The sequence below is a fragment of the Gardnerella sp. C0026F2 genome (assembly GCF_056590715.1).
The window spans coordinates 57672-173014 of record NZ_JBWPWR010000002.1; the positions used below are offsets into that span (position 1 = coordinate 57672).

Genomic DNA, 115343 nt, shown 5'->3' on the forward strand with positions numbered 1-115343 from the left:
GACATCGACAAGCAGCTTATGGGCGGCGTAAAACTCATGGGTCTTATTGCGTTTGTGATGCTCATTGCGGGCGGATATGCTAACGTGATCCAAGCGACAGGCGGAGTTGAGGAGCTTGTAAACTTTGGTGTAGCTTCTATGGGACAAAACAAACTCGTTGCTGCGTTTGTGATTACGATTATTGGTTTGCTTGTGACTATGGGCATTGGTACTTCGTTTGGTACGGTTCCTATTCTTGCGGTTTTGTTCGTGCCACTGTGCCAGAGCATTGGTTTCAGCACTCCTGCAACGATTCTTCTTATGTCTTCTGCTGCAGCTCTTGGCGACGCAGGCTCCCCTGCTTCCGATACTACGCTTGGACCTACTTCCGGCTTAAACGCAGACGGTCAGCACAGTCATATTTGGGATACTTGCGTTCCAACATTCCTTATTTTCAATATTCCACTTATGGCTGCCGGCATTGTAATATCGCAGTTTATTTAGCAGATTATTCCTGAGATTATCTACTAAACATCTCGTATTATTTAGCTAAATATTTAGTTGAATATTTAATAGAGATTAAGCATTTCGAAACATAAAAGTGTTTATTGATAAAATTATCGATAAACACTTTTATTCTTTATCAAAAACATTATAATGTAATATGCAAATTTCGAATTTATTATACATTTATTGTATATTTCGAAACAAAATAAAATAAATTTATTTAGGTATCTAGTTAGATGGTTGATTAGGTAGTTGATTAGAGAGTTGGGTGTTTTATGAATAAGGCAGCGAAAATTATTCTAACTTCGACAATGATGGGTATTGCAACGGCAGCTTGCGCAGTGTGCATGAGCCAAACCGCTTATGCTGCTGGCACTGATGCAAATAACATAAAAACAACTACCCCCCCCCCTGCCAATCTCACTAATCAAAATGATTTAAACAATAATAAAGCGACTAAAGATAACAAAACTGATAACAAAAATCGCGAAGCCACTACTGATTCAACAAGTACAACTGTTACAACAGGTAAGACCGTACAGCAAGATGCGCAATCTGGCATATTAGCATCTGGAACTGCAAATAAGAATGATATGCAGGTCAGCTGGCAAGTGACAGACAATTCTACGAACACTAAAGATGCTAACACAACATTGATGCATGAATATGGCAAGCGATTGAGTTATGACGCTGATAAACAGCAATTAGTTGCAAGCGAAGGCAATACGTCAGTTAGTGGCGAAGCGTCGAATGTTATTGCAAGAAAATATAACAATGTTACGTTACAAGTTACGGACGGCAATGGTGCAAAAAGTACTGTGAGTGGCGTTACAGAAACACCATGGATTTATAAGGATAAACATTCGAAGGACCTTTGGAACGAAATCAATGGCAATCAGATTGGTTCGTATAGTTGGGCAAAATTTGGCCTATCGCAAGTTATTGGCGGCGAAGGATTAAGCGGTCTGACTTATGATTTTAATTCGCGTAAAGTTTTGGGTACACCAACAGTTATAGATTGGGAAGAAGGCGAAACAAGCCGTAAGATTCCTGTATACATGGCTACAACGCACAAAGGTACTGATTCGGATTATATAACGCTGAGTGAATTGAAGGAATTTACGATCATCAAGCAAGAGCAGCCCAAGTCTGCTGCTAATGAGTTAGCATCGGGAACTGCAGCCGATAAGAACGGCAAACAAGTTCAGTGGCAAGTAATAAATAACGATAAAAATTCTGATACTGAACAAATGACTAGATACTCTAAGTATCTCAGTTACAATCCTGATAAGAACGAGTTGATAACAACAGTAAATGCTGCTCCGTTTACGGGAAAAGACGCAAATATTTCTGCAAGAAAATTCAGCAATATTACGCTAAAAATCACTAAGGACGGAAAAACAACAGAAGAAAACATTAAAGAAACGCCTTGGTTCTTCAAAGATCAAAATTCGCAGAAGATGTGGGACTCAATTAACAAAACAACAATTGGAACGTATACCTTTGCAAAATATAACCTTGAACAAAAAGTCGGCGGCGTAGGACTGGACGGCTTGAGCTACGACTTTTTGAATAAGAATTTTGATGGCGCTCCTACGATTGCCTGGAATGGCGATGAAAAAATCCGCGAAATTCCTGTGTATATAGCAGCAATCCATAAAGGTAAAGATGGTTCAAACTATATGACGGTAGGTGAATTTAAGAAATTCAAGGCGTATAAAAATAGGAATGATATTTTTGAAGGCGAACCTGGAACTAATCCTAAAACACAACAGAAGTATAAATTTAGCGATCTTGGCGACGATAATGCTAAACAGACCGTAAGAGGCATGTATGCTAATGGCCCGATTTATCTTAAGGCAGGCGAAACCAAAACTGTTCCACTCAAGTTTTATCTGGTAAATGACGACTATTCCCTTGGCGATGAAGTTACCGATGAGTTTATGAAGGTATTGGCTCCAGAGCCACACGAATCTCTGATAACAAAGGTTCTGCTTACCCGAAATCTGCAGACGTCTTTGACGGATATGAACGTGTCGTATGTGTTGCATACGGATTATTCGATTACATTTACGGCGAACAAAGATGCTCAGGTTGGGGATTCTTATAACACGGATGGATCTAAGTTGGACAATCTTCCAAGTACTCTTAGTCTATTGGAAACGCCAAATTATACCTATGAGCCGGGTATAACATTGCATAAAAAGGGTGATCCAGAGCACATATCATTTACTAATGCATTCTTTGATGTTATACAGCCTGATCCTAAACCAACTCCTAAGCCGGAGCCACCAAAACCGGAACCGCCAAAACCACCTGTTGTTCCGCCAGCACCGAAACCGGAACCTAAGCCGGAACCAAAGCCAGAACCGAAACCGACTCCTGTTCCGACTCCTGTTCCGACTCCTGTTCCGACTCCTGTTCCAACTCCAGAGCCGGAGCATGAGCCTATTCCAGTGCCTATAATTTCGGAGCCGGAACCAGTGCCAACGCCAGTGACAGAACCGGAACCAGAACAAGAACCAAAGCCAGTACAAGAAGAGACTGCTGAAGAAGCACCAGCTCCGCAAACGCACGAACCGCTTGCACGCACAGGCTCCGAAACCTCAACCATTGCAACTGCTGGATTAGCGTTCTTGCTGTCCGCTTTCGGCGCACTTTCGCTTAAACGCACGCGCATTGGCAAACACAGCAAATAACAAACACGGCAACTAAAAAACACAACTAGCGAATAACACAGCTAACTAATAAACGCCAGACGAGTTAAATAAACTCCCTGGCGTTTATTTTTTAACCACCAATCAACCAATCGCAAATCAGTCAATCCCAAAGTAGCCAATCGATGCAAATCTGCACTTAATGGCCACTTGCGCCAAACAGAATTCGCACCAACGCAGAAACCATACTGCACCAGTGTCTTAAAACGAGCAAAATCAGACACGCGTGCAGAAACCATACTGCGTGAGTGCCCGAAAACAGCCAAAATCAGCACTGCCTTCGTCTTTACTGACTCAGGCAGACCTCGCTTGCGTTGAAAGTCCACTGGACTTTCAACCCTGAGCAAGCTCGGCGCTCCGAGTTGCCTTCGCGCGCTATATCGCAGTGCTCAGGCAGGTCGTCGCGCACGTCTCCCAATGATTTAGAAAAGCCAGCAATCACTTCAAGTATTTTAATGCAAAATTCTATTCAACCAATTTCAACAACGCATCCAAACTTAGTAACACACTGCTAAAATCAATGTCTTTAGCATAAGAATATTTACGCTGATATGACAACCACAATAAAGAAAGTCTTTCATCACAAGCAATACTTTCATAAATAGATTTAAGATTATCTATAATATTTTCAGTTTTACGATTTTCACAAGTTGCATGAAAAGCACGCTTAAGAATTTCTCTATCAATTCCTCTTTTATGTGAAACAAGCAGCACGTGAACATCATAAAAATCTCTCATACGCGTATTAAGAATTCCGCGCGATAAAATGGTTTGTAGCTTTTCCGCAAGCACTGTTTCAATATTGTAAGAAAGAATAGAAATAGAACGGTCTTCCAACATCAGCTTATAGTCATATTCAATTGCACGTGGTGTAATAGTCGCTCCAGTAGAAACATCAATCTTTATTGGCGTTATCATTCTTCCAATACGTGAATCAAGCGCAAAACGAATACCTGGATATTCCATATCATCCATAATCTTCATAGCGCTTTTAATAGTAAAATCAACTCCATCGTCTATGTCTATACGAGATATATCCTTAATCATTTTTTTCGTATTCTCAAGAGACAAATCATACTTTTGAATAGTCGTATCTATATCCATAGTGGATCGCATAGAAATACCAAGCAAAGATGTTACTAGAACACCGCCTTTTACAATAAAATTGTTACGATATTTTGAAACTGACACACGCTCTAAGTAGCGTTCCATCATGTAAAGACGCATTAACACGCGAGGATCTGCGTTATTTTGTTCGGCGAGGTTTTTGATTCTACCTCTTATTTGTGCATCAGTTAAATTCACTTATAGTAACACCTCAAAATACTTGCGAACAACATTGTTTACTCTAAAAAGTTTCGCATATTCCATCAACAAATTGAGATCTTTGTCTGGTCTAGCAATATAAGATTTTAAGATTGTATTAAATTCCTGAATCTCAATTAAATTTCTGCTTCTAAACGCGTCACAGACAGTTCTTTCAAGATTATACATTGGCACTTTATTACCGAGATTATCCGTAACTAAAATCTTTCCAACTTCAAGCAATTCCTTTTTTACACTATAAACTTTCACATTGCACGACGCTTTCAGCCGATGAGCATTAAAACCACTGTAAACAGTAATAGTGTGAGTAATTGGCTCCATATCAACCAATCCATGATAAAAGAAAGCTTCGTCGTGAGAAAAAACAGCAGATGGTGAACGCTTATGAATAAGAAGCAACTCATCTACCCAGGAGTCTTTAGACGCGTATATTCCACCGCTTAACTGTTCTAGTTCATTATCTTTAACAAATTTATAAAACTTATATTTTGACAGTCCGCAAGATTTCGCTTCTTTTAAAGTAATCATATTGCTGCCATTAGCGTTTAATAATGTAGTGATAATAGCCACCGTCCTTTCGTGCATATATTGTAACTTATATTAGCACGATTGGATGAATTATATTAGATTTCACTATCCTACTACTATCACGATTACTATCACGATTTACGCTAATAGAATTCTGTGATTACCGCACAGCAATACTTTATGACATGTTTACGCTGATTCCATATGTAACATCAGCATAAACGTATCAGATGCGCAACACCGCTTCAATACAAAGCTCAAGCGCATACGCTTTAGAGTCTCCGCCCCAATTACGCTCATCATAATTTTCAACATCGTGCAAAGTATCTGCAGTGTAAAGAATTTCACCCCAAACAATCTCACGCATTTGCGCACAAGCCGCTAAAGCAGAACATTCCATTTCAACAACCGCGCACCCCTCCTGCTTACGGCTAGCAACTTTCGTCTTAGTTTCACGGAAAAACCCATCCGTAGTCCACGTCTTAACCTCATAATAAGGCAGATTGTGCGCTTGCAAAGTTTGTAAAATAGCACGCCTCGAGCACTCTGAAACATCAACATAACGACTTGGAGGCAAATAATGATAAGAAGTTCCCTCATCCCTTAAAGCTTTATACGGAACCAGAAAAACATTTTCTGCATAATCAACTAACGATCCGCAAGAACCAGCACTAACAACTTCCCTAACGCCGTAAGAAATCAACCAATCTAAGATCTGAACAGCAGCAGGAGCGCCAACTGGGGCCTGCACTAAGCAAATTTTTTGCGTTTCTTCTTCTACTTCGCTGTTTGTATTTTCTCTTACTTTTTTCTTTACTTTTTCTTCCAAAACATATATCGGGTATACTTTAGTTGCAGATTCAAAATTTGCTACAATCGTAGCTTTTCTACTTAAAGCATACTGATCGATTTCATCGCCTAAGAAAGCAAAAACCGCTTTAGATGGCAGCTGAACAGAAATATTATCGTGATTTGGCATAATAACCGCGCTTTTATCGGAATCATACTCTAAAATCGGCAAATCATATTCTGTCATATAATCAACTCCTTCATACGATCAGCTCCATCCTACAAGCAACTCAATCCTACATACAAATACACGCATTAGTATGCAAAAATCGCAAATCAGTCAATCCCAAAGTAGCCAATCTCTGCAAATTCGCAACGATTGGCTACTTCATACACTACCCAGCTCAATATTCCATCTAGCTCAGTATGCTGTCAATATTCTTCTTATTGCTTAAATCGTCCTCACTAAGAAAATCCATCTGCTTTATTCCGCTCAGGTTTGCAATAAGCGAGACTGGGAAGGTAACGATATTTTGATTAAGAATACTGATGTTACTATTAACAATTCTTTTTGCCGCCGCAAGCTGCTCATTTTCATCGTTTATTTCTTCCTGCAAGTTCAAAAATTGTTCAGATGACTTTAATTCCGGATAAGCTTCCGCCAAAGCATAAATCTTCCCTATTGCATGATTCTGGTTTTTTATTGCCGAACTAGAATCCGCTGAACCCAATCCCTCTCTTAAACTAACCAAATCCACTAATGTCGTTTTTTCATACTTTGCAAACGACTGCGCAACTTTAAGCATTTGGCAAATCGTGTCGTATCTTTTGGCAATCGCAATGTCAACGTTTTTCTGCGACTCTTCTATAATCACCCTATATTTTCTTAATCTATTTAAATTGCCAATAAACCAAGCAATAAGCACTACAAGCACTATTGCAATACAAATTAGCACAGTGTTCTCATCCATAACGTCACCCATAACGTCTCCTTTAGTTCTAGTATTTTCTACTTTTTTAGTTCGCTAGTATTGCAATTTACTAGTTTCTACTTTTGTAATTTCTCTCTAATTACGTTAATTATTTCGTAATACTCGGCCAAAACATCTCTAAATCTTGCATATTCTCTTGTTAAAGATAGGTTTTCTATTCCAGATTTTCCTGGAGCGCCGAATAAATACCTACCAGAATCAAAGGCTGCAATAATATGCTCGCTATCTAGATATATACAAACTCTCATTCTTTTTTGCAAATTATTCAATGCTTCTATAAAACTTGGATCTAATACAAGCTTTGTATAAAAATCGTCTGTAGAAAAGATTGAATACGAGTTATTAAATTCAATGGATTCTGTTTGAACTTCGCTCTCCTCTTTTGTTTTTTTACCATAGTATCCATTTAGTTTTTGTCCCATAAAGTTCTTTCCAGTAACGGGGACGATTCTAATGTGGCCATTTATGTTGGTTTTTGAGTTTATTAATAAGACTTGCCCAACAAAATCCGTTTTTTTAACACTTTTTCCACTTTCACTTCTAGAAAAGTGAATTGCTTGCATATTCGAAAATTCAGTTTTAAATTCATCGCCAAAAATTATGTGTTTACTTGAATAATACCTACTAGATATTGGCAGAAGATTATCAAAAATGCTGCTGTCAATTCCTTCAGAATTTTCTAATACCGTTCCTGGCAGAATCGCATTTAAAATCGGCGTTAAAACATTATCCGCGTATAGCGCGTCTACATCAACCTTATTCGTTACAAAAAACTTGCCTGCAAAGCAAACAACAAAAACACCTACTATTAGCAAATAATATTTGTAACGAGAGTAATCAATATTTGGAAAATAGTTATACAAAGTGCCTAAAACCATTACTACCGGTATTAATGGAATTAAACGAATTGGATCAAAAGAGTTATTTTTTACGCCTTCTTTTAAAGCGCTTAATTTTCCTTGTATTTGGGGAGATTGTTCTATTTGTGCGAGTCTGTTTAAAACTTCTGGATTTGTAAATACGCTACCATATTTTACATTCATGTCATCTCCCTTTTATAAAACCACTCGGAATACTTTGACATATTTTGAGAATCGCCATGCACAACGTTGTAGACATTTGAATTTACAGTATCATTGTTTGGATTTGTCTGATTCTACTCATTCGATTCATAGTTATCTGTATCATTCGAGCCATTCTGATTAAACTGTTCCATCTCTACCTTTTCTCTAAATCTATACAATCTAAATTACACAAGATCATTAAATAAAAATAGATTTTTACTAAGATTTATTTTGCAAAATTTTAAAGCAAAGAAAGCACTGCAAGTAACAGCGTAATTCCTTAAAATGTAGCGCAAAAGCAGGTCGTATCACTGCAAAGTAGCCAATCGCTGCAAATTCGCAACGATTGGCTACTAAAATCATGAAAAGCGAAACTATAAAGTCAATAATCTAAAGAAATAATCATATAATATCTTTAGATTACATTAAACTAGTTTAATAATTTGTTTATATACATAAAGCAAAACCAGATAAGCAAATTCAAAAAAATAATAAAATAACCAAAACCAAAAATAACAGAATAACTAAATAATAAAATAACAATCATCTCAAAGGACTCACACAATGCCAACTATTAAGTCAAGCACAGATTTACGCAATAACTACAACGAGATATCAACATTCTGCCACGAAACAAAAGAACCAGTCTTCATTACAAAAAACGGTCGCGGAGACTTAGCAGTAATGAGCATCGACTTATTCAACAAGTTCATGAGCAAATACGAGCTGTACAGTTCATTATCTCAAAGCGAGTCTGATTTTAACAACAATCGCACATTATCTTTTGAAGAATCAATGCGAAACTTAAGAGAAGAACTCAACAATGGCACAAAGTAACCAAGAATACACAATACTTGTTTCGCAAAGTTATCATAAAGATTTGCAAGACATAATCCATTACATTGCGCACAATTTAGACTCGCCAATTACAGCATCCGAATTCCTCGATAACGTAGAAGCCACTATTTCAAGCCTATCTACAATGCCTTATCGATACCGATTGGTGAACGATGATTACCTGAGTAGCAAAAACTTTAGAAGATGCTTCGTTAAAAAATATGTAATCTTCTATAAAGTTTGCGAAGAGAATAAAACAGTTATGGTGCATAGAATACTTCATGCTAAACAAAACTGGGTTGACATATTGTAAGTTAAAGTTATTGAAATACGAGCCTGTTATTTGGGAATATACCTACTATTGAGATATGCATTTAATAAAAACCGGTGAAGATTTTTGCCATTTACGGCAATTTTCTTCACCGCACCAAGTAGCCGAACATAACAGACAGTCAAACCACAAAGTAGCCAATCGCTGCAAATTTGCAATAATTGGCTACTAGCACATCGACCGAACTTGAAGGTGCACAGCGCATTTTAAGTTCAGTTATAGTTACAAAATGCATATACATCTGCGTATTTAATTTTTTACTATTCATATTGACGCTCTGAAATAAGCAAGCGTACACCATATGCGACTACTACGGGGTGATGATAAAAATAACCCCTTAAAGCAATAAAAGCGAAGTAGATCGTTGAAAACTCGCCAAACGTCGGAACAGAAACTCGCCAATCGTCGGAATAAAATCCCGCCAAACGTCGGAAAATGATGATAGAATATCATAAATATGATTAGAAAATACAAGCATACTTAGTTGAAATACGGTGACACAATTGAAAAAATATAGGAAAAGAATTGCTGACGATATTTTAAAAAGAAAATTAGAAGGCAAAGGCGCGGTACTGATTGAAGGCCCGAAGTGGTGTGGAAAAACCACTACTGCAGAACAATTTGCGGCAAGCGTTTTATATATGGACAACCCCGAAAAGAAAGAACAGAATATCGCTATGTCGGAGCTAAGCCCAAAGCGATTACTGAAGGGAGCTGCCCCAAGATTAATTGACGAATGGCAGCTTGCTCCAAAACTTTGGGATGCAATACGGTTTGAGGTTGATCATCGTAGTGAGCTTGGGCAATTTATACTAACTGGTTCTGCTGTTCCTGCAAACACTACAGAAATTACTCACTCTGGTACTGGGCGCTTCACGTGGCTAACAATGAGACCAATGAGCTTATATGAATCCGGTGATTCCACGGGCGAAGCTAGCTTGGAAAACCTTTTTGCGGGAACTAAAAGTATTGAGGGTGATTCAAACTTAAGTATTGACCGCCTAGCTTTTCTTGTATGCCGTGGAGGATGGCCACAATCGGTGGATATGCGTGATGAAATTGCTTTAGATCAAGCTTTTGATTACTACGATGCTGTTGTACACTCCGACATTAATCGTGCCGATGACGTACAAAAAGATGCTGAAAAAGTTAAGCGTCTTATGCGCTCATACGCAAGGAATCAAGGAGCACAAGTACCAAATACTGTGCTTTCGCGAGATATTTCTGCTAATGAAGATAAGCCAATTAGCGAGGAAACCGTTGCGTCGTATGTTAATGCACTTCGCAAAATATTTGTTGTAGAAGATATGCCTGCTTGGAATCCAAATCTAAGATCAAAAACTGCCATTCGTTCATCCGTTACGCGTTATTATATTGACCCATCTATTGCTGCAGCGGCTTTGGGAATTGGACCAAACGACTTGATAAACGACTTAAATACTTTCGGTTTTCTATTTGAAACACTTTGCATCAGAGATCTGCGAATTTTTGCAGATTCTCTAGGCGGCGAAGTTTACCACTACAGAGATAAAGACGGACAGGAATGCGATGCGGTTATTCATTTAAGAAACGGTAAATACGGTCTTATTGAAATTAAACTCGGAGGCGAAAAGCTCATTGAAGAAGGAGTAAAAAGCCTTAAAGCGATGAAAGATAAAATCGACACCAGTAAAATGAACGAGCCATCTTTCCTTATGGTTTTGACTGGAACAGGCGATTTTGCGTATTGCCGCAAGGACGGTGTTTGCGTAGTTCCTATCGGCTGCTTAAAAAACTAACACGAATCCTTGCGCTGATGCAACACATTATAAACCTTTTGACGTTTAGACTTCCTAAAACTCAACTACACAAGGGCAACTTCGCAACAATTGGCTAATAGAATTACGAAAATCGAAACAATCAAAAGCAGAAATAACGAGTATACATGAAAGTAACAGTGTAATTTCTTGAAATAGAATCAGCAAACACAAATTAGGTTTAGCAAACACGAATTAAGTTTGACAAACGCAAATCCATTCGCTATAGTCTTCACTTATCACCATTTCGACGAGTAAAGGAGTGCACATGTATCATGCAAATATGATGACAAATTGTTGTTGTAACGTATGCTGTTGCGCATTTCTTAATCGAAATGATGTTTGCAAGCACTAAGTATGCATAACATCTAGCCTGTGTTAAAAGCATTTACGTTAAAACACAGCAAATTACGATTCAAGAAACAGCGCGCTGTTTCTTTTTTTATGCCAAAATTCGAATATAAAACGTTAAAAAGATAACAATTTAACGCGAATTAAATATTAAAACGAATAAATGGCATCTTTAGAAACAACTAATAAGCAGCAGTCGCTTTATTAATAAAAATTATTTTTTAAAAATTAAAAATAAACAAAATTAAACAAATTAAATTAAACAAAACAAACAAGTAAGGGGAAATATTATGTCCAACATCTACAAGTCCGTGCAAGAACTCGTAGGCCGCACTCCACTTCTGGAGCTTACGCACATTGAAAAAGAGTACAATCTAGCAGCAAAAATCCTCGTAAAACTCGAATACTTCAACCCAGCAGGTTCCGTAAAAGACCGCATCGCAAAGCAAATGATTGAAGAAGCAGAAGCTGCAGGCACACTTAAACCGGACTCTGTAATCGTTGAGCCAACTTCTGGAAACACTGGCATTGGTCTTGCAATGATAGCGCAAACAAAAGGATACAAAAGCATTATTGTGATGCCAGAAAGCATGTCTATTGAACGCCGAAAACTTATGAAAGCATACGGAGCAGAACTCGTGCTCACTCCTGCTGCAGAAGGAATGAAGGGCGCAATTGCCAAAGCGAAGGAAATCGTTGAAAACACGCCAAACGCGTGGACTCCAGGACAGTTTACCAATCAAGCAAATGTGCACGCGCACTACAAAACAACCGGTCCAGAAATTTGGCAAGACACTGACGGAAACGTGGATATGCTCATTGCTGGTGTTGGAACAGGCGGCACAATCACTGGTACAGGAACATATTTAAAAGAGCAAAATCCGCAGCTTGAAGTAATTGCAGTAGAACCAGCCGACTCCCCTGTGCTCGCAGGCGGCAAGCCAGGAGCACACAAGATTCAAGGAATCGGTGCAGGATTCGTGCCAGATGTGCTCAACCAAAACATTTACGATCGCATCGTTCATGTAACAAATGAAAACGCAATTGAAAGCGGCAAGCTTATAAGCAAAAAAGAAGGCGTTCTCGTAGGTATTTCTTCCGGAGCTGCGGTTTGGACAGCAATTCAAGAAGCAAAAAGAGAAGAAAATGCGGGCAAAACCATAGTTGCAATACTTCCAGATTCAGGCGACCGCTACTTATCAACGCCTTTGTTTGCAGAATAATGCTATGCAATAATGATAATAATGAAATAATGCTTTGAAAGTGCGCGTTTAGTATATTCACAGGTGCACTTTCGAGCACTAGAAGAAAACAAGCAAGAGAATAATAGGAGAAATGTATGAATGATCGCCTTGACCTTATAAGCAAACTCAACTCAATTCACGATTCAGACATAAGGCAAGCTACATTCATACCTAATTATCACAATATTATTGCTCTCATACATGCAACTCAGGTGTTACTTTTGCCTGAGTTGCATGCTCACAATGTAAGCAACGATACTACGCAACTCAATACTAGTTTGAATACCGTTACTTCAAACGCATTAGACACTATAGAACGCATTATATTCCACGAACTTCAATGCTACACAAACGACGCAGTTAAAATTCGAGAAACTTGCAATCAATTTATAAGCACGCTTCCTGCAATTAAAAAGTTACTTTTAACAGATATTCAAGCAATATACGAAGGCGATCCTGCTTGCAAAAGCAAAGTAGAAGTTACGCTCGCATATCCCGGGTTTTATGCAATGCTTATTCACCGCACAGCTCACGCACTCTACGAGCTTAACGTGCCGCTAATTCCTAGACTTATGAGCGAATATGCTCACAGAAAAACCGGAATTGACATTCACCCAGGAGCAAAAATTGGTGCATATTTTTGCATTGATCACGGAACTGGAATTGTAATCGGTGAAACAACTGTAATCGGCGAGCATGTTAAGCTTTACCAAGGAGTAACGCTTGGTGCGAAAAGCTTTGCGCTAGACGAGGACGGAAATCCTGTAAAAGGCGGAAAGCGACACCCGAATATTGGAGACAATGTAGTAATTTACGCAAATGCTACTATTCTTGGCGGCGAAACAACAATCGGAAGCAGAAGCGTAATTGCAGCAAACGCGTGGATCAACCGCAGCATTCCTGCAAACACAACATACCACTTCCCTAAAGCCTAATGCGCGCTAAAAATACTGGTTCCACTTCTACTATTTTATTTGAACATCTATTAGATTCATTTACAATAAACATCCAAATATAATAAAAGTGCGCGCTCATAAAAACGTAAAAACGTAAGAACGCACACTAGCAAGAATACTTAGCAAAAACTAGCAACAGCTAGAACAGCTACTTTTTAAGTTGCACAGTCTCGTGATCCCTGCCCATCTTAAACTTAATACCTGCACGCTGCCACATGCGATATTCGCCAACCGCAGTAAAGAGAACATCCGTGGAAGAGTTAAGTGCAGTTTCGCAAGAATCCTGAATAACGCCAATAATAAGACCAATAGCAACTACTTGCATAGCGATATCGTTTGAAATACCAAACGACGAGCATGCAAGAGGTATAAGCAAAAGCGAACCACCAGCTACACCAGATGCGCCTGCAGCAGAAACTGCAGAAAGCACAGAAAGAATCACAGCCGTTGGAATATCAACGCGAATACCAAGCGTGTGAGCAGCGCACAAAGACATGATAGAAATAGTTATAGCAGCTCCGCTCATATTAATAGTTGAACCAAGCGGTATTGAAACAGAGTAATTATCTTTGTTAAATCCAAGCTTTTCGCACAAATTCATATTTACAGGAATGTTCGCAGCAGAAGAACGCATGAAGAACGCCGTAACACCCGAATCGCGCAAAGTCCTAAAAACAAGAGGATACGGATTCTTGCCAGTAAGCACGAAAACCAAAATAGGATTAAGAATCAAAGCAACAACAGCCATAGTGCCTACTAACAAAGCAATAACGAAACCATACTCGCTAAAAATACGAAGACCGTTACTTGCAACTGTTGTATAGACAAGACCCATAATGCCAAAAGGCGCTGCGTTAATAATCCAGTGGACAATTTTTCCAATAGCAGATGAAACGTTATCGAAAAATGCTTTGGTAGAAGGCTCAGCTAAACGTAACGCAACACCGAAAGCAATTGCCCAGAAGAGGATACCAATAAAGTTACCTTTAACGAGAGCGTCTACAGGATTAACAACAATATTTAGCACAAGTGAATTAAGCACCTCACCAATTCCTTGAGGAGACGGCAAAGACGCTGCTGCATCATGAGCAAAAGTAAAATCAACAGGGAAAATCATAGCAGCACATACAGCTACAAGGCTTGCAGTAAACGTAGATAGCGCGTACAGCCCTATTACCAATTTCATATTGCCGACACTCTTTGCTTGCGCAAGCGCACCAATAACTAGGCAAAATACCAAAATTGGCGCAACAGATTTAAGCGCACTGACGAAAAGTTTTCCCATAAGATCTAGCGCATAGACGTGAGCTGGCACAAAAATACCAAGCGCAGCACCGAGAAAAAGACCAATTACAATACGTAAAATAAGGTCAATGTTATTCCATTTTTGAACAATCTTGTGCATGAGAGTCTCCTGTATAGTAATTTGTGCAGAATGTTTTATACTCTTTTACGTGTATTAGCACTTGCAAGATTTTTATTTTTTAAAGATTATACATAAGGATGCATATATATGCAAATCGTTAAGTTTTATCGTTTTAACAATACCTTTTGCTTAAAAATAGTCCTTACTAATCGTCATTAATCGTCTAATATGCATAGCTAGTGTTTGACAACTATTTTGTAAAATAAGGTCAGAACGTACGTGGTAACAATGCCAACAACTACGCTCACCCATACTAAACTCGGCGTAAGAAGCCAAGCGAGAACACCAAAGATCAGTAGTCTAAGCAGTACAACAATAACCAAGAAAGGCAAACTTTTTGTTAGGCATTTCTGTTGATCAGCCTTCAATGCGCCCATCAGAACCATAACCGCAGCCGCCACGCAAGAAAATAGCATATTGCCCAAGAATATGACGAGTAGCGTTCGCCATCCAGCGATAGTACCAAGCATCCACCATTGCAGCATCAATGCAAGCAAAAATGTGACGACATCGCATACTGCTTCCATCAGCATATTCGCAACAATTAACGAGGAGAACGTTAGAGACACACCTCTAGGAGTGCCTGTTTTGCCAACGCTCGCATGCTGTAATGCAATCGTGTTTCTCACCTCGGCGCGCTTTACGCGCTCTTCTTCAAGCATTTGAACGCCAAGTTCAACCGATTTCTGTGAAGCTTCCTGTAATTGCGTATCCGTCATCCCTGGCTTCCAAGGCTTTTCAAAAACAAACAGCAACACACTAGTAATCGCTGCGCCAAGAATAATGCTTAGCAGCGTAATATTGGAAACAAGCAATGAAGCAATACCAGAAGTCACCAGCAGTCTGAGCACAAAATCGATGATTCCAATAAGCAAATACCCGTCATCCGGCCTGCGATGCCTATACCACTGCAGATACGCTGCACTTAGCAGCGAAAACACCACAACACTCAACGCGAGTATGACCACCGTTTCCCAACCTAGTACGCGGTGCCCTAAAAACTGCTGTACAAGAAGCGAAATAATAAGAGTGCAAATGCCAGCAACAGTTTCTATAATCACATTATCCCAAAAAGCATGCTTGAAAAGCACAGGTCTTACATTCGTCTCACTCATCATCTTTCTCCAGAAAATGCAATTACGAAATATCGTGCTTTGATTATACAAAATGTATAAAAAATTGTCCTAAACACCGATTGAGTGGTAAGTATAGATAAAATTTAATTTTTCCCTATATATTAATCTATATATTAATCCAATACCTTCTTGTTGTAACGTTTCCTCTTGATAAGCTATTTTTCACTTTGTTTTCTAAAATTCCACCATTATTTTCTATAACTTTTATCGATCCAATATTGTCATCATCACATGTAATCAAAACCTTATGTAGATTCAAAGTCTCTTTACAATATGTAAGTGCCATAGAAAGCATTTTTGTTCCATAGCCCTTCATACATTCAGATTGTCTAATCTCATACCCTATGTGACCACCATAGTTAATTAAAAAAGAATTTAATTCATGCCTAATATTAATTTCACCAATAAATTTTTCATTATCTATCAACCAAAATGTAGTAGCTCTAACATAATTTTCAGGTAAATTTATACCATGTTCGATATTATACGAACTCTCTATAATTGTCTCAGGGTGTATAAAACGTCTTTCTGCATTCGGCCTAAAAATTTCATCTTCTTCATTTGCTTCTATATAACCTTGAATATATTTACTATCTGGTCTAATTAATTTCATAAGTTCTCCTTATTTTTAATATGCAATTCTAAGAAGAATGCAATTCTATTAAAATTAGAATCCATACTAGTCTGTTTAGCTTTAATAGTATTACTATTAAAAAAAAAACCACACATACAAGCTTTATTAAAGAAAAATTTTTAATTTTTCCAAGTGCACACTATGGATATTGGACGCACTTTTTAACGATAGGAAAAGCTATCGTTAAAAGGTTTAAGATTGGCTTAATAGCTTGATTCTTGAGTGAAAAATACTACTATTTCTTCTTATAACCTATAGCAACATTACCTGCTTTATTAATCCCTGGTACTTTAAGAACATCAGAGCTTGGCTTGTCTTTTAAATCAAATTTTCCAACCAAAAATAAAGCTTTAAGTCCTGTACCAGGTAAATTGAACGATGATTCAACTAATTTGATTGGCTTATCTCCGAGAGTGACTTTAGACAAATCATAATGAGAATCCAGAATATCTCGTGACACAAATAGATACAACTCATCTTTATTCATATAGTTTTCTGGCATATGAAACTCTTCTTGAGACACCGCTACTGTTTCCCAATGATACGACGCAAGCTCCGCCTTCTCATCATCGTCGGAACATCCCGCAAGAGAAAAGAGAGAACCTAGCAGCAGAAGCATAACAAGACAACTTTGAAAAATGGTTTTACAAAAAATAGTTTTACTTCTCATAGCACCACTAGTTTCCTTTTCGCTAACACGACTCTGTATCAAATGATCATAAAACAGATTATTAAGCAAACAAGATCTACCATTCGCTCTGATTACTGTAATAATCTTAATAAATATATTACTTTTCCGTATTAATTTGTCTAGATTATCGACACTAATCTCTTCATTTACTAGCAAACTATACTCTTTAATAAACAGCAAGGTTCACGAAACAGAAGAACCAGAAGGATCAATATCATCATGCAAGTTTAATGCTTCCAACAATATTCCCTCATAAACGAAGCAATTACCTGCAAATCTTCACCCTCATAATATCCAACAAGCAACTTCTTAAACTCAGGAACCATATTTTCTGGAATAACCAACAAGCCATTACCGTGAGAAATCAAACAGTGTAGGGAACTTTTTTAATATTATTGCGACGATTTGTTCCCCAAAAACACAAGCAACTAAATTTCACAACTACTCAAACAGCCAAACTGCGTTCAAAAACCACGCCGAGCTATCTTACAGCCTCCACACGCTAAACCTTTTAACGATAGCCCTCACTAAACCTTGCTGCACAAAGGCAAAATTGCACCCACCTAATCAGCCCTTGACATCAATACTATAGTCTCCACAATTAAGTGGAAAGATGTCATCCATCTACTGCCCATATTCAATTAAGCGGTATCGTTAGAGATACCTTAAACCCACCGTATTTGCTTCTACTTATATCAACTGTTCCATTATGAGCGCCAATAATCTGCTGAACAATCAGCAAACCCAAACCATGCCGTTGCTCTGCAGTACTTGTATCACAAATCATATAGTGCGGTTCATGATTAAGCTTTTCGATTTTTTCATCTGAAACACCTATACCGTTATCTTCAACACAAATAATACAATTATTATTATTATTTGCAGCAACGGATACATAAATCGTACACCCATTTTCATTATGAGATATGCTGTTCTGAATAAGATTAGATATTGCTCGTTTTAATAAATCTTTGTCTACATTAATATTGCAAACAGTCAATTCTGCGTCCGTTTCCCATTTAATCGAAAACTCATCTTGCATACTCATATTTATAAAGTCCACAACAACTTGCCTAACAACAGCAACAACATTTTCTTCTTTTTTCATAATTGGTTGCATATTGTATTCAAGTTTTGAAGCCAGATTAAGGTCATTAATCAAATTCTTCATTCTGGCACTTTGTTTAATAATCATCGTCGCTTTTTTACGATCTTCTTGCGAAATATGTAGAGAATTTTCTAACTGTCCCGCATATCCCATAACCATAGATAACGGCGTACGAATATCATGCGAAACCCCAGCTATCCAATTTGCTCTTGCAGTCTCCCTTTTTCTCAATTGTTCTTTTTGTATTTGCAAAATATCGGAAGCAGAATTTATGTTAGATGAAATTTCTGAAAGCGCTCCTGTTTCTGGAATATGCACGCTTTCTCCACTAGATAAACGTTGTATCCCTTTTGTAATCGGATTAATTGATTTTAGTAGTTTTATATTAGCTATTAAATAAATTCCAAGAATCAGCAAAATGTTGATAAATAATACGCTTAAAACAATCTGCGGAAAATTTGAGATTAAACTGTAGTTCCAACTTGGTCGCGTATGTTTCCAAAAGCTGTTGTGCGGAAATCCGACTACTACAACTCCATCCTTATTTTTGCCAGTGTAAGTTGGATAACCATCAATGTAACCAACGCTCAAATTAGCTATATCAGACAAAGTATAGTCGTTTGGAATACCCGCAGGAACATTTTCTGTTTTCCATACGACTTTCAACGTATTATTATCAATCAGAATTGCCCATGCGCCAGAATTTGTCAATTTGGAAGACATATTTTTGGATAATGCATAATCCCCACTTGCGGATAATTGTAATGCTTCTCCCGTCTCTTTTGCTATGCTATAAGGAGACATCTCTTTATCGGGAGCGTAATTTCCTATAAGTACAATAAACGCAATAATATTCATTAATACTATAAGCACAGAGCTTAGTAGAAAAATACTTATAAAGCGTTGTATTAGTTTTGGTATGCTTTTCATTCTGCTTTACTCCACAATCAGCTTATATCCTAAGCCTTTAACTGTTATTAAAGAAACAGGTTGCGATGGATTGAGTTCTATTTTTTCTCTGATACGACGTATATGTGCCATTAAAGAATTTTCATATCCAAAAGGATTAGCTCCCCATGCAGCTTCACATAACGCGTCAATTGTTACAATGCATCCAGCATTTCTATAAAGTGCAGAAAGTAAATCATATTCTTTGGCTGTGAGTGGAATATGTTCGTTATTTTTTATTACTTGGGCAGAAGAAAAATCAATCTGACTATTTTTCAGTTTAACAATGGGATTTTCGCTCTTGTAGCTTCGTCTTAAAATTGCCATAATGCGAAACGTTAGCTCTTTTGGAAGAAACGGCTTTACAATATAATCGTCTGCTCCTAAGTCAAATCCCTTAAACTTATCTTCATCTTCACCGCAAGCAGTAAGGAATAAAATAGGACAATCACTATATTGTTTTATCTGCTTCATTAACTCAAACCCATTACCGTCGGGGAGCATAACATCAAGGATTGCTAATTCTGGACGTAATTTTTGTGTTGACTCTACTGCATCTTTTATACTTTTTGCAGTCGTTATATTATAAAAACCGTATTCGTTTAATATGGATACAACCATATCTAGAAGTTCCTGCTCATCATCAACAAGTAGCAGATGCTTGTTCAATAAATAATCATTCCGATTCATGGAGAACCCCCTAACATATATTATGCCATGTGAATGTTCATTTTTTGACCTCGCATAAAAATGTAAGGTAGATGTAAGGTGAAGAGAATGTTGTAGAAAGGTTGACGCAATATCATAAATCCCGAAAGGAGATATTGCCATGAACAATATTATTACAACAGAACATTTAACAAAAAAATATAAGTCATTTATTGCTGTTAATGATGTTTCACTTCATATTCGCAAAGGTAGCATTTACGGCTTTCTTGGGCCAAATGGAGCTGGAAAATCTACAACAATGAAAATGCTCCTAGGGCTTACAGCTCCAACAAAAGGTGCATTTACAATCGACGGAAAACAGTTTCCTGCCGATCGCATACCTATTTTGAAAGAAATAGGCTCATTTATTGAATCACCATCTTTCTATGCAAATCTAACAGGTAGAGAAAATCTTGACATTATACGTCGCATTTTAGAACTACCTAAGAGTGCAGTTGATGACGCATTAGAATTAGTAGGTCTTTCTGAGTTTGCAGACCGTCTTGCAAAAAAATATTCGCTTGGCATGAAGCAAAGGCTTGGTCTTGCTGGAGCATTGCTTGGTAGACCACCTATTTTGATTTTAGATGAGCCAACAAATGGACTCGATCCATCTGGCATACATGAAATCCGAAATCTGATTAAGTCACTGCCAGATCTTTACGATTGCACGATTCTTATTTCTTCTCATATGCTATCCGAAATTGAGCTTATTGCAGATGATATTGGAATACTTAATCACGGGCACTTGTTATTTGAAGGTAGTTTAGATGAACTACGACAGCATGCATTACGATCTGGTTTTGCTTCCGACAATTTGGAAGATATGTTCCTATCCATGATTGATGAAGACAATAAGATCAGGAAGCAGAGTGCACGACTATGAAAACGCTTGTAATCGAACTAAAAAAATGCAAGAGAACTGGCTTTATAGCTCTTATGATTGCTATTGGAGTTATGGGAGCAGCGTACGCTTTTATGAATTTTATTGTACGAAAAAATACATTATTAAACCTGCCTTTAGCTCCTATGGATATTCTTCTCACACAGCTTTACGGCATGATTATGGTATTAAACATGTTCGGCATAATAGTCGCAGCATGCATTATCTACAACATGGAATTTAAGGGAAATGCAGTAAAAAGGATGCATATGCTGCCTATGAGCGTTCCTGCTATGTACCTATGCAAATTTATGCTGCTGACTGTTCTATTACTAATCGCTATTTGCATACAAAATTTAGCACTTGCAAAAATCGGTGTAACAGATTTGCCACAAGGCACGTTTAATGTAAGTACTCTTATATCTTTTGCTGCATATTCATTTATTACGTCAATGCCTGTATTGTCCTTTATGATTTTTGTATCATCACGATTTGAAAACATGTGGGTAACGCTTGGAATTGGTGTAGCAGGATTTTTAAGCGGCATGGCATTGGCTTCTTCAGACATTGTGCTTTTTATGGCATCACCTTTTATAGTTATGCTAAAACCAGCAGTTGCCATGAGCGCGCAACCTAATACTACGGTCGTAATCGTATCCATAGTTGAAACACTTCTGTTTTTATGTTCTGGATTGTGGGCGGCTAAGAACCTGCACTATGAATAAGGAGATTATGAAAATGAGATTTTTTGAACTTTTTAGAATCGAATTTAAGAAAGTAAAGCGTAGTAAAATTATTCCTTTGATTTTTATTGCGCCATTACTTGTGGTTGGATCTGGTGTAGCAAGCCTTCATAGCTACTTCACTCCAGAATGTACAAACGCATGGGCTGCTATGTTTATTCAAAGCGCATTAGTCTACTCATATTATCTGCTTCCGTTTAGTATGATTGTTATCTGCGTGATGATTGCAGGACGAGAAACAAGCAATAACGGAATACTAAAAATGCTGGCACTGCCTGTTAGCAGATACGCGATTTCTGCTGCAAAATTTTGCGTACTGCTATTTTATTTGCTTATGGAAATGGTCGTATTTTTTGCTGTATTCGTTATAGCAGGATTGTTTGCAACCAGTAGCACAGGAGTTACAGAAACGCTCCCAATTATGCATCTGCTAAAATGGTGTTTAGATCTGTTTTTGACTATGATTCCAAGCGTAATAGTCATGTGGGCGATTACTGTACTTTTTGAAAAGTCAATGTTATCCATTGGATTAAATATACTTCTTGTAATTCCTGGCGTATTAATAGCAAATACTCCACTTTGGATAGTTTATCCTTATTGTTACAGCGGATATATGGTTTCCCGCTCTCTACATGCAGTTACATCAACAGGATTAGGAAACGGCTTTAATCTTATACCATTTTTGCCATGTGCAATTGCAATATCTGTGTTTGTATTTTTGATTGCAATAACACAATTTGGTAAAAAAGAAATGAGATAACAAAAGATACTAAATAACAATGCAGAGAAATAACAAATGCAGATGTGAACCTAAAAACCCGTCTAACACAGCACTGTTTGTTTGCGTGCTTTGTTTAATAGGATAAGCAATCAGTAAAACAAACACACCCTTGTCTAAATTGATATGTGCCCTCTTTACTGAACAAAACCAGTAAGGAGGGTATTTTTGCGCTATAGTTTTAAATTCAAATTGGAAAGTGAATATATAGATTACTACAACAATTGCAGGATCCAGAAGAAAACAAAATGGATGCATACCGTAAGGTACAGGACGGCATCCATTTGTTAACACCGTGTCAAAACATGTGTCCAGTTTTCTGGGTACATATCAACCCACTCCCATTTACTACTTATTACGAAGAAAACCAACTTTCATAAATTCCTTATCTCCAATACGGAACTTTTTACTATTAAACGCCACTCCCATAATTCTGCTAATAATATACTCATCAGTTATAAGCACGAAATACTGCTTATCTTTTTTATCCACCAAATAATACTGATCAGACCCAAAAGTGGAAACAGCTTTACTGAAATCATGTATGCCAAACAATGGCAATCCTCCAAGGAGAGTAGAAAACCATCCAACAAAATTATCCACTATCTTCTCAGACGAACTGTTATAAGTCTTAACAACAGTTAGCATATTGATTTCTGAGTTTGGATATTCATCTAATACAATCTGCTCTTTAATTTTCAACTTCTTAAAACTGCTCAACCTACCGTCGAAACCATATTTATTGAGATTAATAGGCTTCTTAATAATAGAAAAATCAACGCTATTGTTCTCATCCAAAAGATAATCAACACTCACGCTTAAAGCAGATGCAATAAATTTCAGATTCTCGATATCCGGCAAACCCCGATTCGTTTCCCATTTCGCTACAGCAGCACGAGATACCATCAATAATTCCGAAAGCTCCTCCTGCGTCAACCCAGCTTCCAGACGAGCCTTTCTAATTTTTTCTCCCAAAGGTATAACACTACTCATGACACAACTCCTTTCAAATCACTTATTACACATCATGAAATTACTTGACGGAAACCAAAATAGTATTGAAACATTTGATTTAGATACCGCCTAATTACAAACTAACAAATAATCTACAACGGAAAAAGAAACAAGGTGAAACACTATAGTTACCAACTGTAACAGCATAAGAAATTAAATAATGTAGGGAACTTTTTTAATATTATTTAACCGATTTGTTCCCCAAAACATAAACAACTAGAGCGCACAACTACTCGACAGCAAAATCACACTCAAAACCCACAAGAACCCAGCCTAAAGACGCCACGCATTAAACTTTTTAACATTTAACCGCGCTAAGACTTACTACAAAATGTACGAAAACGCTACAACAGGCTGCAAGCACAGTAGAAATCATCAAAACGATATCTTGATTCAGTGCGATTTGTAAAGGAACGCCACTGATTCTGTATGAATTGAGAGAACGGGTAGTATATTTACACTTTTTTGAGTGCCAAGCCACTGATATAATTGTAATCTTGATAATATTATGATACTTTTTTGATAAAAGGAGGTTAATAAAATGATTAATATTCGTCCAGTTTCCGATTTAAGAAATAAATTCCCAGAAGTAGAAGAAACAGTTATAAATTCAAACACACCAGTATTCCTTACAAAAAATGGTTATGGAACTATGGTTCTCATGAGCATCAAACAATACTCTGCCCTCACTGACGACATTGAAAGAAAACTCGACGAAGCAGACGCTTTTGCCGCAAACACTTCTACGCGTCTTTCTAAAGCTGACGTCTTTGATAGCGCAAGGAGAAGGATTAATGAGCAAGAGCACGTATAAATTAACCTTTCTACCACTATTCAAAGAAGATTTATTAGAAACAATTGACTATATAAGCAATACACTGCAAAATCCAAAAGCTGCTCACAGACTTGTTGACGATATAGAATCAGCAATCGATAAACGACTTGAATCGCCCCTCTTATTTGCTCCTTACCAATCATCAACAACACGAGAACACCCCTGCTACAGGATTAACGTACGCAACTTTTCTGTTTTTTACGTTGTCATCGACGACACTATGGAAGTGCGCAGACTTCTATATTCAAAACGAAATATTGACGCACTACTGGAATAACTATTCCTAATAACTATCATTATTATGCTAACGATTATTAAAAAAGCTAATCACAAAAAGGTTTAAGATTGGCTTAATAGCTTGATTTTAGGCAAGATATCCATTCTCCTCACACCATGTCCATGCAATATTAGATTGTTGACTGGAAGCCGTGGTGTTCTAATAATGGGCGTAAATTTCAAGTTCAACTTAAAAATTACGCCCAAAATGGTCAACTTGCTTTTTACGCGTAAAAGACACAGAAAAAGAATTGCTCCGTACACTAAATATTTTGCCCTTTATGATTTGATGACATGTATTTCACGCACCGTGCTTTCCAATCGTCCTCACGAACGCAAGCAAATGCATCCGTTACAGCCTGCAAACCTAAACTTTTAACATATTTACAAGCAATACTAAAACTATTATCAATGCTGATCTCTTCATTTACTAGCAAACTATACTTTGCATACACAGAAGGAACAGCAGAGCCAATATCATCAAATAAAAAAGGATTCATATCACTTAAAAATGAAGTCAATTCTTCACTTTTATTTTCTTTCCAATAATGATTTAACGCGTAATAAATCATAGAAAACAATTCAAACTTATTCACAACTATTCCTCCCACGGATCATTATTTAATCCTGTCCTGCCATGCCCCCATTAGTTTTTTCTCACTATGCTAGTCCAATCTTAATATTCAACAAATTGAGTTTTCAAAAAATATAGTTAATTAATGCCTTAATTATAATTCCCAAAAAAGCGCATCATTTGTTCGTCAATGCGCCTAATCCCCGTCCTACAAATAACACCTAAACCAACAACGGAAAGCTATAATCTGAATAGTAGTTAAACTTTTGCTTTCATCTGCTTGCGTATGCTTGCAAACATTTTGTAAAATAAGGTCAGAAAGGATGCGAACACAATGACAAACACAAACGCCGTATATGCAAGAATCGATACAAATCTTAAAGAAAACGCTGAAAGCATCTTGAACCAGCTTGGAATAACACCATCTTCAGCAATCCAAATGCTTTACAGCCAAATCGTTTTACAAAAAGGCATGCCATTTGAACTTCGTCTGCCGACTAATACGCAAGAAAAACCGCTTGCTTTAGGCAGCTTAACAAGAGATGAGTTGGATAAGGAATTGCAAAAAGGCATCAACTCACTTTCGACTGGCAAATCTTATAGTGCAGATGAAGTAGACCAATTCTTCGCTAAGGAATACGGCGTATGAGCACAACCTATAGCGTCATTTATTCTCCGCAAGCGTTCCTGGATCTCACTGGGCTATACGAATACATTCGCTTTAATTTACAAGTTCCTAAAACAGCTGAAAAACAAGTCAACCGCATTAAGCATGCTATACGTTCTCTTAACACTATGCCTATGCGCTATACGCTTGTTGATTGGGAGCCGTGGTTATCTATGGGAATACGCAGAGTTCCAGTAGACAACTACACTGTTTTCTACAAAGTAGACGAAAACCAAATGACTGTAACAGTTATTCGCATATTCTACTCAGGCAGAAATATAGAAAACATTGTTAACGACCCAAATAACTAATGCGCGATTTGGGCTAAAAAGTAACGAATGAAATAGCGTAATTTCGAACGTTATAAAACGCACCCACCTAATCAGCCTTTGACATCAATACGACACTCTCGACGTGAGATTGTTAGGCTATTTTCAAAAATTGGTCTAACCCTTTAGTTTTTCCTGTATTACTACGGTTATCACTGCTTTGCTTTTTCAGTTATTTCAATTCTCGATTAGGTAATTTTCCAGTTCTCAAAGCGACAGTAACAAACTCAACCTCTTGCAAACACTTCTCGCAAAGTTCATAACCTTCATTGAAGTTCACTCTTGACCTAAATGTGCTAGCAATGAATTCGCATGGTGAGGTGATCCTTTCAACTACACCGCACCGTTCGCACTCAGCATACACATTTCCATCCTTAATTGGAATAAACATTCCATGGTCTTTCTCATTTCCCATGACGCTAACTAATCACCGGCTAAACAGGACGGACATTGAGCCTGACTTTAAGATTCATAAAAAGAAGTGACTATTACTGACAGAGATCAGCAATAGTCACCCAACGTGAGATATTCAACTATTGACTTGAACCAAACAAAATTCAATCCGTCTTTCGAAGGACAGTCTTAAGCAAGATCACTGTGACACCAATAACAAAAGAGGTAAAACCAATTCTAATAGCAAGTGTGCCATCCCATATTAAGGCAACCAGCATCGCGATTAAGGCAACCGTCAAGCCGAATGTCGCTACTTCACGGCAAAAACGAACGAGCTTGTCCATTCCTTAAAAACCTCCTCGTGCACATACTAATAATCAAGTTCCATTTTACCTTTTGAGCTATATTTTCCCACTTCACAGGGTGGGTGCAAAGTGGCGAATCGACTTGCATGAGCGATTAAAACATAATTCGCGAATGCACTTCGATTCGCTGAGCTTGCTCAAAGTTGAAAGCACAGTGTGCTTTCAACGCAAGCGAAGTACGTTAACATCCTGTGCACTCAACCCTAAAGCGTCGACATGTTCCCTCAAACAGCCAAAATACGCTCAAAAACCACGCCAAGCCAGCCTAAAGCCACCACACGCTAAACCTTTTAACGATAGCCCTCGCAAACCCCTGCTACACAAGGACTAAAATGCACCCACCTAATCAGCCTCCTGCATCTTATAGCACGGTGAAGCGCCGTGACGGTGGGAAGCACCACTTATTTTTCTTGTTTGAGTTTGAACATAAAAATAGCAGATAAAGGGAAGGAAATGAATTTACACCAAAGTTAGGACTTGACCTATGAAATAATTAATCGTTCCATTTTCAATCAATATATAGAGACCGAGTCCAATAAACACGACTGGTACAATTATTTTTTCGTACTTTTCCACAGTCTCTCCGATAGCAGAAATTGAGGCGAGATTTTGAGATAATTTGCATAGAATCAAAATCCCTAACGCAAATATTACTAAACTTATACTAATCTCAATCAAACTCTTTCCTGTAAAATATGGGATATAAATTCCTAAATTATCTCCACCCATTGCCACTGTTAAACTTGTAAATGCTAAGATTTTTGATCCATTTCCGGTAATTTTCCCCTCGATATCTTCTTCATCAATATCTTCATCCACAAAAATTGCTCTTATACCAAGACCTAGCGGAATTAGACCAAGGAGTCCGATAATCCAATCTTGTGGAATAAAATTTAAAAAGTAAGCGGCAATAAGACTAACCAGTACAAGCAGTCCTGTACCTAAATACTGCCCTACATAAATTGATTTCAAACCTTTCTTTCCTTGACTAGCGAATAAAATAGTCAAAACAACTAAGAAGTCAATGGATGTAGAAACAAAAACTAATAAAGCAGATACTATTGTTTCCATTATTTCTCCTTTCAAAATGTTAAATTTTTTAGACAAGGGGGGTGCAAAGTGTGTGCACCTTTTAACGTTAACATCCTGTGCACTCGACCCTAGAGCGTTGATATCTTCCCTCATACAGAAAAATCGCACTCAAAAAACCGCGCCAAACCAGCCTAAAACTGCCACACACTAAACATTTTAACGATAGCCCTCGCTAAACCCTGCTACACAAGGACTAAAACGCAGCAACTAGACTGCACGCATAGTAGATGTCATCAAAACGATATCTTGATTCAGTGCGATTTGTAAAGGAGCGCCACTGATTCTGTATGGATTGAGAGAACGGGTAGTATAGCTACACTTTTTTGAGTGCACACTATGGATACTTGGTGCACTTTTTAACGATAGAAGCGAGATATCACAAAAGGTTTAATTGCCATTTATAACTTTCTCAATATCTCTTTTCCCATAAAGCACGCGAGAAACCACAACTTCATGCTTTTCTTCAAAAACAAAATAAAAAATAAGAAAATTATCACACGCCATGAACCTTAAACTTCTACTTCTCCATGGCTCAAAACTAACCAAACGATGCGCAAGAGGAAACTCATCAAGACTCAATATTGCTTTCTCCAACCTATTTACCTGCCCCTGCGCGTTGTTCAAAGACAGTAAATTAAACGCAATATAAGCATAAATACCGCGCAAGTCTTCTTCAGCCTCACGCGAAATGTGAACCGAGTAAATCATAAGTTAAATTCCTTATGCAAGGACTCAAAAACCTTACTCGCAGGCTTCACATCACCAGATAAAACCGACTTATAACCCTTTTCCAACTCATCATTCAACTCACCTTGAGTCATAGAACTCACATCACGCGGCTCTCTATAACCCAATTTCACATCAAAAGGAAGCCCCTGCTGTAAAACAACCTGCTTATAAAACATAGTAATAGCACTCGAAGGAGGAAGACCCAAAGAATTCAATATATACTCTGCCTGCTCTTTTAACTCCGGATCAATACGAGTATACAAGTTAGCTGTTTTCGCCATATAATCACCCCTTATTTCTTACAATGATTATACAACATTGCATTGGCATTGCAATGGCACTGCATTGCATTGTATTAGACAAATCATAATGAGAATCCAGAATATCTCGTGACACAAAGAGATACAACTCATCCTTATTCATATAGTTTTCTGGTATACGAAACTCTTCCCGAGACACCGCTACCGTTTCCCAATGATACGACACAGCTTATTGCAATTTTTTAATTGATTCACTTTCAGACAGTATCCTCATTTGTTCAATAGCTATTGCATTTAATTTCTCCAATCTTTCAGATTGACTCATACCTTCATTTATAAATACAGCATTAAGATTCTCAAGATTAGAAAGGCAAACAAGCTGAGATATATCTGCATAATCTCTAATATTGCCTTTTAAATCCGGATTTTCATCACGCCACTCTTTAGCTGTTATTCCAAATAAAGAAACATTAAGAATATCCGCTTCATTTGCATAAATAAAATTGATTTCCTCACCCATTGCTTAACAGATAATATAAAACGGTTAAGTCCTGCTTCATTTTTAATTCCCTCGAATTCGGTGGAATTAAAATTCGTGTTATACATTTCTTCCCAAATACCTAAAAACTCTATCGTATTCTTATTCCTAAGCCACTTTTCGATCAAAGCAGAACCGTTATCAATATTTCTAACCATATCCGTTAAAGAAATATAATCTCTATTGTCAATGGCAATAATGCTGATTTCTGAACCTTCAACATTTATTTTAGACACGTAATCACCTCTCAATCATCCAATTTCACACATTTAGCAAATCATAGAAAGTACGCTCATCTATGATTTCTATATCTTGCCCCTCAAGCTTGAGCTTTTCTGCTTTCTTATGCTTTGAAGACTTCTCACCTTTAAGAATTGCATTGTAATCATTGTCACCAAGGATCAGATAGTTCGTCTGCTTAGTCACACTATTATCTAAGACACCGCCGAGATTCACTACAATCTGCCGAGCATCTTTTCGAAGCATTTTCTCAAGCTTACCAGTGAAAACCACATGTCGATTATAGAAAAATCCATCTTCATCAATAACCACTTCAGTAGGCTTAATTGCTTTGATATCTATCCCTTTGCCACCGTGACTTCCGCTTGTTGTCCATAAGTCTTCAATGACTAGATTCTTCTCAGCCATACTTGCTTTTACTGCATCATATAATTCTTTCGTTGATGTGCAGTCTGATAAAGCACGGTGTTCATTATTGTGTAATCCTAAGTAGTCAGTTAAATCTGAGAGTCTGTGATGTTTCAGCTCAGGATACAGTTTTCTTGAAAATTGCATCGTATCCATATACCGGTTAGTCAGTTGTTCCTTAAAGCCTTCATTCAAAAAGCGCATATCAAAAGAAGTATTATGACCAAGAATAATATCCTCACCAATAAATGAAAGCACAGACGTTTTCACATCAGCAATAGATGGCATGCCTTCCAGCATTTCATTAGTTATTCCTGTTAATGATGTAATAAAATCGTCTACTTCTATACTCGGTTTAATCAGCTGATCATAACGGTCTACTATCTCATTATTTCTAACTTTTAAGATACCAATCTCAATAATCTCATCATAATAAGCAGATAAGCCTGTCGTCTCAGTATCTAACACGCAATAATCATCAATAATCTGCCTAGTATAGTTAGTATTCACGCTATACATAAAATACCCCCAACCCCCAAAAACGATTATTATAATCCAATTATAAAGAAGAACTTTACGCTAGCAACTCATATAACAATTTTTCTTAAAACAATATTATTGATATTCCCAAATCACTTAAAACTACAATTTTTCAAAAAATATTCAAACAACCATATACCAATAACTCGCTAACACACTACAAGCAAACACAACATAAACAGCTGGGTGCAAAGTGGCGAATCGACTTGCATGAGCGATTAAAACATAATTCGCGAATGCACTTCGATTCGCTGAGCTTGCTCAAAGTTGAAAGCACAGTGTGCTTTCAACGCAAGCGAAGCACGTTAACATCCTGTGCACTCGACCCTAAAGCGTTGATATCTTCCCTCAAACAGCCAAACTGCGCTCAAAAACCACAAGAACCCAGCCTAAAGCCGCCGTATACCAGACATTTTAACGATAACTCTCGCAAACCCTTGCTACACAAAGGCAAATTTGCACCCACCTAATCAGCCCTTGACATCAAGACTATACTTAATCGGATTTCTTCTCATATAGATAGCTATCGGTTTCAATATTTTACTTTTATAAAAGACCCAAGCATTAATCTATTTTTTATTACTACTAATGTTTGAAATATAATCAATCAAACATTTTATACTACTATCAAAATCACTATAATCAGATTGAACAAAAATTTCATGATAATAAGATGATTTTATGTTCAGTGATTGAAGATTAGCTTCTCTAATTCTTATAACAATGAAACCTGCCTCCAATAATTCTGAAGTTTTCCGTTTATCCACATCTATTTTCCCTTCATGCCAGTATCCGCCATCATATTCTATGGCAAATTTTTTGTCATGAATACTAAACGAAATATCAATGGACCAGTTATAGGAAAAATTATCATAATTGTATCTAGCTCCAGATCGAGCCGTTCCTATTTTTTTTCGAACAGCATCAAAGTATTTAAGTTCAATCCTTGATTTATTAGAATCTGTACATTCAGGACACACAGCACCATGGATTCTAGAAACTATAGATGCCTTATATGTATGAGCATGATTGTTTTCACACACCCACAAGGGCACAAAATTTAATTTTGCATTAGGGCGAATACACCAAGGACTAACGGGATTTGAAGTATCCCATTGCTCAACTAATTTAGGATAAATCCAAGCTATTGATCCTTGAATTTTTCCACAGTTAGGACACAACTGTCCATCTTTTCTTTGTCTATCTCTAGGGGTAGATCGCCATTCATGACCACAAGCTATGCACTTCCACCATACTATTCTCTTACTATTATCTCTTATATTTTCAGGTGTATAAACACCGTTTTTCTCTTTTAGCCACTCAGAAGCTATCTCAGGATTCGTATCTGCCAAAAAAAGTCCAGTGCCAAGAGTTGCTTGACCTCTGCATGCTGGACATCCTGATTCTAAATAAGAATACGGAAAAGCATATGGATGATGTCCCCTCTTACATTTAAACCTATATTCCCCATCCCCTGCGCGCATACCGCTCCAATTTGTTGGGTATACTGCTGTCTCGTATGGGCTTCTCTCATCATCCCATGATTCCAATAACTCAGGCACATCAGAACATAAAGTATTTTTTGCTTCTTCAATTGATAAAAAAGTTTTCTGAACATATGTTATTTCTGGTTCCAGAACTTTTCTCGTCACTTTTGGAGCGTAATGAGCAGCAGTGTTAGGATGCATTTGGCATGAACATTTTAATGAACCGTCATCAACGATTTGTCTACCGCAATGACTGCATACAACAAGTAGAATAGTACCAGTATTATCTATAGAACCATCTTTAAGGATACTAACTAATTCAAACCCACGTCGATTCGCAAGAGTGCTATATTTACTAAAAATAGTTCCAGAGGTTATATGCACTATAGGATAATTTGACCTCATCAATGCATTCCAATAACAAGCTCTACATACAGGTTCACCGATATTAGCTTTCTCCATAATATACTTGATGCGATAATGTGCTTCTGTGTTGCAAATCATGCATTTAGTAAGTATGTATAAATCCTTAGGATAGCTTTTAGAAGAATCATAGTTTTCAGCTAGCTCTAAACCGCCAGAAGTTAAAATATTCTCAAGCTCTTCTTTAGTTCGTAAAACTTTTCTTCCCATGATAAACTCTATATTCTTTATAAATTACTTTTAAAATTATTATATGCAATAAGTAAATGATAACCAGAATGTTTTCTTTGACACCTACTATCTCAATTATTGTTTTATCCTTGAAAATTTAGCTTTTTGTCTGAGTGCAAGGTAGATACATTTTCATATTATCTATCCTGTTCAATCGTCACTACGCTATAGACATGTTTCCATAAACGCAAAATAACACTCAAAAACCGTAAGAAACCAGCTTACAGTGATTTTTCTTATCGCCCACGACACTAACATCTTCAAAATTATCAGATTTTACGTAAAGCATATATAGTCCTCCTTCATTTTGGTATATCTATATACGCTCTAACACCAGATAATATCAAGTTCTATTATTAGCTACTCTACCTGTATTTATATCTACCAGGATTTTACAAGCAAAACCTATTTTTTAGCACACGCATAAAAACGTCTGGGAAAACGTCCCCTCCCCCCCCCCTAGACTTTTTCCCATGTTAAAGCGAGCATCACTATACGTAACTATTCTCATAACATGGTTACTACTATTCTTAATCTTTACACCATTCGCTATTAGAGAATACGTTTTTTCTGGAACAAGAAACACTACGCTAGATATTCTCATAGCATTAAACGCAATCTTCATAATCTACTTCTGGCTAAACGGCACTAAAGATATCATCTACGTACTATGGTTCTACCTGCATAAAAAATCCATTACACAATACGTTCAAAAAGTCTCTTGCATGCCAATACCAGCAAACAAGCGTATTGTGATGCTCTACTGTACTTGCAACGATTTCGAAGGCGACTCACTCACTCAATGCTTAAAACAAAAGTACACAGGATCTGTCAAAACAGTCATCCTTGATGATTCTAGTGACCCTAATTACAAAAACAAGGTAGACGAATATGCTAAAGAACATAATGTAGAAGTAGTACGCCGCGAAAATAGAAAAGGATTCAAAGCAGGAAATCTCAACAACTATTTACACGAACGAACCGACTACGATTACTTTGTTATTCTCGACAGTGATGAAATCATCCCTCCAGATTTTATTATTCGATGCTTACAATACTTCCAATACTTTAAAAACGCTGGAATCGTGCAATGCAATCACGTAGCAACACGTAACATTAACCGCTTTATGCACCTACTACACATTGAAGTGAACAGCCACTGGCCTGTGTACCAAACAATGAAACATCACTATGGTTTCATGTCTCTACTAGGACATGGCGCGATGGTAAGCCACGAATGCTACGAAGCAGTAGATGGATTACCAGAAGTTGTTGCTGAAGACTTATGCTTATCAATTGAAGCACGCAGTAAAGGATACTCTGTTGCTTTCGCGCCAAACATAACATGCGAGGAACAATATCCGATTGACTATCTAGCTTTTAAGAAACGACATAGTAAATGGACTCAAGGTAATTTCGAGTTCATGAAATGCTACACTAAACGCATTTTTACATCTAAAATGCGATGGTTTGAAAAACTAGATATTTTCTTATTCACCTACAACCTACCATTAACATCACTTTTCACATGCTATGTAGCAATGAATATCATATTCTTCCCAGCGCTGCACTACGATTTACATTATCCAGCATGGCTACTTGTACCAACCGTAATATTCTTCATGGCACCAATGCTAAACGACGTATTCTTCTGGCTTGGTAAAGTATCTATCAAACATTTACTACTCTACATGCTTTTTACTTTCTGCTTGTACGGTTCCATGCTTTACGTGTCAATGAAATCATCATTCCTAGCACTTACAGGAAGAAAAGCCGTATTTGTTGTAACACCAAAAACAACGCAACATATTACGCTAGTTGAATCATTACGAATGAACGTTCAAGAAATAATATTCTCAATAGTTCTCATCACTCTCTCATGCGCATTCAAAGGCGGAATACTACCAGTCATTCTCATAGTAGCACCAACGCTTTTCAGCATATATTTAACAATGTACTCGAACTCTAAAAAACCTATCGATACTCCACACCATGTTAGAAACAATTACAAAACAAGAAGACCACTCGCACACGCATACAGGTGATATAAACCCACAAAAAATAACAGGCATTACAGAAAATGGTAAAAAGACGAAATTAAGGCAACAACTCTACACACAGAAAGCAACAGTTTCAGAGTTCAGAAGGAAAAGTTTCATTGTATCCAAGAGTTAAGAAACTAGAACCAACCTTCACAGGGTGGGTGCAAAGTGTGTGCACTTTTTAACGTTAACATCCTGTGCACTCGACCCCAGAGCGTTGATATCTTCCCTCAAACAGCCAAACTGCGCTCAAAAACCGCAAGAACCCAGCTTAAAACTGCCACGCATTAAACCTTTTAACGATAGCCCTCGCTAACCCCTGCTACACAAGGGCAAACTTGCACCCACCTAATCAGCCTTTGACATCAATACAACACTCTCGACGTGATGAGTGTTGGGATATATGTCGAACGCGCGCAAAGACTGAACGCTGTATCCAAGCTCTCTAAACGTGCCAACATCTCGAGCAAGACTAGTCGGATCGCAAGCAACGTACACAACGCTTCTTACTCCAGACTTAGCAATCTGCTTACAAACTTGAGCTTTAGCGCCAGCGCGCGGAGGATCTAACACAACAACATCAGGATGCGCAAATCGGCGCACAATCTTAGATGACTTACTCGCCTTAAACACCTGTGATTCAAGCGTTTGCGAAACATCGCCTTCAAGCGCTTCAACAACATCCCTGCCAAGACCTGCGCGCCCAATGTTTCGCCTTGCATTCTTTACAGCAATCGGCGCACCCTCAATACTAAGTACGCGAGCTGGCTCTGCAGAACCAAAAGCGCCAGTAGTACCAAGAGCACCCACGGCACTAGAAGAATCTCCGCCAATATTAGCCAAAGTAGCAAGCGGAATCGTAAACAAACCAGATCCAGAATACAAATCCCACAAAACCGTATTCTTAATACGCCCACCAAGCGCAGAACGAACTAATCCCAAAACGTAGTTCACCAAATGTTCTGGAGCTGCGCGATGAATCTGCCAAAAACCACGCGCGTCAACATCGTAATCAAAAGTACGCGCACGCGATGAATCACCATCAACCGCAACGCGCACGCGCTCGCGCAACAAAGCCGAGCCTGCAACCAACTCATCATTTACTATAAGCGCATAATTTTCGCCAATCGCATCAAGAAGCGCAGCCTTGTCACCAGAAACACCAAAATCTAAACCATCAACTCGAGGCTCTGGAACAGCAAGTCGAATTTGTGCATTTGGTGAGAAAGTGCGATTCCACAAATCCAAAGAATCCGCAACTGCTAAAACCGCGCGCGACGCAAGTGGCATAGTATCAATCGCAATGCGATCATGCGACTCGCGCTTTCGCATAGACAATCGCCCTTCATCATCCGCAACCAACTCCATGCGCGTACGCCAATTAAATCCGTTAAGCTCCTCATCCCCCGGCATGCGCTCAACGTTAACATCGCTTTCCGCAACATCCATATGCGCTAAACGCTGGAATTGATTAGCAATTACGGAAGCCTTCCAACGAATCTGCCCAGGCAAAGAAACGTGAATTAAATCCGCTCCTCCAACTCCACCACCCTGAGCCAAAGGGCCAGCGAGTTTCCATTGCGGCTCCACGCGATCCGCGCTAGGCTCCAAAACTTCTACGACTTCGCCAGTAAAAAAGTGCGCTTTTGCACGCATCGGCTCATCCATACGCACAACGACCAGCTCACCGGGCAGCGCAAATCGCACGAATACAACGCGTCCGTCAAGATGACCTACGCATCTGCCTTGATCCGCATATCGCTCGATTCGCATCGTCACTTGCATAAACTACCCCTTAGTTTTGCGTTTTGTTAAGCCGATTCTTTGCTAAGCTTATTCTCTAACACTGATTTTAGTTAAGCTGATTTTCTTCGCTATGCTTCTCTTCACGATTTTTATGATGCAGACGCATAAACGGCGTTGCAATAATCAAGTAAGAAACCCAAATTGCGAGCGCCCAGAACGGCAATCCCATAATCAAACGCACTGTACCAAGCCACACAACGTGATTCGTCAAATATAATGGCACTTGCAAAACAAGCCTCAGCACAAAAACAGCAATCCACAATCCTGTTACATACATATACGCTCGCTTAAGCGGCTTATAATCGAGCCATTCGTGAAGCCACGCACCAAAGTTTTCTGTAGGCATTTTGCGAATTGACTCAATTACAAGCCCTAAAGCAGGCACGCGCACAATCAGCGAAATCGCAAGAAGCACACCATAAACAGCATTCGTAATAAAGCCCATAATATAGTAGTCGCGCGCTTGGTGACTCGTCCACACCCAAACAAGGCAGATTCCAATGGAAATAAGTCCACTAATTGCCCCCATAAGCGATTGCCTCTGAATAAGACGAATCACAACTTGCAAAACAGCAATCACAGCTGCCACAATAACCGTTGTTTGCACATTTCGTGTTACAACGAAGCAAATAACAAACAGCAAGCCGGGCAGCATGGATTCGATTACGCCTCGAACGCCACCCATTGAATCAATTACAGAAAACGTAGACCCTTCGGCTCCGATTGAAGCCAATGTCGCTAGTCCTGAGCGTTTTTTGGTTCGCGCAGAATCGTTGGTTCGCGCAGAATCGTTGGTTTGCGCAGAATCGTTGAGTTTTACTTCATTTGAAAACTCTTGCGAAGAAAACTCTTCTTCGGATTTCTGTAAAGATTCTTGTGAATCCATTCAATTAACTTTCTACTACTTGCATTATCTAATTTCAGCAAACATTGGACCGCGTGTAAGCGTAGTTTTTACTTCTACTTGTTGGTCGTAACCTAATGGTTTATCGTCTTTTTTTAGCGCATTACTAGCATCTTCATCAGACGTATTATTTTCCCCATCTTTACCGCTATTGTCTGTATTTAAAGCAGCTTCTTTTTCTTCTCTAGTTATTGGATCATGCATAGGAATAAAATCGCGAGGCGCAAGCGGCTCTTCACCACGATTTACAACAATCCCCTTAAACCATTCATCTAATTGTTTTGTTTCGTTATTATTATCTGCAAGCTCTGTTGCTGCAGGTCCAGAGAATACTCCGCGAAGCATCCACCTAGGGCCATCAACGCCAACGATGCGTGTTGTAATAGTTTTTTCTCCAACTTTTACAGGCAACAGTAGCTCAGTACCAAATTCGCCTTGTACTGTACATGCTTGACTATTTCCATCAAGCAAATCTTTGCACACTTCTAGCCAGATACCAGATGTTTTAGGCGCAGCAAAAGCTTCAACCTCTACGCTTGAAGACCCATAAGTTACTGTCATACCAAGAACTTGCGATGTTTCACGCTGTTTTTTTACTCGCAATTCAATGCCTTGAAAATATGGAATATAGATTGAGCCAAAATCTAGATAATCGCTAAAATCAGGAGCATCTTCATCATTGAAATCCCATGGACCAGTTTTTTCTTCTACGATTTCGTCTTCAACTTTTGAAGATTTTTCTTCTTCATGTCGGCCAAATAACCAACCCATTATTCCTCATTTCTTAAAACAACAAATCTACAACAATGCATTTTTTACTTATTATTGTAAATTGCTCAACTTCACTAGAATATCACAAGCAAAGCACTGAAAAATTTGCACATACGCTACATACAGATAAGTATGCGATTGCTTAGTTATTTCGCATTACGCAGATTAATTCTTATGCATCACACGTCATACTTTATACTCAACGGAGCATGATCAGACCATCGCGCATCATAACTTTCAGCACGATCGATTACAAATCCGCGAGCGCTTTCCGCAATTTCAGGAGTTGCGAACTGGTAGTCTAATCTCCAGCCAACGTTATTGTCGAAGGCCTTGCCGCGCTGACTCCACCAAGTGTATGGTCCTTGAATATCACCTGCAAGCATGCGCATAACGTCAACAAACTCATACTCGTTAATCCAGCGGTCAATATACGCGCGCTCTTCAGGCAAGAATCCTGCACTTTTTTCATTAGCTTTAGCATTTTTAATATCTAACGGCGTATGCGCAATATTAAAGTCACCGCACAAAATCGCCTGATTCCCGCCACTTGCTGCTGCATCTCGAAGCTCCCCTAAACGAGTAAGCATTGTGTCTAAAAAGCGGAATTTTTGTTTCATTTTTTGCGGATCGTCCACATTTCCAGCATGAACATACACAGAAGCAATAGTAATTTCATACCCTTCAGGGGTACGCACGTCAGTTTCAACCCATCTACCAGAATCAACATCCTCGCTTAAGCCAGGCAAACCGTAGCGTTTGTTTACTACAGGAAGAGACGTAACTAGAGCTACTCCAGCTCGACCTTTTACACGGCAAACTTCATTCGTATAAGTAAAATTATCGTTTTCTATAGGATTTGCGGTATTTTCAGACGCACGATATCCCATTTCAATTTTTGTCATAATTGGGTCGATTGCATCTTGCGGAGCGCGCACTTCTTGCATACACCACACGTCTGGAGTATGCGCGTCAGACCAGTTAAGCATACCTTTGCGCTCAGCTGCACGAATACCGTTTAAATTCGAAGTCGTAATTGTAATCATGTAATCAACTCTAATATGCGCACAACACAAACAGCTCCATCACTAAACAACAGACATAAATCACGCAACTAACACAGATTACAAGTTATGGATTACTCAACCAATAAACACGGAATTAATAGAAAAACAAAAAAGGTGCAGATTCTATAAAACCTGCACCTTTTTATCAGCTTGTACTATTTAATCTAATCCAAGCTTCAAATTTCCACCTGGAATTGCATCGAGCAAGTCACGAGTGTATTCCATTTGTGGATGATCGAACACTTCGTCTGTTGTAGCGTGCTCAACAAGCTTTCCATGCTGCATAACAACAACTTCGTCTGCAATCTGGCGAACCACAGCCAAATCGTGAGTAATGAACAAATAGCTCAAACCACGTTCGGCTTGCAAGTCGTTAAGCAAACGAAGAACCTGATCCTGAACAAGCACATCCAAAGCAGATACAGCTTCATCGCAAACAATTACGTCAGGATTCAATGCCATAGCTCGCGCAATTGCGATACGCTGACGCTGACCGCCTGAAAGCTCATTCGGGAAGCGAGTCATAACAGAAGCAGGCATTTGAACCATATCCAAAAGTTCGCGAACTCGATTCTGTCTGCTCTTCTTATCGCCAATCTTATGAATGCGCAACGGCTCCTCAATAGAGCGATAAATAGAATACATTGGATCAAGAGATCCATAAGGATTCTGGAATACTGGCTGTACATGACGGCGGAAATCAAGCAAATCCGCACCCTTCAAATCAGCAATATTCTTACCTTCGTAAGTTACTGTTCCACTTGTTGGATTAAGCAAACGCAAAACCATATTTGCAACAGTAGACTTACCAGAACCAGATTCACCCACGATTGCCAAAGTAGTTCCGCGCTTAATTGAGAACGAAACATCGTCAACAGCTTTAAATAGTTCCTTCTTACGAGGAAGCTTAAACTCACGAGTTAAGTGATCCACAGTAATAATGTGCTCGCTTTTTTCGAGAGCTTGCTCACCTACTACATGATGCTCAAGAAGACTATCAGCATTACCACCATGCTCTTTCACTGAGATGATTCGCTGAGAGGCCAAAGATGGAGCGGCAGCAACGAGTCTCTTTGTATACGGATGCTGAGGATGCTGCAAAACTTCCAACGATGGACCAGATTCAACAACACGACCCTTATACATAACAACAACGTGCTGTGCACGAGCAGCAGCCAAGCCTAAATCGTGTGTAATGAACAGAACAGAAGTTCCGAGCGAATCAGTTAGTGTGTGCAAATGGTCAAGAATACGCTTTTGCACAGTAACATCCAAAGCGGAAGTCGGTTCATCTGCAATAAGCAAGTCTGGGCGGCAAGCCAAACCGATAGCAATCAAAGCGCGCTGACGCATACCACCGGAAAACTCGTGTGGGAACTGACGAGCTCGAGTTGCAGCATCTGGCAAACCAGCTTCGTCAAGCAAACCAGCAATACGATCTTCAATAGTTGCTCCAACAACATACTTCTTGGCAATTTCCCAAGCTTTGTCGTCATTCACACCATACTTGATTAAATCGTCTGCTACGCGCCAACGAGTTTCAGAGCCTGAAACCCACTCTTTTTTGTAGTATTCCATGGCTTCATTGAACTTTTCAGAATTGTTGTTCTCATCAAGTCCAACTTCTTTCAAAGCATTCTTAGCAGCTTCAATCAATTCTGGTAATTCTTTAGAGCCAAGGAATGTTTCATCATCGTTGTTTTTGACTTTAACAGAATCGCCTGCAAGAGCCTCAGCCAATGAAGAGCGACTTTCATGATCAACGTCAACACCATTTGCGATTAACGCTTCTTTAACCTGTGTACCAATACGCCACACAGGATTCAAGTTGCTCATAGGATCTTGTGGAACTAAGCCCATGGTATTACCGCGCAATGCAGCATACTCTTTTGGCTTTAATTTGCTAATTTCTTTACCTTTGAGCTTAATAGATCCACCTGTAACATGACCGGTTCCAGGAAGCAAACCCAAAACTGCCATTGCAGAAGTAGATTTTCCAGAACCAGATTCACCTACGATTGCAACCCACTGTCCTGGGTAAACACAGAAGCTAGCATCTCTAACAGCGTGAACAGCTTTTTTTGAGTCTGTTGTGAAATCTACCTGAAGATTTTTCACTTCCAACAACGGCCCTTGCTCTAATTGCATGGCGCGAATGTCTATATCTTTACGTGTAGTATTCATGAGTTTCTATTCCTTCACGATGATTTCACGCCTTGCGGCTCTTTGGATCCAATGCATCCTTAACAGCGTCGCCCATCATAATAAAAGCGAGTACTGTAATTGCGAGCGCAATAGACGGATAGAACAAGACTTCTGGGTTTGTTGTAAGAACATTTCTAGCGGTAGAAATATCTCCACCCCAGCTGACCGTAGTAGTTGGCAAACCAATTCCCAGGAAGCTTAATGTTGCTTCCAGCACAATATATGTTCCAAGCGAAGTTGTTCCAACAACAATGATTGGAGCCAAAGAGTTCGGGATAATATGTTTGAAAAGGTTACGTGTTGGAGTAGATCCTAAAGCAGTAGAAGCTGTATTAAACTCAAGGTTCTTTGATTCCATAACGGCGCTTCTTGCAATTCGAGCTACACCAACCCATCCAAAAAGCACCATAACAAGTACGATTTTCCAAATTGACTTAGATGTGCGGAACATTTGTAAAACTACGATTGCACCAAGAAGCATTGGCAAAGCCAAGAAAATATCAGTTATTCGGCTGAGAATAGTATCAACCCATCCTCCGAAGAATCCTGCTAGTGCACCAATTAAAGAACCAACAAGTACAACCAAAATCGTTGCAAGCAAACCGACACTCAACGATGTACGAGTGCCATAAACAACTCGAGCGTAAATATCGCATCCTTGCATATCAAAACCAAATGGGTGCGCAGATGAAGCTGGCTCAAGCGAATGTTCCAAAACACAATAATTAGGATTGTGCTTTGTAAGAGTGCTTGGGAAGAACGCAACAAAAATAATTGCAATAATCAAAATTGTAGAAACAATAAACAATGGATTTCTGCGCAAAGTTCTCCAAGTATCTGCCCACATACTTGTTGCAGTAGCGGATTCGTCTACAGAATCTACTGCTTGAATAGGAGTATCGTCTAACGATGCAACATAGCGTTCTTGTCCCGGCAATGTATCGCAATTCGAAGCATCATTTGCAATCAAATCATTTTTCATCAAATCATCTTCCATAGTTTGCTCACCTCACGCGTAACGAATGCGCGGATCAAGAGCCGCGTACAACATATCAACAAGGAAATTGCTAAATACGAATATCAATGTCAAAAGCGTTACGATGGAAACAACAAGGTTTCCTTCTCCCTTTAGAATTCCTTGATATGTGATGAATCCAACGCCATGAATATTGAAAATTGTTTCCGAAATCATTGCGCCGCCCATAAGAGCACCCAAATCCTGACCTAAGAAGGTAACAACAGGAATAAGCGAGTTTCGCAAAATATGGCGAACAATTACAGAACTTTCTTTTAAGCCCTTTGCGCGAGCTGTACGCACATAGTCGAGAGCAATATTTGAAGAAATTTCAGACCTTGTAAGTCGAATAATATATGCCATAGACACAGAACCAAGAACCATTGCAGGAAGAAGCAAATCGAAGAATCCAGGATCGTTACTAGCTGTAACTGGTAATATGCGCCATTTAACACCGAATAAGTACTGTCCAACGAAACCTGTAACAAATGTTGGAACAGAAATAAGAAGAAGCGATACAACCAAAATTACACTGTCGTACCACTTGCCTTTCTTCAAACCTGAAATTATACCAAATACGACACCAAATATTGCTTCGAAAGCAAATGCCATAATTGCTAGTTGAATAGTAACTGGGAATGCACGACCAATTTCATCGATAACTGGTTGACCTGCAAAAGTATTACCAAAATCGAGGGTAAGAGCATTCTTTAAGAATAATAAATATTGAACAATAAATGGTTTATCTAAGTTATACTCGGCTCGTATTTGTGCAGCCACTGCAGGATTAACAGGTTTCTCGCCAAACATTGCTTTTACTGGATCTCCAGGCAAAGCAAATACTAAAGCATAAACTAATAATGTTGTGCCGAGAACAACAGGAATCATCTGCAAAATACGACGCAGAATGTACTTACCCATCGAATTCTCCTTGAATTGTTAAAACTTACTCAAAAAACAACAAAGTGCCGCTCCAGCTAAAGTGGCTTTACTTAATCTTACTTCAACTGGAGCAGCAATCTCGCAATAAGCGATATTAAATTATTGAGAGGAATCAAATAGCGTTACTTACTAATTTTCTAAAGAGCATGTAACGCTATTCTGTTTTCTCGATTGATTACCAACTTATTTGTGAAGCTGATAGTACAGTGGCATATTCTGCCAATCCATTGTGAAGCCCTTCAAAGTTGGAACCATCACAGCCTTAGCGTTCGAGTAGAACAATGGGATTGATGGAAGTTCATCAAGAAGGATTTCGTTTGCTTGCTGATAGAGCTTAGTAGCTTCTGCTGGCTTAGCAGATGCAGCCTTCTTAAGCAAATCGTCAAACTTTGGATTCTTATAATCACCATCGTTGGAACCATTGCCATCAGCTGCAACGGATGCAAACTGCTGAGTCAAGTAGTTCTCTGCACTTGGATAATCTGGCATCCAGCCTGCACGCCATGCACCCTTAATCTGACGCTTGGAGCAAGCATTACGGAACTCCTGGAATGTAGGAATTGGAGTAGTTTCAGCCTTGATTCCCAAGTTGTTCTTCAAAGAATTCACAACAGCATCGAACACGGACTTTGCGTTTCCATCAGCATTGTAGGAGAAAGTAAGAGATCCATCATACTTGGAAATCTTATCTGCCTTAGCCCAAAGTTCCTTAGCTTTCTTTGCGTTAAATTCAGTGTTCTCATGACCCTTAAGATCAGCCTTATAGCCTGGAGTCAATGGAGAAGTAAATTCGTTTGCAGGAGAAGCAGTGCCATTAAGAATCTTGTCGATGATTACCTTACGATCTATAGCCATAGAAACAGCTTGACGACGAAGCTTACCCTCTTCAGTATTCACATCGAAGTGTGGGAGGCTTGAAGAAATAGTGAACTGCTGAATTACAGAACCTGGACGGTTGTAAGCCTTAACAGTTGTATCCTTCTGGAAAGTCTTAGTTTGCGTATCTGGAATGTTATCGGTTATATCGAGGTTTCCAGCCTGAACGTCGCGGTATGCAGCGTTGCCATCTGTGTAAACCTTGAAAGTAACACCATCATTCTGAGCCTTACGTGGACCCTCGTAATCTGGGTTCTTCACAACTTCAATCTGCTTGTTGTGATCCCAAGACTTGAACAAGTATGGACCAGAAGAAACTGGCTTTTCGCCATAAGCCTTTGGATTCTTGTAGAAGGATTCTGGAAGTGGAGCGAATGCCAAGTAACCAACCTTAATTGGGAATACAGAATCTGGCTGTTCCAAATCAACAGTAAAAGTATTCTTATCAACAACCTTCAAACCAGAAAGCTGCTCGTCACCCTTGGTGTCTTTCTTCTGCAAATCCTCATAACCCTTAATAGTCTGGAAGAAGGAAGCGCACTTCTGAGCGTTCTTAGCGTTAGCAACGAAGCTCCAAGCTTTAGTGAAGCTCTCAGCGGTAATAGGAGTACCATCGCTGAACTTCTTTCCCTTCTTAACCTTAACGGTGTACTGGGTGGCATCAGCATTTGGAGTAATGCTTTCAGCATCCTCATTTACAGGATTACCCTTTTCATCGAAAGTTACCAACGTGGAATTAACCAACATGCCAGGACGAGCGCCAGCGTTTTCGTTAATGTTTCCAGGAACTAATTCGTTCTGCGGCTCAGAATTTGAAACGGTAATAATAACCTTGCCACCGTTTGTTTTTGCATTCTTAGCGGAAGAGCCACAGCCACCAAGTAACATTGCCAGCGAGCAGGCAGCAGCAGCAAAAGCTAAAGCCTTATTCTTCATATATTTTCTCCTAACGTCTGGTAGGCAGGATTGTCATATCATGAAAAAGTCAGGAACAGGCTAAAACGTAAGAATCCACCCGGTTTTTATTGCCAGATGGATTCTTGCAAGCCAATTACGAGGCCTCTTCATTGATTAAAATTCAATGATACATATTTTTACAAACAACGCAATAGCAAAAGAAAAATGAGAAAAAATATTCTACATTCCTAATAATTAATTATTTTATTCTAAAATTAATTATAAATATCGAAAATTTTATTATACTAACAGTAAAATTTATTGTTTTTTACACGTACATATATATTACATAAATGTAAATAAAATATTTATTATGTAAAAAACATGTTAAACATGAATAATTAAATATCTAAAAACATTTAATATCATGCACGCGGAAAAGCTTGAGAATACTTACGTTTTAAAGATTCAATAGAAACATGAGTGTAGCGCTGAGTAGTATTAAGCGATGAATGCCCCAATAATTCCTGCACTTCGCGTAGATCTGCTCCACCATTCAACATATGCGTCGCAGCACTATGCCGCAAAGCATGAGGAGAAATATCCGGAACATGCGCACTCTTAGCCTCGTCATGCACAATCTGTCTTACCAAACGCTGATCAATACGTTTTCCGCGAGCGCCAAGAAATACTGCCTCTTCAACAGAATTTCGCAATAAAATTTCTCGTCCATCTTCAGAAATCCAAGCAGATAAAGCTTTATAAGCAGGAACCCCAAAAGGCACAACACGCTGCTTATTTCCCTTACCAGTAACTTTTATAGTGTGCGAGGAAAAATTAATATCCTGAATATTTAAACTAGTAAGCTCGCCAACACGAATACCAGTCGCATATAAAAGCTCCAAAATTGCAGCATTGCGGAGCTCTACAGCTTTCTGATTTTTGGTACACGAAGATGAAACATTAGCTTTAGAATCAACATTATTCATTAATGATTCTGCTTGATATTCATCCAAAACAGATGGCAGCATATTCTTAATTTTTGGAGTCATCAAAATTTCTGCAGGATCACTGCTTATGTATTCAACATGCTGACACCACGCAAAAAAACCACGCACCGCAACTACTTTGCGAGCCAAGCTTGAACGCGCATGACTTCGCGACTCATCAGCCATCCACGAACGCAAATCATCCGTAGTAAGCTCCGAAATATTATTAAATCCGTGCCGATTACACCATGCTAAACATTGCAAAATATCACTGGCATAAGCTTTCTGTGTGCGCTCCCCCAAGCCTTTATTAGCGCGAACATAATCAATATAATCATCTATTAAACTCATATATTTAGAAGGTAAGCCTAAGAAATTTTCAGAAACAGATTTATTGTTTCTCATGCTTAACTCACCCTTCCATAAAAGTTTAAAACAAAACGTTTGCCATATACTTCAGTCACATGCATAATACAACAAGGAGCATGTTATGAACACACAAACACGGAATTTAACTACACTACCACAGCAAATACCTGCAGGCTCACGCGTAGTAGTAAGAACTTACAAAATTATAGAAGATAATAACAATGGAACACAAAAAATCGAGTATCATGATGCGATTGGGCACGTACTCGAGTGGGACGGTGTAATGCTTCATTTGCTTCGAGATCCTGCAGCAAACGGCACTAGAGCTGCCGAAGAAATGTTCATTGATGCCAAAACTATTTACCGATTAAAGCCAATCCCAGAACGCAAATTTCAAAAGCCGCTCAAAATATAGACATTAAAACTCGCGCCACAGCAAGCAAGGAACTCACATTATAAGTTGCTCAGAGAATTATCTGCGCGCAATAGCAGTTGCAAAGATTCGTCGGTATTAAATCCGGAAAGTTCAATAATGGATTCACCCGAGCGCGCGGATTCTAGTAATTCCTGCTGCCAATTGCTACTGGAATCATACTTCCACAATCTACTATTTGCAGCATCATTTTGCTTAGCAGCATCGCTTTGTTGCGTACTAGTTTTAGACGAGTTGCGCTGCTGGTATTTATATTCTCTCCAAGATTGAGCTTTAGCAAAAAACTCTTGCTCTAAAGCATCCGCGCTTTCAACATCATTATCTAACATATTTGCAGCAAAAGTTAGCTCCGAAATTACAGAATGCAATAATTTCGCAGTATTATGCCGATTTTCACTTACCATAGCGCGAGTGCGTTGCGGATCCGTAAGAGCAACTCGCGTCATATCTCGCCAGGAACCTGCAGATAGTTGTAAAGCAATAGCGCGATTAGATTGTTCGCACAAAACATTTGCGAGAGCTGTTGCAACAACATGAGGCATATGAGAAATAAGAGCTGCAGAATTATCGTGCGTTGCATCATCCAAAACTATTGCGCGATTCTTGCATAGCGGAACAATCATTTGCAAAACATTTCTAACTCGCCAAAACTCAGTAGAATCATCAACAGTTAAAGCCCATAAAGCACCATTTAAAAGCTCATCACTAGAAGCTTTCCAACCAGTAAATTCACTACCAGCCATAGGATGCGCACCAACGTAACAATCTTGCAAACCTGCGTCTTTTACTTGCTCTCGAACTAAAGTTTTTACACTGCCAACATCGCTAATAGTTGTGCAAGATTTGTCAATATAAGGTGCAATTTCATGCAAAATACTTGGCATAGCAGCTAAAGCATTGCATAAAATCAAAACATTTGGACGAAGTTTTGCTAAATCTTGCACTTTTTCTACGCAAGTAATTCCTAAACTTTTAGCTTCGTCATAAGGCTCATTATGACGATTCCATGCATATACGTTGCAATTTGCCAGCTTAGCAAGTCGTTTTGCAAGAGATCCTCCAATAAGACCAAGACCTACAATACCAACAGAAAATTTTTGCGAAAATTCAGCATCTTCTACCATAATAATTCTCTTTCTGCACGCATTACGTTCAAATTATGCAAAGCATCAACCGAAGGCTCAACACACACTCCACCATGAGGCAGCATCCAATCATTCATAACTGGATTATTGCGCTTATCGGAAGGATACACTGCTAAAGCTCGAACCCAATCGCCATGTTCGACAACCTCTTGAATCATAGCTTTACACATAAAATCCCAAGGAGCAGCATCAACAGTTGCAATAAAACTGTATAAACCGCCTTGCCCTTTAATCGGTCTCGACATAAAAGAAGTCATGTTAAGACCGTGATCACGCACAACATCAAGCAAATTTGCTAACACTCCAGCACCTGTGCAACGCGGAATAAACGCAATAATTGAGGAAAATGATGAAAAGTTTTCTCGCTGAACATTAACAAAATCTAAAGCCTGATCTCGAGGAGCTAGCACTAAAAACTCAGTTCGCGCGCCAGAAAAATCTTCAACTGCTTCACTCACAATCTGCCTATTGTATAAATCAGCACAAATTTTAGGACATAAAGCAACTTCGCCAGGGACTAAATCCCTACAAGCAGCAGCATTTGAAGACGCAGTTTTTTCTTTCAATCCACGCTCTTGAGCAAACTTACGGCATTGTGCCAACGCGTGCGGGTGAGCAACAATAGTAGAACAGTTATCGATTGAATCTGATTTGCAAATAACAGCATCAAAACTAATATCGACGCCGACGCGAGCAATACCAACCATATTTTTTGCATCGATTAGTAAATCTAAATTAGGTATTACAACGCCTTCAATATTGTTTTCCCACGCAATAACACCCCAATTGTGATTCTCTTCAATTTCACTAGCAATACTAAGAACATTCTCGCAAGCAGTTGGAATAAGTTGCAAATTATCAAATGATTGTAACTGCTGTTGAACTTTTAAAGCTGCTTGATGAGTAAAAGAACCTTCCGGCCCTAAATAGCATAATTTACGTGAGCACTTACTGTTACTACTATTCATAAGTATTCCTTAAAAACTGTTGCAGTTAAGAATATTGTAATCAAGACTACTGTAAAAAATACTGCTTAATACTGCTTAATACTTCTTTGTATGCAAAATTCACAGCGAAGTCGCGCTTAAATTATTGCAAATTCTTAACTTATTTTACTATTCAATAACAAACCAACGCTGAGGCATACAAAGCAAAACTAAGTGAGCAACAATAACACCGTAAAGCCACAAATATCCCACATATTGCGAACACCATGGCAACGGTATTGTGAAACCAACAGGTACAAGAATTGCACTGCCAATAAAACCTAATGCGAGAATCCAAGCAAATGCGGAGAAAACTATTGCGTGAATAAGTAATCCACTCCAACCACTACGAGATCTTGCACACCAAGCAGACAAAAACAGCAAAAGCATAGATAATGCAAATCCGTAAGGAATATTATCCACTGCACCGCAGCGATGAGCAAAAGTACCAATCAACGCGCATATTAGCGCAGAAACACACGTGGTCGCATACCTGCCCCACGAAGGCAAGCGATGCGACCACGGTTTCGATGACATAATAAAACCTAACGTTCCATTACTAATTGGTATATTGCAATTATCACGCAGCGTTGTTGTTTTGACGACGCTGCTTAGCACGCCACTTATACCACTCATCGCGGCTCAAAATAATCTTGCGCACGCGAATTGCTTCAGGAGTTACTTCCACGCACTCGTCTTCGTTAGCAAAGTCAAGAGACTCTTCCAAGCTCATCTTAATTGGTGGAGTTAAAGTTTCAAGCACGTCAGCAGTTGAAGAACGCATGTTAGTCATATGCTTAGCAAGCGTAATATTTACATCCAGCTCGTCTGGCTTGTTGTTAATACCAACGATTTGACCTTCGTAAACTGGGCTTTGTGGATCAACGAAGAATATGCCACGAGCTTGCAAACGCTGCATAGCATAAGGAGTTGCAACACCCTTACGGTCGCAAACCATGGAACCATTCTGACGAGTCACAATCTGACCAGCCCATGGAGCATAACCGGCGGAAATAGAGCTTGCAATACCAGTTCCGCGAGTAGAAGAAAGCAAAGCTGTGCGGAAACCGATAAGACCGCGAGAAGGAACGGTAAATTGCAAACGAACCCAACCAGAACCGTGGTTGCTCATAGAATCCATACGACCCTTACGATCAGCCATAAGCTGAGTGACGGTACCCATGTACTCTTCTGGGACGTCAATCGTAGTGCTTTCCATAGGCTCATTAATTTGACCATCAATAGTCTTGGTAACAACCTGAGGACGACCAACTGTAAGCTCGTAGCCCTCGCGACGCATCTGCTCAGCTAACACAGCCAAAGCAAGCTCGCCACGACCTTGAACTTCCCAAGCATCTGGACGCTCAGTTGGAAGAACCTTAATAGAAACGTTACCAATAAGCTCGCGATCCAAACGATCCTTAATCATACGAGCAGTAAGCTTATGATCTTTGCCTTCAGTTCCAGCAAGAGGAGAATCGTTTACGCCGAAAGTCATAGAAATTGCAGGATCGTCGACATGAATTAATGGAAGCGGCTTTGGATCGTTTTGGTCAACGATTGTTTCGCCAATCATAATGTCGTTTACGCCAGCAACAGCAACAATATCGCCAGGACCTGCAGAAGCTACAGGAGTGCGCTCCAAACCTTGAGTGCGAAGAAGCTCAGAAACACGGAAGTTTTCAATGGAACCGTCGACGCGGGAAAGACCGTAAGTCTTGCCCTTTTCCAAAGTACCATTGTAAATTCGCACTAAACCAAGACGACCCAAGAAGTCAGAGGAATCAATGTTTGCAACATGAGCTTGAAGAGGAGCGCCTTCTTCGTATTCAGGAGCTGGAATGTTTGAAATAATAGAATCAAACAATGGCTCCAAATTATCGTTATCTGGCAAACCACCATTTTCAGGCTGATTAACAGAAGCATAACCAGCTTTAGCAGCGCAATAAATCACTGGCAAATCAAGCAAAGCGTCGAGATCGAGGTCAATACCTTCCTCGACAACATCCTGAGCCAAGCCAAGAAGCAAATCTGTAGATTCGCCAACAACTTCTTCAATACGGGCATCTGGACGATCTACCTTATTTACGCACAAAATAACAGGAAGCTTAGCTTCCAAAGCTTTACGAAGCACAAAGCGAGTCTGTGGAAGAGGACCTTCAGAAGCGTCAACCAACAAAACAACGCCGTCAACCATAGAGATACCACGCTCGACCTCACCACCGAAATCAGCGTGACCTGGAGTATCAATAACGTTAATAGTGATACCTTCTGGATGACCATACTTTTCAGCTAATGGACCTGTGTACTGAACAGCAGTGTTCTTAGCAAGAATAGTAATGCCCTTTTCGCGTTCCAAATCATTGGAATCCATAACGCGATCTGGAACTTCTTCACGCTCAGAAAATACGTGCGACTGCTGAAGCATGGCGTTTACCAGAGTGGTCTTACCGTGGTCTACATGCGCCACAATTGCCACATTTCGAATATCACCGCGAACAGTCATCACAAACCTCTTCCATTCTTCGCGTTTAAGTAATTATTAACATGCAACCATTTAAGCTATAAACATCAGCTAAAACAGTAGCTATATACCTTATTGACGAGCACCCAAATAGGTAAGCTGCCAAACCGCACCGATTTTACTAGCGAGCTAAGACAGCATTACAAAATACACTAACGCAGAATCACAAGAACTTAAGCAACAACACCTTTAGCAATAAGCTCACGCGCAACTTCACGGTACTCTTTTGCAGTCTTGTGTTCAGGAGCAAAAATAGTGATAGGAACTGCAGCAACTGTAGAATCTGGCAGCTTAATAGAACGCGAAATCACGGAATGCAAAACTTTATCTTGGAAAGCTTCATAAATGCGCTGCAACACTTCCTCACTATGAAGCGTGCGAGTATACATAGTGACAAGAACTCCAAATACTTTAAGATTTGGATTAATACGAGATTGTACCTTCTCAATTGATTGCATAAGAAGAGCAACGCCTCGAAGAGCAAAGAACTCTGCAGCAAGTGGAATAATCACGCCATCAGCTGCTGTTAACGCATTTACAGTAAGCAAGCCGAGAGAAGGCTGGCAATCAACTATAATAACATCGTATTCGTCGCGCACTTTGCGCAATACGCCTGCTAATATTTGCTCTCGTCCTACTTCGGTTACTAACTGAACTTCAGCTGCAGATAAATCAATATTTGCAGGAATAATATCAATATTTTCTGTTTCAGTATGACGAATTACGTCGTGAACGTCTACAGACGAATCAAATAATGCCGTATAAACTGTATTATCAAGTGCATTTGCGTTAATTCCAAGTCCAACTGTTGCCGCACCTTGCGGATCGAAATCAACAATCAAAACGCGACGACCATACTGACTTAGTGCGCCAGCAATATTAATGGAACTTGTAGTTTTACCAACTCCACCTTTCTGGTTGCACATTGCAATAATGCGAGCAGGACCGTGTGAAGTTAACGGCTCTGGTGCATGAAAAGTTTCGTATTCGCGTCCAAGTAAATCAGTAGGCATGCTCCCCACTTTATCAACAGGTATACTCACGAAACTCTGAGCATAAAATTATTTAGCTCGAGGATGGCTCATTACATAAGCTTCAACTAATGCGTCGGGACTAATATGCGTATAAATTTGAGTTGTTGTAACTGAAGCATGTCCAAGCAACTCTTGAACTGTGCGCACATCAGCACCGCCTGCAATAAGATGCGTTGCAAGAGAATGACGCAGCGTATGCGGATGCAATGGTTTGTCAAGTTTTGCGCGCTCGCCAGCTTGCGTTACTATTGCCCATGCTGATTGGCGAGAAAGTGCATTACCTCTCTTATTTAAGAAGATTGTGTGCAATTCACGTTTACCCTTTAACGCTAATTCTGGGCGAGATTTCTCCATATAGTTACGAAGAGCACGAACAGCACACCCACCAATCGGAACTAAACGCTGCTTAGAGCCTTTACCAGTAAGTTTTACAACAGACTCGTTTAAATCAATATCTTCAAATTTTACGCCAACTGCTTCCGAAATTCGCGCTCCAGTAGCGTATAAAAATTCGAGAAGAGCAGTATCTCTAATCGAAATAGCATCGGAACTTCCAAAATTTCCTGCAGCTTCAATAACTTTATTTACTTCTTCAATACTTAAAACATCCGGCAAATACTCGGCTTGTTTTGGAGCTTTTACTTGCGCTGAAACGTCAGCTTGTATGTCGCCATGAGCAAGCATAAAGCGATGCCATTCGTGAATACTCGCAAGTCGACGCGCAACTGTCCTAGTCCCCAACCCTAATTCATTCAAAGTTCGAATGTATGATTCAATATCTAATTGAGAAATAGTAGTAATATCTTTTATTTTTCGTTCGTCGTAAAGCCAGCATGTGTAATCTTGCAAATCTGAAGCGTATGCAGATACTGTTTTTTTAGAAAGACCACGCTCAATATCAATATGCGCAATAAAGCGTTGAATATAAAGTGCAAACTCTTCAGGAATATTATTTTTCCTATTGTCAGAATCAAGATTTGAGCGCATATAAACAATTATAGCTAATAAGTAAATTTGTTGATTTAAAAGAAAAAGCCCACCTAAATTGGTGGGCTTAAAATAAAACTCTATTAAAGCAAAATCAGGCTTCAACTGGAGCGTTTACATCAGCTGGCAACGCAGCCTTAGCAGCTTCAACAACAGCCTTGAAAGCTTCAATATCGGAAACTGCGAGCTCAGCAAGAGCGCGACGATCCAATTCGATGCCTGCCAAGTGCAAGCCCTGAATGAAGCGATTGTAAGTGATGCCTTCAGCGCGAACTGCTGCGTTAATGCGCTGAATCCACAACTTGCGGAAATCACCCTTGCGAGCCTTGCGGTCGCGGAAGTTATAAGTAAATGAGTGGAGCAGCTGTTCCTTTGCCTTGCGATAAAGACGGGAGCGCTGACCGCGGTAGCCAGAAGCCCTCTCAAGAACAACGCGACGCTTCTTGTGAGCGTTTACTGCGCGCTTTACTCGTGCCATAAGTATTCCTCAGCTTTCTTAAAAATTTTCGATTGCGTATTCGTTTACAAGCAATTCTTACTTGTTACTTACTTAACGAGCAAGCCCTTAAGCTTCTTGCTCTGCGCAGTAGCCAATACTTTATCTTCAGAAAGAGCACGACGCTTACGAGCCGACTTGTGCTCCAAGTTGTGGCGCATGGCGCTACCATCGTGCATCACCTTACCGGTACCGGTAAGACGAACGCGCTTGGACGCTGCGGAATTAGTTTTCATCTTCGGCATTGCTGCCCTCCTTGTGATGTTGATCGGATTGCATAGCATTTACTGCAGCTGCAGCTTGTGACTGAACCTCTTGCTTAGCCGCAAGACGAGCAGCCTGACGAGCTTGACGCTCAGCGCGAGATTCAGCGCCACGACGACGCTGCTCAGACTGTGTATGAATTTTCTTGCCTTTTGGAGCAAGAGTCATAATAATATTTCGACCTTCTTGCTTTGGCGCAAACTCTACTGTGCCACTTTCAGAGACCTCATCTGCAAGTCGGCGCAACAATTCAACGCCACCAACTGGACGAGATTGCTCACGGCCACGCAACATAATAGTTACTTTTACCTTGTCTCCGCCGTTCAAGAAACGAAGCACATGACCTTTCTTCACATCGAAATCGTGATCGTCGATCTTGAGGCGGAAACGAATTTCCTTAACCTCTGCGACAGTCTGATTACGACGTGCTTCACGAGCCTTAATCTTTTCGTTGTACTTGTACTTACCGTAGTCAATAAGCTTGGCTACTGGAGGCTTAGCAGTAGGTGCAACTTCGACAAGATCGAGGTTAGCTTCCCTTGCAAGGTTTAACGCGACAGAGGTTGCGATAACTCCCACTTGCTCGCCCTTTGGACCAATAAGGCGCACCTGAGGGACTCGAATTTCCTCGTTAATGCGTGGTTCGTCGCTAATGATGACTCCAATCCTTCTAAATACTTGTAAGATGTAATACACCAAGAAGTCCAAGAGCTTAAGATTCACTACTTCATATCAATAAAACGCTATATAACAGCGCAGCAAGCAGCACAAGAAGCTAACTTGCGTGACCGAAGTCATGAACCCGAAACCACAGTAGGCTTCCAGGTGGGGACATCCCACTTTCTTGATTACTCAAGCCGAATGTCTATTATACTAGAAGCCTTGACAAAAAGGCAGTCAACACACGAAACGTGTTTTGACTGCCACAAATCAAAGCTAGAACTATGCGATTTCTACGCTAACTGCATTGGCTCAGGCTTCAATCCATCGTGATTAAAGTACACATCATACCAAGTCAGGAATGTGTAAACTGTCCAAATCTTACGGCGATCGTCATTTTTCTTTGCATAATTATCGTCAATCATACGAAGTAAAGCATCTCTATCGAAGAATTTAGCAGCATCGTCACTTTCAAACGTCTTACGAACAATCTTATAAAAACGTTCCTCACGCAACCAATCCTTAACTGGCACAGGGAAACCAAGCTTTTCTCTGTCATACCAAGCTTTTGGCAAATGACGGGACGCAGCTTGTCGGAAAGCAAACTTCGTATTTTCATCAGTAATTAAATACTTAGTAGGAACTTTTTCTGCAACATCCATAAGAACGCGATCAAGCAAAGGCACGCGAAGCTCCAAAGAATGTGCCATAGTCATTTTATCTGCCTTAAGCAAAATATCTCCTGGCATCCATTGATGCATATCGAGATATTGCTTTTTCTTAACTTCAGAAAGTCCCTTACCAGCAATTCTATTGTAAATAGCATCGACAATGCTGCGAACACTAGGACCTTTGCGATACTCAGGTTTCAAAAGTTTTACAGCATCTTCCTCATTGAAAACCTTTGACTGACCGATAAAATGCTCCTCAGCTGGAGCCAAATTAGCGTACAAATGCCACGCTCCGTGGAAATGCTTACCCTTTGCAGCTCGACCAATCGCGTAACGCAACTTTTTTGGCAACTTTGCAAGCATGCGAGTCACAACTTTAATAAGTTTAGAACGCGTATGAACACCATAATCAATGTATCCTGCAAATAATTCATCTGCTCCCTCACCGCTTAGCACAACGCGTAAATCTTGCGAAGCTAATTTTGCAAGGAAGAATAATGGGACGCAAGAGAAGTTAGAATCAGGTTCGTCCAAATACCACTGAATTTGTGGGAAATAACGGAATGCGTCAGCAGCGTCAATAATTTCAGATTTATTGTTTAAGCCAATAATTTTTGCCAATTCGCTTGCTTGTTTGGATTCATTGTATCTTCCACCAGCAAAACCAATAGAATATGTGTGTTCAGGGCGCGCAACAGCGGCAACATAACTTGAATCAACTCCAGAAGAAAGGAACGAACCAACTTCAACATCTGCAATTTGGTGAGCTTGAACAGAATCACAAACTGTTTTATCGATAGAATCAACTAATTCATTCAAGCGTTGCTTTGTTTCTTTGAAATTAGGATCGTAATATTGCTCAATCTTCATTTCACCATTCTTATACGTAAAGCAGTTACCTTCACGCAGCTTAAAAACGCCCTTGAAGAAGGTTTCGTTAATTGCAGGATATTGGAATGTCATAAACGGCTTAAGCGCATTTTCGTTAAGTTCCTTCTTAAAATCTGGATGGCGCAGTAAAGATTTAATTTCGGATCCGTACATAAAAGTACCGTTCATTTGCGCATAATAAAAAGGCTTAATACCGAAATGGTCGCGAGCGCCGAACAATTCTTGAGTACTCTTGTTCCAAATAACGAATGCAAACATTCCGCGTAAACGATTAAGTAAGCCTTTACCCCACTCTTCGTAGCCGTGCACTAATACTTCTGTGTCGCAATCAGTGTGGAAAGTGTGACCAGCTTTAATAAGTTCTTCGCGAAGTGGCTTGTAGTTATAAATCTCGCCATTGAAAGTAACTGCAAGATTCCCATCCTCGTTGTACATAGGTTGGGATCCACCGTGAAGATCTATAATGCTAAGTCGACGAAAACCGAGTGCTGCGTGTTCGTCAATCATAGTTCCATACTCGTCAGGACCACGATGCGCAATCACATCTGTCATATCTTTTACAATTTGGCTTTTGACGTTAATTGGGGTGTCATTAATGAACCCTGCAATTCCGCACATTTATTTCTCCTCGTAGAATATACAACACAGCATTACGTTAGTCTACTAGCAAATAATTAACGAAAATCCATAATAACTTGGAAAATCTAACTTGCCATGCAATATTACACCAAGCACTTTATGTTAAGCGAGTATTAGTCTAAAAAATTCCTGTATTTGCCGGAATAAAAGCAATCAAATACGCTAATATAAAATCCAAAAAATGGCATAAAACATAGTCAAATGTTGGTTGACACTACGCTTATAAACTCTTGTTATAAATGTATGCCATCAGTACAAATGCAGCGTTATTATGTTGCTATGGAACCTTTGCAACGCTGCGTAGTATTAGCAGCAGGAGATTATTACGATCATACGCGTGAGCATGTGCCAGATCGCGCTTTAACAATTGCAGCTGATGGAGGCTGGGATCATGCATGCGAATTAGGTCTGCATGTAGATGCACTTATCGGCGATTTTGACTCTGTTAGATTAAAACTCCCTACTGATGCAGTTATTACTAGATTGCCTGCAGAAAAAGATGATCCGGACTTGCTTTCTGCGTTAAAAGTTGGCTGGGCTAAAGGCTCTCGAGAATTTCATATTTTTGGAGGATTAGGTGGTCGAGTTGACCATACTATTTCTAATATTCAACTTATGGTTCGTTTAGCACGTCGCGGCGGAATTGGATTCTTGTACGGCGACGGTCAAATTGTTACAGCAATACATGATGGATCTCTTGATTTTCCAGCATCATCTGGAGATGATTTGCGCATAGTTTCTGTTTTTTCTCATACTCCAGTTTCTAATGATGTAAATGAAGTTGGATTAAAGTATCAGCTTAAACACGCAACCATGCATGGAGATGCGGTACAAGGTTTAAGTAACGAATTATTAAATGATACGCCGGCTCATATTGACGTTCATGAAGGAACACTTATTGTAACCTTCCCTATTAACACTCCATTGCCACAGGTGAGCTGGTTTAAAAGACCAATTGGAGATTTAGGCGAAGTCGATACTTCTATATCGGAAGCATTAGCAGTTCCCCTTGAAAGCGAGACTACTCCAACATATTCGACTACTGCAGCTGCTGAAGCAATGACGTATAACGAATAGGCGAAAACTTTAGTTTGCACAAATGGCTGACGAGAATCTTTTAGTTGAAAACTCGTCAGCTTTTTTCTTTTTAAAATTACATGCGTTGTTCAATTGAACAATATTGATTCGTAAAATGTTATGCAAAAATGCAACTGGAAACTATCAAAAAATTCACAAAAACACTCATAAAACACAGCATGTTAACGCTCACTGTTCTCACAATGCATTATTGCAATAAAAGTGAGCTATGTTACAACTCTTCGTACATACCGCACACTAAAATGAACACCGTTAATTCAAATAACGATGACCTAAATGCGTGAGTTTTCATCGCGAAAATAGCGCGACTTAAAACGTTGCGCACGAGGTCTCACTCAAGGGAGAACCACATGACAGTCAAGATTGGTATTAATGGTTTCGGTCGTATCGGTCGTCTCGCATTCCGTCGTATTTTTGAGCTTCAAGCTCGCGGCGGTCAAGCAGGTGATATCGAAGTCGCAGCCATCAACGATCTGACCACCCCTTCGATGCTCGCCTACTTGCTCAAGTATGACAGCACCCACGGCACATTCCGCCACGATGACGGCACCCCAGTTGAGGTAACCTCTACCGAAGACGCAATCGTTGTAGATGGCAAGACTTATAAGGTTTACGCCGAAAAAGACGCAAATAACATTCCATGGGTTAAGAACGATGGCGTTGAATTCGTTCTCGAATGCACCGGTTTCTACACTTCTGCAGAAAAGTCTCAGGCTCACTTGAACGCAGGTGCTAAGAAGGTTCTTATTTCTGCCCCTGCTAAGGACGAAACCACTCCAACAGTTGTGTTCGGCGTTAACCACGAAATCTTGAAGGCTTCTGACAACATTGTTTCCGCTGGTTCTTGCACCACCAACTCCATGGCTGCAATGGTGAAGTTGCTTCAAGACAACTGGGGAATCAAGTCCGGCTTCATGACCACAATTCACGCCTACACCGGCACTCAGATGATTCTCGACGGCCCACGCGGCTCTAAGCCACGCAACAACCGTTCCGCAGCTTGCAACACCATTGAGCACTCCACCGGCGCTGCTAAGGCAATCGGCAAGGTTGTGCCAGAAGTTAACGGCAAGCTCCAGGGTCACGCACAGCGCATTCAGGTTCCAGACGGCTCTGTTACCGAGTTGACTACTGTTCTTGAGAAGCCAGCAACCTCTGAAGAAATTAACGATGCTTTTAAGAAGGCTTTCGAAAACTGCGAGTACTTCGGTTACAATGCAGACAGCATCGTGTCTTCTGACATCATCGGCGACACCCACGGTGGCGTTTTCGATCCAACTCAGACCGATGTGAACACTGTTGACGGTGTAACTTTGGCTCGTACCGTTACCTTCTACGACAACGAGTACGGCTTCACTTCTAACATGATTCGCACTCTTCTTTACTTCGCTGAAATCTCCGAGTGATTTCTCTAAGCATCGATCAGCAATAGCTGGTTGTGCGAATATTTAATATATAAACCCCTTGTGGAGCTTTCTAAGCTCCACAAGGGGTTTATATGTTTAATATACATTAAGTCAACAGTCGGTATAGCATATCATGTAACACAATTTGACAGTTGAGTATAAGGCACGGTAACAAAATGAGTAAAAAACATGCAGAAACCGGAAAAGCAACTCCAGCTATTGCGCAACTCGAAAACGCAGGCATCACCTTCCGCATAGCGCAATACGAGCATGACGCTGATCACATGGACGACGGCTATGGAATTGAGGCTGCTGAGAAGCTAGGCGTAAGCGCAGCTCAAGTTTGCAAAACTCTTATGGTTGACACTGGTGAAAAGCGAGTGGTTGGAATTGTTCCAGTAAATGGACGTCTCAATATGAAAGCAATTGCAGGAGCAGTACACGCAAAGAAAGCAAGTATGACAAGCCCAGAAGTTGCGCAACGAGAAAGCGGCTACGTAGTTGGCGGAATTTCACCATTTGGACAAAAAACGCACCATGAAACAGTACTAGATAGTAGCGTAATGCAATTTGATGAGATTCTTGTTTCTGGAGGAAAACGAGGATTGGACGTAGTTCTTAATCCTCAAGATATCGTAACATTATTAAACGCAACTGTAGCTGATATAGCAGCATAAGCAACATAAGCTTTATTACTGCAAATATTGCTACCAACAAGTGATTACTCGCACGAGATTAGTACGTTGGCAAATATAACGTCTTGGCAACGTGCGATAATCCCTAAGGTTGTTCATTAATCGTTAAGGAGTGCATTATGGGTATGCGTGGCCGCAAGCGCAAGGCGCGTCGTAAAAAAGCAGCGAATCATGGCAAAAGGCCAAATGCTTAAGCTATAAATTCGCTTATACATACTGTAAAGCCCACGTCAATCGTGGGCTTTTTTGTTTTAGCATACTTTTATTAACCACAATAATCAGAAAGCTCACGTTTAAGTTGCATGCGAGCGCGATTAAGTCTGCTCATAACAGTTCCTATTTTTACGCCTTCTTCTTGGGCAATTTGTTTATAAGATTTACCTCGAATAGCAACTTCAATAAAAACTTTTCTACGCTCAGGCGGCAACTTACTAAGCGCCGCAATAATCTCTTGTGGAGCAAACCCTTCTAAATATTCTTGTTCAGCAGAAAGCATCCCTTTTGCGCAATGATTAGAAGCCTCATAGATATCCCAATCATTGTAGTCGCCAGTTTCATCGTTAGCACGTTTAGGGCTTCGTTTTGCTTTCGCGTACTGATTAAAATACAAATTTCGTTCAATCCTGTTAATCCAGGCAGCAAAATTTGTGCCAGGCTGAAAAGTTTCAAAAGATTTAAGAGCACGCTCAAAAGTATCTTGCACTAAATCTTGCGCATCCTGCGCATTTTGCGTAAAACGCATAGCTTGAGTGTACAAAGGATCAACGCAAGTAGATACAAGTTGTTCAAATCTTTTGCGTCGACTTTCCATTGCAGAACTTTGCTTAGTATTTACTAAACGATCACTAAATAAGCGAGCATTACAATTTTTTGCACTTTGTTTTTCAGCTCTTACGCTTTTAGAGCACATAACATTTGTCTTCTCGATTTGCTCACTCATATATCTAATAATACTTTTACTTTGCGCATATCGCTACTAATTTATCGTGCTGCACAGCGCAACGCAGCGCGAGATGATAACAGAGCGCAACACAATAACGCAGCGCGGCATAGTGTGACATTGCGTGACATTGCGGTAGTATTGTGACTATGCCAACTCATATTCAAGAATTGTTAAATGCTTTAGATTTAGCACCTAAGCAAGATGAAAATACATTACTTGCTGAATCATGGTTACTTGGTTTCGACACTGAAACTACAGGTGCAAATATTGGTAAAGATGCCATTGTTTCTGCAACTCTAGTATTACGCAATCCTGAACCAGCTCACGCTGGAGATGTGGTATCAACTTGGTTAATTAACCCTCATCAGCCTATGAATCCTAAGGCAAGCGAAGTAAATGGTTTCACAGACGAATACCTTCAAGAACACGGCGGAGAGCCTGAAGAAGAACTTGAATTCCTTGCGCGCGCAGTAAGCATGGCTCAAGCTAAGAATATTCCACTACTTGCTTATAACGCTCCATTTGATATTTCAATGTTACGTCACGACTTGAAGCGTTGGCATCTTACTGCGCTAGAAGAACGCGCAACTTGTTCAATACATGCACTAAACGCTAATGACATTCTTACTGTCGATCCTCTTGTTATCGATAGAGCTGTTTCTAGAAGATCCGGCAAGCGTACTCTCACTATTACATCTCAATTTTATGGAGTTGAACCAATCGGAGATTTCCACGATGCTACAGCAGACACAGTTGCAGCTCTTGATTTGATTGCTCCAATGAGCAAACTATATGAGTCAGTAAGTTGCATGAGGCTGAATACTATGATGGATTGGCAGCGCGAAGCTTATATTAATTGGCGAGATAGCTTCAATCAATGGCTGCAATCTCACGGGCGTGAGCCTATTACTGGAACATGGCTATAAAACATTTGGTGAAAAGAAGTAAATTATGATCATGCATAACACGTTGTCATTAACAAGCGCAAGTGAAATTTTGCAACACTATGGTTTGTTGCGCGAAATGATTCAATATTGTAAAGCAGAAGATACCAATAGTGCTAATACTGCTAATACTAAAGAAAAAACTGTAGACTCTACTCATTCTCGAAATGAAATATGGTCTTTAAATCCGTATTATTTCCCAAATATTGATGCAGACGAGTGCTTCACTAACGCAACTTACGATACTCGCGATATTACACCTGGAACACTTCTGTTTATTAAAGGCAATTTTAAGTCAGAATATCTTTTAGATGCAGACAACAAAGGACTTGCTGCATATGTTGCTGAACAAAGCTACGCACAATACACAAAAGCTGTTGGTTTAATTGTTACGGATGCTAAAAAAGCAATGAGCGTGCTTGCAGCAGTATTCTTTGGAAATCCACAAGAAAAACTCACTATTGTTGGAATTACTGGAACTAAAGGCAAAACAACTACAGCCTACTTTACTCACGCTATTCTAAACTCCCATTCGCACGGTAAAGCAGCACTGTTTTCTTCAGTAGATAATTGCGTAGACGGAAAAAATTACGTTGAATCTAATTTAACTACTCCTGAAAGTTTTGACGCTTTCAAAATGATGCGCGAAGCTGTAGATAACGGCATGAAGTATCTTGTTATGGAAGTTTCTTCGCAAGCATATAAGGTGAATCGCGTATACGGTCTTAAATTCGATGTTGCAGCATTCTTAAACATTAGCCCAGACCATATTAGCCCTATTGAGCACCCAACTTTTGAAGATTACTTGTATTGCAAACGACAAATTATTGCAAATACTAAGCGTTTAGTACTAAATTCTGATACAGATCACGCAGATCTTCTTTTACAAGATGCGGAACGCAACAATGTGCTCGTAACAACTTTTGCTCGCATTAAAAAAGATGAAATAGAAAGCGACGCTTGCGAAAATGACAATTTCGATGATATTGACGACGATCGCATAAATTATTGCACTCCTGCTAACGATGATGACTACACAGAATTACTTACTCCTGACTACATTGCAATGCCAGTAGAAAATAGTGAATCACATTGCATCGCTATGCGAGACTCAAGCGAAGACGACGACTACGAAGATAGGGGATACGAAGAAGACGTGCACTACTGCCCTATTGACGAATTCGCATTGTCTATTGCAGGAGATTTTAACTACGAAAATGCTTTAGCTGCAATCGCTATTGCAGGAGAATTGGGAATTAATCAAGATACTGATTTACACGCGTTACACGCTATTGAGAACGTGAAAATTTCTGGACGCATGGAAGTTTTCAAAGACACGCACTCAAATATGATTGCAGTTGTCGACTATGCGCATAACTACATTTCTACAAAATCAGTTCTTGACTTTGTAGAAGAACGCTACGGCAAATTTAATCCTCGAATTACGCTAATAACTGGTTCCACAGGAGATAAAGCTGTCGACCGTCGTAAAGAAATTGTTGAAGCCGCGCAAAACCGCATAGAACAGTTTATTTTCACTACTGAAGATACTGATACTGAAGACGTAATGCATATTTGCGAGGATATGCAAAGTTATGTTACGAACCCAAATGTTTCTTCACGCATTATTATCGACAGAGCTGAAGCAATAGAGTACGCTTACAACGATGCTGCCAACAGCGAACAAAAAAATGAGAGATTAAACATTCTTCTTGCTATTGGTAAGGGCGATGAACGTTGGATTAAAAACAAACGAAAGCATGTGCCGTATGAGGGTGATTCATTCGTAATAAAGCGTCTTTTTGGTCTGTAATACGCTTATGCGAAAGTATGAAAATATACGAATAAAATAAACGCAATTACTGCATAAACTAAATAACAAGCTAGCTAACAAACTAAATAACAAACAAGTTAAATAACAAACTAAAACAAATGAAGAAGATACAAATGAATAATCAACGATTCCAACCTGTGTTACTCGGTAGCGATATAAACGCATATGGCATGGCTCGAGCATTCCATGAAGAATATGGCATTACTTCAATTGCTTTTGCGCACTTCCAACTTTCACCTACGAAATTTAGTAAAATTGTCGATGTGAGAATTGTTCCAGGCTTTGGAGAACTTCCTACATTCCGCAATACAATGCTTGATTTTGCTAAATCATGGTATCAAGAGCATCCTAATACCAAGCTTCTGCTTATTCCTTGCGGCGACGTATATGCGAACCTTCTGAGCCAATGCGGTGATGAATTGCACGAATATTTTGCTTTCCACACATTGCCAAATTCGCTCAATCGCCAGCTTAGCCTTAAAAGCTCATTCTATAAAACTTGTGAAAAATACAATCTTCCTCATCCAAAAACTAAAGTTGTAAACGCTCAAGAAGTAGCAGCGCACGCTTATGAAGATTTGCCATTCAGCTTCCCTATTGCTATGAAACCAGCGAATAGCACTAAATGGCTTGATATTGATTTTGAGGGACGCAAAAAAGCTTTTATTATCAATACTCCGCAAGAACTTGACACTCTTATTCAACGCTCGTACAAAGCTGGCTACGATGACGAAATGATTTTGCAAGACTTTATTCCTGGAGACGACAGCCGCATGCGTGTGCTAAATGCTTACGTTGATAGCGACCATCATGTGCGCATGATGTTTCTAGGACACCCTCTGCTGGAGGATCCAACTCCAGAAGCAATCGGAAATTATGCAGCTATTATTCCAGACTACAATGAGGAAGTTTTCCAAAATATTAAAGCATTTTTGGAAGATATACGTTACGTTGGCGTAGCTAATTTTGATATGAAATACGATGAGAGAGACGGAAAGTATAAGCTTTTTGAAATCAATTTACGTCAAGGACGTTCAAGCTATTTCGTCACTTTAAACGGATTTAATATTGCTAAATATTTTGTTGAAGATTTAATTGACCATAAGCCTTTTGATGGAAATACTGTGTTCGGCCGTGGAGAAAAGCTGTGGATGGAGATTCCGCGATCGATATTTTGCAATTATGTAGCAGAAGGCGATGAAAAGAAGCGCGGTCTTAATATGATTCGTCGCGGCGATTGGGGCACTACGCTAGAATATAAAAAAGATATGAATCTGCTACGCTGGTTGATGATTCGTCATATGTTTTCAATTTACACAAGACGTTACGCAGAATTTTTCCGCAACAAAGCGTGAAAATTATTACGTAACTTTGAAGGGAATATGAGACAATGAAACGTCCGTTTTTTGCTGTACTCGGCGGCATGGGCACACTTGCAACAGAAAGCTATATTCGTTTACTTAACAAAGAAACGCATGCGCATAACGATCAAGAGTTTTTAGATTATGTGGTGTTCAATGATGCTTCTGTGCCAGATAGAACAGCATATATTGTTGGCGAATCATCCGAAAGCCCATTCCCTACTCTTGCAGACGACATAGCTAAAGCAACTGCGATGGGTGCTTCATTTATTGTGCTCACGTGCAATACTGCGCATTACTTTTACGATAAGTTCCAAGCACTTACCGACGTGCCAATTATGCATATGCCGCGTGGTGCTGTAGCTGAAGTTTCTAAACGTTATCCAAAGTCTAAATGTAACCGTATTGGATTCTTAGGTACTGCAGGGTCGCGTAAAGCTGGAGTGTATCAGCGCGCTATAGAAGAAGCAGGATACACATTCGTAGCGCCCGACGACGATTTACAAAAACGCATTACATCACTTATTTATGATGATGTAAAAGGCACAGGCGATCTTAATTTACGCCGTTACGAGTCCGTTTTAAGCGACATGCTTGACCCTGCAGGAGCGTGCCGTTGCGACGCACTTATTCTGGGTTGCACAGAATTAAGCGTGCTTAATGAAGCTTTCCCTCTTCCGCAAATACCGTTAGTTGACGCTCAAGCAGTACTTGTAAAAAATACTGTAGAAAAAGCTAAATCTTTGCGAATTAAGTAGCAAAAATAGCTTAATTTTCAAGACTCGTCAATATTTGGGTGGATTGCTACGCGCTGATCCTTTGGCTTTTTTAGATCCGGATTCACGTGCTCAACAAGCATTGTGCGCGCATCTCCTGCAGTGACGAAACTACCGCAAATAAGCACTCCGTGACCATAGCCCACACCAAGCTCATCGTCTTCATCAACTAAATCAACAGCAGTTTGAATAGCATCCGGCAACTCGTCAACACGAATTACGCGATCCTCGCCAAATACGCCTACAGCAATCTTTTCGAGCTCTTCTGGATCCATAACACGGTCGCGCCAAGAATTACGCGTAACAACAATCTTCGTCAAAATAGGCTCAAGAACGCCCAAGTATTCTTCAACTTGCTTATCTGCCATCATTGCCACAACGCCAATAAGCTGCTCAAAATGATAGTTTTCTTCAATAGTTTCGCGAAGAGACTCAGCAGCATTCACGTTATGTCCACCGTCAATGATGATTGTCGGCGAAGTACGAACCTGCTCAATACGACCAGGAACCTTAACCTGGCTTAAAGCTTCTGCAACCAAATCGCCATCCAAAGCACCATTTACAGGCAGCACAACCTCTGCAGCGGCAAGAGCTGCCAAAGCATTATGAGCCTGATGTTTGCCAAACTTGTCAATCGGAACATCCTCATAAGTGCCAAGAGGCGTACGCAAAGTAACAACCTGTCCACCAACTGCAGGAGTACGAGACACAACTTCAAGTTCGCCATCGCCATAAGAAGAATCGCGCAATAATGTAGCATGATTGCGCTCCGCAACTTCCTTAATAATTGGCAAAACCTTAGCTTCATGCGGCTGAGGACCCAAAATAACAGTGCAATTTGGCTTAATAATACCAGCCTTCGTGCGAGCAATCTCTTCAACAGTGTTTCCAAGCCATTGCATGTGATCCATATCAACCGGCCCAATAATTGCAGCATCAGCATTCATAACATTGGTGGCATCCCATTCACCACCCATGCCAACTTCCATAACAGCAACATCAACAGGAGCATCCGCAAAAGCCCAAATTGCCATGGCTGTAAGCACTTCAAAAAAGCTCATTTTTGGCTTACCGTCAGCCTCCATGCGAGCGTCAACCATGTCGATAATGTCTTTCATTTGATCCCACACATCAACGAACTGATCGTCACTAATTTCCTGTCCGTCAATCATAATGCGCTCGTTTACGCGCTCCAAATGTGGAGAAGTATATAATCCGGTTCGCAAACCGTATGCTCGACAAATCGACTCAGCCATTCGAGCAGTAGAACCTTTGCCGTTCGTACCAGTTATGTGAATAACACGCATAGACTGCTCTGGATGACCTAAAATATCGAGAATAAGACGCATGCGATCCAAGTCGAGATTAGTTTTATTATGCTCTGGAGCTCGGCTCATAATATCGCGTTCAATATCAACAATTCGCTCATTATTGCGATTTGGATTTTCAATAGACATAACTACTCCCCCTAATTTTTACGCTCGCTTACTCATTTTCCAACTATCTAGATTAGTTGATACCAACAACACACGCATATAAATATGTTGTGACAATATTCACATAACAAAAAGAGTTTAAACGCACTTTGTAAATTGCGTATAAAATCTTGCTATTTTGCACTAAAAAACTCGCATAAAACACTAAATAAGACTATGTTAGTTTATTGACTGTTTATTTACTATTTGTATAACTTGCGCAAGCAAAAATTAAGGAGTCTCATAATGGCAGAATATACGCCAACTGAGCACGGCGAAGAGTTAAAAGCTGACGGCACGCAGAAGGCAGAAGATCGCGTAAATAACCGTTCACTTCGTCCAAACAGTGATTCTTTTAAAGATTTTATGACGAATGGCTGGGATAACCAGGAGCCAGAAGTTAAGGCTCTTGAATCTAGCAAGTATATTCCAGCTCGTTTAGAGGCTCTTTCAAAGCGTTTCCCAGGCGAACGTTTAGTTATTCCTGCAGGACAACCAAAGGTGCGTAATAACGACTGCGATTATGCTTTCCGCCCAGACACTACATTTGCCTACTACACTGGATTAGGACAAGACTATGAGGCTGGTGCCGTGCTTGTTATGGAGCCAGTCAGCAAAGATAGCGAAGAAGCTAAGGCTGGAAAAACACATGTACCTGAGCTTTTTGTAGCTCCACGCGCAGATAACAGCACTTCATCATTTTACAAGGATCCTCACTATGGAGAATATTGGGTTGGTCCTCGTGCAGGCTTAAAAGAACTTAAAGCGATGACCGGCATTGAAACGCGCGATATTGCAGAACTTGACGACGCTATTGCAAAGAACGTAAGCGACGACGCTAATGGTGAAGGCATTCGCGTGCGAATTGTTCGAGAAACCGATCCTGAGCTTACTGCAAAAGTTGAAACAATGCGCGAAGCAAGTGGATTTACTGATGAAGATGCAAACACTTGCGCAGACGACAAATTGCACGAATTCGCTGCAGAAGCACGAATGCTTAAGGACGACTACGAAATTCGCGAAATGCGCAAAGCTATTGCAGCCACAAAACTTGGTTTTGACCGCATGCTTACGCGTTTGCCTAATGCTTTAGGTCATGAGCATTCCGAGCGCATGATTGAGGGTGCTTTTAATTCCGTTGCTCGCGAGGAAGGAAACGAAGTAGGCTACGACACTATTGTTGCTTCAGGCAAGCACGCGCCAATTTTGCACTGGATGCGCAATACTGGCGTTGTTTCCAGCGGAGAATTGCTACTTATTGATGCCGGCGTTGAAGTTAACAGCCTCTACACTGCTGACATTACACGCACTTTCCCAACAAATGGCAAATTCACTGACTTGCAAAAGAAGCTTTACCAGTGCGTTCTTGACGCTCAGCAAGCCGGTTTTGAGGCTGCTAAGCCAGGTGCAACCTACTCCGATATTCACCATGCTTGCATGCGCGTTCTAGCTGAGCACTTGCACGAATGGGGAATTTTGAAAGTTAGCGTTGAAGAATCACTTTCACCAGAAGGTCAACAGCATCGTCGTTGGCACGCTTGCGGTGTTGCTCATCATCTTGGTTTGGACGTGCACGATTGCGCACAAGCACGCTACGAGTCTTACCAAGGCGCAAAAATTACTCCAGGAATGATATTCACTATTGAGCCAGGATTATACTTTGCATCTAACGATTTGATGCTTCCTGAAGAAATGCGCGGAATTGGAATTCGTATTGAAGACGATGTTCTTATGACTGAAAACGGTCCAGAATGGCTTTCTATTGACATTCCAAAGCAAATCGATGACGTAGAAGCATGGATGGCTGAACAAGCTCACAAAAGTGATATTTTTCAGCATTAATCAATAAATCAAAATAATAGAAAATATAATAAAACGAAATAATAATAAATATAGTACGCCAGCATAAGCTAAATTAAACGTACGCAATATGGCACTTATGGTGCGCTCTATAGAAACGTAACACGCATTGCGCATGTTACTTATCGCAAGGGCGCACCATAATTGTTTATGTAGCATTTTTACAAGCAAAATTTGCATCAAAATGCTTTTGAAGAAGCGAGAAGATATTTAGTAAAAGTATAGCTCTACAAACTTGCTGCACTGACGCGCGCGAAAGGAATATTATGACTAAGCCAATTGTTCTTTCACTCGGCGAACTTTTATGGGATTTACTCCCACACGGAAAACGTGTTGGCGGAGCGCCAGCAAATTTTGCATATCATGCACAGTGCCACGGAGCGCAAAGTTGCATGATTAGTGCTGTTGGTCAAGACCAACTCGGCGACGAGCTGATTGACAAAGTGAACAAAGCTGGCATCACTTCAATTATTCAACGCAACGCTTGGCCAACAAGCACTGTGGAAGTAACACTAAAAAAGGGAATACCAGAGTACACTATTCTACGAAATATAGCATGGGATCATATTCTTTACACTCGAGAACTCATTGATTTAGTAGAACGAGCGGATGCGGTATGCTTTGGCACCCTAAGCTTACGTTCTCAAGAAACTCACGACACAATTTTACAATTGTTAAAGCATACTAAGCCTGGAGCGATGAAGTTCTTCGACATTAACATTAGAAGCGATCACTACTCTAAGGATCTTATTGACACATTACTTCAAGAAGCCACAGTATTTAAGCTTAACGATTCGGAACTATTCTTATTGCGCGACATGTTCAATATTCGCGACACTTCAGACGAGGAAGCTTGCAAGTGGTTCCAAGCTCGTTACGGACTAGATTATGTGATTCTTACAGGCGGCTCTACTTTTAGTACGATTACTACTAGCACCGGAGAAAGCTCTACTATTCCAACGCCACACGTTGAAGTTCTTGACACAGTTGGCGCTGGAGACTCGTTCTCAGGAACATTTGCAGCTCATATTCTTAAAGGAGAAAGCTTGCAAGAGGCGCATCGCGCAGCTGTTAATACTGCAGCATTCGTGTGCACTCAAGAAGGAGCATGGCCTAAGTATCCAAAGCAAATACCAGACTACTTAGCAATGGCAGAAAATAACAAATAAAACAAAAATAAAATTTAAATTATAAGATACAAAAATGCCACTTCATAAACCATAATGAAGTGGCATTATTAATATCTTGTGGGGCCTCAGGGGCTTGAACCCTGGACCGACGGATTATGAGTCCGCTGCTCTAACCGACTGAGCTAAAGCCCCACGCTAACAAAGTTAGCAACGACTAGATTAGCACATACCCATAAACGTCGCCAACTCAGTGAGTCGAACTAGAATAACAGACTCTCTAGCATGCTCACGCGCTCACATGCGCTCAGTTCGTCCGGAAGCAAAGTTATCAAGAGCACCAGTTTTGCGCAAAGCCAAATACACAAACCACACAAACACTCCAGAAAGCAACAATCCACTAATAAGCTCATTAATCATATGAATAGTAATATAACTTGAAGCCTTAGCTTGATACTTAGTAAATGTTAGGAAAACTCCATACTCAAACGCTACTAATAATCCAGATGCAATGCTTAAAGTCAAATTAAACTTTCGCAAACGGAAAATTAAGAACGGAATCTCCGCAAACACACCCTGCAAAAGTGCAGAAATAAGCGTATCTCGCATATTAAACGGAGTTCCAAGAAGCACCTGTACAAATGCTGCAACAACATTTACATACACTGCAGAACCTGGCTTACGAATAAGCAAAACTGCAAGAGTTCCAGACAAATACCAAACACCATGCGTGATGCTTGCAAAACCAGGAAGAACAGCTGAATTCAAAGTACGAATCAAAGGAATAAACACCAAGCCATAGCCATACAAGATAACGCCAAAAACAGCAGCAAGAGCAGCACCTAATGCGATATCCGCAACACGCCAACGCATGCTTACAACCCTATTAATACTAGAAGCAGCATTACTATCTACTTTATCCGTTACACAATTAGATGATTCTAATCCATTATCATTTGTATTGAAAATATCGCTCATAGGAAATCCTTTTTTAAGCTGCTGCGCATTGTAAATTACTTAATTGAATACTTCCTGACCTACACAGCCCGGGCAGAAGCACCAATGAGAAAGTGTATCATCTCTAAAAAGCACAACATACCTTTTGTGATATTTAATACATTGTCAGAAGTTATGCCGATTTATAAAAAATATGAAAGACTAATTGCTGCGCAAAAATACGAAAATAGGGTAAGCAGCAAAAATAGAAATACGAAAATCAGAAATACAAAAAACGAAAAACGCCGCTGAAAATACAGCGGCGTTGTAATTTGTACCCCCTAAGAGAGTCGAACTCTTGTTGTCAGATTGAAAGTCTGGTGTCCTAACCGTTAGACGAAGGGGGCTTCGAACCAAACCATATGATATTAACACTCAAAAAAGAGTCGCGCAACTCACGGCGTGTTGAGGTTAAGTACAACTGCAAAGCTACGAGAACAGCGGCTGCAGAGGGTTATTGCGCTAGGTAAGTGAAATCGTGAATCGTGCGACCAGCATCCACGCCTTTGCGCTCAAAATTCGTAAGAACGCGACCAGCAAAGCGTTCGGATTCGTTAAAATCTGCGTGTGGAAGAGCTGCTGCAGTATCGGCAGTACCTTTTCCAACATGCTCAATTGGAAGACTTACTTTTAATTCGCCAATATTTGCGAAATCTTCGCGAGAATCCATAATCTCGTGCACATGCAAAGCGTAATCTTCAATATCTGTAGCAATGCGCCAAGCGCCCCCCTTGCGCAATGCATGGTGAATTGTAGAAGCAAGCTCTGGTTGTACTATACGACGCTTATGGTGGCGCATTTTAGGCCATGGATCCGGGAAGAATGTCCAAACTTCTTCTAAAACTCCGCAGTCGCACGCAGCAAAGAAATCAGGAGCGTTAATTTGTGCAATACGAAGATTAGTTAAACCTTGCTTTCCAGCTAAAAGCATTGTGTGAGCAACGCCTGGATCATAAACTTCAAGCGCCAAAAAGTTAGTTTCCGGCAAACGTTCGGCTGCAGCAACAATGTTTTCGCCTTGCCCGGAACCGATTTCAACAATAAGCGGATTATCATTGCCCCACTTATCTTTAATCCAATCATGCGTAATGCGCAAATTCTCGCGCAATCTAAAAGAGCCAGGTGCTTCAGTAACGTCTAATAGGTACTGACTTGCATAACGCTCCTGAGCGTGCTGTAAACGCGCATCTAAGCGCCCAGAACGACGCACAAACGACAATACAGTGCGTTGCTTGGCTTGCATAGTGTTTTCGTTTTCATTTTCACTGCTCATTAGATTACTTTCGTTATTTGGGCTACATGCCTTTAGTTTAAATTCGTATGATTTAGTCATGCTCGAACGCATCGCTTTTATGCTACCAAAGAGTATAAAAAAGCAGCGAAAGTTGTTAAACAAACGCTGCTTAATTAATTATTTAGCAAATACAATTTTTAAGAGAACAAGTCACGCGCATTATTGCCGTTCGGAGCGTCCTCTACTTTGATATTCACTTGTGCTGGGCTTAGCAAAAATACCCTAGGAGTTACGCGCTCAATAGAGCCACGAACACCAAACACAACTCCAGCAGAAAAATCAACAATACGATACGCAACTGATTCAGTCACACCAGTAAGGTTCAAAACCACTGGAACACCGTCACGCAAAGCACGACCAACCATTTGCGCATCATCGTAAGACTTAGGATGAATTGTAGTAATACGACTCATACGACTAGCATTCGCACGAGCAGAACCACCACGCAAATCATTACCACGTTGCGACACAGCAGGAGTTACCGAGCGATCATTATCGAATGACGTTTCTTGAACATCAGATTCAGCATAATCATCGTCTTCAGGCACATCTGCCATACCAACGTATGACATTACGTTCTTCATAAAGCCAGCCATGAAGCAACCCTCCTCTCGTTACGCTTAACGCAGAAAATCAGGAATATCTAGTTCGTCAGGTTCAGCAGGTTGCTGTACAGGAGCTGCCGAAGGAGAATATTGCTGATTAATTGAAGGCTCAAACATAGAAGGCATAGAAGCAGGTTGTTCTACTTGTGGAGCAGCTTGAGCTTCCTCTTTGAAAGATGAGGTAGACTGTGCAGGAGCTACAGGCTTAACATCCGCTTGCATATCAACAAACTGACCAGCTTTAGCTGAGGACTCCTCCGCCTTAGGATGAGCATCAAATCCAGCAGCAATAACCGTAACTCGAACCTCATCGCCGTAAGAATCATCCAAGGAAAGACCCCAAATAATTTGAGCTTCTGGATGAATAGCTTTACGAACAAGTTCAGTTGCAGCAGAAGCTTCCTGAAGCTTCAAATCACTTGGACCTGCGATATTAATCAAAGCACCGTGAGCACCCTCAATGCTTTCTTCCAGCAATGGGGAGCTAATAGCGATTTCAGCTGCCTGAGTTGCGCGATCCTCGCCTTTTGCAGCACCAATACCGAACAATGCGGTACCTGCTCCGCGAAGAACAGCCGTAACATCAGAGAAATCAACATGAATATAAGAATTCATGGTAATTAAATCAGTAATGCCTTGCACACCTGCGAGCAATGCAGTATCTGCAGTCTTAAATGCTTCAATAATTCCAATAGTACGATCAGAAATTTCCAAAAGACGATCGTTTGGAATAACAATCAACGCGTCAACTTCTTTGCGAAGATTCTCGATACCAAGCTTTGCAGATGCAGCACGTTGCGGTCCTTCAAAACCGAATGGACGCGTAACAACAGCAATAGTCAAAGCACCTTGCTGATGAGCTGCACGAGCCACAATCGGGCTTGCACCAGTACCCGTACCGCCGCCTTCGCCGCAGGTAACAAACACCATGTCAGCACCCTTAAGTGCCTCTTCAATGTCTGATTGATGATCCTGCGCAGCTTTAGCACCCTTTTCAGGGTCAGCACCAGCACCCAAGCCTCGACTCGAAGCATCAGATAATGAAATTTTTACATCAGCATCAGAACGCAGTAAATCTTTAGCGTCAGTATTAATGGCCACAAACTCTACATTCTGTAGGCCCTCGCTGATCATCCGATTGACGGCGTTACCGCCGGCACCACCGACGCCGACTACCTTGATGATGGTTTTGTCGTTGAAATTGTCAGTCTGGGCAATCTCGCTCACCGTTATCTCCTGTCACTCACGCACGTTTACACAATATTTTAGCGCAAAACGCTCGATACTGACGACGTTTTCACAATAAACTGAAAAAATGTCACTGCTTTGATAATACACCGTGCTATATGCAAATATGAACACAAGGTGATTTTAATAGAATATTCGCAAAATAATCAGAGCAAAAAAATGACGAAAGACCTAGAAAACACTAGTAACTTGCATCCATTGGATCATCACCAAATAACGCCTCTCGCTCTTCGTGACTAGTTGTACGAGAATCTAACCACCCATACGGCAAATGAACTTTTTTAGCAAATCTAACTCGTCCACGCGGCGTGTCTAACACTTTTTCTGGCAAACGAAGAGAACCGTCAAGCATATCGAGATTACGTTGAACATCCTCAATCGACTCGCACTCCATAAAAGCTTTACGAGTGCCACCGCCAACAGGAAAGCCCTTTAAATACCAAGCAACATGCTTACGCAAGTCGTGAACAGCCATACGCTCGTCACCATCATAAAACTCAACTAAAAGCTTCAAGTGACGCAAAATAACAGAACCAACTTCTTCCAAAGTAGGATTCACACGATTATCGCTACCTTCGCAAGCATTGCGAATATCAGCAAACAACCATGGTCGACCTTGGCATCCTCGACCGATAGCAACGCCAGCGCAACCAGTTTCCTTAAACATTGCGAGCGCATCTTCCGCACCCCAAATATCACCATTGCCAAAAACTGGAATATCGAGTGCTTCTACAAGCTCGCCAATACGCGTCCAGTCTGAATGACCACCGTAATATTCTGCAGTTGTGCGAGCATGCAAAGTTACAGCAGCGCATCCTTCTTCTTGCGCAATATGGCCAGCTTGAATAAAAGTTTCATGACTCTCGTCAATTCCAACGCGGAATTTAGCTGTAACAGGGATTCCTGCTGGCTCACAAACGGAAACAACGCGATGCAAAATTTCTTGCAACAAATCTGTTTTCCAAGGAAGAGCAGAACCGCCGCCGCGTCGCGTCACTTTTGGAACTGGGCAGCCGAAGTTTAAGTCAACATGATCAGCCATGTTTTCGTCGACAACAATTCGAGCTGCTTGTTCTACAATAGAAGGATTTACACCATAAAGTTGCAAAGAGCGCACTTTTTCGCTAGGCGCAAAACGGCATAAACGCAATGCTTTTGGATTTCTTGCGACTAAAGCTCGCGCTGTAATCATTTCTGCTACATAAAGCCCGTCTGGACCAAATTCGCGGCAAATTACGCGAAATGGCCAGTTAGTGATCCCAGCCATTGGAGACAAAACAACAGGAGTTGCAATATGAACTTTCCCTAAATCCACTGGTTTTATAGAAAAATTCATATTGCTTTAACTCCGTTCACTTTAATAATAATTTTGCTTATTAATTCTTAAGCGCTGCTAAAGCGCGTATTAGTACAATCCGCCAGCAGTCGCGATTTGTACAGGCTTAGACTCGTCTTCGCCTGCTTCTTTAGCAATATCCGTAGCACCGTCGGCCGCACGAGTACCGACGATTTCAACAGGACCTTGCGGATACTTAACGCGCTTTTCGTTAATGCGGCTAGCAACGTAATCTGCAACCTTGTCTAAGGAAACACGCTCTTGTTGCATAGTGTCGCGCTCGCGAATTGTAACAGCATGATCTTCCAAAGTATCGAAGTCGACTGTTACACACAAAGGAGTACCAATTTCGTCCTCACGACGGTAGCGACGGCCAATAGCGCCGGCTTCGTCGTAATCGATAACCCAGTCATGCTGACGCAAATCTGCAGCCAAATCTTGAGCAACAGCTTGCAATTCTGGCTTCTTGCTCAAAGGCAAAACTGCAGCTTTAACAGGAGCCAAACGAGGATCAAGTCGAAGAACAGTGCGCTTATCAACGCCACCCTTAGTGTTTGGAGCTTCGTCAACGTCGTAAGCATCGACCAAGAATGCCATAAGCGAGCGCGTAAGACCAGCAGCAGGCTCAATAACGTAAGGCACATACTTTTCGCCAGTAGCCTGGTTAAAGTAGCTCAAATCCTCGCCGGAATGCTTAGCATGAGCAGACAAATCGTAGTCAGTACGATTTGCAATACCCTCAAGCTCTCCCCAGTCAGATCCTTGGAAACCGAATTTGTATTCAATATCGACAGTGCGCTTGGAATAGTGGCTGAGCTTCTCCTTAGGATGCTCATACATGCGCAAGTTTTCTGGCTTAACACCCAAATCCACATACCAACGCACTCGAGTGTCGATCCAATACTGGTGCCAAGCTTCGTCGGTTCCAGGCTCTACGAAGAATTCCATTTCCATCTGCTCAAACTCGCGAGTGCGGAAGATGAAGTTTCCAGGCGTAATTTCGTTACGGAAAGACTTACCAATATTTGCAATACCGAAAGGTGGCTTTTGACGAGTAGAAGTCATGACGTTCTTAAAGTCAACGAAAATGCCCTGAGCTGTTTCTGGACGCAAATAGTGCAAGCTGTTTTCGTCTTCAACAGGTCCTAAATGAGTGCGAAGCATCATGTTGAAGTCGCGCGGCTCAGTCCAGTTTCCGCGAGTACCGCAATCTGGGCAAGCAATGTCTTTTAAGCCATTTTCTGGCATTTTGTCGCCATGCTTTTCAGCATAAGACTCTTCCAGCTTATCTGCACGATGACGCTTATGGCAATTCAAGCACTCAATTAAAGGATCGTTAAACACGGAAACGTGACCAGAGGCAACCCACACCTGTGAAGGCAGAATAACGGAAGTATCCACTCCAACAACATCTCCACGCGTGGTCACCATGTAGCGCCACCATTCGCGCTTGATATTATCTTTTAACGCAACGCCAAGCGGGCCGTAATCCCACGCAGAACGCGTGCCACCGTAAATTTCGCCGGCTGGAAACACAAATCCTCGACGCTTAGCCAAGGACACGACTTCATCAAGCTTTGAAACAGCCACAATACACCTTTTCGTAAAACTAGAAAATTCGGGTGAAAACGTTGCTATTATAGAAAAACCCTGTGACGCTTGTAGAATTATCAAAATAACATAAATATTGCAGTTCGTTTGCTGTGGAGCAAGTTTAAAGGAATTAATATGAGTGAGAATAATAACGAGAATACAACCGACAATGCAAACGCCCACAAAACTAACACGGTTGCAGCGTTGTGCATTGCTCCAAGCGGAGTCGGAGAAGAGCTGAGCGAGTACGTGGCGGACGCCGTGCAAGTAATTCGCGATTCTGGATTAAAAAACGAAACTAACGCAATGTTCACGAATATTGAGGGCGAATTTGATGACGTTATGCGCGTTGTGAAAGACGCTACGATGGCTTTAGTTAGCAAAGGATACCGCACCGGGGTAATACTAAAATTAGATATTCGCCCTGGTTTTAGCAATCAACTTGACGCAAAAGTCGATCTTGTAGATAAGATTCTCGACGAACGAAATAAAGAAGAATAAAACTGAAATCAAATAATCTCAAATAATCTCAAAACTCAAAAAAGTTATAATAAAACAAAAGAAAGCAGGAATTTATGCTGCAACTTACGGCAGTTCAGAAAATATTATCCGATTTAGATGAAACCCAAGCAGAACGAGAAAAACAATACAAATACTTTCATCAACATCCTGAACTGTCAATGAAAGAAGATCATACAGCTCAAACAATTATTGATATTCTTAGCAAAGCTGGGATTGAAACAAAGCGAGTTGGAAAAACAGGCGTTGTGGCAGAGATTAAAAACGGCGAAGGTCCTGTTGTTGCTATGAGAGCGGATATCGATGCGCTTCCAATTAAAGAAAATTCAGGAAAAGATTACACTTCAACAGTTAGCACGCAAGACGAAAATGGCAAAACGGTTGGAGTTTCACACGCTTGCGGTCATGATTTTCATATTTCCAGCCTACTTGGTGCCTTGAAGGCTTTTAATGAACATAAAGATGCTTGGAGAGGAACGTACATTGGCGTTTTTCAGCCTGGAGAAGAAACAGCTCAAGGCGCAAAAGACTTGGTGAAAAATGGCATTACGAGCATGATTGCAAAGCCCGACGTTTACCTTGGTCAGCATGTGTTGGGTGCTATTCCTGCAGGAACAGTCGGTATTCGTCCGGGCGCGTTCTTAACTACTGCAGCTTCGATTCGCGTGCACATTTTTGGTAAAGGTTCGCATGGTTCTATGCCTGAGTTGAGCGTTGACCCGGTGGTTGTTGCTTCATCAATTGTGCTTAAATTGCAGACGATTGTTTCTCGCGAACTTGCAGCTAAAGATTACGCAATTGTTACAGTTGGCGCGCTTAATGCAGGAAGTAAGTCGAATATTATTCCTGATGATGCCGAGCTTTTAATTAACACAAGAACTTATAGCGAAGATACTCAAGAATTTGTGCACAATGCTATTGAACGAATTGTGCGTGGAGAGTGCGAGCTTGCAAGATGTCCGAAAGAACCAGAGTTTACGTATTATGATCGCTATCCGCTTACGAATAATGATCAGAATGCATCTTTGCGCGCGCGTAAAGCTTTTGATGAATACTTTGGAGAAGATTCTGTAGATATTTCGCGCGCTTCTGCTTCGGAAGATTTTTCTATAGTCGCTAATGCTTTTAAAACTCCTTACGCTTACTGGGGCTTAGGTGGTTTTGCGGATATGCAGAATGCTCCTGGAAATCACAATCCGGCATTTGCCCCAGATTTGCAGCCCACTCTTAATCGCGGATTAGAAGCTGCAGTCGTAGCAGCTTGCGCTTGGCTCGCTAGCGAAAAGTAACAAATCTTAGTGGGATACTAGGCGTTTTTTACGCCGCCAAAGCGACGGTCGCGATGTGCATAACGGTCAATCGACCTCCACAACGCTTCGCGGCCGTAATCCGGGAATAGTTCCGGCACAAAATCAAGTTCCGCGTAGGATGCTTGCCAAGGCAAAAAGTTGCTAGTGCGCTGCTCGCCAGAAGTGCGAATAACCAAATCGCAATCTGGAATATCCGGATTATACAAGTGCTCAGCAATCATTTTTTCAGTAACACGATCGCCCTTAATTTTGCCGTCTCGAATTTCTTTCGCGATTTGCGCGCAAGCATCGGCAATTTCTGCACGACCGCCGTAATTTATGCAAAAGACAACGTCAATAGTTTTATTATTTTTGGTGATTTCTTGCGCTTTTTCCAACTCGTCAATAACAGACTTCCATAATCTAGGACGACGACCTGCCCAACGAACGCGCACTCCCCACTCGTTCATTTGCGCAACTCGCCTATGGATAATCTCCCTAGAAAATCCCATTAAAAAGCGCACTTCTTGCGGAGATCGCTTCCAATTTTCGGTAGAAAAAGTATATAAGCTTAAATAGCGAACTCCTGCTTCTATAGCTCCTGCAATAACGTCAAAAACTACCGGTTCTGCAGCTTTATGACCTTCGGTTCGAATCATTCCGCGCTCTTTTGCCCAGCGTCCGTTTCCGTCCATAATCACGCCGATATGACGAGGCACTTTGCCCTTAGGAAAATCTGGTATGCGAGAAGGTTCACTAAAAGGAGCCGCTGGAATATTAAGCGACGTATAATCCACGTTTTCAAAAGCCATACTTACGAATGTAACAACCCCATCGAACGAATAGGTCGCTCAAGATAATATTCAGCCCATTGCTGAACGCATCGCATAGTAGAAGAATCAACCGACACTCCGTCAAGAACAGACCAGTTTCCTTGTGCAAGCGCACACAATTGCAAACGAGTCGAATTAGCACAAACTATTGAATCCGGAGTGTGATCGCTTGCACACATCATCCCACCTGCGCAAGGCGAAAAATAGCATAAATCTTCATTTTTGCCACATACAACACAAGCCTGTAGCCGCGGAGACCACCCAGCTAATGACAATGCTCGCAATATATACGACATGCCAATAGCATTAGGAGAATGCTTATGCTTAGACAATGAAAGTAAAGCCGCAGTAAGTAGACGATACTGCCCTAGCGTATCTTGATATTCACGCCTGTATTCATCTGTATATTCGTTAGAAACAAGCAAATCCACAACTTCAAGCATGACGTTTGCATACTCATAGGACGTATAATCTGCACAAATTTCGCCAGCATAAGCAGCAATAGAAACAGCCTGCGAGACTACATCCAAAGATTTACCTTGCGCAAGAAGCAAATCGACACGCATAAGCGGCTCAAGACGACCGCCAAAACGTGATTTAAGCCTACGAACTCCCTTCGCAACAGCACGAACTTTGCCATGCCGCTTAGTAAGAAGCACAATAATCCTATCCGCTTCACCTAAAGGAAAAGTACGAAGCACAACAGCTTCATCGCGATACAATGGCATAAATCAAACTATATCTTTTTTAATAGTTAGTTTAATAGTTAGATTAATTACGATCGTTATTTTCCGAATCGTCGTCACTTTGAGAAGAGCTACCGAAATTAGTAGATTCATCAATATGACCAATAATTGGGAATGACAAATCTGGAATATCTAAACTCAATGGCTTACTCGGCTGCAAATTAGAAACATGCAACTCCGGAATATTAAGCGAGGAATGCTGCGACGAGTGCTGTGCAGGATCTTGAGGAGCAAATGATGGAATTGACTCAGCCGGAGCAGGAGCCGGTGCAGGCGAATTATTGCGATTACGAGCTGCAGGAGTGAAAGAAGGAGGTAGCACAGAAGCTTCAGAAGAGTTTCGCATTACTGTAGCGCTTTGCAAAAGCTCGTCATTGCTATCAGTATCGTTAAGAACATTAGAAGGCTTACTTGCAGCAGCATGAGGTGTAAATATCGCACGCTCAGACTTATTTAACGCTTCAAACGAATCATTAGAATCTTGATTAGCATAATCTACAGGAGCAAAAATGCTTTGTTTATCATGATTTGGCACGCTAGGTATTGAGCGAGGTGCAATCTTAGGCAATCTATCCGCAGTGTCTTCATCTTCCACAGCATCCTCAACAGGTTTGAATATTGAAGAAGCTGAAGAAGCAGCAGCTGCAGCAGAAGCAGCACTGAAATCAGATGCAGGCTTTATTGAAGGAGCAAATGATGGAACAGGCTCTTCATAATGGTTATAAGATTCCGTAGATTCTGAAGATTTAGCAGGCTCTTCAGCTTTAGTTACAGGAATAACAGAAGGTGGAATGGAAGGAGGAACAGAAGCAGGAGCAGAATAAGATTCAGATTCTTCTCGAGAGTATGAAGAACTACTATTATCCGCATCAACATACTGTTCTACACGCTCAAAAGATTCCAAGCTGCTAAGCAAACGCACACAAGCGTTTAAATAGTAGTCAACTTGGCGCTCATCATAACCGTGCTTACCGTTCTTTTGCGTAAAAATCACATTAGAAACATAAGCAGAATCAATATCTTGCAATGTTTCTTTGTCGGTTTCCCACTCAAGCTCATGACCAAGCATAAGAGCAATCTTATCTAACGCTTGATCGACCATAATATCCACTTGTTTACGCGCATAAGACGGGCGACGCGAAGAACCACTATCAAAACGATCGCGATAATCTCTTTGAGCATGTTGCAAAAGTTTACGATAAAGCGCTTCTACGCGAGCTTTCCATGCAACTCGTCCACATTGCGCCAATTCTTGCTCAGTGCACTTATCTACTACCGCACGTTCCAAACGCGACAACGCAGCATCAACTTGACCAATAACGTAACCATTACGCTCCAAGTCAAAAGAAACCTCTTGAATATCTTTCTGTGTGAGTCGAGCTTCATCACTTTCGTACAAAGTGTGAGCGCGCTCTAGAAAAGCATTCACCTGCGCAACGTTATATCCTAACTTACGCTTACCCACACGCTCCATTGCTGAAGCATTACGAGCGGTATCAGGTTTCTGAGCCATCGAATATCGACCTCCTGAGCACATGTTCTTATTCAGTATACTGTACGCGATTGTTACGACGCGCGCCACACGTTGCATTCGTACACACCATCATGTATGTTTTTAATTTGTTGCGAACGGGCGATTAGCTCAGCTGGCTAGAGCGCCACCTTTACACGGTGGATGTCGGGGGTTCGAGTCCCTCATCGCCCACTTTCTGCTTTTTATTTATTTATTTTTATTTATTTTCTGTCTTTATTTAGTTTTTTATTTATTTCTTTTTATTTCACATTGCAACTTGGCAATTTATCTGCCCCACGACCAGAACCAATAGCTTTTAACGCTTTGTAAGCATCATCCAATGTTTTTACACTTACAACGCGCAAACCTTGTGGCACATGCCCAACAACTTCATTGCAATTATCGTAAGGCGCTAAGAACCAAGTGGCTCCATCTCTTTTAGCTGCAATCATCTTTAAACGAATACCACCAATTGCACCAATTTTTTGCGATTTTTCAATAGTTCCAGTTCCGGCTATCGTCTTACCACCAGTTTCTTGTTCAGGTGTAAGCTTGTCAAGAATTCCTAGAGTGTACATCATTCCGGCAGACGGTCCACCAATATCTTCAATATGTAAACGAACTTTTACATCTTCTTTTTTAATTCCAAGATGCTTAGACGCGTACTGCAGCGCAACATTTTGAGCAAGGCTTTGCGAATCATCCATCTCGTTAGCGGATTCCTTCTCATACTCGTCAGCGCTCTGCCCTACTGGCACGATAGCTTCACGAGGCAGCAAACTTTTATGAGGATCCATCCATGAAGCCAATGAATAAAATGTTGAAACCTCATATCCAGGAACACCAGAAACATTGACAGTAATCAACAATAACTTACCAGTATCATGATTCTCTTTTACTCGAGAACCAGACATATCAATCACAGGAGTATTTGATAGGGATCCTAAAACATCCTGCGTTGGGCCAGGCTCTTCTACAACATATGCGCTTGGAAGTGACAACACAAAAATCGCAACAATTACTGTAAAGAATCCTGCAAAATATCGCAAAGAATGCGAAGTAATGTACGAAACTAAAGCATGAAGCAGCGAGCGCAAGAATCTAAAACACGCACGGAATACATTAGTACCTGTAGAAAAGCGAAACATGTTTGTATCATGGCACAAGCCCTATATAGTTTTGCTTTAAAATATATTTGCACGCAAGTTATAGCGCATAAAACCATATTATCGAGTAGAATATTTGTATTAATTTGTATTAAAAAATATTTTTATTAAGAAGATGCGCTAAACTCGCATATAAAGACGTGTAAAATACGTATAAATACTTATAAAATACGTACAAATACATGCAGATACGAAACGTATAAAAATAAAAACTGTAAATTATGCAACACGTGGCACGAGAAGGATACGCTCATGAATGACGATGCAATTCACCAATGGCTCATTGAATGCTTTGGGCCAATACAAGGAGAAGAAGCATGGAAACAACTTGATCAGCTTCCTTTTGAGCTACGCGAACAACTCTTAAATCAGAATCCAGATAAGCTTCCTAAACCAGACGAAGTTCGCGGAATGATGCAAGCTTTCAGCGCAGGTGGTCTTAATAATCCGTACGAAATGGAAGCAACACTTGAAGAAGGGCCAATTAATCGCAAGTTAGCGCAATCTATTGCTCTACAGCACGCTAATGGCGATCAAGGAAATGTAAATGCAGACGTAGCAGATGCCACACGAAGAGCTTTAAGCCAAGCGAACTTGTGGCTAGATATAACGTGCAATTTCAATCCTGCTCCTGGAACGCCAGAAGTATTGTCTAGAGCTGATTGGGTAGAAAAAACTCTGGAAGCTTGGGTTAAATTCGCTAATCCTGTTGCAAAATCAGTAAATAAAGCACTCACTTCTGTTATTGAAGAACGATTCCGTGATGTGGATGATGCTGAAGTAAAAGGATTATTTGCAGGAGTTGTGCCAATTCCGCTGCCTGAAGGAATGAATAATCCAGCGCAACTCATGAAACTGCTTGGAAACACTTCGTTTGCTATGCAACTAGGTCAAGCAGCTGGAGCACTTTCACACGAAGTGCACGGCAGTTTTGATCAAGGTCTTGCGCTTTTGCAAAATCCTGCAGGCGGATTAATTCCATATAATTGCATTGAGTATGCAAAAGTGTGGGAATTGGATATTACAGAAGTCATGAATTATTTGGCTTTGCGAGAAGCTGCACACGCAAGATTATTTGCATCCGTGCCATGGCTTATGCCACGATTTGAAGCGCTGATTATTAAGTACGCAAACGGAATAAGCATTGATTTAGAAGCTATGGAAGAACAGCTTCGCGACGTGGAAACAATGAATCCGGAAGCAATTTCGGGAGCTGTTAATTTGCAAAATATTGGCAGCAATGATTCTGAAGAGCAGCGTCAAGCTTTGCATAGTTTGGAAACTCTACTTGCGCTTGTTGAAGGTTGGGTTGATTGCGTTACATGGCAGTCTGGAATGGCTCATATTGTGCACATTGAGCAGTTGCGAGAGATGATGCGTCGCGAGCGAGCTGCAGGAGGGCCTGCAGAAGTGACGTTTGAATCGTTACTTGGTTTGCATTTGCGACCTCGCCGTATGCGTGAAGCATCGCAATTGTGGGAAAAGTTGACTCGCGAGCGCGGTATTGAAGAGCGAGATAGCTTGTGGAGTCACCCAGATTTGTTGCCAACTTTGCCGGAAGCTAGCGAAGTTACGAAAGACGCTAGTAATGAAGGTAAAGCAGGTGACGGTGCTGGTAAAGTTGGTGACGGTGCTGGTAAAGTTAGTGACGCAGTTAACGAAGTTACGAAAGAAATCGATGCTGAGGATGCAACGGAAACTGCTGCAAAAAATGCAACAGAAACTCAGTCTAATCAATCTAGCGAAGCAACTGAAAAAACTAGCGAAAGTCACGAAAGTGCAGACAGTTACGAAAGTAACAAAAATACTGCTAACGCTATCGAAAATGCGCCTATCGAAAAATCGTTTGAAAAATTAACAGAAGACGATTTAGGCACAAATGATTGGGATGCTGAACTTAGCAAGCTTTTGGAAGAGGATGCGCGCCAAAAGAAGCAAAACAGCGAAACCGGTAACGAAACTGGCAACGAATCCGGTAATTCCGACGAAACTGGCAATTCCGACGAAACTGATGCTGACGGCGAATAAAACTCTTGTAAAACTCCTGATTCAATAACAATCCAGCTGAATGATCGACCTCAACGCTCAAAACGGCAGAAACTGTGCAGCCATGTAAAGAAAAAGTCTGCTACACGCTAAGAAACGGCAGAAACTGTGCAACTGTGTAAAGAAAAAGTCGGATACGCGCGAAAAAACGACATAAACTGTGCAATCGTGTAAAGAAAAAGTCGACTACGCGCGAAAAAACGACATAAACTGTACAATCGTGTAAAGAAAAAGTCGGCTACACGCTAAGAAACGGCATAAACTTTACACGAGTGTAAAATTTATGCCGCGAGATTAAGCCAGAAAGCGGCTAGGCACACGATTCATGCCAGTTCCACTGTCTTTTCTAGAAGCGTAAGAAAGATGCAAAGTCTTTTCTGCGCGAGTTATTGCAACGTACATAAGTCTGCGCTCTTCTTCCAAAGCACTGTCATCAGCCGTAGAGCCAAAAGGAATAAGCCCTTCAGAACAGCCAATTACGTAAACATGCGCAAACTCTAAACCTTTAACAGCATGAATAGTTGAAACAGTAACAGTTGAAATATTAGAAGATGCAAAAACGTCAGAAATACCTTGAGCACCATAGCTTTGCGCATCCTCTAAAACATTTCGCTGCCACCCCACGTCTTTTCTCACGCGATACGGAAGTTTTGCTGCTTTTAACGCTTTACAAACTACTTGCTGTTGAGCATTGGTTCTCGTTAGTATTGCGCACTCCCCAAGATGCGCAGCACCGCTTTTTACAAGTTTTGCAATTTGCTCAACCACGCCCAAAGCTTCTTCAACATCGGTGGCAAAAACTTGCTGACTAATGCGAACGCCACCTTTCGTTGCAGCTTTAACTTTTACGTAATCCTTTTTATACGCAGAAGCAGCAAGCACTCTATTAGCAAGACCTACGATGCGTTCTGTGGAACGGTAGTCAGTATTCAAACTAATATCTGCACCAAGAGGCGCAAATTCTTGCGGAAATGAAAGCAAATAGTAACTATTCGCACCTGCAAACGAGTAGATTGTTTGCGCAGGATCGCCCACTACGCAAATATCGCGGTTCTGCCCCATCCATAATCGCAACAATTCATGCTGCAAAGGAGACACATCCTGATATTCATCAACTGTAATCCATCCGATTGATTGCTTAATACGGTTTGCAGCTTCCGGAAAATTTCGTAAAATATGGCAGCAAAGTAGAAGAATATCGTTAAAATCGATGCAATTATGCGAATTTTTTTCGGTTTCATAAGCTTCATATATATCGACAAATTGCTGCGGCTCTAAACCTGCAGGAGGCAAACGATGCGTAGAAGCGCACACGCGCAAGTAATCGTCAGGCACAATAAGCGAAACTTTCGCCCAATTAATTTCTGCCAAAATATCGCGAGTTTGCAACAAAGTCATATCCGCAAAATCTGGATAACGCTTAAGCGCAGAAGATATGATTTGCTGAGAATCATTCATAATTGATGGGAATTGTGCGGAACAGACGTCGTTCCACACGCTGCGAATTTGTTGCAAAGCTGCAGAATGAAATGTTGAAACGCATCCAACATTACTTACACCAAGAGCCTCAATACGTGATCTCATTTCCGCAGCTGCTTTTACAGAAAAAGTAACTGCCAAAACTCTTTCAGGATCCCACTTACCAGTAGCGCAAGCATACGCAATTCTGCGCGTAATAGTGCGCGTTTTACCAGCTCCTGCACAAGCTATAATGCGCACAGGCCCTTCTAGCGCGGTAGCAGCTTCGCGTTGCGAATCATCCAACCCGTCTAAAAGCGCTTCTGGAGAAGTCACTTGCGAAGTTTTAGACGCCACTTGCGAAGTCACTTGCGAAGTTTCTGGTGAAGAATTCATAATTCTATTGTTGCAGCAATAACAACGCTTACGCAACAAGAATAAAAATATGTGCATAACTTACAAAAAATTGGCAAAATCTCGGTGCTTTGTATTACTGTGGGAGTGTGACACAACTCAGTAGATTCAAGTTGGCAGCACTGGCATCTGCAGCCATGCCCGAAGTACAGTTTGCAGGAACGCGCCAAAGTGAGCAAGTTAATGCCACTGATACCGCGGCTGGAATTTCTCACGCCGTTGTGCAAGATATTTCCGGTAAACTTTACGACGTTTTTATCAGTGCGGATAGTAAAGGTCGCAAGCGCTTGCATGACCGAGCTCGTGCAGCATGGACTCTTGAGCACAGTAAAGATTTGGCAGCTTTGGGATTCGCCTACGACACTATGCTCACGTTTATGCCAGGAAAACGCGAAGATGCAAATAATAACGCTGGAAATGTTGCAAATAATGTAACCGCTGGAAATTCTACAGTTGCTGGCACTCAGCAATATGCACAACAGCAATCTACGCAACAGCAATCTGCACGGATGTCAAGCATTATTGCCAACGACAACGATGAAGACACTGTGCTTGTTTGCGAGCATCTTGAAGGTAGCGCTCGCGACTTGCGTCTTCTTACTACCGACGATTGCGCAAATGTTGGAACTGCAATCGGTGCTATTCATCGTTTGCGCCCTACTTTCGTAACGCGCGGAAAATACCCTGCTTTTACTACCGGTCAAATTCGCGCACAGTTAACAGGTTGGATTAAAAGACTTCGTCAAGCCGGTCATATTCCAACCGAAATTACTGACAGTTGGTCAAGAGTGTTGGAAACTGAAGGATTGTGGTCATTTGAAACTTGCCCAGTACACGGCGGTTTTATGGATGGCGACATCTTGTTTACCGGCTCAACGATTACTGCTGTAACAAATTGGCAAAGAATGCAAATTAACGATCCTGCGCGCGACTTGGCTTGGATTTTTGCAAAACTTAACGAGCAGCGCCGAAACGCAGTGCTTTCTGCATACGGTAGAATTATGGGTTCTCGTTTAGATAGTTTGATTATGCTCCGCGCAAACTTGTGGCTGCAAATGGAACAAGTTGGCGATTTTGTTCAAGCTTTGCAACGAGCAGATAACACCAGTATTATGCGTTTTAAGGCTCAAGTTGAGCGTTTAGCGCACGAGCTTAGTCGTATTAGCAATGCACAAGCTGCTAAAACTGGTCGTGCTACAGGAAATCCTGCCTCGACTATTACAGTCGGAACGCTTCTTGAAAATGACAATACTCAAAGTCGCCAAATTTCTAAGAATAATTCTGCTGAAAACCAACCAAACGCTGAAAATAGCGACGAAACTAATGAGCGAGACATTGCTGCAGAAGAAAATACTGAATTAAATAACGTTCAAGACGAAACTTACGATAGCAACAAAACTATAAGCGACGATACTCATGAGCGCAAAGTTCAGTATGCTGGCACACACGCAGCTAACGCTGAGGAGGCTGAAAAAGCAGCACAACTCGCTGACGACACAGCAACTCAAGTAATTACTCATGTAGAAACTCAAACAGCACACGAAACCGCAGAAACTATTGTGCAAACTGCAATGAGTAAATCTGCTGATAGCGATGCTAATGATGAGCCTGAAAGCGTTAGTGACGCTGGTGGCGATGAGGAAGCTAAGGACGCCAAGAACAACAATGACTCTGAGGTTAAGGATGAAGTTATAGCTGAGCGTGACAGTAAGGTCGATAGCGCAAACGAGACTTCTTCGGACTCAAATACTTCTTCGGACTCAAAACTTTCTGAAGATGAAGAAAAAAATACGCGAGAAGATGACGATAAACCAGAAACCGTAATCATCCCTCTACTAGAGCGTGAAGAACGAGCGATGCGCGACGCACAAGCAGACTTAGACTAAAATAAATACACAAAAATGCTAAATATTAAATACTAAAGTAAATACTGAAGTAAACGCTGAAGTAGATACTAAGTACTAATTAAAACGATAAATAGCGTAAAAATAAAGCAAAAGGAGCATGTATGCGAGTTGTTTTAGGAGTAAAAAACGTTTCTGATTCCATCGATTTTGAAACCAACCAAAGTGCAGAAGAAGTGCGCAAAGTGATTAACGATTCCAAGGATATGCTTGAGTTTACGGACGTAAATGGGCGCACTATTATGGTCTCAGCTTCGTCGCTGTCTTACGCGCTAATCGGCGATACGCCAAAGCATTCAGTAGGCTTCGGCGCGCTCAACTAAAATAACGAAATTCCGCGAAAAACGGCAGAAACTTTACACGTGTGTAAAGAAAAAGCCGGCTACGTGCGAAAAAACGGCAAAAACTTTACAGCAACATAAATAAATAAATAGTTTTAGAGCTTATAGCCGCGCAAGAGTATTTCCGATACTACTTCGCGGCTTGTTGTTTCTTCGCCCAAGCGATTTGGCTTACCATAGCCATGCCAATCCGAGCCGCCCGTCACAAGCAAATCGCACTTACTCGCTAAAGAAAGCAGTCTTTCACGTTGTGCTTTAGAATTTCCGCGATGATACACTTCTAAACCGTCAAGACCAGCTTTAGCAAACGATATAATCTGATCGTCCGAAAGAAGCACGCGGTTACGCGTAGGATCAGCAGGATGCGCAATAACAACAACTCCTCCAGCATCTTTAACAGCCTCAATAACTTCACGAACATTCGGAGAAGGAGTTGGTATATAGTACGGGCTGCACGGAGAAATAGGCCCAGCAAAAGCTTCAGAACGCGTTTTATACACGCCAGCTTTTACTAAAGCATCAGCGATATGCGGCCGCCCGATTGTAGTTAAGTCACCGAGCTTCGCTTGAGCCAAAACGTCATCCCAAGTAATTGGAAAATCGCACGATATACGTTCAACCATACGCTTTGTGCGATCAAAACGACGCTTCCTAGTAAGCTCAAACATGCTCACAATCATGCTATTTTGCGGATTGTACTGGTATGCGAGCATGTGCACAAACACGCTTGAGTCTTGCGCAGTAATCTCCGAACCAAATAATACTGGCATATTCGAAGCCTTAGCAGCCTCTTGAAAATCATGCCATCCTGCAGTTGTATCGTGGTCAGTAATAGCAACACCTTGCAAACCGACGATTTTAGCTTGCGTAATTAAATCTTCTGGAGTTGCAGTGCCGTCTGAATAAACAGTATGACAGTGCAAATCCCAGCGTTCGCGCGCAAAATTCATCATGCTGGAGTTGCTATCGCTAGCATGATTTGATGCGTCGCGCTGGTTGTTGCTTATTGCGGTCATATAATCATCGTAAACTGTGCCATGTAACGAGAAATGAATATACACACATAATTATTTGCTATTATTTGTTATTATTAGCATTGTTCGCAATTAGTAAATTTTAGGAGCAGCAATGGAGCAAACTGACGCCGCTAAAGAAAACTATGAAACAACACTTAGCGGATGGAGGCACTCTGCAGTATGGACGTATGGCGTTATGCTATTTTTCTCTGCGGTAGCGCTCGTAACTTCGCTTATACTTTCTGCTGAAACTCTTGCTTTAGCGCGCAAACCTAATAAGCTGCTCAGTTGCGACTTCAACACCGTAGTATCCTGCTCTAGAGTTGCGCAAACTTGGCAGGCAGAAATTGTGAAATTTGGCGAATTAAGTTTCCCAAACGCATTCTTTGGAATTGCTGCAGAAAGCGTATTCGTAACGCTCGCAGTTATTGGAATGATTCGCGTACGCGTGCCGCGATGGTTCGCAATTTGCACTTGGCTTGGCGGATTATGCGCGCTCGCCTATGCTTACTGGCTGTTTTCGCAATCTATGTTCGTAATTCACGCGTTATGCCCGTGGTGCATTGTGCTTATGTTCTCCACAACAATGCAATTTATATCGTTGACTCACGCAAGCGTAAGTTCGCAAAAGTTACTTGTTAAGCGTTTTAGCTTGGTTGAAAGCTACTACCGCTTGCGATACGACTTGCTAATAGACGTGCTTTGGGTTGCGGCATTGCTTACTTTGATTTTGTGCCAATATTCTAAAGTTATTTTTGGCTAAGTAAGAGCGATTTTTAACGCGAAATTTTTAACGAAAGATCTTAACGCAAGATTTTTCAGCACAAATTTTTCAGCACAAGCTCTTCGCAAGTTCTTGCATACGCAAGCTTGTATCCGAATTAGTAAGAGTTATGCTGCCTTCTTGAGAATCGCTTGCAAGCTCATTATTAAGTTCCAATATTTTGCGCAAATGATTAATAGTTCCTTCGTTGCCGTCAACAATATTCGTGCGCTCAGGCAAAAACTCGCGGAAATAATCCCTATAAAACACAAAATGAGTGCAACCAAGCACAACCGAATCAATACTGTCTAAATCATACTCGTCGAAATACTTGTGAAGAGCAGCAAAAACTACATCACGATTATTAAGCTCCCCACGCTCAACAATACGCACTAAATCGGGGCAAGGCTGCGAAAAAATCGTGTTATTTTGCGAAAAACGTTGCAGCAAATCCGCAAACTTGCGCTCGCGAAGAGTAAGAGGAGTTGCAGCTACGATTACGCGCTGAGGCTCACCTTTGCCCAAATCACAAGCTAATTTAAGCGCCGGCTCCATACCTATAATAGGTATATTGTAATGCGCGCGCAAATCGTTCACAGCTGCGGAAGTGGCGGTATTACAAGCAATTACGACAGCTTTTACATTTAGGCGAATAAAATGCTCGACAATTGCAAAGCTTAGCTTTTTAACTTCTTCAGGAGTTTTAATGCCGTATGGCGCGTTTGCAGAGTCGCCGAAATAAACAATTCGCTCATGCGGCAGAGCAGCATGCAACTGACAAGCTACGGAAATGCCTCCAAGCCCCGAATCAAACACACCAATTGCTGCCGACGATGCCATAAGCTACCTCCTAAAAACGCTTACTATCGTAATGGCGAGCCTCAACATACTAGGAAAACATACTACGAAATATATTGAACGCTGCCATTTCTAATTATGGCAACTTCGCTAGCAACTTCCTGCACAACGCCAACATCATGAGTAATAAACAAGCATGCGTAACGGTATTTTTGTTGCAAATCATGTAATAAGTTAAGTACACGACGTTGCACTGTTACGTCAAGCGCAGAAGTTGGCTCATCCGCAATAAGCAGAGAAGGCTGCAAAATCAACGCTCGCGCAATACCTACGCGCTGTCTTTGGCCTCCGGAAAGCTCGTGAGGAAAACGGTTTGCGAATTCGACTGGCACTTGTACTTGATTAAGCATTTCTTCAACGCGCTCTAAACGCTCATTGGCATCAAGATTCGTGTGTAAAAGTAATGGTTCTGCAATACTCCAACCAATGGTTTTACGCGGATTTAGTGCGGAACCTGAATCTTGAAAAACGTATCCAATTCGCGATAATGCTTGGCGGCGAGCTTTACTGTTTAATCTGTTTAAGTTTTCTCCATTAAGTAGCACTAATCCCGAATTTGGTTTAATTTGCCCCGAAATAAGCTTTGCAATAGTGGTTTTTCCAGCTCCAGACTCCCCAACTAAAGCTAGTGTAGAGCCAGAGTTAATGCGCAAGTTTGCGTCACTGAGAGCGAACTTATTTGAATCTTTGCTAAAACGAGCATGCGAATACTTCACACTTACGCCTTGAACTTCAACTACTGGAGATTCAGATTCTGGAGATTCAGATTCTGGAGATTCAGAAATATTTTCAGCAATATTATTAGAAATATTCTTAGCAATCGCTTTTGCTACTTCTTCTATACTTTCATAAGAATCACCACTTGAAGCATATTGCATATCAAATTTAGGAACAGAATCTAGCAAAGTGCGCGTATATTCGTGCTTAGGATTCGCAAAAATATGCTGAACTTCGCCAGATTCCACAATATTCCCGCCTTGCATTACATACATTTCATCCGCGAGCGCGCACACAACACTCATATCGTGCGTAATAATTAACACAGCAAGATGTAATTTCTCCGACAAATTACGTATAAGACGTAAAATATCTCGTTGCGTTGTGATGTCGAGTGCTGTTGTAGGCTCGTCTGCAATCAAAACTTGTGGACGATTTATTAAAGCCATAGCAATCATCGCACGCTGGAGTTGACCGCCAGAAAGCTCATGCGGATAAGAACGATACACGCGCTCAGCATCACTCAACTCAACCTCGAGAAGCTGCGAAATCACACGCTTCTTACGCTCTCTTTGGCTAAGTTTTCCTGCTTTTTCAGGATGATATATTAGCGCTTCTTCTATTTGCTTGCCAATTGTTTTCACAGGATTAAACGCACTGGACGGCTCCTGAAAAATCATGCCAATCATGCCACCGCGAATCAAATCGTAAGGCGCATTTTCGCTTAGTAAATCTATGGCAGATTCGTTGGCATAAGTAGCGTTAAGAAGCGCGCTTCCTTCAACTTTCGCAGAGTCTGAAAGCAAACCCATAAGAGCCAGCGCAGTAAGCGACTTTCCAGAGCCGGACTCACCCACTAAAGCCGAAACTTCGCCCGCACTCATACGTAACGATATATCTCGCGTAATTTGACGACCGCCAATCGAAATCGACATTCCGTCGACACTTATAACAACTTCTTCTTTCGCACCAGTCACAACTAATCACCTCTTCAAAGATACAGCGGCGTAATTTAGGTACGCAGGGAAACTTCCGATGTAGAAATTCTCCACGTCACTTCCGTGAATAAACGTATTATGCGAGTAAATAAGCGGCACAACCGGCGAATCAGCCATAATAGTGCGGTCTGCTTGCTGCCACAATTTTTCCGCTTCGTGCGAGTCAACAGTTTGTATTGCTTTTCTAAGCAGGGCATCTACTTTAGGATTCGAATAACGAGAAATATTCCAGTTACCGCCGCCAATTTGCGAAGAATCAAAAAGCGGTCCCAAATTCGCAAAAGCAGAAGGAAAATCAGGCTGCCACGAAGCCAAAGCCAAATCGTAATCTCCGGAATTTGACGTAATTGCGTCCGTAAAGTTTACTGCGTCAACGGTTTTAATAGTTACTTTTATGCCGGCGCGCTGCAAGCTGGATTGCACAGAAGAAGCTACTTGCGTTTGATCCGGACGCGCAATAAGGCTCAACTTAATACCAGTTTGACCCGATTTTTTCAACAGTTGTTTAGCTTTCTCAACATTTCCGCGAGGATCTTCAGAATACAAATTAAACTGCTTCCTGCCCGAAATACCAGGCGTAATAAGCGTTGTTGCAAAACCGCCAGCAATTGAGCCGCCCTTCGCAGTGCGGTACGACTGCTTATCAACCGCATACTGAATCGCTTTTCGAATATTGATATCCGTTATTCTGCGCGTATTCATAGCCAAATATTCAAGAGCACCGTCACTACTTGTAGTGAGCAAGCTTCGTGACTTAGGGTTTGCTTGAGCCTGCGCAAGCTGAGCAGGCGGCACGAAATCAGCCAAAAATGCGGATTTTGTATCCGAATTTCCTTGAATCATCGACTGAGCTGAAACAGTAGTATCCGAACCAAGTTTCCACACAATTTCATTAGGACCGGCTGTGCGAGTACTGTCGAGCTTGGAATCCCAATACTTATTGCGTTGCATTACAACTTGCTTTCCAACTTCGTTTTGCACAATTCGGTATGGTCCGGAAGCTTTAGGATGCTTTGAATACGTTTGCGCGTCGCCAGAATTCGTTGGAACTGGCACAAATGCTGCCAAAGACGCAACCCAAGGCCAATCTGCAAACGGAGCTTTTAAGTGGAAAATAATAGTTTGATCGTCTGGAGTTTCAATGGAATCAAGCGACTTTCCACTAAAAGGACCGTCATAATTTTCTCCACCAACAAGAAGAGTCTTATGGTAGCTAAAACCGCCGCTTAAAGAATCAGCAAAAGAGCGCTCAATGCCGAATTTAATATCACGCGAAGTAATCTCACTTCCATCTTCGTACTTGACACCCTTCTTAAGCGTGTACTTCCAAGTTTTGCCGCCGTCGCTTGTGGTGCCGGTATCCGTTGCCAAATCTGGAACAACGCGCGTTTGCTTGCTTGAATCCGGACTTACTTTCCACGTAGTAAGCGCGCGGAAGATGAAATTATTTGACGTAATCGGCAAACCCTGACTGCGAGCTGGATCGAAATTCATATTCGTATTTGACGTAAATATTGTAAGAGTTCCGCCTTTTTTCGGATTAGAATTTAGCACAGAAGCGTTCGTAATACTTGTTTTCCCAGAGTTGTAATTTGTGCAAGCTGAAAGCGAAAATAGTGAAATTGTAAGTAGTGAAAAAGCTGCTGTTGAAGCAAGAATTTTCTTTGAAACCGTATTATTTTTGAGAATGAACATAATAATCCCCTTATTTCTTTAATCTTTTATATTTAAAATTTAATTCTTTAAAACTCGCGCATATGCTGTTTAACATTTTTGAACTTGAGAAAAAGTGAGCGAGCTGACACGAGCAGCATCAAGCAGACGCAAGCGCTTAGTACTCGCCCACTAACAATTTCACTCAAAAAGCACTAACAGACTGCGGCGCGAGGATCAACGAAGCGATAACAGACGTCAACCACAAGATTCGCAACAATCACAAGCGCAGCCGCAAACAGCGTCACACCAACAAGCACCTGCAAATCAAGATTTTTCACCGAATCAAGAAGCAGCGAACCCAAACCTTGCATAGAGAAAACGCGCTCAGTTATTACAGCACCACCAAGCAAACCGCCCAAATCCAAGCCAAACATAGTCAGTACAGGAAGCATCGCATTAGGCATCGCGTGACGCGTTATAGCTTTCGAACGCGGCATGCCCTTAGCTAAAGCAGTACGCATATAATCCTGCTGCAACTCGTCAAGCATGTGAGCGCGAGTAAGTCGCGTATAGTATGCCGCGTTAAGAAGCACCAAAACAAGCCACGGAAGAAGCAGGTGTTGAAGCCAATCTAAAGGACTTTCCGCAAAACTTATGTAACCACCCGTAGGAAAAATCGGCAAATAAACTGCAAAAGCAAGTATTGCAAGCATTCCAATTAAATATGCTGGAGATGAAATCCCTACAGACGAAAGCGCTCGAAGCGCGCGGTCAATAAAAGATCCTTCTTTTGCAGCAGAAATAACTCCAGTTGCAACGCCCACAGTAAGCCAAAGAACCGCAGCACCAGTTGCCAACGAAGCAGTTACCACGAAACGACTCATAATAAGATTAGTTACAGGCTCGTTTAGCGTAAACGACCATCCTAAGCATGGACCAGCGCACACGATAGTAGCTCCAGCACTATTTGTGAACTTGCGCCCGAAGAATATGCCACGAATATAACTGCCAAGTTGCTCATACCAAGGCGCGTCCGTGCCCATAAATGCGGAAACTCGAGCCAAACGCTCAGGAGTGCAAGGCTTTCCGCAAGCAAGTTGCGCAGGATTGGCAGGAAGCATAAAGAAAATAAGGAATAGCACGACTGCAATCAGCGTTAAAACAAGTATTGCGCTTGCTGCGCGCTTGCCAATAAAAACAAGAAAATCGGAAATCTTGCCGATTATTCGCGAATTGGCAGCAGATTTATTAATGCTGATTTTCGGTGTATTGATTATATTTTGTTGCGCATTTTGCGCATTCTGCGTATTTTGAGTATTTTGCTTGTTACTCATTCTGTCACCGCCTTTTTGGAAGCTCGCGGCTGAAGAGCACTAGCCAAACCGTCACCAACGAGATTAAAGCCGAAAGTAAGCAAGAAGAGCGCAATTCCAGGGAAAAGAAGATACCAAGGATCAACCAAAACCCACTGAACTGCATCCTCAATAGCGCGTCCCCACGAAGGCGAAGGCGGATTCATGCCCACACCAAGGAACGACAGCGCAGCCTCCGCTCCAATGCGACCAGGAATAAGAAAAGTCACATTCACCAAAAGAAGAGGCAACATATTAGGCATTATCTGCTCACGCAAAATATGCCATGTGTTAGCACCCATTACGTAAGAAGCCACAGTGAAATTGCGAGATTTTAGCGAAAGCGTTTGCGCTCTAACCAAACGAGCGATGCTTGGCCAGCCAAAGAAGCCTAAAACAAGCGTTAGCAGAATCGGCCGCGGGAAATTTTGCGGCACAACTGCAGACAGCGCAATGGCAAAAATCAGGAATGGAAAACCGAAGAACACATCCATCGTGCGAGAAAGCAAAGTGTCTGCGAAACCACCGAAGTACCCTGCAATCATGCCGATTAGAATGCCAAGAAATAGCGAAATTACAGTAGAAGCAATGCCAATCCCAAGAGAAACGCGCGCTCCATGCGAAATAATCGCAAAAATATCAAGACCACGAAGCGGAGTTACACCGAACCAATGTTGGAAACTAATACCCCCCTGGCCTACTGGAACTGAGTTGGAATCTAATATTTCCGGATGCTCAGAGTAAGGATTATTGCCAGTAATTGCTGTAAAAACGTCGGCAAAAATAGCCAAAATCGCAAAAATAGCAATAATTACAGTTCCAGCAACAATGCCGGTATTAGTCCTTGCAAGAACGGTGACGCCAGATGAATCACGCTTATAGCGTGAACGAAATACACCGACCCTTCTCATCTTTACTCATTTCGTCACCTGCACTTTCTTTTTGAATATCATGCAATATAAATTAACGCAAAATACAAATCGAGTAAAAATTTGTATTGTTGTCTTATCGACACTATAGGAACCTATAGAAAACGGGGTGTCGCATTGAGCTTGCTTCTATAAATAGCCTTTAACCACAATGCGTAAAAAATCTAGGAAAGCCGACTTAAAGCATTTACGATACTTAATACAAAACAACAATCATTAAAAAATTGCTTCATATTGATGTTGTTTTGATGTAAAATACACACTAGGAGGTGAGAATGGATTTTGAACACGATCCTGCAAAAAGCTTAAAAAATTTAGCTAAACACGGTATCAGTTTCAAAAGAGCCCAATTACTTTGGGAGAATACGACAATTACATTAGAATCCAAAAATTCAGGAAACGACAACTCTCGCTACTTAGTTTTTGGAAAAATAAACAATAAACATTGGACGGCAATAATAACAAAAAGAAATAATCGAATTCGTATTATTTCTGTAAGAAGATCGCGTAAAAATGAGGAGCAATATTATGAACAGCACTACAACGAATAAGGAAATAAGTGACAAAGAACTCGATAAAAAATTCGATAACGGTGAAGACGTACTTGAGTACTTTGATTTGGAGCATCCAATTATAGAGCACAACTCAAATGTGCAAAAACGCGTAACATTTACTATGCCAGAATGGATTATTGAAAAACTTGATAAACGTGCAAAAATTCTTGCTATTAGCAGAAACGCAGTCGTCAATACACTCATTGCAGAAAAACTAGAAAGTTCGAAGCAAAACTAGAGATAAAACAAAACGTGCCGACGTATTGAAATACACCGGCACGTTTTGTTTAGTTAATTAGCTGTTAGTTGTGTTTTGCGCACGCTTAAGAGTTACGCTAAGATCAGTTGCGCTAGAATCAGCCTCAACAACCTCGAAGCTCGTAGCCAAAGTCTCCTCCGCAATCAAATCGCGGAACTGCTCAACTTTAGCAACGTCCGAAGCTGGCACGCTCAAAGTCAAAGCGATTCGGTCACTAATATCCAAACCGTTCTCCTTACGCGCATCTTGAACAGCGCGAATAGCATCGCGAGCGTAACCTTCAGCAAGCAAATCGCTAGTCAAAGCAGTGTCAAGCATAACGAAACCGCCAGTTGGCATTGCAGCAGAAGCCGTATTTTGAGCCGCTTGAGCATCCGAAGACTCAACGCGATTTACAAGCTCATATTCGCCTTCAACAAGCGCAACTTCGCCGTTTGGAGTCTGAACAACAGGAGCGCCAGACTCGTCAACTCGCCAATCGCCACTCTTAGAAGACTTAATAGCAAACTGCACTTGCTTACCCAAACGAGGACCAGCCGCGCGCGCGTTCACCTTAAGCTCGTGAACAATCTTCAAACCGTGTTCGCTTGCATCCTGCAACGTGCAGAATGTAACATTCTTCACGTTAAGCTCGCGCTCAAGCACCTGCTCGTAAGGCTCAACAGCGGCAGTATTTTCTGCAACAACAGTCAAGTTTGCCAACGGCTGGCGCACACGCAACTGTTCCGCCTTACGCAACGAAAGCGCAGAAGACACAACCTCGCGAACCTTATCCATAGCAGCAACCAAAGCATCGTCGTGCGCAAGAACAGCACCAAGCTCGGTGACTTCGCCAGCCTTAGGGTTCTTCTCGCCATCCGAAAGAGTCTCAGGCTCAACCAAATAAGGCCAATCAGCCAAATGCACGGATTCGCCGCCTGTAAGACCGCGCCACACAGCCTCCGCTTCCATAGGAGCAAGAGGAGCAATCGTGCGCATAAACACTTCCAGAACAGTGTAAAGTGTGTTGAAAGCAGTCTCGTCTTCATTCCAGAAGCGGTCACGGCTGCCGCGAATATACCAATTCGTAAGCACGTCAATAAAATCGCCAACTGCCGCGCAAGCATCGCTAATCGCAAACTCGTTCAAGCACTTTTCTACGCGCTCAACAAGCAAACGCGTGCGAGCAAGCAAGTAGCGATCCATGTTGCAAAGTCCTGCAACCTCGTCCGCGCGAAGGCGACGAGCATCGTAGCCCTTACCACCGTTTGCAGCGTTCGCATACAGCGTGAAGAAGTAATACGAGCTCCAAACAGGAAGCATAACCTGACGAACAGTATCCCTAATGCCGTCTGCAGTCACAATCAAATTGCCACCGCGCAAAATTGGCGAAGACATGAGGAACCAGCGCATTGCGTCAGAACCGTACTCGTTGAAAACGCCGTTCACATCTGGGTAATTGCGCAAATGCTTACTCATCTTCTGGCCGTCGGAACCAAGCACAATGCCGTGGCAAATCACGTTCTTATAAGCTGGGCGATCGAATAGAGCCGTAGCCATAATGTGAAGCGTGTAGAACCAACCGCGAGTCTGACCAATGTATTCAACGATGTAATCGCATGGGAAGTGCTCTTCGAAGAATTCCTTATTTTCAAACGGATAATGGAATTGCGCGAAAGGCATGGAACCGGACTCAAACCAGCAGTCGAGAACATCCGTAATACGGTGCATTTGCGACTTTCCGGTAGGATCATCTGGATTTGGACGAGTAAGGCGATCGATATACGGGCGGTGCATATTCACATTGCCGTCGTCGTCGCGCGGATAGTCGCCAAAATCAGCCTTAAGTTCTTCCAAAGAGCCGTACACGTCTACGCGAGGATACTTTGGATCGTCACTCACCCACACTGGAATTGGCGAACCCCAGAAGCGATTACGGCTAATCGACCAGTCGCGAGCGTTAGAAAGCCACTTACCAAACTGGCCGTCCTTAACGTTTCCAGGAATCCAATTAATCTCCTGATTAAGCTCTAGCAAGCGCTTCTTAATCTTCGTAACAGACACAAACCAGCTAGAAACAGGCTTATAAATAAGCGGAGTTGCGCAACGCCAGCAGTGAGGATAGCTGTGCACATAGCTTTTTTCTTGGAACAGCAACGCGCGCTGATCTTCCGACATTTGAGCAAGCGGGCCGTCTCCTGCACGCAAGTTGCGCAAAATTGGCAAGTTTGCATCAAAAACGTACAAGCCTTCGTAATCTGGGCAGTCGCTTGTAAACTTGCAGCCTGCATCGAGCACGTCAACGCTGCGAATTTCGTGCGCGTTAAGCGTGTTCATATCGTCCTCACCGTAAGGAGCCTGGTGAACGAGGCCAGTACCTTCAGCGGTGTCAACATAATCTGCAGTGAAAATCGTAAAAGCGTTAGGACCAGGAGTGCCACCCTGCGCGAGCGCAGATTCGCTTGCAAAGTATGGGAACACTGGGTAGTAGCGCCAGCCTGCCATCTCAGCACCCTTAAGTTCGCGCACAACCTCGTAGTTTTCGCCAAGTTCCTTAGTGTAGGATCCAAGCAAAGGCTTACCGATGTAGAACTTCTTTCCAGCAAACTTGCCTTCAGTTGGACGAACTTCCACGTAGTCGATGTCTGCGCCAACTACGATTGCGAAGTTAGTTGGAACGGTCCAAGGAGTAGTGGTCCAGAAGACTGCGTAAGCGTCGTCTTCGTCACGAAGCTTAACAGCGACGGAAACGGTGGTATCCTGACGATTCTGGTACACGTCCGCATCCATGCGAAGCTCGTGGGCGCTGAGCGGAGTCTGGTCCTTAGGGCAGTACGGAAGCACGCGGTAACCCTTGTAAGCCAAGCCCTTATCATAAAGCTGCTTAAATGCCCACATTACGGATTCCATGTATGGAATGTTCAGCGTCTTGTAGCCGCGCTCGAAATCAACCCAACGAGCCTGACGATGTACGTAGTTTTGCCACTCGTTCGTGTACTTCAAAACGCTGGAACGGCAAGCATCGTTGAACTTCGCGATGCCCATTTTTTCGATTTGCTCAACCGACTCGATGCCGAGTTCCTTCTGCGCTTCCAACTCTGCAGGAAGACCGTGAGTATCCCAACCAAAAACGCGGTTTACTTTGCGGCCGCGCATAGTCTGATAGCGCGGAACGACATCTTTTGCGTAGCCTGTGAGCAGGTGGCCGTAGTGAGGAAGACCGTTTGCGAATGGAGGGCCATCGAAGAACACGAACTCGTTTTGGCTACCTTTGCCGGACGGGCGGTATTCGATTGACTTGCGGAAAGTGTTGTTTGCATCCCAGTATTGGAGAACTGACTCTTCAAGCTTTGGGAAGGAAGGATTTGGTGCAACTTGCGCGCCGGCGTTTTCTTGCGTTGATGCAGAAACACTTACCTTTGGGTATACGTGATTTGCAGACGTATTTTCGGACGTATTTTCGGACGCGTTTGCTGCTGGATTAGTGGATTCGCTCACTGTGCTCTCCTCGCTCAACAGGGTGAATATTTCCCTGCGAGGACGACAGTTACTGCCGCGGTACCACCTCGCTTGCTATAAGATGATTACGCAACGAAAGTGCGCAAGTACGTAACGCAAGTACGAAACGCAATCGAACTATTCTTATAGCCTCTCGTGTTTGGCTGTACGGGCCAACCCCGTCGGTTCTAATAAGCGAGAATCTTACGAATCCTCGCCGTTCTTCCGAAAACTCCCCGCCGATAACGGATCATCGCTTAAGTTAGAAACAATCTAACACTATCCCCTAACATTAGGAAGTATTTCGCGACTCGCTAATAATACGAACAAAGCAAACAAGTAATAAAAGTGCCCCGGATCAGAATCGAACTGACGACACCCACTTTAGGAGAGTGGTGCTCTATCCACTGAGCTACCGAGGCAACAAATGGCAATTATACACCATGGCGTGATTCGCGCACAATTATGCGAGCAACAATTTAGGCTAGGCGACTGATCGAAACGGCAGAAACTTTACAGCGGTGTAAAGAAAAAGTCGGCTACGCGCAAAAAAACGGCAGAAACTGCGCAGGCGCGTAAAGAAAAAGTCGACTACGCACCAAAAAACGGCAGAAACTGTGCAACCATGTAAAGTTTCGGTCGGATTAAGGCAATAAAGCGCAAAAACTTTACAGCCGCGTAAAGAAAAAGTCGGCTACGCGATCAAGATTCAAGATTAGACTGCGTGCCAGCCGTAGCCGCCGTCGCCGATTGCTCCGCCTGCGCCGCGTCCAACTTAGCGCGAACAGTGGCAAGCAAACCCTGCGCGCGCTTTGCCAATGCCTCACCAATCTCCCACTGACGCATGGACTGGTCGAGCGTCAAACCGCCAGCTTCCAACGCTTGAACCGCCTGAACCAGCTTTTCGCGAGCTTCTTCGTACGGCATCGCCTCAATCGCAGCGTGCTCTTCTTTCGTAAGAGTGCTTGCAAATTCTGCACTTTCGTTACTTTCTGCCGCTACTTCTTCAGCTTTTTTCGTTGCTTTCTCGCTCATATCTAACCTTTCGTTGTATCTAAAATATCTAAAAAATCTAAAAATTTACTTACTTGACTTTACGGCAGCCGACTTTACGGCAGCTGACTTTGTTCCAGTCACCTTGCCAAGAACCACACCACTTTTAAGCGTAACTGTCATATCGTCGCCAACTTTCGCTAAAGCCGCGTCGTCAAGTACTCGCCCACCGCTAATCTGCACAACAGCGTACCCGCGATTCAAAGTCGATTGCGGACTTAACGCAGTCAAGCTCGCGTGAGCCTTCTCAACAGTCAGGCTCGCGTCGTCAAGAAGTCTCACCAAACCGTGACGCATTCGCTCAACAGCCTGCTCAACCAAGCGCTCGTGCGGCTCAAGCATAGTGCTCGGGCGCGTAAGACTCGGGCGATTCGCATAACCTTCAACGAGACGAATCTCATTGTCAACGCGCGCAGAAATTCGCATGCGCATAGTTTGCAACGCGTTATCAATAAGCTGCCACTGCTCGCGAACGTCCGGAACAACGCGCTTTGCAGCATCCGTAGGAGTCGAAGCGCGCATGTCTGCAGCTAAATCAATCAGCGTCCAATCGTCCTCGTGACCGATTGCAGACACAATCGGCGTCACGCACGCAGCAGTAGCGCGAACCACGCCTTCGTCCGAAAAACCAATCAAATCCTCAAAGCTACCGCCGCCGCGAGCAACGATAATAACGTCAATCTCTGGATCGGCATCGAGCTGCTTAATTGCGGCAATAATATCCGCCGGGCACTGCACGCCCTGCACGTGCGCGTGAACAACTTTGAAGCGCGTAACAGGCCAGCGCAAATTCACGTTAGTAATAACATCGCCCTCTGCGCGAGCTTGAGGCGCACACACGAGACCGATGCACTTAGGAAATTCCGGCAGCGGCACCTTATTTTCAGCATCAAATAGACCTTCGCCCTTAAGCTTTTTTCGCAACTCGTCAATTTGCGCTTTTAAGTCACCAGCACCGACACGCCTGATTTCGTCTGCAACGAAGCTCAAACGCGTGGCTTTCACCCAAATATCCGCCTTGCCGTGAACGACTACGCGGTCGCCCTGGCGAAGTTCGCGCGCCTGCTGCACGAAATTGCTGAAGCCCATTACGGAAATCGACACTTCTTCGTTGCTGTCGCGAAGAGTGATGTAGCCGGAAGATGCGCGGCGCATGTTAATTTCGACGATTTGACCTTCAATCCACGCTGCTGGCCACCGTTCTACTGCACTGTGGAACTTTTGGCTTAAGATTGCAACAGGCCACGGGTTTTCGGCAGTCGTGTCGGCGGCTTTTAGAGGAAGCTGGCGCGGCTGAGCTTGCTGCGGAGTAAGCGGTTGCGGCTGCGACTGAACTTGTTGCGACTGCGACTGAACTAAATTTAGCAGCGGTTGTTGCGACGACTGCGGCTGTTCAAGATGTGCATCATCCTGGAATAATTGCGGCATCATATTTGACGAGGTCATGTTTCCAGCTTGACTGCAAAGAGGGACAAACGCGCGCTGCTGCATATGCGTGACGGAGGGATTAGATACAAAAAAACCCAAGCGGTGAAGCTTGGGTTTTGTTTGTGCCCCCTCAGGGATTCGAACCCTGGACACGCTGATTAAGAGTCAGCTGCTCTAACCAACTGAGCTAAAGGGGCGTTGGTTATCTTGGTTCGTTTCGCGAACCGAGTAACTACTATACTCAGAATGAGCTCGAGCGCAAGCCGGCGTGTCGCATTGCTCTTGCTTGAAGCTGCATTGTGCGCTTCAAGCAAGAGCAATGCGGTAGCGCTTGCTTAGGGTTGAAAGCACAGTGTGCTTTACGCGCGCGACGACATGCTTGAGCGCAGCACAGCGCGCGCGAAAGCAACTCGGAGCGGAAACTCGCTCAAGTTGGAAGTCCAGTGGACTTCCAACGCGAGTTTCGTAGCGAGCGCTTATAGCGCGAGCGTTATCTCACATCTGGAGGGATTAGCAATGCTGCACTCAGGCAGGTCGTCGCGTTACTCGCGACGCAGCTTACGCAGCATTTTGCGCGAAAGAATCAGCAAATGCTTGCCGCGAATGTCGAACTGTCGCCCTCGCTTAGACGTTGCAGCAGCAATCATCATGGACAAAATAATCAAGGAGAACGCCATTGCAATCACGAATAGCGTCATCCAAAGCGGCCATTGCACGTGATCCTCCGGCGGCTTCACAGGGTCCGGCAGCACACGATACCCCGTCACCAAAAGCCTATGCGAGTTCACACCATACGGGGTACACGTTAGCAGCGTCGCCAAATCGCGCCCCTTTTCGCGCTGCAATAAACTAATATCATGTGGCTCAACCACGCTGATGCGGAACACTTTGTATCGCAAAGTTTCGCCTTGCACGTCGAGGTAGAAGTAGTCGCCCTTCTTTAAATTCACCAAATCGTCGAACATGGTTGCATCCGCAAGACCAGTGTGCGCGGTAATAACTGTGTGGCGGTTCTTGCCACCAACCGGCAAATCCGTACCGTACAAATGACCAGCGCCGTGCGCCAAAACTTCCTGCGAACTGCCGTGATAAATAGGAAGTTTTACACCAATCTTCGGAATTTTTACAATGCCGATAATGCCCATAGGTTCTTCAAGCGCCTTAAGATAACGCTTGTATTCAGGCGTGTTAGTTATGTCTTTTTGCCCATCCGGACCATACGGATCCGCGGCAAGCTTGCTTTTGCGAGTTTTATTGTAAAGCTTCGCGGCGCGAATGTGAGCGCGGCGCACGTCACCAGCCTGATCGTGGTTATACTTGTCGTACGCGTTAGAAATTTCCTTCGACACGCGATTATTCCAAAGCGTTGAAACAACAGGATAACTGAAGCACAAAATACCTGCCAACACAAATGCGATTGGCTCGACGATGCGGCGGAGCTTGGATTTTTGCTTAGATTTTTGCTGCGGTTTTTGGTCACTTGCGGAAGGTTGCTCGGAAGAGTTTTGATTTGCAGGATTAGTTTCGGATGTAACGGTTTCGATTACGGTAGTTTCAGCAGCGCTAGTTTCGGAAGTGCGATTCTTGAAAAGCTTGCTTACGATGGGTGTGTTAAGGGCGATTTTGTTGAGGAAAGCATATACTTTCGTAACGGCACTGTTTAATTTCATGCTTCCTCGTTTCTATGTTTATGTACGTAAGTTTATTTTATGTGGCGCGAGTTCGTGTTTGGTATGGAGCGAGTTTTGTGGGATTTCTCTCCTCGCACGTCCCGTCCTTCGTGCGCTCTAGCTGGTGTTTGGCTGGCGGATTTCTGGAGTTGCTGTGTGAGATAGGAATTACTTGTCTCGCAGCGCTCCGCTCTTATACCTTACTTAGACTTAGCGGTTGCGTAGTTAAGTTTAGTTTTTTACTTACTTTCTTTCAAAAATAGTATTCATCAACAAGATTATTACTATCGTTCCGCTTTTATATTGCTCGACCAAGCAATTCCTATCTCCCACTATTAGTAAAACCGCTAGTGTTTTTTGGTGTGGTAGGAGTGCCTGGTGTGACGTGTGCAGCAGCGTTAATGCTAGTGTTCTCTAAGCAATAAATACTCAACGTCCGCAGAGCATTACTGCTAAAGTTCACTAAGCAATAAGTAATCGCCGTTTGCAAAGCACTGGTGCAAAGCTACAAAACCACTTTTCGCAGAAGCATTACTGCAAAGCTACAAAACCACTTTTCGCAGAAGCACAACTGCAAAGCTACATAAGCTACGTTTGCAAAGCAATGGTGCAAAGCTACATTAGCAGAGTCTGCAGGTACTCAGCTTAGCGCAATACTACCTGCCGAAATTACTATGCCGCACTAAGTTACGTTTGTAAATGCGTATGCTTGTTTTCTTAGGATTTGGTTGAATTGTGTTATTTATTTTCTCAAGTTCAGCCCTAATAAGCTTCATCTCATTAAGTTCAGCTTCTAAAACCTTCATTTCTTCACATTTAGATTTTGCTTCTTTTATTTTCTCAAGTTCAGCTTTAACAACTTCCATTTTTTCATATGCATTATTTGCTGCAGTAAACGCCGCCAATTGACATGCTGCAACAAGTAAAAAGATAATCAAATATATACTTGAAACTTTTTGATACATTTCAAGATCTTTTATTACAATATTACCGAATAATATTGCTAAAAATGCAACCAATACTGATGATATGATATTATCGGCAAATCCCTTCCATCTATTATATTCAGACCTTAATTTTCTTAGCTCTTTTCTTAATTCTCTTTCATTGCCAATCATTCCTGATAACGTTCCTTTATAATATTGGTCAATTTTTCCATTAATAGTATGTCCGTAAAACATTTTTTTACGGGAGGATGTTACTTTCCAACAAAAACCTTTGCCTTCATCTGAATTTTCTTTTGACATTGCAACTTCTTCTCTATAAAGGGCTAATTGTTATTGATTGAAATTCTTTTCGAGCTGAAAGAATGAATACAGCAGACTGCGCTGTGCGAAGAAGAGGGATACTCGCGCATAGCACAAGCGAGCAACGCACGCAGCGAAACACCAATCGCACAACACATGCAACGAAACACCACAGCGAAACTCCGCAAGCGAGCAACGCACGCATTACGCCGGCTAGCGCGAACACAGCGCAGCCTGCTAAGTTTTCAGTTATAAGCTAGGCGATTAAAGTTCCGCCGCGCAAACAACATGCGCGCCTAAACTCAATCGCCTAGCGGATTGCAATTCCTAAGAATTGCGCAGAATCAGGCAGCCTGCTGCTCTTCATCCTTCTTGCGGTTGCGCAAGAAGATGAACATGCCAACAGCAACCAAGCACATGCCAGCCAACGCGAAGATGATCACGCCTGCAGCACCGGTCTTTGGAAGGTTGAACCAGTTGTGATCCTTAGTCGGGACGTTAGCAACATCAATAGTTGTAGGAGCAGCACTTGTAGATGATTCGGAAACTTGGACTGTGTGAGCTTGACGGTCACGCTCATAATTAGCTGGTGCTTCAGTTTCCACGAGGTAGAATGGATGAGTTGAACTATCGATAACAACTTTTACAGAATTGGCAAACTTACCACCGCCAACGGTAACGAGTTCACCAACCTTTGAAGCATTCGCACATTCTTTTGCATTAGTATCGGCAGCACACTTATCAGCATCATTCTTCTTAGCGAAAAGCTTGAACTTGGCGCCGTCAACCTTCGTATTCTTACTGGAATCAGTGCCATCGTACTTGTTTACTTGTAAGAAGCCATATTTAGATTCAACTTTAGAGCCTGGATCGTCTGGAACTTCTGGGGTTGGAACTGGCTTATTCTTGCCCTGTCCCGGAATAAAACCAGACTTATTGGTGAAGCTAGTTTCATTGACTTGCGTAGGATCCTTAATAGTGAACGCAAATTCAATTTCTACTTTTGCATCAGGATCAGCTTTAGCTGCATTTGCTATTTTTGTTAGTGCATCATCTTGGAAAGAAACCTTAATACGCTGCGAGTCTTGTGCATCAGCTTCTTTAACGGATTCAGCAAGCAAATTTTCAGATTGCTTCTGATTATCCTTTTTGTAAACCAATTGTACAGACTTAACAACATCCGAAGGTGTATAGCTAGTGAATACATCCTTAGGAGCCTGATCGAATACAGTATATCCCTTCAGATCATCCTTAGTCCAATTCGAACGTTCTGTAGCAGTGTTGCTAGTCACAGCAGCAGAAATCTTGTAGGTCATGGTATCGCCATTACCCACGAATGATGTTTCATTGTCCCCATGAACAAGAGTCTTCTTAATCTTACCAGCAAGGCTCTGGTTCTTTGGTTTTGCAGTTACATTGTAGTTATAGGTAACTGGCTTATTTGCTTCATGAGTGATTTCTGGAATAGTCATGTAGAACGGTGCCACATCATTAGAGTGATTAGGTGCTGGCTGTGTTTCTTCTACCTTATAAAGACCGATAGCAAGTCCATCGAATTTCTTCGAACCATCAGTACCTGTTACACCTTCTTGCGTATTAGCTGAATCAAATTGCATTCCATTAACTTCAGGATTAGCATTAAGTTCTTTTACCTTCGCAGCAAGAGTTTCCCAATCCTTGTATTTTGTAAGATCTAGCTCTGCTGCATCGTTCGAAGAGAACTTCGTAACTCTTTGTACCTTGAATTTAGCATTAGCAAGAGGAGTGCTTGTGTTACCTTCACCCTTATACTCATATTTCATGATGGTGATGGTACCCTTCAGCGCCTTACCAGCATCAGACCATGGTGCTGGCTTAGCAGCTTCAGCAGTTGGACCATTAGCAAATGCTACGTTGTTTGCCACCACGGCGCCGGCGACGCACAGCGTGCCAGCCATTGCGAGCGAGGCGAATGCCGCCACGCATTGTTTAGTGAATTTATTCACTTTCTTCTCCTTTGTTCAGTGCCCTTGTGGGCAGGTTTTGAGGAAAATACGTTTATTGTTTTATTTTGTGTTGCGCACGGTCGGCGGAGTCATCGCAAAGCCGCATGAACTCTGTCGGCGGCTACGATTTGCGCCGCGCGCAGCAAGATTAAATCCGAACCATACGTCGGCATAATTACCGTCACTGTGTAACGAAACTATGTAACGTCACTATGCAACGTCACTATGTAACGCGTAATGCTATTGCCAGCACATGGAACGTTGACACTGCAGTTTTTAAGCTGCAGAAAATTTTCATCAGCATCGCCACCTTTCGCTACGTTGCCTTAAAGCGCGAAGCTTTTTGGCAGTTTTGCAGATAAAATCTTTAATCAGTGTCTTACGCAGCAACGCATCAAGCATCGCGCGCCCCCACTTGGTTTGCTCAAGGAAGAACCCAGCCGCCATCACGCCCGTGCCAATCACAGCAAACGCACCAAGCAGCACGTTCCAGTTCATTCCGCCGGTCTTTGGCAGCGCGAATTTAGGCGGATCAATCACGTTCACGTCGAAGGAAATTCTGTTCCAATCAACAGCAGACTTTAATCCTGTAAGCTGAACCTTTTTCATATCCGTAGACGAATACTTTTTATTCTCAATAAGACTGTTATTAACAGTGTTATCAAACACTTTCAGCGCATTCGGCTTCAACGCAAACACAGCGCACGTGTAATTTCCAGCCTTTTGAGGTATGCCAGCAATATCGTCTTCACTGCGAGATACAGCGCTTTCTATGCTGTCCTGCTTCCCATTCTTCGTGAATCCATACAGCAAGTTAGCCATGCAATTCTTACTGTCTTGACTGCAAGACTTTCGCTGCTCAGCACTTGCAAAAGCCCACGGCTGCACACCATTGCCGTAATCCTGGTTCAGGTGCATATTGAGTGTATCGTCAAGCCCGCGGCTCCACTTTTGCTCGCCTTGCTTAGTACACATCATGCGCAATGAAATATTGCTACGATCTTTCAAGCTCCACGCGAGCACATACGGATTCTTAGTAAGGCTCGTGCCGCTCATAACAGTAAGAGAATTACCACCACCAAGCGTGTCATGAACAGGATCAGCGTCTTGAGATCTTAGCAATGTCATCTTAAGATCCTTGTCGGCGCCACCGCCCAAGCCTGAAACCGTAACTTTCGCATACACAGGCTTGCCGTTATTACCAGAATCAGGTTCATCCGAAGTAGAACCATCCGGGTAATGGATGACAATCTCTTTCAAGTACGCTTTAGGAGCAACAGATTGATCTGGATGGAAGGTCACTTTGCCGTAACGCGTGCCGTCATCCTTGGCACTGTGCTTGCCATTCTTTTGCTTGGAAGGATTGTCAGGCTTATTGCTCTGCTCACCGGTTTTATCGGCGGTGTTGCCTGAAGCCCAATAGGACCAGTCTAAAGACACCTTGTTTCCAGCAGTACCGTCATTATTTACTTCAAATCCGTGAGTAGCATCCTTAAACTCAAACCAAGTTCCGTCCGGAAGCGCGCCAGCCTTCACAGCATCCTGGTATTTATCCGCACCGTTAGCGTTCTTAACGCTTTGCGGCACAGCATTCTCAACCTTTTGACCAGCCGTAACGTTCACATCAACATACTTCGGATTGTAGAAGTGATTGTCGTTGTGAATGTGGATTTGTATTGTGCGCGTCGCATAATCAACGCCTTCCACAGCGTTTTTACTGCCTTTATCACCATCAAGCTTCCACTTGAAATCTTTCAAAGGATCAGTGTCGCTTGGTTTTGCTTTTTTATCTTTATCTGTATTAATCGACTGAACAGCCTTATCAAAGCTATCTAATAATTTGCTTCCCTGCTTAATCGCGTAAACTACGCACTCGTAGTCGCCGGATTCGTTAGCCTTGCCAACAAGAGAGGCACGCGTACGCTCAGTCGTATTCCTGGAATTACCATTAATCACATAATCGTCATACAAAAGCTTCGCATCGCACTGTTTTTTATCCCCATAGCACTTATGCTGCTTTTGAGGATCTTCCTGATGATCCCAAATACTTGGCTTTTCCATGGTAATGCCAGCAATACCATTCCAAGTGTATTCAGACGTAGTATCAGCAGTATTATTCTTGTGAATAATCTTATGACATATTGTCCTAAGCTCGATTTTGCCAGGCTTATGAGTAGACCATAAGTTAAGACGGCGAGGATGATTATTGTTGAGAGAATCGCCATTCTTAATCTTAATAGTCTTATCATTCCAGTCACCATTGTTAAAATTGTTCGTTACATCAAAACTCAAATCGCCAGGTTTAAAATCGTGTGGTACAACGTTTACTTTCGCATACACCGGGTTACCATTATTACCAGAATCCGGGTCTTCCGAAGTAGAACCATCTGGGTAATGAACAACTACTGGAGCATTATCACTCCTATTAGCGTTAATCCACCTATGAGGATGGAAAGTCACATTACCAAACTGACCTGTGCCATTCTTAGCTGATTTCTTACCGCCCTCATTCTTGACATTATCGTCATCATTTTCAAAGAAAGCATAGTTAAGAGGTTCAGCTCCATTAGGCTTTTTATCCTTCGTATACTGCTTAAACTCGAACCAAGTACCGTCAGGCAAAGGCTCATTGTTTTTCACAGCATCCTGATTATTCTTTGCACCATTAGCGTTCTTAACACTCTTTGGCAGCTTAGAAGTCCCAGTTTCGCCAGCCTGTAGCTTTGTAACCTCTTCATACTTCGGGTTGTAATAGTGAGCATCTGGATGCACATTAATTGGGAAGGTTACAGAGTCCCAATCGACGTGCCTTTGAGTGGCTTCAAGAGGTTTATCTTTACTACCCTTCTGATCCTTTAAGACTGTTTTAATAACATCTTCAAAATTGCGATTATCAGGTTTCTTTACAAAGTCCGCTACAGCTTTATCAAACTTCTTTTGCAAATCACCATGCTTACCCTCTTTATTTTCAAGGTCTTTAATAGCGTACACAGTGCACACAAAGTCGCCATTTTCCTGAACCTTGCCATGTAACCAACCCCAAGTGCGCTCTACGGTATCACGCTCATTACCGTATAAGTAAAGGTTAGGCTTGCAATTGTTTTTATCTTTATTGCACTCGTTCTTCTGTTTTTCAGTAGCTCTCGTCCATTGTGATGGTTGATTAGTAAACTCACCGCTTGTAGTATTACCTTTTCTACCGGCAAGTGTCAGACCATTAATACCATCAATCTTATAACCTGAGCGCTTATTACCTGCACCCAACTTATAGCAAAGCATGCGCTGATAAATTTTTCCTGGTTTGGCACTTGACCAAGAGTCAAAGAACATTGGCTTATACGTATCGCTAGGCTTGTCACCTAAAGTATCACCCTTGCGGAAGCGCATACCGTTTTTATCTTTGTCATCAATTCGTCTTCCGCCATATTGCGAATAAACTTTGAGCTTTAAATCATCATCTTGGATATCTTGATTAGTTACTGCCACAGACGCATATACAGGCTTACCAAGATTACCAGAGTCTGGATCTTCAGAAGTGGAACCATCTGGATAATGCACAATTACAGGAGTGTTATACTTTCCAGGGAGAATACCGTTATCTGGCGCAAAAGTAACTTTGCCATACATCTCGTCGGAAGTACTATCTTCAGGCTCAGCCTTGCCTGATTTCTTGTTACTTTGCTTACCTTCAAAGCTAGACCATGAAAGTTTATCTTTTGAATCCGTATGTTTTGAGTATTTCTTTAATTCAAACCATGTACCTTTTGGCAGCCTTGTACCATTCGGTACAAGATCATTTTGACTCTTGTCGTCATCTTTCACGCCATTAGCACCACGCTGGCTTACTGGAGCATCCGAGGTAACTCCTCCCTTATGTCCAGGCTTCACATTCACCTTTACGTATTGAGGGTTATATTTGTGAGCCAAAGAATGCGCAACAAAAGTTACTGTCTTAGACTGCCAGTCGGATTTTCTAGTCTTCTCATTCAGAGTAAAGTCATGTCTTTTTGCTTTGGCAGCATTATCAAAATCAGTTTTTGCCTGGCTTCCATCTCTTAAAGCAAACACGCGGCAAACGTACTTACCGCCCTTCTCAGGCGTACCAGAAATCTCACCACGCGAACGTTCAATAGTAAAAGCGTCCTTATCAAACAACTTTTTGCTATTGCACGTTCCGTTATTGAAGCAAGATTCCTGCTCCTTATCATCAGCGTGAGGCCATTTTTCAGTCTGCTTAAAAGTCAAGCCGTTAAAAGTATTATCGTTACCATTTTTGGACAAATCACTAAAGGTGTAGTCACTTTTTTCTACTTTCCCACCTTTTTGCGTTGTTTCCTTCCAGCACAGTGACTTCAAAGATATTTGACCAATTTGATACTGAGCCCACGAATCAATCCAAACGCTTGGCTTAAGCGGATCGTTAACAGTAATAGTTACAGAGCCATTATCTCCTAAATTATTTCCGCCATAACTATTATGAATATTCAACTTAAGCTCAGAATCTTTAGGATTTGGACGCTTAAGATTAACCGAAGCATACACTACGCCCTTATTAAAATCTCCTTTTGCGTCAGCATTACCTGCGTCGTCATCAGTAGAACTAGAACCATCCGCATAGTGAACTACTACAGGAGTACGGTACTTCCCGACAGGCTCCCTCCATTTGTTTGAATAAAAACGTACTTGCCCATTATTTTTATCTTGATCTTCTATGCGCGACCAATCAAGAACAGGATCGCTCTTTAGAGTATTCCTACCAGATTTTTTCGTATACTGCTTCAGTTCAAAAGTAGCATCTTCAGGAAGATCGCCAGACTGAATAATATCCGAGTGTTTCTTGCTTGCGTCCTTAACGCTTTGTGGTTTAGCAGTGTAAACAATCGGCGTAACATATCTCTGATCATCACCAGTTTTTTCTGTCAAATCAACTGGAGTATAAACAGGATTGTACAGTGACGCCTGCGAAACGACCTTTATCTTAGTTGGGTGCTGCTCCGTAACGAAAGAGCCACGACCATAATACTTACAGTTATACGGGTATCGAGAAGGATCAGGATAAGTAATTTTTGTCCCAA

Annotated in this window: 103 protein-coding genes and 5 tRNA genes (2 of these 108 cut by a window edge); 35 read left to right on the forward strand and 73 right to left on the reverse strand. The window is 41.6% G+C overall.

The annotated features are described in order from the left end of the window. Both AC1EK3_RS02675 and AC1EK3_RS02680 read left to right on the forward strand, forming a co-directional pair. Positions 1 to 483, forward strand: partial view of a Na+/H+ antiporter family protein gene (locus tag AC1EK3_RS02675; protein ID WP_480033618.1) — the 3' portion only. Its footprint begins 858 nt before the window's first position; the window shows 483 of its 1341 coding nt (coding positions 859-1341); the start codon falls outside the window, past its left edge; the stop codon is at positions 481 to 483. 278 nt (positions 484 to 761) lie between these two features. Next, on the forward strand, positions 762 to 3185 hold the full coding sequence (locus AC1EK3_RS02680) for a hypothetical protein (protein WP_480033617.1): 2424 nt from the start codon (positions 762 to 764) through the stop codon (positions 3183 to 3185). Between the two features lie 41 nt (positions 3186 to 3226). Here the strand turns inward: AC1EK3_RS02680 and AC1EK3_RS02685 are convergent, their stop codons facing one another. The 6 genes from AC1EK3_RS02685 to AC1EK3_RS02710 all read right to left on the reverse strand — a co-directional run bounded on the left by AC1EK3_RS02685 (position 3227) and on the right by AC1EK3_RS02710 (position 7881). Further along, on the reverse strand, positions 3227 to 3529 hold the full coding sequence (locus AC1EK3_RS02685; RefSeq protein ID WP_480033616.1) for a hypothetical protein: 303 nt from the start codon (positions 3527 to 3529) through the stop codon (positions 3227 to 3229). A 139-nt stretch (positions 3530 to 3668) separates the two neighbouring features. Continuing rightward, entirely contained in the window at positions 3669 to 4508 is an 840-nt protein-coding gene (locus AC1EK3_RS02690) for a nucleotidyl transferase AbiEii/AbiGii toxin family protein (RefSeq protein ID WP_480033615.1), read from the reverse strand. Further along, entirely contained in the window at positions 4509 to 5099 is a 591-nt protein-coding gene (locus tag AC1EK3_RS02695) for a type IV toxin-antitoxin system AbiEi family antitoxin domain-containing protein (RefSeq protein WP_480033614.1), read from the reverse strand. A 184-nt stretch (positions 5100 to 5283) separates the two neighbouring features. Further along, a complete protein-coding gene (locus tag AC1EK3_RS02700) occupies positions 5284 to 6093 on the reverse strand; it encodes a nucleoside phosphorylase (protein WP_415687776.1) in 810 nt (269 codons plus the stop codon). 169 nt (positions 6094 to 6262) lie between these two features. Beyond that, positions 6263 to 6829 (reverse strand): LemA family protein, encoded by a 567-nt coding sequence (locus tag AC1EK3_RS02705; protein ID WP_480033613.1) that lies wholly within the window; start codon positions 6827 to 6829, stop codon positions 6263 to 6265. Between the two features lie 65 nt (positions 6830 to 6894). Beyond that, positions 6895 to 7881, reverse strand: a complete 987-nt coding sequence (locus tag AC1EK3_RS02710; protein ID WP_480033612.1) for a DUF3137 domain-containing protein — start codon at positions 7879 to 7881, stop codon at positions 6895 to 6897. Between the two features lie 585 nt (positions 7882 to 8466). Here AC1EK3_RS02710 and AC1EK3_RS02715 point away from each other — a divergent pair. From AC1EK3_RS02715 to epsC, 5 genes are all read left to right on the forward strand, one after another. Continuing rightward, entirely contained in the window at positions 8467 to 8739 is a 273-nt protein-coding gene (locus AC1EK3_RS02715) for a type II toxin-antitoxin system Phd/YefM family antitoxin (RefSeq protein ID WP_421784419.1), read from the forward strand. Then, the gene (locus tag AC1EK3_RS02720; protein ID WP_480033611.1) at positions 8726 to 9052 is read left to right on the forward strand and encodes a type II toxin-antitoxin system RelE/ParE family toxin; all 327 of its coding nucleotides are present in this window, start codon (positions 8726 to 8728) and stop codon (positions 9050 to 9052) included. The genes AC1EK3_RS02715 and AC1EK3_RS02720 overlap by 14 nt, the downstream gene beginning before the upstream one ends. A 521-nt stretch (positions 9053 to 9573) precedes the next feature. Beyond that, positions 9574 to 10848 (forward strand): ATP-binding protein, encoded by a 1275-nt coding sequence (locus AC1EK3_RS02725; protein ID WP_480033651.1) that lies wholly within the window; start codon positions 9574 to 9576, stop codon positions 10846 to 10848. 659 nt (positions 10849 to 11507) lie between these two features. Then, a complete protein-coding gene (gene cysK, locus AC1EK3_RS02730; protein ID WP_480033610.1) occupies positions 11508 to 12440 on the forward strand; it encodes a cysteine synthase A in 933 nt (310 codons plus the stop codon). Positions 12441 to 12556: 116 nt separating this feature from the next. Continuing rightward, on the forward strand, positions 12557 to 13396 hold the full coding sequence (gene epsC / locus AC1EK3_RS02735) for a serine O-acetyltransferase EpsC (protein WP_480033609.1): 840 nt from the start codon (positions 12557 to 12559) through the stop codon (positions 13394 to 13396). Positions 13397 to 13565: 169 nt separating this feature from the next. On the opposite strand, the gene sstT is transcribed toward epsC, so the two are convergent. The 7 genes from sstT to AC1EK3_RS02770 all read right to left on the reverse strand — a co-directional run bounded on the left by sstT (position 13566) and on the right by AC1EK3_RS02770 (position 20050). Beyond that, positions 13566 to 14822, reverse strand: coding sequence for a serine/threonine transporter SstT (gene sstT, locus AC1EK3_RS02740; protein WP_415687768.1), 1257 nt, complete (start codon positions 14820 to 14822; stop codon positions 13566 to 13568). Between the two features lie 197 nt (positions 14823 to 15019). Next, positions 15020 to 15958 carry a hypothetical protein gene (locus AC1EK3_RS02745; RefSeq protein ID WP_480033608.1) on the reverse strand — a complete coding sequence of 313 codons (939 nt, stop codon included), beginning with the start codon at positions 15956 to 15958 and terminating at the stop codon, positions 15020 to 15022. Positions 15959 to 16085: 127 nt separating this feature from the next. Then, on the reverse strand, positions 16086 to 16592 hold the full coding sequence (locus AC1EK3_RS02750) for a GNAT family N-acetyltransferase (protein ID WP_480033607.1): 507 nt from the start codon (positions 16590 to 16592) through the stop codon (positions 16086 to 16088). Between the two features lie 256 nt (positions 16593 to 16848). Beyond that, positions 16849 to 17283, reverse strand: a complete 435-nt coding sequence (locus AC1EK3_RS02755; RefSeq protein WP_480033650.1) for a hypothetical protein — start codon at positions 17281 to 17283, stop codon at positions 16849 to 16851. Positions 17284 to 17531: 248 nt separating this feature from the next. Further along, positions 17532 to 17672, reverse strand: a complete 141-nt coding sequence (locus AC1EK3_RS02760) for a hypothetical protein (RefSeq protein ID WP_480033606.1) — start codon at positions 17670 to 17672, stop codon at positions 17532 to 17534. A gap of 269 nt (positions 17673 to 17941) precedes the next feature. Next, positions 17942 to 19342, reverse strand: coding sequence for a sensor histidine kinase (locus tag AC1EK3_RS02765; protein WP_480033605.1), 1401 nt, complete (start codon positions 19340 to 19342; stop codon positions 17942 to 17944). Positions 19343 to 19348: 6 nt separating this feature from the next. Beyond that, a complete protein-coding gene (locus AC1EK3_RS02770; protein ID WP_419399020.1) occupies positions 19349 to 20050 on the reverse strand; it encodes a response regulator transcription factor in 702 nt (233 codons plus the stop codon). A 139-nt stretch (positions 20051 to 20189) separates the two neighbouring features. Between AC1EK3_RS02770 and AC1EK3_RS02775 the strand changes: the two genes are divergently transcribed. Genes AC1EK3_RS02775 through AC1EK3_RS02785 form a run of 3 tightly spaced genes read left to right on the forward strand, consistent with a single transcriptional unit; the run spans position 20190 to position 22454 of the window. Beyond that, positions 20190 to 20954, forward strand: a complete 765-nt coding sequence (locus AC1EK3_RS02775) for an ABC transporter ATP-binding protein (protein ID WP_419399019.1) — start codon at positions 20190 to 20192, stop codon at positions 20952 to 20954. Further along, the gene (locus AC1EK3_RS02780) at positions 20951 to 21676 is read left to right on the forward strand and encodes an ABC transporter permease (protein ID WP_480033604.1); all 726 of its coding nucleotides are present in this window, start codon (positions 20951 to 20953) and stop codon (positions 21674 to 21676) included. The genes AC1EK3_RS02775 and AC1EK3_RS02780 overlap by 4 nt, the downstream gene beginning before the upstream one ends. 13 nt (positions 21677 to 21689) lie before the next feature. Beyond that, positions 21690 to 22454 (forward strand): ABC transporter permease, encoded by a 765-nt coding sequence (locus AC1EK3_RS02785; RefSeq protein WP_419399018.1) that lies wholly within the window; start codon positions 21690 to 21692, stop codon positions 22452 to 22454. 366 nt (positions 22455 to 22820) lie between these two features. Here AC1EK3_RS02785 and AC1EK3_RS02790 read toward each other — a convergent pair whose 3' ends face one another. Continuing rightward, complete coding sequence (locus tag AC1EK3_RS02790; RefSeq protein WP_480033603.1) at positions 22821 to 23465, reverse strand: helix-turn-helix domain-containing protein; 645 nt, start codon at positions 23463 to 23465, stop codon at positions 22821 to 22823. Between the two features lie 562 nt (positions 23466 to 24027). On the opposite strand from AC1EK3_RS02790, the gene AC1EK3_RS02795 reads away from it, so the two are divergent. Continuing rightward, on the forward strand, positions 24028 to 24300 hold the full coding sequence (locus AC1EK3_RS02795; RefSeq protein ID WP_480033602.1) for a type II toxin-antitoxin system Phd/YefM family antitoxin: 273 nt from the start codon (positions 24028 to 24030) through the stop codon (positions 24298 to 24300). Continuing rightward, complete coding sequence (locus tag AC1EK3_RS02800) at positions 24281 to 24598, forward strand: type II toxin-antitoxin system RelE/ParE family toxin (protein ID WP_480033601.1); 318 nt, start codon at positions 24281 to 24283, stop codon at positions 24596 to 24598. Before AC1EK3_RS02795 ends, AC1EK3_RS02800 begins: the two co-directional genes overlap by 20 nt. 262 nt (positions 24599 to 24860) lie before the next feature. On the opposite strand, the gene AC1EK3_RS02805 is transcribed toward AC1EK3_RS02800, so the two are convergent. Then, positions 24861 to 25208, reverse strand: coding sequence for a hypothetical protein (locus tag AC1EK3_RS02805; RefSeq protein WP_480033600.1), 348 nt, complete (start codon positions 25206 to 25208; stop codon positions 24861 to 24863). Between the two features lie 297 nt (positions 25209 to 25505). On the opposite strand from AC1EK3_RS02805, the gene AC1EK3_RS02810 reads away from it, so the two are divergent. Both AC1EK3_RS02810 and AC1EK3_RS02815 read left to right on the forward strand, forming a co-directional pair. Next, on the forward strand, positions 25506 to 25820 hold the full coding sequence (locus AC1EK3_RS02810) for a type II toxin-antitoxin system RelB/DinJ family antitoxin (RefSeq protein ID WP_004119530.1): 315 nt from the start codon (positions 25506 to 25508) through the stop codon (positions 25818 to 25820). Continuing rightward, on the forward strand, positions 25817 to 26149 hold the full coding sequence (locus AC1EK3_RS02815; RefSeq protein ID WP_480033599.1) for a type II toxin-antitoxin system RelE/ParE family toxin: 333 nt from the start codon (positions 25817 to 25819) through the stop codon (positions 26147 to 26149). The genes AC1EK3_RS02810 and AC1EK3_RS02815 overlap by 4 nt, the downstream gene beginning before the upstream one ends. Before the next feature lie 190 nt (positions 26150 to 26339). On the opposite strand, the gene AC1EK3_RS02820 is transcribed toward AC1EK3_RS02815, so the two are convergent. The 9 genes from AC1EK3_RS02820 to AC1EK3_RS02860 form a co-directional block, all read right to left on the reverse strand. Beyond that, complete coding sequence (locus AC1EK3_RS02820) at positions 26340 to 26582, reverse strand: hypothetical protein (protein WP_004111246.1); 243 nt, start codon at positions 26580 to 26582, stop codon at positions 26340 to 26342. Between the two features lie 142 nt (positions 26583 to 26724). Next, the gene (locus AC1EK3_RS02825; RefSeq protein ID WP_032816768.1) at positions 26725 to 26904 is read right to left on the reverse strand and encodes a hypothetical protein; all 180 of its coding nucleotides are present in this window, start codon (positions 26902 to 26904) and stop codon (positions 26725 to 26727) included. A 480-nt stretch (positions 26905 to 27384) separates the two neighbouring features. Further along, positions 27385 to 27996 (reverse strand): CadD family cadmium resistance transporter, encoded by a 612-nt coding sequence (locus AC1EK3_RS02830; protein WP_480033598.1) that lies wholly within the window; start codon positions 27994 to 27996, stop codon positions 27385 to 27387. Positions 27997 to 28404: 408 nt separating this feature from the next. Beyond that, positions 28405 to 28725, reverse strand: coding sequence for a type II toxin-antitoxin system RelE/ParE family toxin (locus tag AC1EK3_RS02835; protein WP_480033597.1), 321 nt, complete (start codon positions 28723 to 28725; stop codon positions 28405 to 28407). After that, the gene (locus tag AC1EK3_RS02840; protein WP_480033596.1) at positions 28722 to 29027 is read right to left on the reverse strand and encodes a type II toxin-antitoxin system RelB/DinJ family antitoxin; all 306 of its coding nucleotides are present in this window, start codon (positions 29025 to 29027) and stop codon (positions 28722 to 28724) included. Before AC1EK3_RS02840 ends, AC1EK3_RS02835 begins: the two co-directional genes overlap by 4 nt. A 208-nt stretch (positions 29028 to 29235) precedes the next feature. After that, on the reverse strand, positions 29236 to 29526 hold the full coding sequence (locus tag AC1EK3_RS02845) for a hypothetical protein (protein ID WP_480033595.1): 291 nt from the start codon (positions 29524 to 29526) through the stop codon (positions 29236 to 29238). Then, positions 29457 to 29702, reverse strand: a complete 246-nt coding sequence (locus AC1EK3_RS02850) for a hypothetical protein (RefSeq protein WP_480033649.1) — start codon at positions 29700 to 29702, stop codon at positions 29457 to 29459. The genes AC1EK3_RS02845 and AC1EK3_RS02850 overlap by 70 nt, the downstream gene beginning before the upstream one ends. A 103-nt stretch (positions 29703 to 29805) precedes the next feature. Continuing rightward, positions 29806 to 30711: an exonuclease domain-containing protein gene (locus AC1EK3_RS02855; protein ID WP_480033594.1), complete on the reverse strand. Its 906-nt coding sequence runs from the start codon at positions 30709 to 30711 to the stop codon at positions 29806 to 29808. Between the two features lie 590 nt (positions 30712 to 31301). Continuing rightward, complete coding sequence (locus AC1EK3_RS02860) at positions 31302 to 32852, reverse strand: zinc-ribbon domain-containing protein (protein ID WP_480033593.1); 1551 nt, start codon at positions 32850 to 32852, stop codon at positions 31302 to 31304. A 494-nt stretch (positions 32853 to 33346) separates the two neighbouring features. On the opposite strand from AC1EK3_RS02860, the gene AC1EK3_RS02865 reads away from it, so the two are divergent. Next, positions 33347 to 34918 (forward strand): glycosyltransferase family 2 protein, encoded by a 1572-nt coding sequence (locus AC1EK3_RS02865; protein WP_480033592.1) that lies wholly within the window; start codon positions 33347 to 33349, stop codon positions 34916 to 34918. Between the two features lie 345 nt (positions 34919 to 35263). On the opposite strand, the gene AC1EK3_RS02870 is transcribed toward AC1EK3_RS02865, so the two are convergent. The 9 genes from AC1EK3_RS02870 to AC1EK3_RS02910 form a co-directional block, all read right to left on the reverse strand. Next, entirely contained in the window at positions 35264 to 36700 is a 1437-nt protein-coding gene (locus AC1EK3_RS02870) for a class I SAM-dependent RNA methyltransferase (protein ID WP_480033591.1), read from the reverse strand. A 67-nt stretch (positions 36701 to 36767) separates the two neighbouring features. Then, complete coding sequence (locus AC1EK3_RS02875) at positions 36768 to 37607, reverse strand: DUF3159 domain-containing protein (RefSeq protein WP_480033590.1); 840 nt, start codon at positions 37605 to 37607, stop codon at positions 36768 to 36770. Positions 37608 to 37631: 24 nt separating this feature from the next. After that, positions 37632 to 38396, reverse strand: a complete 765-nt coding sequence (locus AC1EK3_RS02880) for a DUF3710 domain-containing protein (RefSeq protein WP_480033589.1) — start codon at positions 38394 to 38396, stop codon at positions 37632 to 37634. 179 nt (positions 38397 to 38575) lie between these two features. Continuing rightward, a complete protein-coding gene (locus AC1EK3_RS02885) occupies positions 38576 to 39442 on the reverse strand; it encodes an exodeoxyribonuclease III (RefSeq protein ID WP_480033588.1) in 867 nt (288 codons plus the stop codon). Between the two features lie 180 nt (positions 39443 to 39622). Continuing rightward, positions 39623 to 41647, reverse strand: coding sequence for a dipeptide ABC transporter ATP-binding protein (locus AC1EK3_RS02890; protein ID WP_480033587.1), 2025 nt, complete (start codon positions 41645 to 41647; stop codon positions 39623 to 39625). 25 nt (positions 41648 to 41672) lie between these two features. Then, positions 41673 to 42665: an ABC transporter permease gene (locus AC1EK3_RS02895; protein ID WP_480033586.1), complete on the reverse strand. Its 993-nt coding sequence runs from the start codon at positions 42663 to 42665 to the stop codon at positions 41673 to 41675. A gap of 12 nt (positions 42666 to 42677) precedes the next feature. Beyond that, the gene (locus tag AC1EK3_RS02900; RefSeq protein ID WP_480033585.1) at positions 42678 to 43604 is read right to left on the reverse strand and encodes an ABC transporter permease; all 927 of its coding nucleotides are present in this window, start codon (positions 43602 to 43604) and stop codon (positions 42678 to 42680) included. A gap of 204 nt (positions 43605 to 43808) precedes the next feature. Beyond that, a complete protein-coding gene (locus AC1EK3_RS02905) occupies positions 43809 to 45437 on the reverse strand; it encodes a peptide ABC transporter substrate-binding protein (RefSeq protein WP_480033584.1) in 1629 nt (542 codons plus the stop codon). Positions 45438 to 45823: 386 nt separating this feature from the next. Beyond that, positions 45824 to 46792: a tyrosine recombinase XerC gene (locus tag AC1EK3_RS02910; RefSeq protein ID WP_480033583.1), complete on the reverse strand. Its 969-nt coding sequence runs from the start codon at positions 46790 to 46792 to the stop codon at positions 45824 to 45826. 85 nt (positions 46793 to 46877) lie between these two features. Here AC1EK3_RS02910 and AC1EK3_RS02915 point away from each other — a divergent pair, with 85 nt between their 5' ends. Next, positions 46878 to 47171 (forward strand): DUF6725 family protein, encoded by a 294-nt coding sequence (locus AC1EK3_RS02915; RefSeq protein ID WP_480033582.1) that lies wholly within the window; start codon positions 46878 to 46880, stop codon positions 47169 to 47171. Between the two features lie 38 nt (positions 47172 to 47209). Here the strand turns inward: AC1EK3_RS02915 and AC1EK3_RS02920 are convergent, their stop codons facing one another. The 10 genes from AC1EK3_RS02920 to asnB form a co-directional block, all read right to left on the reverse strand. Continuing rightward, entirely contained in the window at positions 47210 to 48313 is a 1104-nt protein-coding gene (locus AC1EK3_RS02920; protein ID WP_480033581.1) for a prephenate dehydrogenase, read from the reverse strand. Then, positions 48307 to 49302 (reverse strand): prephenate dehydratase domain-containing protein, encoded by a 996-nt coding sequence (locus AC1EK3_RS02925; protein WP_480033580.1) that lies wholly within the window; start codon positions 49300 to 49302, stop codon positions 48307 to 48309. Before AC1EK3_RS02925 ends, AC1EK3_RS02920 begins: the two co-directional genes overlap by 7 nt. Before the next feature lie 147 nt (positions 49303 to 49449). After that, entirely contained in the window at positions 49450 to 49857 is a 408-nt protein-coding gene (locus AC1EK3_RS02930) for an alcohol dehydrogenase (RefSeq protein ID WP_421790079.1), read from the reverse strand. A 43-nt stretch (positions 49858 to 49900) separates the two neighbouring features. Then, entirely contained in the window at positions 49901 to 51826 is a 1926-nt protein-coding gene (gene typA / locus AC1EK3_RS02935; protein ID WP_480033579.1) for a translational GTPase TypA, read from the reverse strand. Positions 51827 to 52017: 191 nt separating this feature from the next. Continuing rightward, positions 52018 to 52857, reverse strand: coding sequence for a ParA family protein (locus tag AC1EK3_RS02940; protein WP_004105096.1), 840 nt, complete (start codon positions 52855 to 52857; stop codon positions 52018 to 52020). Between the two features lie 48 nt (positions 52858 to 52905). After that, positions 52906 to 53865, reverse strand: coding sequence for a site-specific tyrosine recombinase XerD (gene xerD / locus AC1EK3_RS02945; RefSeq protein ID WP_480033578.1), 960 nt, complete (start codon positions 53863 to 53865; stop codon positions 52906 to 52908). A gap of 94 nt (positions 53866 to 53959) precedes the next feature. Beyond that, complete coding sequence (gene rplT / locus AC1EK3_RS02950) at positions 53960 to 54343, reverse strand: 50S ribosomal protein L20 (protein WP_004105106.1); 384 nt, start codon at positions 54341 to 54343, stop codon at positions 53960 to 53962. 68 nt (positions 54344 to 54411) lie between these two features. Next, positions 54412 to 54606, reverse strand: a complete 195-nt coding sequence (rpmI, locus tag AC1EK3_RS02955; protein ID WP_004128670.1) for a 50S ribosomal protein L35 — start codon at positions 54604 to 54606, stop codon at positions 54412 to 54414. After that, positions 54587 to 55324, reverse strand: coding sequence for a translation initiation factor IF-3 (infC, locus tag AC1EK3_RS02960; RefSeq protein ID WP_064621401.1), 738 nt, complete (start codon positions 55322 to 55324; stop codon positions 54587 to 54589). Before infC ends, rpmI begins: the two co-directional genes overlap by 20 nt. 254 nt (positions 55325 to 55578) lie before the next feature. After that, positions 55579 to 57465, reverse strand: coding sequence for an asparagine synthase (glutamine-hydrolyzing) (gene asnB, locus AC1EK3_RS02965; protein ID WP_004105112.1), 1887 nt, complete (start codon positions 57463 to 57465; stop codon positions 55579 to 55581). A gap of 300 nt (positions 57466 to 57765) precedes the next feature. Between asnB and AC1EK3_RS02970 the strand changes: the two genes are divergently transcribed. From AC1EK3_RS02970 to AC1EK3_RS02985, 4 genes are all read left to right on the forward strand, one after another. Beyond that, positions 57766 to 58563: a thiamine diphosphokinase gene (locus AC1EK3_RS02970; protein WP_415687026.1), complete on the forward strand. Its 798-nt coding sequence runs from the start codon at positions 57766 to 57768 to the stop codon at positions 58561 to 58563. A 371-nt stretch (positions 58564 to 58934) separates the two neighbouring features. Beyond that, positions 58935 to 59990, forward strand: a complete 1056-nt coding sequence (gene gap / locus AC1EK3_RS02975; RefSeq protein ID WP_391496350.1) for a type I glyceraldehyde-3-phosphate dehydrogenase — start codon at positions 58935 to 58937, stop codon at positions 59988 to 59990. 176 nt (positions 59991 to 60166) lie between these two features. Next, complete coding sequence (gene ybaK, locus AC1EK3_RS02980) at positions 60167 to 60667, forward strand: Cys-tRNA(Pro) deacylase (RefSeq protein ID WP_004105119.1); 501 nt, start codon at positions 60167 to 60169, stop codon at positions 60665 to 60667. Between the two features lie 137 nt (positions 60668 to 60804). Continuing rightward, positions 60805 to 60879 (forward strand): 50S ribosomal protein bL37, encoded by a 75-nt coding sequence (locus AC1EK3_RS02985; protein WP_369803150.1) that lies wholly within the window; start codon positions 60805 to 60807, stop codon positions 60877 to 60879. A gap of 71 nt (positions 60880 to 60950) precedes the next feature. On the opposite strand, the gene AC1EK3_RS02990 is transcribed toward AC1EK3_RS02985, so the two are convergent. Continuing rightward, the gene (locus AC1EK3_RS02990; RefSeq protein ID WP_480033577.1) at positions 60951 to 61625 is read right to left on the reverse strand and encodes a sigma-70 family RNA polymerase sigma factor; all 675 of its coding nucleotides are present in this window, start codon (positions 61623 to 61625) and stop codon (positions 60951 to 60953) included. Positions 61626 to 61774: 149 nt separating this feature from the next. Between AC1EK3_RS02990 and AC1EK3_RS02995 the strand changes: the two genes are divergently transcribed. From AC1EK3_RS02995 to AC1EK3_RS03010, 4 genes are all read left to right on the forward strand, one after another. Next, positions 61775 to 62554 (forward strand): exonuclease domain-containing protein, encoded by a 780-nt coding sequence (locus tag AC1EK3_RS02995; protein ID WP_480033576.1) that lies wholly within the window; start codon positions 61775 to 61777, stop codon positions 62552 to 62554. 25 nt (positions 62555 to 62579) lie between these two features. After that, positions 62580 to 64385: a UDP-N-acetylmuramoyl-L-alanyl-D-glutamate--2,6-diaminopimelate ligase gene (locus AC1EK3_RS03000; RefSeq protein WP_415683420.1), complete on the forward strand. Its 1806-nt coding sequence runs from the start codon at positions 62580 to 62582 to the stop codon at positions 64383 to 64385. 134 nt (positions 64386 to 64519) lie between these two features. Continuing rightward, positions 64520 to 65761, forward strand: a complete 1242-nt coding sequence (locus tag AC1EK3_RS03005) for a carboxylate--amine ligase (protein ID WP_480033575.1) — start codon at positions 64520 to 64522, stop codon at positions 65759 to 65761. 35 nt (positions 65762 to 65796) lie between these two features. Continuing rightward, positions 65797 to 66525, forward strand: coding sequence for an aspartate/glutamate racemase family protein (locus AC1EK3_RS03010; RefSeq protein WP_421784466.1), 729 nt, complete (start codon positions 65797 to 65799; stop codon positions 66523 to 66525). A 17-nt stretch (positions 66526 to 66542) separates the two neighbouring features. On the opposite strand, the gene AC1EK3_RS03015 is transcribed toward AC1EK3_RS03010, so the two are convergent. Continuing rightward, on the reverse strand, positions 66543 to 68000 hold the full coding sequence (locus AC1EK3_RS03015) for a bifunctional folylpolyglutamate synthase/dihydrofolate synthase (RefSeq protein ID WP_480033574.1): 1458 nt from the start codon (positions 67998 to 68000) through the stop codon (positions 66543 to 66545). A gap of 264 nt (positions 68001 to 68264) precedes the next feature. Between AC1EK3_RS03015 and AC1EK3_RS03020 the strand changes: the two genes are divergently transcribed. Together AC1EK3_RS03020 and AC1EK3_RS03025 are read left to right on the forward strand one after the other, a co-directional pair. Further along, a complete protein-coding gene (locus AC1EK3_RS03020) occupies positions 68265 to 69860 on the forward strand; it encodes an aminopeptidase P family protein (protein ID WP_480033573.1) in 1596 nt (531 codons plus the stop codon). A gap of 284 nt (positions 69861 to 70144) precedes the next feature. Further along, positions 70145 to 71047 carry a carbohydrate kinase family protein gene (locus AC1EK3_RS03025; RefSeq protein ID WP_480033572.1) on the forward strand — a complete coding sequence of 301 codons (903 nt, stop codon included), beginning with the start codon at positions 70145 to 70147 and terminating at the stop codon, positions 71045 to 71047. Positions 71048 to 71126: 79 nt separating this feature from the next. Here the strand turns inward: AC1EK3_RS03025 and AC1EK3_RS03030 are convergent. The 8 genes from AC1EK3_RS03030 to AC1EK3_RS03065 all read right to left on the reverse strand — a co-directional run bounded on the left by AC1EK3_RS03030 (position 71127) and on the right by AC1EK3_RS03065 (position 78074). After that, positions 71127 to 71200: transfer RNA gene (locus AC1EK3_RS03030), tRNA-Ile, on the reverse strand. Between the two features lie 102 nt (positions 71201 to 71302). Continuing rightward, positions 71303 to 71983, reverse strand: coding sequence for an ECF transporter S component (locus AC1EK3_RS03035; protein ID WP_480033571.1), 681 nt, complete (start codon positions 71981 to 71983; stop codon positions 71303 to 71305). 293 nt (positions 71984 to 72276) lie between these two features. After that, positions 72277 to 72348: transfer RNA gene (locus AC1EK3_RS03040), tRNA-Glu, on the reverse strand. A 107-nt stretch (positions 72349 to 72455) separates the two neighbouring features. Next, positions 72456 to 73274: a tRNA (guanosine(46)-N7)-methyltransferase TrmB gene (gene trmB / locus AC1EK3_RS03045; protein ID WP_480033570.1), complete on the reverse strand. Its 819-nt coding sequence runs from the start codon at positions 73272 to 73274 to the stop codon at positions 72456 to 72458. Positions 73275 to 73432: 158 nt separating this feature from the next. Beyond that, the gene (locus tag AC1EK3_RS03050; protein WP_391496343.1) at positions 73433 to 73891 is read right to left on the reverse strand and encodes a cell division protein SepF; all 459 of its coding nucleotides are present in this window, start codon (positions 73889 to 73891) and stop codon (positions 73433 to 73435) included. Between the two features lie 24 nt (positions 73892 to 73915). Continuing rightward, positions 73916 to 75127, reverse strand: coding sequence for a cell division protein FtsZ (ftsZ, locus tag AC1EK3_RS03055; RefSeq protein WP_415689297.1), 1212 nt, complete (start codon positions 75125 to 75127; stop codon positions 73916 to 73918). Positions 75128 to 75329: 202 nt separating this feature from the next. Next, positions 75330 to 76484 carry a tRNA dihydrouridine synthase DusB gene (dusB, locus tag AC1EK3_RS03060; RefSeq protein WP_480033569.1) on the reverse strand — a complete coding sequence of 385 codons (1155 nt, stop codon included), beginning with the start codon at positions 76482 to 76484 and terminating at the stop codon, positions 75330 to 75332. 69 nt (positions 76485 to 76553) lie between these two features. After that, positions 76554 to 78074 (reverse strand): glycine--tRNA ligase, encoded by a 1521-nt coding sequence (locus tag AC1EK3_RS03065; RefSeq protein ID WP_004105144.1) that lies wholly within the window; start codon positions 78072 to 78074, stop codon positions 76554 to 76556. Between the two features lie 138 nt (positions 78075 to 78212). Between AC1EK3_RS03065 and AC1EK3_RS03070 the strand changes: the two genes are divergently transcribed. Together AC1EK3_RS03070 and AC1EK3_RS03075 are read left to right on the forward strand one after the other, a co-directional pair. Then, complete coding sequence (locus tag AC1EK3_RS03070; RefSeq protein ID WP_480033568.1) at positions 78213 to 78578, forward strand: MTH1187 family thiamine-binding protein; 366 nt, start codon at positions 78213 to 78215, stop codon at positions 78576 to 78578. Between the two features lie 74 nt (positions 78579 to 78652). Further along, on the forward strand, positions 78653 to 79885 hold the full coding sequence (locus AC1EK3_RS03075) for a M20 family metallopeptidase (protein WP_480033567.1): 1233 nt from the start codon (positions 78653 to 78655) through the stop codon (positions 79883 to 79885). 17 nt (positions 79886 to 79902) lie between these two features. Here the strand turns inward: AC1EK3_RS03075 and AC1EK3_RS03080 are convergent, their stop codons facing one another. Genes AC1EK3_RS03080 through AC1EK3_RS03090 form a run of 3 tightly spaced genes read right to left on the reverse strand, consistent with a single transcriptional unit; the run spans position 79903 to position 82977 of the window. After that, on the reverse strand, positions 79903 to 80697 hold the full coding sequence (locus tag AC1EK3_RS03080; protein ID WP_119526860.1) for an isoprenyl transferase: 795 nt from the start codon (positions 80695 to 80697) through the stop codon (positions 79903 to 79905). Positions 80698 to 80699: 2 nt separating this feature from the next. Further along, positions 80700 to 81446, reverse strand: coding sequence for a DNA repair protein RecO (gene recO, locus AC1EK3_RS03085; RefSeq protein ID WP_119526862.1), 747 nt, complete (start codon positions 81444 to 81446; stop codon positions 80700 to 80702). A 43-nt stretch (positions 81447 to 81489) separates the two neighbouring features. Then, positions 81490 to 82977: a DivIVA domain-containing protein gene (locus tag AC1EK3_RS03090; RefSeq protein WP_480033566.1), complete on the reverse strand. Its 1488-nt coding sequence runs from the start codon at positions 82975 to 82977 to the stop codon at positions 81490 to 81492. Positions 82978 to 83095: 118 nt separating this feature from the next. On the opposite strand from AC1EK3_RS03090, the gene AC1EK3_RS03095 reads away from it, so the two are divergent. Next, a tRNA-Val gene (locus tag AC1EK3_RS03095) sits at positions 83096 to 83169 on the forward strand. A gap of 68 nt (positions 83170 to 83237) precedes the next feature. On the opposite strand, the gene AC1EK3_RS03100 is transcribed toward AC1EK3_RS03095, so the two are convergent. Continuing rightward, on the reverse strand, positions 83238 to 84125 hold the full coding sequence (locus tag AC1EK3_RS03100; RefSeq protein ID WP_480033565.1) for a YlbL family protein: 888 nt from the start codon (positions 84123 to 84125) through the stop codon (positions 83238 to 83240). 270 nt (positions 84126 to 84395) lie between these two features. On the opposite strand from AC1EK3_RS03100, the gene AC1EK3_RS03105 reads away from it, so the two are divergent. Beyond that, entirely contained in the window at positions 84396 to 86171 is a 1776-nt protein-coding gene (locus tag AC1EK3_RS03105; RefSeq protein WP_480033564.1) for a zinc-dependent metalloprotease, read from the forward strand. A 312-nt stretch (positions 86172 to 86483) separates the two neighbouring features. On the opposite strand, the gene AC1EK3_RS03110 is transcribed toward AC1EK3_RS03105, so the two are convergent. Beyond that, the gene (locus AC1EK3_RS03110; protein ID WP_480033563.1) at positions 86484 to 88043 is read right to left on the reverse strand and encodes an ATP-dependent helicase; all 1560 of its coding nucleotides are present in this window, start codon (positions 88041 to 88043) and stop codon (positions 86484 to 86486) included. Positions 88044 to 88198: 155 nt separating this feature from the next. On the opposite strand from AC1EK3_RS03110, the gene AC1EK3_RS03115 reads away from it, so the two are divergent. Beyond that, positions 88199 to 89947 (forward strand): phosphotransferase, encoded by a 1749-nt coding sequence (locus tag AC1EK3_RS03115; RefSeq protein ID WP_480033648.1) that lies wholly within the window; start codon positions 88199 to 88201, stop codon positions 89945 to 89947. A 122-nt stretch (positions 89948 to 90069) separates the two neighbouring features. Then, the gene (locus AC1EK3_RS03120; protein WP_004105154.1) at positions 90070 to 90288 is read left to right on the forward strand and encodes a DUF3107 domain-containing protein; all 219 of its coding nucleotides are present in this window, start codon (positions 90070 to 90072) and stop codon (positions 90286 to 90288) included. Between the two features lie 113 nt (positions 90289 to 90401). On the opposite strand, the gene AC1EK3_RS03125 is transcribed toward AC1EK3_RS03120, so the two are convergent. Beyond that, complete coding sequence (locus AC1EK3_RS03125) at positions 90402 to 91259, reverse strand: PHP domain-containing protein (protein ID WP_415687028.1); 858 nt, start codon at positions 91257 to 91259, stop codon at positions 90402 to 90404. Positions 91260 to 91434: 175 nt separating this feature from the next. Between AC1EK3_RS03125 and AC1EK3_RS03130 the strand changes: the two genes are divergently transcribed. Next, a complete protein-coding gene (locus tag AC1EK3_RS03130; RefSeq protein WP_415686994.1) occupies positions 91435 to 92085 on the forward strand; it encodes a vitamin K epoxide reductase family protein in 651 nt (216 codons plus the stop codon). Positions 92086 to 92154: 69 nt separating this feature from the next. Here the strand turns inward: AC1EK3_RS03130 and murI are convergent, their stop codons facing one another. From murI to AC1EK3_RS03155, 5 genes are all read right to left on the reverse strand, one after another. Then, positions 92155 to 92925 (reverse strand): glutamate racemase, encoded by a 771-nt coding sequence (murI, locus tag AC1EK3_RS03135; protein ID WP_415683400.1) that lies wholly within the window; start codon positions 92923 to 92925, stop codon positions 92155 to 92157. 62 nt (positions 92926 to 92987) lie between these two features. Continuing rightward, positions 92988 to 94595 (reverse strand): nickel ABC transporter ATP-binding protein NikE, encoded by a 1608-nt coding sequence (gene nikE, locus AC1EK3_RS03140; protein ID WP_480033647.1) that lies wholly within the window; start codon positions 94593 to 94595, stop codon positions 92988 to 92990. A gap of 48 nt (positions 94596 to 94643) precedes the next feature. After that, positions 94644 to 96353, reverse strand: a complete 1710-nt coding sequence (locus AC1EK3_RS03145; RefSeq protein ID WP_480033562.1) for an ABC transporter substrate-binding protein — start codon at positions 96351 to 96353, stop codon at positions 94644 to 94646. A 173-nt stretch (positions 96354 to 96526) separates the two neighbouring features. Continuing rightward, positions 96527 to 97648 carry an ABC transporter permease gene (locus AC1EK3_RS03150; RefSeq protein WP_119526881.1) on the reverse strand — a complete coding sequence of 374 codons (1122 nt, stop codon included), beginning with the start codon at positions 97646 to 97648 and terminating at the stop codon, positions 96527 to 96529. Further along, a complete protein-coding gene (locus tag AC1EK3_RS03155; protein ID WP_480033561.1) occupies positions 97645 to 98577 on the reverse strand; it encodes an ABC transporter permease in 933 nt (310 codons plus the stop codon). Before AC1EK3_RS03155 ends, AC1EK3_RS03150 begins: the two co-directional genes overlap by 4 nt. Before the next feature lie 293 nt (positions 98578 to 98870). Between AC1EK3_RS03155 and AC1EK3_RS03160 the strand changes: the two genes are divergently transcribed. Next, positions 98871 to 99146, forward strand: a complete 276-nt coding sequence (locus AC1EK3_RS03160) for a BrnT family toxin (RefSeq protein WP_480033560.1) — start codon at positions 98871 to 98873, stop codon at positions 99144 to 99146. Then, positions 99124 to 99387 carry a type II toxin-antitoxin system BrnA family antitoxin gene (gene brnA / locus AC1EK3_RS03165; RefSeq protein ID WP_480033559.1) on the forward strand — a complete coding sequence of 88 codons (264 nt, stop codon included), beginning with the start codon at positions 99124 to 99126 and terminating at the stop codon, positions 99385 to 99387. Before AC1EK3_RS03160 ends, brnA begins: the two co-directional genes overlap by 23 nt. Before the next feature lie 57 nt (positions 99388 to 99444). On the opposite strand, the gene ileS is transcribed toward brnA, so the two are convergent. From ileS to AC1EK3_RS03210, 9 genes are all read right to left on the reverse strand, one after another. Then, positions 99445 to 102885 carry a mupirocin-resistant isoleucine--tRNA ligase gene (ileS, locus tag AC1EK3_RS03170; RefSeq protein ID WP_480033558.1) on the reverse strand — a complete coding sequence of 1147 codons (3441 nt, stop codon included), beginning with the start codon at positions 102883 to 102885 and terminating at the stop codon, positions 99445 to 99447. 349 nt (positions 102886 to 103234) lie between these two features. After that, positions 103235 to 103307: transfer RNA gene (locus AC1EK3_RS03175), tRNA-Arg, on the reverse strand. Positions 103308 to 103587: 280 nt separating this feature from the next. Then, the gene (locus AC1EK3_RS03180; RefSeq protein WP_480033557.1) at positions 103588 to 103920 is read right to left on the reverse strand and encodes an exodeoxyribonuclease VII small subunit; all 333 of its coding nucleotides are present in this window, start codon (positions 103918 to 103920) and stop codon (positions 103588 to 103590) included. 45 nt (positions 103921 to 103965) lie between these two features. Then, positions 103966 to 105369, reverse strand: a complete 1404-nt coding sequence (gene xseA, locus AC1EK3_RS03185) for an exodeoxyribonuclease VII large subunit (protein WP_480033646.1) — start codon at positions 105367 to 105369, stop codon at positions 103966 to 103968. A 120-nt stretch (positions 105370 to 105489) separates the two neighbouring features. After that, a tRNA-Lys gene (locus AC1EK3_RS03190) sits at positions 105490 to 105563 on the reverse strand. Between the two features lie 345 nt (positions 105564 to 105908). Further along, complete coding sequence (locus AC1EK3_RS03195) at positions 105909 to 107036, reverse strand: class C sortase (RefSeq protein WP_480033556.1); 1128 nt, start codon at positions 107034 to 107036, stop codon at positions 105909 to 105911. A gap of 656 nt (positions 107037 to 107692) precedes the next feature. Continuing rightward, positions 107693 to 108283: a hypothetical protein gene (locus AC1EK3_RS03200; RefSeq protein ID WP_480033555.1), complete on the reverse strand. Its 591-nt coding sequence runs from the start codon at positions 108281 to 108283 to the stop codon at positions 107693 to 107695. Between the two features lie 344 nt (positions 108284 to 108627). Continuing rightward, the gene (locus AC1EK3_RS03205; protein WP_480033554.1) at positions 108628 to 110268 is read right to left on the reverse strand and encodes a SpaH/EbpB family LPXTG-anchored major pilin; all 1641 of its coding nucleotides are present in this window, start codon (positions 110266 to 110268) and stop codon (positions 108628 to 108630) included. A gap of 297 nt (positions 110269 to 110565) precedes the next feature. Further along, on the reverse strand, positions 110566 to 115343 hold the 3' portion of the coding sequence (locus AC1EK3_RS03210) for a hypothetical protein (protein WP_480033553.1). Its footprint extends 1558 nt past the window's final position; 4778 of the gene's 6336 nt are visible here — the last part of the coding sequence; the start codon falls outside the window, past its right edge — the gene reads right to left on this strand; it ends in the stop codon at positions 110566 to 110568.

Coding starts and splice junctions, on each gene's coding strand:
- AC1EK3_RS02680 (WP_480033617.1), top strand. CDS start 762: ATGAATAAGGCAGCGAAAATTATTCTAACTTCGACAATGATGGGTATT.
- AC1EK3_RS02700 (WP_415687776.1), bottom strand. CDS start 6,093: ATGACAGAATATGATTTGCCGATTTTAGAGTATGATTCCGATAAAAGC.
- AC1EK3_RS02705 (WP_480033613.1), bottom strand. CDS start 6,829: ATGGGTGACGTTATGGATGAGAACACTGTGCTAATTTGTATTGCAATA.
- AC1EK3_RS02710 (WP_480033612.1), bottom strand. CDS start 7,881: ATGAATGTAAAATATGGTAGCGTATTTACAAATCCAGAAGTTTTAAAC.
- AC1EK3_RS02715 (WP_421784419.1), top strand. CDS start 8,467: ATGCCAACTATTAAGTCAAGCACAGATTTACGCAATAACTACAACGAG.
- AC1EK3_RS02720 (WP_480033611.1), top strand. CDS start 8,726: ATGGCACAAAGTAACCAAGAATACACAATACTTGTTTCGCAAAGTTAT.
- cysK (WP_480033610.1), top strand. CDS start 11,508: ATGTCCAACATCTACAAGTCCGTGCAAGAACTCGTAGGCCGCACTCCA.
- epsC (WP_480033609.1), top strand. CDS start 12,557: ATGAATGATCGCCTTGACCTTATAAGCAAACTCAACTCAATTCACGAT.
- sstT (WP_415687768.1), bottom strand. CDS start 14,822: ATGCACAAGATTGTTCAAAAATGGAATAACATTGACCTTATTTTACGT.
- AC1EK3_RS02745 (WP_480033608.1), bottom strand. CDS start 15,958: ATGAGTGAGACGAATGTAAGACCTGTGCTTTTCAAGCATGCTTTTTGG.
- AC1EK3_RS02750 (WP_480033607.1), bottom strand. CDS start 16,592: ATGAAATTAATTAGACCAGATAGTAAATATATTCAAGGTTATATAGAA.
- AC1EK3_RS02755 (WP_480033650.1), bottom strand. CDS start 17,283: ATGAGAAGTAAAACTATTTTTTGTAAAACCATTTTTCAAAGTTGTCTT.
- AC1EK3_RS02765 (WP_480033605.1), bottom strand. CDS start 19,342: ATGAAAAGCATACCAAAACTAATACAACGCTTTATAAGTATTTTTCTA.
- AC1EK3_RS02770 (WP_419399020.1), bottom strand. CDS start 20,050: ATGAATCGGAATGATTATTTATTGAACAAGCATCTGCTACTTGTTGAT.
- AC1EK3_RS02775 (WP_419399019.1), top strand. CDS start 20,190: ATGAACAATATTATTACAACAGAACATTTAACAAAAAAATATAAGTCA.
- AC1EK3_RS02780 (WP_480033604.1), top strand. CDS start 20,951: ATGAAAACGCTTGTAATCGAACTAAAAAAATGCAAGAGAACTGGCTTT.
- AC1EK3_RS02785 (WP_419399018.1), top strand. CDS start 21,690: ATGAGATTTTTTGAACTTTTTAGAATCGAATTTAAGAAAGTAAAGCGT.
- AC1EK3_RS02790 (WP_480033603.1), bottom strand. CDS start 23,465: ATGAGTAGTGTTATACCTTTGGGAGAAAAAATTAGAAAGGCTCGTCTG.
- AC1EK3_RS02795 (WP_480033602.1), top strand. CDS start 24,028: ATGATTAATATTCGTCCAGTTTCCGATTTAAGAAATAAATTCCCAGAA.
- AC1EK3_RS02800 (WP_480033601.1), top strand. CDS start 24,281: ATGAGCAAGAGCACGTATAAATTAACCTTTCTACCACTATTCAAAGAA.
- AC1EK3_RS02810 (WP_004119530.1), top strand. CDS start 25,506: ATGACAAACACAAACGCCGTATATGCAAGAATCGATACAAATCTTAAA.
- AC1EK3_RS02815 (WP_480033599.1), top strand. CDS start 25,817: ATGAGCACAACCTATAGCGTCATTTATTCTCCGCAAGCGTTCCTGGAT.
- AC1EK3_RS02820 (WP_004111246.1), bottom strand. CDS start 26,582: ATGGGAAATGAGAAAGACCATGGAATGTTTATTCCAATTAAGGATGGA.
- AC1EK3_RS02825 (WP_032816768.1), bottom strand. CDS start 26,904: ATGGACAAGCTCGTTCGTTTTTGCCGTGAAGTAGCGACATTCGGCTTG.
- AC1EK3_RS02830 (WP_480033598.1), bottom strand. CDS start 27,996: ATGGAAACAATAGTATCTGCTTTATTAGTTTTTGTTTCTACATCCATT.
- AC1EK3_RS02835 (WP_480033597.1), bottom strand. CDS start 28,725: ATGATTTACTCGGTTCACATTTCGCGTGAGGCTGAAGAAGACTTGCGC.
- AC1EK3_RS02840 (WP_480033596.1), bottom strand. CDS start 29,027: ATGGCGAAAACAGCTAACTTGTATACTCGTATTGATCCGGAGTTAAAA.
- AC1EK3_RS02845 (WP_480033595.1), bottom strand. CDS start 29,526: ATGGGTGAGGAAATCAATTTTATTTATGCAAATGAAGCGGATATTCTT.
- AC1EK3_RS02850 (WP_480033649.1), bottom strand. CDS start 29,702: ATGGTTAGAAATATTGATAACGGTTCTGCTTTGATCGAAAAGTGGCTT.
- AC1EK3_RS02855 (WP_480033594.1), bottom strand. CDS start 30,711: ATGTATAGCGTGAATACTAACTATACTAGGCAGATTATTGATGATTAT.
- AC1EK3_RS02860 (WP_480033593.1), bottom strand. CDS start 32,852: ATGGGAAGAAAAGTTTTACGAACTAAAGAAGAGCTTGAGAATATTTTA.
- AC1EK3_RS02865 (WP_480033592.1), top strand. CDS start 33,347: ATGTTAAAGCGAGCATCACTATACGTAACTATTCTCATAACATGGTTA.
- AC1EK3_RS02870 (WP_480033591.1), bottom strand. CDS start 36,700: ATGCAAGTGACGATGCGAATCGAGCGATATGCGGATCAAGGCAGATGC.
- AC1EK3_RS02875 (WP_480033590.1), bottom strand. CDS start 37,607: ATGGATTCACAAGAATCTTTACAGAAATCCGAAGAAGAGTTTTCTTCG.
- AC1EK3_RS02880 (WP_480033589.1), bottom strand. CDS start 38,396: ATGGGTTGGTTATTTGGCCGACATGAAGAAGAAAAATCTTCAAAAGTT.
- AC1EK3_RS02885 (WP_480033588.1), bottom strand. CDS start 39,442: ATGATTACAATTACGACTTCGAATTTAAACGGTATTCGTGCAGCTGAG.
- AC1EK3_RS02890 (WP_480033587.1), bottom strand. CDS start 41,647: ATGAATACTACACGTAAAGATATAGACATTCGCGCCATGCAATTAGAG.
- AC1EK3_RS02895 (WP_480033586.1), bottom strand. CDS start 42,665: ATGGAAGATGATTTGATGAAAAATGATTTGATTGCAAATGATGCTTCG.
- AC1EK3_RS02900 (WP_480033585.1), bottom strand. CDS start 43,604: ATGGGTAAGTACATTCTGCGTCGTATTTTGCAGATGATTCCTGTTGTT.
- AC1EK3_RS02905 (WP_480033584.1), bottom strand. CDS start 45,437: ATGAAGAATAAGGCTTTAGCTTTTGCTGCTGCTGCCTGCTCGCTGGCA.
- AC1EK3_RS02910 (WP_480033583.1), bottom strand. CDS start 46,792: ATGAGAAACAATAAATCTGTTTCTGAAAATTTCTTAGGCTTACCTTCT.
- AC1EK3_RS02915 (WP_480033582.1), top strand. CDS start 46,878: ATGAACACACAAACACGGAATTTAACTACACTACCACAGCAAATACCT.
- AC1EK3_RS02920 (WP_480033581.1), bottom strand. CDS start 48,313: ATGGTAGAAGATGCTGAATTTTCGCAAAAATTTTCTGTTGGTATTGTA.
- AC1EK3_RS02925 (WP_480033580.1), bottom strand. CDS start 49,302: ATGAATAGTAGTAACAGTAAGTGCTCACGTAAATTATGCTATTTAGGG.
- AC1EK3_RS02930 (WP_421790079.1), bottom strand. CDS start 49,857: ATGTCATCGAAACCGTGGTCGCATCGCTTGCCTTCGTGGGGCAGGTAT.
- typA (WP_480033579.1), bottom strand. CDS start 51,826: ATGACTGTTCGCGGTGATATTCGAAATGTGGCAATTGTGGCGCATGTA.
- AC1EK3_RS02940 (WP_004105096.1), bottom strand. CDS start 52,857: ATGCCTACTGATTTACTTGGACGCGAATACGAAACTTTTCATGCACCA.
- xerD (WP_480033578.1), bottom strand. CDS start 53,865: ATGCGCTCAAATCTTGATTCTGACAATAGGAAAAATAATATTCCTGAA.
- rplT (WP_004105106.1), bottom strand. CDS start 54,343: ATGGCACGAGTAAAGCGCGCAGTAAACGCTCACAAGAAGCGTCGCGTT.
- rpmI (WP_004128670.1), bottom strand. CDS start 54,606: ATGCCGAAGATGAAAACTAATTCCGCAGCGTCCAAGCGCGTTCGTCTT.
- asnB (WP_004105112.1), bottom strand. CDS start 57,465: ATGTGCGGAATTGCAGGGTTCATTAATGACACCCCAATTAACGTCAAA.
- AC1EK3_RS02970 (WP_415687026.1), top strand. CDS start 57,766: ATGGAACCTTTGCAACGCTGCGTAGTATTAGCAGCAGGAGATTATTAC.
- gap (WP_391496350.1), top strand. CDS start 58,935: ATGACAGTCAAGATTGGTATTAATGGTTTCGGTCGTATCGGTCGTCTC.
- ybaK (WP_004105119.1), top strand. CDS start 60,167: ATGAGTAAAAAACATGCAGAAACCGGAAAAGCAACTCCAGCTATTGCG.
- AC1EK3_RS02990 (WP_480033577.1), bottom strand. CDS start 61,625: ATGAGTGAGCAAATCGAGAAGACAAATGTTATGTGCTCTAAAAGCGTA.
- AC1EK3_RS02995 (WP_480033576.1), top strand. CDS start 61,775: ATGCCAACTCATATTCAAGAATTGTTAAATGCTTTAGATTTAGCACCT.
- AC1EK3_RS03000 (WP_415683420.1), top strand. CDS start 62,580: ATGATCATGCATAACACGTTGTCATTAACAAGCGCAAGTGAAATTTTG.
- AC1EK3_RS03005 (WP_480033575.1), top strand. CDS start 64,520: ATGAATAATCAACGATTCCAACCTGTGTTACTCGGTAGCGATATAAAC.
- AC1EK3_RS03010 (WP_421784466.1), top strand. CDS start 65,797: ATGAAACGTCCGTTTTTTGCTGTACTCGGCGGCATGGGCACACTTGCA.
- AC1EK3_RS03015 (WP_480033574.1), bottom strand. CDS start 68,000: ATGTCTATTGAAAATCCAAATCGCAATAATGAGCGAATTGTTGATATT.
- AC1EK3_RS03020 (WP_480033573.1), top strand. CDS start 68,265: ATGGCAGAATATACGCCAACTGAGCACGGCGAAGAGTTAAAAGCTGAC.
- AC1EK3_RS03025 (WP_480033572.1), top strand. CDS start 70,145: ATGACTAAGCCAATTGTTCTTTCACTCGGCGAACTTTTATGGGATTTA.
- AC1EK3_RS03035 (WP_480033571.1), bottom strand. CDS start 71,983: ATGAGCGATATTTTCAATACAAATGATAATGGATTAGAATCATCTAAT.
- trmB (WP_480033570.1), bottom strand. CDS start 73,274: ATGAGCAGTGAAAATGAAAACGAAAACACTATGCAAGCCAAGCAACGC.
- AC1EK3_RS03050 (WP_391496343.1), bottom strand. CDS start 73,891: ATGGCTGGCTTTATGAAGAACGTAATGTCATACGTTGGTATGGCAGAT.
- dusB (WP_480033569.1), bottom strand. CDS start 76,484: ATGAATTTTTCTATAAAACCAGTGGATTTAGGGAAAGTTCATATTGCA.
- AC1EK3_RS03070 (WP_480033568.1), top strand. CDS start 78,213: ATGAGTGAGAATAATAACGAGAATACAACCGACAATGCAAACGCCCAC.
- AC1EK3_RS03075 (WP_480033567.1), top strand. CDS start 78,653: ATGCTGCAACTTACGGCAGTTCAGAAAATATTATCCGATTTAGATGAA.
- AC1EK3_RS03080 (WP_119526860.1), bottom strand. CDS start 80,697: ATGGCTTTTGAAAACGTGGATTATACGTCGCTTAATATTCCAGCGGCT.
- recO (WP_119526862.1), bottom strand. CDS start 81,446: ATGCCATTGTATCGCGATGAAGCTGTTGTGCTTCGTACTTTTCCTTTA.
- AC1EK3_RS03090 (WP_480033566.1), bottom strand. CDS start 82,977: ATGGCTCAGAAACCTGATACCGCTCGTAATGCTTCAGCAATGGAGCGT.
- AC1EK3_RS03100 (WP_480033565.1), bottom strand. CDS start 84,125: ATGTTTCGCTTTTCTACAGGTACTAATGTATTCCGTGCGTGTTTTAGA.
- AC1EK3_RS03105 (WP_480033564.1), top strand. CDS start 84,396: ATGAATGACGATGCAATTCACCAATGGCTCATTGAATGCTTTGGGCCA.
- AC1EK3_RS03110 (WP_480033563.1), bottom strand. CDS start 88,043: ATGAATTCTTCACCAGAAACTTCGCAAGTGACTTCGCAAGTGGCGTCT.
- AC1EK3_RS03115 (WP_480033648.1), top strand. CDS start 88,199: ATGCCCGAAGTACAGTTTGCAGGAACGCGCCAAAGTGAGCAAGTTAAT.
- AC1EK3_RS03120 (WP_004105154.1), top strand. CDS start 90,070: ATGCGAGTTGTTTTAGGAGTAAAAAACGTTTCTGATTCCATCGATTTT.
- AC1EK3_RS03125 (WP_415687028.1), bottom strand. CDS start 91,259: ATGATGAATTTTGCGCGCGAACGCTGGGATTTGCACTGTCATACTGTT.
- AC1EK3_RS03130 (WP_415686994.1), top strand. CDS start 91,435: ATGGAGCAAACTGACGCCGCTAAAGAAAACTATGAAACAACACTTAGC.
- murI (WP_415683400.1), bottom strand. CDS start 92,925: ATGGCATCGTCGGCAGCAATTGGTGTGTTTGATTCGGGGCTTGGAGGC.
- nikE (WP_480033647.1), bottom strand. CDS start 94,595: ATGTCGATTTCGATTGGCGGTCGTCAAATTACGCGAGATATATCGTTA.
- AC1EK3_RS03145 (WP_480033562.1), bottom strand. CDS start 96,353: ATGTTCATTCTCAAAAATAATACGGTTTCAAAGAAAATTCTTGCTTCA.
- AC1EK3_RS03150 (WP_119526881.1), bottom strand. CDS start 97,648: ATGAGTAACAAGCAAAATACTCAAAATACGCAGAATGCGCAAAATGCG.
- AC1EK3_RS03155 (WP_480033561.1), bottom strand. CDS start 98,577: ATGAGAAGGGTCGGTGTATTTCGTTCACGCTATAAGCGTGATTCATCT.
- AC1EK3_RS03160 (WP_480033560.1), top strand. CDS start 98,871: ATGGATTTTGAACACGATCCTGCAAAAAGCTTAAAAAATTTAGCTAAA.
- brnA (WP_480033559.1), top strand. CDS start 99,124: ATGAACAGCACTACAACGAATAAGGAAATAAGTGACAAAGAACTCGAT.
- AC1EK3_RS03180 (WP_480033557.1), bottom strand. CDS start 103,920: ATGAGCGAGAAAGCAACGAAAAAAGCTGAAGAAGTAGCGGCAGAAAGT.
- xseA (WP_480033646.1), bottom strand. CDS start 105,369: ATGATGCCGCAATTATTCCAGGATGATGCACATCTTGAACAGCCGCAG.
- AC1EK3_RS03195 (WP_480033556.1), bottom strand. CDS start 107,036: ATGAAATTAAACAGTGCCGTTACGAAAGTATATGCTTTCCTCAACAAA.
- AC1EK3_RS03200 (WP_480033555.1), bottom strand. CDS start 108,283: ATGTCAAAAGAAAATTCAGATGAAGGCAAAGGTTTTTGTTGGAAAGTA.